Annotated in this window: 101 protein-coding genes and 2 pseudogenes (2 of these 103 only partly in view); 47 read left to right on the top strand and 56 right to left on the bottom strand. The window is 61.0% G+C overall.

Features of this window, described 5'->3' with window-relative positions:
* Positions 1 to 13,931: the 3' portion of a retention module-containing protein gene (locus tag AC07V9_RS15615; RefSeq protein WP_495016570.1), read on the top strand. 229 nt of this gene lie to the left of the window's left edge; only the last 13,931 of its 14,160 coding nucleotides appear in the window; the start codon falls outside the window, past its left edge; its stop codon occupies positions 13,929 to 13,931.
* 83 nt (positions 13,932 to 14,014) lie between these two features.
* On the top strand, positions 14,015 to 14,353 hold the full coding sequence (locus AC07V9_RS15610) for a tryptophan synthase subunit beta (protein ID WP_495016569.1): 339 nt from the start codon (positions 14,015 to 14,017) through the stop codon (positions 14,351 to 14,353).
* A 187-nt stretch (positions 14,354 to 14,540) separates the two neighbouring features.
* Here AC07V9_RS15610 and lapD read toward each other — a convergent pair whose 3' ends face one another.
* From lapD to AC07V9_RS15575, 7 genes and pseudogenes are all read right to left on the bottom strand, one after another.
* Positions 14,541 to 16,487 carry a cyclic di-GMP receptor LapD gene (gene lapD, locus AC07V9_RS15605; protein WP_495016568.1) on the bottom strand — a complete coding sequence of 649 codons (1,947 nt, stop codon included), beginning with the start codon at positions 16,485 to 16,487 and terminating at the stop codon, positions 14,541 to 14,543.
* Positions 16,488 to 16,495: 8 nt separating this feature from the next.
* Positions 16,496 to 17,191 carry a cysteine protease LapG gene (lapG, locus tag AC07V9_RS15600; RefSeq protein WP_495016567.1) on the bottom strand — a complete coding sequence of 232 codons (696 nt, stop codon included), beginning with the start codon at positions 17,189 to 17,191 and terminating at the stop codon, positions 16,496 to 16,498.
* Between the two features lie 206 nt (positions 17,192 to 17,397).
* Complete coding sequence (rhlE1, locus tag AC07V9_RS15595; RefSeq protein WP_495016566.1) at positions 17,398 to 18,735, bottom strand: RNA helicase RhlE1; 1,338 nt, start codon at positions 18,733 to 18,735, stop codon at positions 17,398 to 17,400.
* A gap of 57 nt (positions 18,736 to 18,792) precedes the next feature.
* Positions 18,793 to 19,683, bottom strand: a complete 891-nt coding sequence (gene yedA / locus AC07V9_RS15590; protein ID WP_495016565.1) for a drug/metabolite exporter YedA — start codon at positions 19,681 to 19,683, stop codon at positions 18,793 to 18,795.
* 124 nt (positions 19,684 to 19,807) lie between these two features.
* Positions 19,808 to 20,421, bottom strand: a pseudogene (locus AC07V9_RS15585) (3'-5' exonuclease).
* Positions 20,422 to 20,460: 39 nt separating this feature from the next.
* Positions 20,461 to 20,940, bottom strand: coding sequence for an NYN domain-containing protein (locus AC07V9_RS15580; RefSeq protein WP_495016564.1), 480 nt, complete (start codon positions 20,938 to 20,940; stop codon positions 20,461 to 20,463).
* Between the two features lie 284 nt (positions 20,941 to 21,224).
* On the bottom strand, positions 21,225 to 22,022 hold the full coding sequence (locus tag AC07V9_RS15575) for a DUF2076 domain-containing protein (protein WP_495016563.1): 798 nt from the start codon (positions 22,020 to 22,022) through the stop codon (positions 21,225 to 21,227).
* 190 nt (positions 22,023 to 22,212) lie between these two features.
* Here AC07V9_RS15575 and AC07V9_RS15570 point away from each other — a divergent pair, with 190 nt between their 5' ends.
* Both AC07V9_RS15570 and AC07V9_RS15565 read left to right on the top strand, forming a co-directional pair.
* Positions 22,213 to 22,875, top strand: a complete 663-nt coding sequence (locus AC07V9_RS15570) for a YciC family protein (protein WP_495016562.1) — start codon at positions 22,213 to 22,215, stop codon at positions 22,873 to 22,875.
* Positions 22,876 to 22,884: 9 nt separating this feature from the next.
* On the top strand, positions 22,885 to 23,976 hold the full coding sequence (locus tag AC07V9_RS15565) for an endonuclease/exonuclease/phosphatase family protein (RefSeq protein WP_495016561.1): 1,092 nt from the start codon (positions 22,885 to 22,887) through the stop codon (positions 23,974 to 23,976).
* A 140-nt stretch (positions 23,977 to 24,116) separates the two neighbouring features.
* Here the strand turns inward: AC07V9_RS15565 and hrpB are convergent, their stop codons facing one another.
* Positions 24,117 to 26,648: an ATP-dependent helicase HrpB gene (gene hrpB, locus AC07V9_RS15560; protein WP_495016560.1), complete on the bottom strand. Its 2,532-nt coding sequence runs from the start codon at positions 26,646 to 26,648 to the stop codon at positions 24,117 to 24,119.
* 143 nt (positions 26,649 to 26,791) lie between these two features.
* Here hrpB and pmcY point away from each other — a divergent pair, with 143 nt between their 5' ends.
* Together pmcY and AC07V9_RS15550 are read left to right on the top strand one after the other, a co-directional pair.
* Complete coding sequence (gene pmcY, locus AC07V9_RS15555) at positions 26,792 to 27,217, top strand: periplasmic Zn2+ metallochaperone PmcY (RefSeq protein ID WP_495016559.1); 426 nt, start codon at positions 26,792 to 26,794, stop codon at positions 27,215 to 27,217.
* A gap of 31 nt (positions 27,218 to 27,248) precedes the next feature.
* A complete protein-coding gene (locus AC07V9_RS15550) occupies positions 27,249 to 28,154 on the top strand; it encodes a cation diffusion facilitator family transporter (RefSeq protein WP_495016558.1) in 906 nt (301 codons plus the stop codon).
* Between the two features lie 154 nt (positions 28,155 to 28,308).
* On the opposite strand, the gene AC07V9_RS15545 is transcribed toward AC07V9_RS15550, so the two are convergent.
* Entirely contained in the window at positions 28,309 to 29,100 is a 792-nt protein-coding gene (locus tag AC07V9_RS15545) for a DUF6515 family protein (RefSeq protein ID WP_495016557.1), read from the bottom strand.
* On the opposite strand from AC07V9_RS15545, the gene AC07V9_RS15540 reads away from it, so the two are divergent.
* The 3 genes from AC07V9_RS15540 to AC07V9_RS15530 all read left to right on the top strand — a co-directional run bounded on the left by AC07V9_RS15540 (position 29,065) and on the right by AC07V9_RS15530 (position 30,689).
* Positions 29,065 to 29,553, top strand: coding sequence for a hypothetical protein (locus tag AC07V9_RS15540; RefSeq protein WP_495016556.1), 489 nt, complete (start codon positions 29,065 to 29,067; stop codon positions 29,551 to 29,553). The two genes, AC07V9_RS15545 and AC07V9_RS15540, sit on opposite strands and share 36 nt — an antisense overlap.
* Positions 29,554 to 29,953: 400 nt before the next feature.
* Positions 29,954 to 30,433 (top strand): Lrp/AsnC family transcriptional regulator, encoded by a 480-nt coding sequence (locus AC07V9_RS15535; protein WP_495016555.1) that lies wholly within the window; start codon positions 29,954 to 29,956, stop codon positions 30,431 to 30,433.
* A gap of 49 nt (positions 30,434 to 30,482) precedes the next feature.
* On the top strand, positions 30,483 to 30,689 hold the full coding sequence (locus tag AC07V9_RS15530) for a DUF2788 domain-containing protein (protein ID WP_495016554.1): 207 nt from the start codon (positions 30,483 to 30,485) through the stop codon (positions 30,687 to 30,689).
* A 158-nt stretch (positions 30,690 to 30,847) separates the two neighbouring features.
* Here the strand turns inward: AC07V9_RS15530 and AC07V9_RS15525 are convergent, their stop codons facing one another.
* The 4 genes from AC07V9_RS15525 to AC07V9_RS15510 all read right to left on the bottom strand — a co-directional run bounded on the left by AC07V9_RS15525 (position 30,848) and on the right by AC07V9_RS15510 (position 36,922).
* Positions 30,848 to 31,480: a pseudouridine synthase gene (locus AC07V9_RS15525; protein WP_495016553.1), complete on the bottom strand. Its 633-nt coding sequence runs from the start codon at positions 31,478 to 31,480 to the stop codon at positions 30,848 to 30,850.
* 63 nt (positions 31,481 to 31,543) lie between these two features.
* On the bottom strand, positions 31,544 to 33,016 hold the full coding sequence (gene amn, locus AC07V9_RS15520; protein ID WP_495016552.1) for an AMP nucleosidase: 1,473 nt from the start codon (positions 33,014 to 33,016) through the stop codon (positions 31,544 to 31,546).
* A 211-nt stretch (positions 33,017 to 33,227) separates the two neighbouring features.
* Positions 33,228 to 34,877, bottom strand: coding sequence for an acyl-CoA dehydrogenase family protein (locus tag AC07V9_RS15515; protein ID WP_495016551.1), 1,650 nt, complete (start codon positions 34,875 to 34,877; stop codon positions 33,228 to 33,230).
* A 77-nt stretch (positions 34,878 to 34,954) separates the two neighbouring features.
* Complete coding sequence (locus tag AC07V9_RS15510) at positions 34,955 to 36,922, bottom strand: sensor histidine kinase (RefSeq protein WP_495016550.1); 1,968 nt, start codon at positions 36,920 to 36,922, stop codon at positions 34,955 to 34,957.
* 336 nt (positions 36,923 to 37,258) lie between these two features.
* Here AC07V9_RS15510 and AC07V9_RS15505 point away from each other — a divergent pair, with 336 nt between their 5' ends.
* The 4 genes from AC07V9_RS15505 (at position 37,259) to AC07V9_RS15490 (ending at position 40,911) form a co-directional block, all read left to right on the top strand.
* Positions 37,259 to 38,056, top strand: a complete 798-nt coding sequence (locus AC07V9_RS15505) for a hydroxymethylpyrimidine/phosphomethylpyrimidine kinase (protein WP_495016549.1) — start codon at positions 37,259 to 37,261, stop codon at positions 38,054 to 38,056.
* Positions 38,057 to 38,080: 24 nt separating this feature from the next.
* Complete coding sequence (gene thiE / locus AC07V9_RS15500; RefSeq protein ID WP_495016548.1) at positions 38,081 to 38,707, top strand: thiamine phosphate synthase; 627 nt, start codon at positions 38,081 to 38,083, stop codon at positions 38,705 to 38,707.
* Between the two features lie 50 nt (positions 38,708 to 38,757).
* On the top strand, positions 38,758 to 40,041 hold the full coding sequence (hemL, locus tag AC07V9_RS15495) for a glutamate-1-semialdehyde 2,1-aminomutase (RefSeq protein ID WP_495016547.1): 1,284 nt from the start codon (positions 38,758 to 38,760) through the stop codon (positions 40,039 to 40,041).
* Positions 40,042 to 40,347: 306 nt separating this feature from the next.
* The gene (locus AC07V9_RS15490; protein ID WP_495016546.1) at positions 40,348 to 40,911 is read left to right on the top strand and encodes a tetratricopeptide repeat protein; all 564 of its coding nucleotides are present in this window, start codon (positions 40,348 to 40,350) and stop codon (positions 40,909 to 40,911) included.
* 29 nt (positions 40,912 to 40,940) lie between these two features.
* Here AC07V9_RS15490 and AC07V9_RS15485 read toward each other — a convergent pair whose 3' ends face one another.
* The gene (locus AC07V9_RS15485; protein WP_166597495.1) at positions 40,941 to 41,267 is read right to left on the bottom strand and encodes a DUF1820 family protein; all 327 of its coding nucleotides are present in this window, start codon (positions 41,265 to 41,267) and stop codon (positions 40,941 to 40,943) included.
* Positions 41,268 to 41,402: 135 nt separating this feature from the next.
* On the opposite strand from AC07V9_RS15485, the gene miaB reads away from it, so the two are divergent.
* The 5 genes from miaB (at position 41,403) to lnt (ending at position 46,912) form a co-directional block, all read left to right on the top strand.
* A complete protein-coding gene (miaB, locus tag AC07V9_RS15480; protein ID WP_495016545.1) occupies positions 41,403 to 42,731 on the top strand; it encodes a tRNA (N6-isopentenyl adenosine(37)-C2)-methylthiotransferase MiaB in 1,329 nt (442 codons plus the stop codon).
* A gap of 282 nt (positions 42,732 to 43,013) precedes the next feature.
* The gene (locus AC07V9_RS15475) at positions 43,014 to 44,021 is read left to right on the top strand and encodes a PhoH family protein (RefSeq protein WP_495016544.1); all 1,008 of its coding nucleotides are present in this window, start codon (positions 43,014 to 43,016) and stop codon (positions 44,019 to 44,021) included.
* Complete coding sequence (gene ybeY / locus AC07V9_RS15470; protein ID WP_495016543.1) at positions 44,014 to 44,514, top strand: rRNA maturation RNase YbeY; 501 nt, start codon at positions 44,014 to 44,016, stop codon at positions 44,512 to 44,514. The genes AC07V9_RS15475 and ybeY overlap by 8 nt, the downstream gene beginning before the upstream one ends.
* A gap of 5 nt (positions 44,515 to 44,519) precedes the next feature.
* Positions 44,520 to 45,362, top strand: coding sequence for a CorC family transporter (locus AC07V9_RS15465; protein ID WP_495016542.1), 843 nt, complete (start codon positions 44,520 to 44,522; stop codon positions 45,360 to 45,362).
* Positions 45,363 to 45,391: 29 nt separating this feature from the next.
* The gene (gene lnt / locus AC07V9_RS15460; protein ID WP_495016541.1) at positions 45,392 to 46,912 is read left to right on the top strand and encodes an apolipoprotein N-acyltransferase; all 1,521 of its coding nucleotides are present in this window, start codon (positions 45,392 to 45,394) and stop codon (positions 46,910 to 46,912) included.
* Positions 46,913 to 47,054: 142 nt separating this feature from the next.
* Here lnt and AC07V9_RS15455 read toward each other — a convergent pair whose 3' ends face one another.
* Positions 47,055 to 47,816, bottom strand: a complete 762-nt coding sequence (locus AC07V9_RS15455; protein WP_495016540.1) for a YdcF family protein — start codon at positions 47,814 to 47,816, stop codon at positions 47,055 to 47,057.
* A gap of 86 nt (positions 47,817 to 47,902) precedes the next feature.
* Positions 47,903 to 48,283 carry a hypothetical protein gene (locus tag AC07V9_RS15450; protein ID WP_495016539.1) on the bottom strand — a complete coding sequence of 127 codons (381 nt, stop codon included), beginning with the start codon at positions 48,281 to 48,283 and terminating at the stop codon, positions 47,903 to 47,905.
* A gap of 290 nt (positions 48,284 to 48,573) precedes the next feature.
* Between AC07V9_RS15450 and leuS the strand changes: the two genes are divergently transcribed.
* The 3 genes from leuS to holA all read left to right on the top strand — a co-directional run bounded on the left by leuS (position 48,574) and on the right by holA (position 52,954).
* Positions 48,574 to 51,180: a leucine--tRNA ligase gene (leuS, locus tag AC07V9_RS15445; RefSeq protein WP_495016538.1), complete on the top strand. Its 2,607-nt coding sequence runs from the start codon at positions 48,574 to 48,576 to the stop codon at positions 51,178 to 51,180.
* Positions 51,181 to 51,268: 88 nt separating this feature from the next.
* Entirely contained in the window at positions 51,269 to 51,874 is a 606-nt protein-coding gene (locus AC07V9_RS15440) for an LPS-assembly lipoprotein LptE (protein WP_495016537.1), read from the top strand.
* A 42-nt stretch (positions 51,875 to 51,916) separates the two neighbouring features.
* Complete coding sequence (gene holA / locus AC07V9_RS15435) at positions 51,917 to 52,954, top strand: DNA polymerase III subunit delta (protein WP_495016536.1); 1,038 nt, start codon at positions 51,917 to 51,919, stop codon at positions 52,952 to 52,954.
* A gap of 52 nt (positions 52,955 to 53,006) precedes the next feature.
* Here holA and AC07V9_RS15430 read toward each other — a convergent pair whose 3' ends face one another.
* Positions 53,007 to 54,665 (bottom strand): hypothetical protein, encoded by a 1,659-nt coding sequence (locus AC07V9_RS15430; protein WP_495016535.1) that lies wholly within the window; start codon positions 54,663 to 54,665, stop codon positions 53,007 to 53,009.
* A 217-nt stretch (positions 54,666 to 54,882) separates the two neighbouring features.
* Here AC07V9_RS15430 and arfA point away from each other — a divergent pair, with 217 nt between their 5' ends.
* Positions 54,883 to 55,038, top strand: a complete 156-nt coding sequence (arfA, locus tag AC07V9_RS15425) for an alternative ribosome rescue factor ArfA (protein WP_495016534.1) — start codon at positions 54,883 to 54,885, stop codon at positions 55,036 to 55,038.
* Positions 55,039 to 55,097: 59 nt separating this feature from the next.
* Here the strand turns inward: arfA and AC07V9_RS15420 are convergent, their stop codons facing one another.
* The 3 genes from AC07V9_RS15420 to AC07V9_RS15410 form a co-directional block, all read right to left on the bottom strand.
* Entirely contained in the window at positions 55,098 to 56,030 is a 933-nt protein-coding gene (locus tag AC07V9_RS15420; RefSeq protein ID WP_495016533.1) for a halovibrin HvnA, read from the bottom strand.
* A 102-nt stretch (positions 56,031 to 56,132) separates the two neighbouring features.
* Positions 56,133 to 57,806, bottom strand: coding sequence for a hypothetical protein (locus AC07V9_RS15415; protein ID WP_495016532.1), 1,674 nt, complete (start codon positions 57,804 to 57,806; stop codon positions 56,133 to 56,135).
* Between the two features lie 210 nt (positions 57,807 to 58,016).
* On the bottom strand, positions 58,017 to 58,961 hold the full coding sequence (locus AC07V9_RS15410; RefSeq protein WP_495016531.1) for a halovibrin HvnA: 945 nt from the start codon (positions 58,959 to 58,961) through the stop codon (positions 58,017 to 58,019).
* Positions 58,962 to 59,437: 476 nt separating this feature from the next.
* Between AC07V9_RS15410 and AC07V9_RS15405 the strand changes: the two are divergent.
* A pseudogene (locus AC07V9_RS15405) lies at positions 59,438 to 60,583 on the top strand (lytic murein transglycosylase); the annotation flags it as partial.
* Between the two features lie 257 nt (positions 60,584 to 60,840).
* Here the strand turns inward: AC07V9_RS15405 and lipA are convergent.
* From lipA to AC07V9_RS15345, 12 genes are all read right to left on the bottom strand, one after another.
* Entirely contained in the window at positions 60,841 to 61,881 is a 1,041-nt protein-coding gene (gene lipA, locus AC07V9_RS15400; protein WP_495016530.1) for a lipoyl synthase, read from the bottom strand.
* A gap of 1 nt (position 61,882) precedes the next feature.
* Positions 61,883 to 62,530, bottom strand: a complete 648-nt coding sequence (gene lipB / locus AC07V9_RS15395) for a lipoyl(octanoyl) transferase LipB (protein WP_495016529.1) — start codon at positions 62,528 to 62,530, stop codon at positions 61,883 to 61,885.
* On the bottom strand, positions 62,530 to 62,805 hold the full coding sequence (locus AC07V9_RS15390) for a DUF493 domain-containing protein (protein ID WP_274136553.1): 276 nt from the start codon (positions 62,803 to 62,805) through the stop codon (positions 62,530 to 62,532). The genes lipB and AC07V9_RS15390 overlap by 1 nt, the downstream gene beginning before the upstream one ends.
* Before the next feature lie 98 nt (positions 62,806 to 62,903).
* Complete coding sequence (locus tag AC07V9_RS15385) at positions 62,904 to 64,064, bottom strand: D-alanyl-D-alanine carboxypeptidase family protein (RefSeq protein WP_495016528.1); 1,161 nt, start codon at positions 64,062 to 64,064, stop codon at positions 62,904 to 62,906.
* Between the two features lie 222 nt (positions 64,065 to 64,286).
* Positions 64,287 to 65,324: a septal ring lytic transglycosylase RlpA family protein gene (locus AC07V9_RS15380; protein ID WP_495016527.1), complete on the bottom strand. Its 1,038-nt coding sequence runs from the start codon at positions 65,322 to 65,324 to the stop codon at positions 64,287 to 64,289.
* On the bottom strand, positions 65,324 to 66,334 hold the full coding sequence (gene mltB, locus AC07V9_RS15375; protein ID WP_495016526.1) for a lytic murein transglycosylase B: 1,011 nt from the start codon (positions 66,332 to 66,334) through the stop codon (positions 65,324 to 65,326). The genes AC07V9_RS15380 and mltB overlap by 1 nt, the downstream gene beginning before the upstream one ends.
* 17 nt (positions 66,335 to 66,351) lie before the next feature.
* Positions 66,352 to 67,455, bottom strand: coding sequence for a rod shape-determining protein RodA (gene rodA / locus AC07V9_RS15370; protein WP_495016609.1), 1,104 nt, complete (start codon positions 67,453 to 67,455; stop codon positions 66,352 to 66,354).
* 31 nt (positions 67,456 to 67,486) lie between these two features.
* A complete protein-coding gene (mrdA, locus tag AC07V9_RS15365; protein WP_495016525.1) occupies positions 67,487 to 69,388 on the bottom strand; it encodes a penicillin-binding protein 2 in 1,902 nt (633 codons plus the stop codon).
* A gap of 31 nt (positions 69,389 to 69,419) precedes the next feature.
* Positions 69,420 to 69,887 (bottom strand): 23S rRNA (pseudouridine(1915)-N(3))-methyltransferase RlmH, encoded by a 468-nt coding sequence (gene rlmH / locus AC07V9_RS15360; protein WP_400597531.1) that lies wholly within the window; start codon positions 69,885 to 69,887, stop codon positions 69,420 to 69,422.
* 9 nt (positions 69,888 to 69,896) lie between these two features.
* A complete protein-coding gene (gene rsfS, locus AC07V9_RS15355) occupies positions 69,897 to 70,289 on the bottom strand; it encodes a ribosome silencing factor (RefSeq protein ID WP_495016524.1) in 393 nt (130 codons plus the stop codon).
* A gap of 16 nt (positions 70,290 to 70,305) precedes the next feature.
* Positions 70,306 to 70,938 carry a nicotinate-nucleotide adenylyltransferase gene (gene nadD, locus AC07V9_RS15350; protein WP_495016608.1) on the bottom strand — a complete coding sequence of 211 codons (633 nt, stop codon included), beginning with the start codon at positions 70,936 to 70,938 and terminating at the stop codon, positions 70,306 to 70,308.
* An 88-nt stretch (positions 70,939 to 71,026) separates the two neighbouring features.
* Entirely contained in the window at positions 71,027 to 72,301 is a 1,275-nt protein-coding gene (locus AC07V9_RS15345; RefSeq protein ID WP_495016523.1) for a glutamate-5-semialdehyde dehydrogenase, read from the bottom strand.
* A gap of 380 nt (positions 72,302 to 72,681) precedes the next feature.
* Here AC07V9_RS15345 and AC07V9_RS15340 point away from each other — a divergent pair, with 380 nt between their 5' ends.
* Entirely contained in the window at positions 72,682 to 73,365 is a 684-nt protein-coding gene (locus tag AC07V9_RS15340; RefSeq protein ID WP_495016522.1) for a DNA-3-methyladenine glycosylase, read from the top strand.
* A 3-nt stretch (positions 73,366 to 73,368) separates the two neighbouring features.
* Entirely contained in the window at positions 73,369 to 74,685 is a 1,317-nt protein-coding gene (locus AC07V9_RS15335; RefSeq protein ID WP_495016521.1) for a bifunctional DedA family/phosphatase PAP2 family protein, read from the top strand.
* 162 nt (positions 74,686 to 74,847) lie between these two features.
* On the opposite strand, the gene AC07V9_RS15330 is transcribed toward AC07V9_RS15335, so the two are convergent.
* The 3 genes from AC07V9_RS15330 to AC07V9_RS15320 are packed head-to-tail and all read right to left on the bottom strand — an operon-like array spanning position 74,848 to position 76,524.
* Positions 74,848 to 75,438: an LON peptidase substrate-binding domain-containing protein gene (locus tag AC07V9_RS15330; protein ID WP_495016520.1), complete on the bottom strand. Its 591-nt coding sequence runs from the start codon at positions 75,436 to 75,438 to the stop codon at positions 74,848 to 74,850.
* Positions 75,439 to 75,448: 10 nt separating this feature from the next.
* A complete protein-coding gene (locus tag AC07V9_RS15325) occupies positions 75,449 to 76,159 on the bottom strand; it encodes an LrgB family protein (protein ID WP_495016607.1) in 711 nt (236 codons plus the stop codon).
* Between the two features lie 2 nt (positions 76,160 to 76,161).
* Positions 76,162 to 76,524, bottom strand: a complete 363-nt coding sequence (locus AC07V9_RS15320) for a CidA/LrgA family protein (protein ID WP_495016519.1) — start codon at positions 76,522 to 76,524, stop codon at positions 76,162 to 76,164.
* A 315-nt stretch (positions 76,525 to 76,839) separates the two neighbouring features.
* On the opposite strand from AC07V9_RS15320, the gene AC07V9_RS15315 reads away from it, so the two are divergent.
* The 3 genes from AC07V9_RS15315 (at position 76,840) to AC07V9_RS15305 (ending at position 79,884) form a co-directional block, all read left to right on the top strand.
* The gene (locus AC07V9_RS15315) at positions 76,840 to 77,295 is read left to right on the top strand and encodes a MaoC family dehydratase (protein ID WP_495016518.1); all 456 of its coding nucleotides are present in this window, start codon (positions 76,840 to 76,842) and stop codon (positions 77,293 to 77,295) included.
* 140 nt (positions 77,296 to 77,435) lie between these two features.
* Positions 77,436 to 79,130 carry a C13 family peptidase gene (locus tag AC07V9_RS15310; RefSeq protein WP_495016517.1) on the top strand — a complete coding sequence of 565 codons (1,695 nt, stop codon included), beginning with the start codon at positions 77,436 to 77,438 and terminating at the stop codon, positions 79,128 to 79,130.
* A 112-nt stretch (positions 79,131 to 79,242) separates the two neighbouring features.
* A complete protein-coding gene (locus AC07V9_RS15305; protein WP_495016516.1) occupies positions 79,243 to 79,884 on the top strand; it encodes an oxidoreductase in 642 nt (213 codons plus the stop codon).
* Between the two features lie 148 nt (positions 79,885 to 80,032).
* On the opposite strand, the gene AC07V9_RS15300 is transcribed toward AC07V9_RS15305, so the two are convergent.
* The 4 genes from AC07V9_RS15300 to AC07V9_RS15285 form a co-directional block, all read right to left on the bottom strand.
* On the bottom strand, positions 80,033 to 80,323 hold the full coding sequence (locus AC07V9_RS15300; RefSeq protein ID WP_274136294.1) for a YceK/YidQ family lipoprotein: 291 nt from the start codon (positions 80,321 to 80,323) through the stop codon (positions 80,033 to 80,035).
* Entirely contained in the window at positions 80,316 to 80,945 is a 630-nt protein-coding gene (gene ubiX / locus AC07V9_RS15295) for a flavin prenyltransferase UbiX (RefSeq protein WP_166597464.1), read from the bottom strand. Before ubiX ends, AC07V9_RS15300 begins: the two co-directional genes overlap by 8 nt.
* Entirely contained in the window at positions 80,942 to 82,291 is a 1,350-nt protein-coding gene (gene mpl, locus AC07V9_RS15290; protein WP_495016515.1) for a UDP-N-acetylmuramate:L-alanyl-gamma-D-glutamyl-meso-diaminopimelate ligase, read from the bottom strand. The genes ubiX and mpl overlap by 4 nt, the downstream gene beginning before the upstream one ends.
* Before the next feature lie 125 nt (positions 82,292 to 82,416).
* A complete protein-coding gene (locus tag AC07V9_RS15285; protein WP_495016514.1) occupies positions 82,417 to 84,333 on the bottom strand; it encodes a sigma-54-dependent Fis family transcriptional regulator in 1,917 nt (638 codons plus the stop codon).
* 295 nt (positions 84,334 to 84,628) lie between these two features.
* On the opposite strand from AC07V9_RS15285, the gene exaC reads away from it, so the two are divergent.
* From exaC to AC07V9_RS15230, 11 genes are all read left to right on the top strand, one after another.
* Positions 84,629 to 86,149 (top strand): acetaldehyde dehydrogenase ExaC, encoded by a 1,521-nt coding sequence (exaC, locus tag AC07V9_RS15280; protein WP_495016513.1) that lies wholly within the window; start codon positions 84,629 to 84,631, stop codon positions 86,147 to 86,149.
* 294 nt (positions 86,150 to 86,443) lie between these two features.
* Positions 86,444 to 86,896 (top strand): GNAT family N-acetyltransferase, encoded by a 453-nt coding sequence (locus AC07V9_RS15275; RefSeq protein WP_495016512.1) that lies wholly within the window; start codon positions 86,444 to 86,446, stop codon positions 86,894 to 86,896.
* A gap of 251 nt (positions 86,897 to 87,147) precedes the next feature.
* On the top strand, positions 87,148 to 87,795 hold the full coding sequence (locus AC07V9_RS15270; RefSeq protein WP_495016511.1) for a DedA family protein: 648 nt from the start codon (positions 87,148 to 87,150) through the stop codon (positions 87,793 to 87,795).
* Between the two features lie 3 nt (positions 87,796 to 87,798).
* Positions 87,799 to 88,623 carry a M90 family metallopeptidase gene (locus AC07V9_RS15265; protein WP_495016510.1) on the top strand — a complete coding sequence of 275 codons (825 nt, stop codon included), beginning with the start codon at positions 87,799 to 87,801 and terminating at the stop codon, positions 88,621 to 88,623.
* 101 nt (positions 88,624 to 88,724) lie between these two features.
* A complete protein-coding gene (ppa, locus tag AC07V9_RS15260) occupies positions 88,725 to 89,252 on the top strand; it encodes an inorganic diphosphatase (protein ID WP_045881121.1) in 528 nt (175 codons plus the stop codon).
* A gap of 395 nt (positions 89,253 to 89,647) precedes the next feature.
* Entirely contained in the window at positions 89,648 to 90,373 is a 726-nt protein-coding gene (locus AC07V9_RS15255; protein ID WP_495016509.1) for a LexA family transcriptional regulator, read from the top strand.
* Positions 90,374 to 90,392: 19 nt separating this feature from the next.
* On the top strand, positions 90,393 to 90,635 hold the full coding sequence (locus tag AC07V9_RS15250; RefSeq protein WP_495016508.1) for a hypothetical protein: 243 nt from the start codon (positions 90,393 to 90,395) through the stop codon (positions 90,633 to 90,635).
* Positions 90,636 to 90,745: 110 nt separating this feature from the next.
* On the top strand, positions 90,746 to 91,255 hold the full coding sequence (locus tag AC07V9_RS15245) for a TIR domain-containing protein (RefSeq protein WP_495016507.1): 510 nt from the start codon (positions 90,746 to 90,748) through the stop codon (positions 91,253 to 91,255).
* On the top strand, positions 91,252 to 92,106 hold the full coding sequence (locus AC07V9_RS15240) for a macro domain-containing protein (protein WP_495016506.1): 855 nt from the start codon (positions 91,252 to 91,254) through the stop codon (positions 92,104 to 92,106). The genes AC07V9_RS15245 and AC07V9_RS15240 overlap by 4 nt, the downstream gene beginning before the upstream one ends.
* A complete protein-coding gene (locus tag AC07V9_RS15235; RefSeq protein ID WP_495016505.1) occupies positions 92,103 to 92,549 on the top strand; it encodes an HIT family protein in 447 nt (148 codons plus the stop codon). Before AC07V9_RS15240 ends, AC07V9_RS15235 begins: the two co-directional genes overlap by 4 nt.
* Positions 92,550 to 92,666: 117 nt before the next feature.
* A complete protein-coding gene (locus AC07V9_RS15230; RefSeq protein ID WP_495016504.1) occupies positions 92,667 to 93,128 on the top strand; it encodes a YccF domain-containing protein in 462 nt (153 codons plus the stop codon).
* A gap of 239 nt (positions 93,129 to 93,367) precedes the next feature.
* Here AC07V9_RS15230 and AC07V9_RS15225 read toward each other — a convergent pair whose 3' ends face one another.
* Both AC07V9_RS15225 and AC07V9_RS15220 read right to left on the bottom strand, forming a co-directional pair.
* Positions 93,368 to 94,063 carry an RNA/DNA-binding domain-containing protein gene (locus AC07V9_RS15225; RefSeq protein WP_495016503.1) on the bottom strand — a complete coding sequence of 232 codons (696 nt, stop codon included), beginning with the start codon at positions 94,061 to 94,063 and terminating at the stop codon, positions 93,368 to 93,370.
* A 118-nt stretch (positions 94,064 to 94,181) separates the two neighbouring features.
* Entirely contained in the window at positions 94,182 to 94,322 is a 141-nt protein-coding gene (locus AC07V9_RS15220; RefSeq protein ID WP_495016502.1) for a hypothetical protein, read from the bottom strand.
* Between the two features lie 317 nt (positions 94,323 to 94,639).
* On the opposite strand from AC07V9_RS15220, the gene yiaY reads away from it, so the two are divergent.
* Positions 94,640 to 95,788, top strand: a complete 1,149-nt coding sequence (yiaY, locus tag AC07V9_RS15215) for an L-threonine dehydrogenase (protein ID WP_495016501.1) — start codon at positions 94,640 to 94,642, stop codon at positions 95,786 to 95,788.
* Positions 95,789 to 95,891: 103 nt separating this feature from the next.
* On the opposite strand, the gene AC07V9_RS15210 is transcribed toward yiaY, so the two are convergent.
* From AC07V9_RS15210 to AC07V9_RS15200, 3 genes are all read right to left on the bottom strand, one after another.
* On the bottom strand, positions 95,892 to 96,773 hold the full coding sequence (locus AC07V9_RS15210) for a LysR family transcriptional regulator (protein ID WP_495016500.1): 882 nt from the start codon (positions 96,771 to 96,773) through the stop codon (positions 95,892 to 95,894).
* Positions 96,774 to 96,831: 58 nt separating this feature from the next.
* The gene (locus AC07V9_RS15205; RefSeq protein ID WP_495016499.1) at positions 96,832 to 97,584 is read right to left on the bottom strand and encodes a maleate cis-trans isomerase family protein; all 753 of its coding nucleotides are present in this window, start codon (positions 97,582 to 97,584) and stop codon (positions 96,832 to 96,834) included.
* Positions 97,585 to 97,821: 237 nt separating this feature from the next.
* On the bottom strand, positions 97,822 to 98,727 hold the full coding sequence (locus tag AC07V9_RS15200; RefSeq protein ID WP_495016498.1) for a LysR family transcriptional regulator: 906 nt from the start codon (positions 98,725 to 98,727) through the stop codon (positions 97,822 to 97,824).
* Positions 98,728 to 98,843: 116 nt separating this feature from the next.
* Between AC07V9_RS15200 and AC07V9_RS15195 the strand changes: the two genes are divergently transcribed.
* From AC07V9_RS15195 to AC07V9_RS15165, 7 genes are all read left to right on the top strand, one after another.
* On the top strand, positions 98,844 to 99,851 hold the full coding sequence (locus AC07V9_RS15195; RefSeq protein WP_495016497.1) for a zinc-binding alcohol dehydrogenase family protein: 1,008 nt from the start codon (positions 98,844 to 98,846) through the stop codon (positions 99,849 to 99,851).
* 107 nt (positions 99,852 to 99,958) lie between these two features.
* Entirely contained in the window at positions 99,959 to 100,612 is a 654-nt protein-coding gene (gene nfsB / locus AC07V9_RS15190; protein ID WP_495016496.1) for an oxygen-insensitive NAD(P)H nitroreductase, read from the top strand.
* A gap of 216 nt (positions 100,613 to 100,828) precedes the next feature.
* The gene (locus tag AC07V9_RS15185) at positions 100,829 to 101,086 is read left to right on the top strand and encodes a DUF2790 domain-containing protein (protein ID WP_495016495.1); all 258 of its coding nucleotides are present in this window, start codon (positions 100,829 to 100,831) and stop codon (positions 101,084 to 101,086) included.
* 252 nt (positions 101,087 to 101,338) lie between these two features.
* Positions 101,339 to 101,581 carry an exodeoxyribonuclease VII small subunit gene (locus AC07V9_RS15180; protein ID WP_495016494.1) on the top strand — a complete coding sequence of 81 codons (243 nt, stop codon included), beginning with the start codon at positions 101,339 to 101,341 and terminating at the stop codon, positions 101,579 to 101,581.
* A complete protein-coding gene (gene ispA / locus AC07V9_RS15175; RefSeq protein ID WP_495016493.1) occupies positions 101,578 to 102,465 on the top strand; it encodes a (2E,6E)-farnesyl diphosphate synthase in 888 nt (295 codons plus the stop codon). Before AC07V9_RS15180 ends, ispA begins: the two co-directional genes overlap by 4 nt.
* Before the next feature lie 226 nt (positions 102,466 to 102,691).
* Positions 102,692 to 104,581 carry a 1-deoxy-D-xylulose-5-phosphate synthase gene (gene dxs, locus AC07V9_RS15170; protein ID WP_495016492.1) on the top strand — a complete coding sequence of 630 codons (1,890 nt, stop codon included), beginning with the start codon at positions 102,692 to 102,694 and terminating at the stop codon, positions 104,579 to 104,581.
* 167 nt (positions 104,582 to 104,748) lie between these two features.
* Positions 104,749 to 106,632, top strand: coding sequence for a TonB-dependent receptor domain-containing protein (locus AC07V9_RS15165; protein ID WP_495016491.1), 1,884 nt, complete (start codon positions 104,749 to 104,751; stop codon positions 106,630 to 106,632).
* Positions 106,633 to 106,692: 60 nt separating this feature from the next.
* Here AC07V9_RS15165 and AC07V9_RS15160 read toward each other — a convergent pair whose 3' ends face one another.
* The 12 genes from AC07V9_RS15160 to nrdR all read right to left on the bottom strand — a co-directional run.
* The gene (locus AC07V9_RS15160; RefSeq protein WP_495016490.1) at positions 106,693 to 107,478 is read right to left on the bottom strand and encodes a cobalamin-binding protein; all 786 of its coding nucleotides are present in this window, start codon (positions 107,476 to 107,478) and stop codon (positions 106,693 to 106,695) included.
* Positions 107,478 to 107,900 carry an MFS transporter gene (locus AC07V9_RS15155; RefSeq protein WP_495016489.1) on the bottom strand — a complete coding sequence of 141 codons (423 nt, stop codon included), beginning with the start codon at positions 107,898 to 107,900 and terminating at the stop codon, positions 107,478 to 107,480. Before AC07V9_RS15155 ends, AC07V9_RS15160 begins: the two co-directional genes overlap by 1 nt.
* Positions 107,897 to 108,514, bottom strand: a complete 618-nt coding sequence (ribA, locus tag AC07V9_RS15150; RefSeq protein ID WP_495016488.1) for a GTP cyclohydrolase II — start codon at positions 108,512 to 108,514, stop codon at positions 107,897 to 107,899. The genes AC07V9_RS15155 and ribA overlap by 4 nt, the downstream gene beginning before the upstream one ends.
* Positions 108,515 to 108,625: 111 nt before the next feature.
* Complete coding sequence (locus AC07V9_RS15145; protein ID WP_495016487.1) at positions 108,626 to 109,435, bottom strand: substrate-binding periplasmic protein; 810 nt, start codon at positions 109,433 to 109,435, stop codon at positions 108,626 to 108,628.
* Positions 109,436 to 109,445: 10 nt separating this feature from the next.
* A complete protein-coding gene (locus tag AC07V9_RS15140; RefSeq protein ID WP_108239527.1) occupies positions 109,446 to 109,955 on the bottom strand; it encodes a phosphatidylglycerophosphatase A family protein in 510 nt (169 codons plus the stop codon).
* Positions 109,952 to 110,917 carry a thiamine-phosphate kinase gene (gene thiL, locus AC07V9_RS15135; RefSeq protein WP_495016486.1) on the bottom strand — a complete coding sequence of 322 codons (966 nt, stop codon included), beginning with the start codon at positions 110,915 to 110,917 and terminating at the stop codon, positions 109,952 to 109,954. The genes AC07V9_RS15140 and thiL overlap by 4 nt, the downstream gene beginning before the upstream one ends.
* 37 nt (positions 110,918 to 110,954) lie before the next feature.
* Positions 110,955 to 111,455: a transcription antitermination factor NusB gene (gene nusB, locus AC07V9_RS15130; RefSeq protein ID WP_495016485.1), complete on the bottom strand. Its 501-nt coding sequence runs from the start codon at positions 111,453 to 111,455 to the stop codon at positions 110,955 to 110,957.
* Positions 111,452 to 111,928 (bottom strand): 6,7-dimethyl-8-ribityllumazine synthase, encoded by a 477-nt coding sequence (ribH, locus tag AC07V9_RS15125; RefSeq protein WP_108239524.1) that lies wholly within the window; start codon positions 111,926 to 111,928, stop codon positions 111,452 to 111,454. The genes nusB and ribH overlap by 4 nt, the downstream gene beginning before the upstream one ends.
* A gap of 134 nt (positions 111,929 to 112,062) precedes the next feature.
* Positions 112,063 to 113,154: a bifunctional 3,4-dihydroxy-2-butanone-4-phosphate synthase/GTP cyclohydrolase II gene (ribBA, locus tag AC07V9_RS15120; protein ID WP_495016484.1), complete on the bottom strand. Its 1,092-nt coding sequence runs from the start codon at positions 113,152 to 113,154 to the stop codon at positions 112,063 to 112,065.
* A 16-nt stretch (positions 113,155 to 113,170) separates the two neighbouring features.
* Positions 113,171 to 113,842, bottom strand: a complete 672-nt coding sequence (locus tag AC07V9_RS15115; RefSeq protein ID WP_274135986.1) for a riboflavin synthase — start codon at positions 113,840 to 113,842, stop codon at positions 113,171 to 113,173.
* Positions 113,843 to 113,888: 46 nt separating this feature from the next.
* Positions 113,889 to 115,028, bottom strand: a complete 1,140-nt coding sequence (gene ribD, locus AC07V9_RS15110; protein ID WP_495016483.1) for a bifunctional diaminohydroxyphosphoribosylaminopyrimidine deaminase/5-amino-6-(5-phosphoribosylamino)uracil reductase RibD — start codon at positions 115,026 to 115,028, stop codon at positions 113,889 to 113,891.
* Between the two features lie 2 nt (positions 115,029 to 115,030).
* A protein-coding gene (gene nrdR, locus AC07V9_RS15105; RefSeq protein ID WP_165869747.1) for a transcriptional regulator NrdR crosses the window boundary here: on the bottom strand, positions 115,031 to 115,343 show its 3' portion. The gene runs 152 nt beyond the window's last position; 313 of the gene's 465 nt are visible here — the last part of the coding sequence; its start codon lies off the right edge, out of view; it ends in the stop codon at positions 115,031 to 115,033.

Genomic DNA, 115,343 nt, shown 5'->3' with positions numbered 1-115,343 from the left:
CCGAAGCCACCGCGCAGGCCGCGCCGTCGGTTGCCGAGCTGCAGCAAGCCATCGCAGCGGGCGCGGACCCGACCAAAGACCTGGAAGCCACCGCTGCGGGCCAGACCACTGGCACCTCCGCTGATGGGGGCAACGCCGGTGGCGGCCACAGCGTCGTGATGCTGACCGAGACAGCCGATGTCGTGAACCCGAACATCGGCTTCAACACCGCAGGCCTGGGCAACAACGCCGCCGCGGGCATTCAGGAAGACGCCGCAGTCCCTCAGCGCGAATCGACCCTGAGCCTGAGCGCCACGCAAACCCTGACCGAAGCCGGCGGCGCACTGGTCTATACCGCTACCGTGACTCAGGCACCGCTGAGCGACCTGACCATCACCCTGTCCAACGGCGCGACCATCGTCATCGCCGCCGGCCAGACTACCGGTACCACGGTCGTTCAAATCCCCAACGGCAACACGCCGTACATCGACGCTCATGACATCACCACCACCATCACCGGCACCACCGGCGGTGCAGGTCTGGTGCTGACCACCAACCCGGCGCCCGCGGTGACCAACATCACCGATACCGTCGATACCACCGTTGCCAGCATCACCGGCAGCGCGCAGGTCACCGAAGGCCAAAGCGCGACCTACACCATCACCCTGAGCAATCCGGGTCAGACCGACGTCACGGTCAACCTGGTCTACAGCGGCACCGCCTCCAACGGCAGCGACTACACCCAAGTCGTCAGCGTGAAGATCCCGGCCGGTTCGAGCAGCGCTACCTTTGACCTGACAACGGTCAACGACACCATTCCCGAAGACGTCAAGAACATCACCGTGTCGATCGGCCAGATCACCGGCGGTAACTTCGAGAACGTTGTAGCCAGCAGCACCAACGGCAGCGTCACCACCGTCCTGATCGACAACGATGCACTGCCGGTTGTTGACCTGAACGGCACAGCCAATGGCACCAACAGTGAAGCCACGTTCACCGAAGGCGACAAAGGTGTTGCGATCGTCCCTGACCTGAAAGTCAGCGATGTCGACAGCCCGCTGCTGCAAGGTGCCAAGGTCACCCTGACCAACGCTCAAGCGGACGACACCCTGGTCGTGGGCAGCCCGGACGCCAAAATCAGCGTCACCACGTCCACCGTCAATGGTCAGATCGTTCTGACCCTCGCTGGCGCCGCAACACCTGCCGAATACGAAGCCGTGATCAAGTCGATCACCTTCAGCAACAGCAGCAAAGACCCGAGCGTGGCTGATCGCACCATCACCGTGACTGTCAATGATGGCCAGAACGATTCCGTGCCGGTCACCAGCACCGTTCACGTCAACGCAGTCAACGATGCACCCACCGTCACGTTCGAAAACCCGACCTACACCGAAAACGGTGACGCTCTGCCTCTGGTCAGCAATCTGCAGATCAAAGACGTCGACGGCGACACCCTGAGCGGGGCGAAGATCACCCTGACCGGCATCAAGGCCGAAGACCTCATCGTTTCCAACTACTATAAAGGCGGCACAGAAGGCACTACCGACCTGGGCATCAGCTACAAGCTGGTCGGCAACCCTGATGGCAGCATTACCATCGAGCTCTCGGGCAGCGCCTCGATCGCCGACTACACCAAGCTGATCAGCTCGATCACCTACGCCAATAACAGCGAAAACCCGGACACCACGCCACGTGGCGTGACGATCGAAATCACCGACGTCGATGCCCACGGTAGCAATAACCAGACCGGCGCTCACACCGGCGAGATCGACATCATCTCGGTGAACGACGCGCCAACCGTCAACGGCGCCAGCGGCACCGGCTACGAAGATGGCAAGGACAGTGCAGGCACCGAAACAGGCCTGGTCAAAATCGTCCTGAGCGGCGGCGACGTCGACGGCACCATCGACCACTTCAACCTGGCCGACATGGCTGAGCACGGCAAGTTCTACGCCGACGCCGCCGGCACCCAGGCACTGACCAGCGCAAGCGACATCGCAGCAGCCAACAACAGCGCCACGATTTACTTCAAGCCTGACAAGGACTGGAGCGGCAGCACCCAGTTCACCTACACCGCGACCGACAATCAGGGGCTGCCTGCCGCAACACCGGCCAGTGGCAGCATCACCGTGAGCCCTGTGACCGACATGCCTGACCTGTCGCTCGTTGGTAACGCCGTGGTTGCCTCGCTGAACGTCAATGGCGCCACCACTGGCGCACTCGACCAGATCGGCAGCGGCGCCTGGCACACCGACAACAGCGGTGGCACCGTCGAAATCAGCAGCCCGGGCACCTACGGTGTCGGCGCCAATGCTCAGAACTCGCAGGTCATCGAGCTGGAGCGCAACGCTGGCGACCCAAGCAACCTGTACACCACCATCGACGCCAAGGCCGGTGCGACCTACTCCATTTCGGTCGACTACTCGCCACGCGAAGGCGCGCTGAGCAACTCCGTCATCAATGTCTACTGGGGCGATACCCTGGTGGGGACGCTGAACGCCAACCAGACCGGCCTGCAGACCTACACCTTCCAGGTGCCGGTCACCACCGACGGCGAGGCCAAGCTTGAATTCAAGGCAGGCGACAGCAACTCCGTGGGCGGCGTGATCAACAACATCAGCGTCACCGAACAACTGAACACCGGCCTGGAAGACAAAGGCATCCTGCTGTCGACCATCAAGGCCGCCACCACCGATACCGACGGCTCGGAAACCCTGACGTTGAGCCTCAAAGGCCTGCCGGTGGGCTCGACCCTGAGCGACGGCGTCAACACGTTCACCGCAACCGCTGGCAACACGTCCACCGACATCACCCAGTGGAATCTGAGCAAGCTCACGTTCACCGCCCCCTCGAACGTCAGCGGCACCATCGGCCTGACCGTGACCGCAACCGCTCAGGACGGCACCGCTGCGCCTGTCAGCAAAGACCTGAACTTTGACGTTCACGTCATCGCCGTGGCCGATGCGCCAAGCCTGACCGTTACCTCGGCCACTGGCGCTGAAGATTCGGCCACACACCTGACCATCGCCCCGGCACTGGTCGACACCGATGGTTCGGAAAGCCTGACCACCACGGTTTCCGGTATTCCGCTGGGCGCCGTGCTGACCGACGGCACCCACAGCTACACCTCGATTCCAGGCGGCGACGGCGCTGTCATTATCAATGGCTGGGACCTCTCCACGCTGACGATCACCCCGCCGAAAGATTTCAATGGCCAGATCAATCTGGTCGTGACCGCGACCTCGACCGAAGCCAGCAACGGCCAGACCGCGACCACCACCCAGCCACTGCCTGTCACGGTAACGCCGGTCAACGACGCTCCGGTTCTGGACCTGAACAGCAAAGACGGCGCGACCGAGACCGGTTACAGCCTGAACTACACCGAAAACGGCAAGGCCATCAGCATCGCCGGCAGCAACGTGTCGATCACCGACGTGGACAACACCACGATCAAGAGCGCGACCGTCACCCTGACCAATGCTCAGGTCGGCGATGTGCTGGCGGCCAGCAGCAAATTCGGCATCACCGCGCAGATCGTCAACAGCACCGACACCAATGGCAACAAGACCATCACCGTCAACCTGAGCGGCGAATCGAGCTTGGCCAGCTACCAGTCGATGATCCAGTCGATCACCTATCGCAACACCAGCGATGACCCAAGCACTGTCGATCGCAAGATCACCGTGCAAGTCAACGACGGCCAGTCCGAGTTCAACCTGTCCAACGTTGCCACCAGCATCATCAAGGTGACTGCGGTCAACGACGCACCAACCGTTGATATGCACGGTTTCGGCAACATCACGTTCGCTGCGCCGTACGTCGAGAACCAGGCGCCGGTGAAAGTGATGTCCGGCATCACGCTGAGCGATCCGGACAGTCCGAATCTGCAGAGCGCGAAAGTGTCGATCACCAACGCCCAGACAGGCGATGCTCTGGCCTTCGATACCGGCAACACCGGCATCGTGGTCTCGTCGCAACAAGTCGGTGGCCAACTGGTTTACACCCTGAGCGGCAACGCCACCCAGGCGCAGTACGAAGCCGTGCTCAAGTCCGCGACGTTCATCAGCGCAGGCGACGACCCGGTTGGCGGCCTTCGCTTCGTCAGCGTGACCGTGAACGATGGCGAGCTGAACTCCTCGGCCGGCACCTCCGTGGTGACTGTCGTTCCAGTGAACGACGCGCCCACTCTGAGCCTGGACACCGGCACCGCTGGCTTCAGCACCGAGTACACCGAAAACCAGGCTGGCGTCAGTATCGCTGGCAAGGTCAGCATCACCGATCCGGACGATACCCGCGTACAAAGCGCGACCGTCACCCTGACCAACGCCCAGAAAGGCGACGTGCTGGCGATCGCCAACAAGTACGGTCTGACCGTCAAGGTCGACAATGACATTGCGCACAACAAGATCACCGTCACTCTGACCGGCAGCGCGACCGCTGATACCTATCAGAAAGCCATTCAGGCCATCACTTACAGCAACACCAGCGATGACCCGAGCACCATTGCTCGCACGGTCACCGTGACGGTCAGCGACGGCCACCTGATCAACGGCAGCTCGAACACCACGACATCGACCATTAACGTCATCGCGGTTAACGACGCTCCGCAAGTCGGCTTCAAGAACAGCACCTACACCGAAAACGGTGAGCCGGTCGTCATCGCCAAAGACGTGCACCTGAGCGACCTCGACAACTCGACCCTGCAAGGCGCCACCATCACGTTGACCCACCTGCAGGCCAGCGACGTCATCGGTTCGAACCTGGCCAACAGCGACGGCACGACCCAGATTCCGGGCGTGACCTTCTCTCTGAGCGGTTCGACTGCCAGCGGCACACTGGTCATCACCCTGAACGGCACTGCCAGCGTCGCCGACTACGAAGCGCTGATCCAGTCGATCAAGTTCGCCACCCCGGAAAACAACCCGAACGTCACGGCGCGTGGCGTTGAAATCAGCGTCACCGACACCGGCCTCAAGGGCGATGGCGTGGGCAACGAAACGTCGGTGGTCGCCAAAGGCGAGATCGGCATCATCGCCATCAACAACGCACCAGACGTCACTTTCAGCAGCTTCTCCTACACCGAAAACGGTGACGCGACCGCGCTGGTCAAGGACTTCGCGGTAAAAGACGTCGACAGCACTGAGTTGAGCGGCGCGAAGATCACCCTGACCGGCTTCCTGACCGAAGACGTGATCGTCTCCAAGTACTACGTTGGCGGCACCGAAGGCACCACCGAAGTCGGCGGCATCAGCTACAAACTGAGCAGCGACAGCAATGGCAACATCATTATCGAGCTGACCGGCAAGGCTTCGATCGCCGACTACGAAAAGCTGATCAACTCGATCACTTATCAGAACAGCAGCGACGACCCGAGCACCGCGGCCCGTGGCGTGACCGTCTCGGTCACTGACGTCGATGCCCATGGCAACGACAACCAGACCACCACCGTGGTCCACGACAGCCAGATCACCGTGGTGGCTGTCAACGACGCACCAGTCATCGGTTCGAGCAATGGCCAGGCGCTGGGCAACACCTGGATCGAAACCCCGGCCACCGGTGAGTTCTCCCAGGCTGGCAAGGGCCCTGGCCTGATCGCTGCCAACCTGACCCTGACCGATGCAGACAGCTCGGCCATGAAGAGCGCGGTCGTCACCATCACCAACGCCAAAGACGGCGACGAACTGTCGCTGAAAATCGGCAACACCGTTTACCACGATGGCGATGTGCTGACCGTCGGGGGTGCAAGCCTGACCCTGAGCATCAAAGGCAACGTCCTGACGCTGACCGGTGACGCATCGACCGCAGCCTATCAAGCAGCGCTGCGCGGCGTGCAGTTCGACAACACCTCGCACAACCCGAGCAACATTCAGCGCGACATCACCATCACCGTCAACGATGGTGGCGACGAGAACAGCAGCAGCACCGTTCACTCGTACATCAACGTCATCCCAAGCAACGACACGCCGGTGGTCACTGGCGCGCCTGTTGTCTTCACCGAAGGCGACGCCGCGAAATCGATCATCAGTGGCCTGACCCTGACCGACGTCGACAACACCACCATGAGCAAGGCCGTGGTCACCCTGACCGGCATGCAGCCCGGTGACGTGCTGAGCATCGGTGCTGCGCCACAAGGCGTGACCGTCACTGAAATCAAGACCAACGGTGTCGTGACGGGCTACACCCTTGAAGGCACCGCCTCCAATGAGCAGTACAAGGCGCTCATCGACTCGATCACCTTCAACAGCCCGGGCGACAACCCGACTGGCGGCGTCCGCAACGTTACTGTCACCGTTACCGACAGCGGCGACGTTGACCACGGCAGCCGCGACGGCACCAAGTCGAGCACCTACACCGGCACCATCGACGTGAAGCCGGTCAACGACGCGCCAATCATCGGCCACACCGGTACTGGCACCAGCTTCGGCAACACCTGGAACGAGTCGCTGGCTGACGGTACGCCGTCGGGCGGCGGCAAAGGCCCGGGCAAGATCGCTCGCGATTTCACCCTGACCGATCCGGACACCACCGTGCTGCACAGCGCGACCGTCACCCTGACCAACTCGCACACCGGTGACATTCTGAACGTGGTCAACGCCGCCGGCCTGACCTACCAGATCACCAGCACCACCGATGCGCAGGGCAAAGTCAGCCAGACCATCACCTTCGGTCCAGGCACGACGGCGCAGTACCAGACAGCGATCCAGTCGATCACTTTCGACAGCTCCTCGCACAACCCGAGCACTGAAAACCGTATCATCAACATCACCATTGATGACGGCGGCGACGTCAACAACATCGCCACCACGACGTCGACCATTCGTATCACCACGGTCAACGATGCGCCGACCGTGGTCACCGACAACGTCCTGTTCACCGAGAACGACACTGCGGTGTCGGTAGTCAATAACCTGAACCTGGCCGACCTGGACAACACCACCCTGAGCAAGGCCGTGGTCAATGTCACCGACATGAAAGTCGGCGAGCTTTTGACCCTCACCGGCACCAAGCCTGATGGCGTGACCGTGACCGAGGTGAAGAACTCGGCAGGTCAAGTGACCGGCTTCACCCTCACCGGCATCGCGACCATCGAGCAGTACAAGGCGCTGATCGAATCGATCAAGTTCCAGGCGCCGGGCGATAACCCGACTGCGGGCACCCGTGGCGTCGACATCACCGTTACTGACTCCGGCGCCAAGGGCAACGGCGTGAACGGCAAGGAGTCGTTCCTCGGTCACGGCGAAATCTCCGTGGTTGCGGTCAACGACGCCCCGACCGTAGTGGCTGGCGCCCACGGCGACGGCAAGGAAGACGACGGCCAGGCCAATTCGGGCATCGCCATTACCTTGAACGGCGGCGATGTGGACGGTCATGTCGACCACTTCAACCTGGTTGATCTGGGTGCGCACGGCACGTTCTTCGCCGACGCCGCCCACACCATCGTTATCGACGCCAACACCAACATCACGGCGTCCGGCAACAGCGCGACCATCTACTTCGTGCCGGATGCAGACTGGAGCGGCACCACCGACTTCAGCTACAAAGCGGTGGATAACGGCCTGGCCAACGGTCAGGACGTACTGAGCTCGCCTGTCGTGAACGGCAGTGTCACCGTGGCCCCGGTCACCGACACCCCATCGCTGAGCATGGATGGCAGTTTCACACGTGGCATCGACTTCCAGGGCTCTGGCACTGGCACCGGCGTTGCCATCAATCAGTTCAGCGGTGGCGTGTGGCACACCAACAACGCTGGCAATCAGGTCGAAATCAACACTGCCAGCACTTATGGCGTGACTGACCCGAACCAGGGGGCTGGCAACCACGTCATCGAGCTTGAGCGCAACTCGGGCGATGCCAGCAACCTATGGACCGAATTCTCGGCCAAGGCCGGCGAGACCTACACCGTCTCCGTCGATTATTCGCCGCGCGCCGGCGCGCTGAGCAATTCGGTCATCAACGTGTTCTGGGGCACCACCCTGATCGGCACGCTGAACGCCAGCGAACTGGGGCTCAAGACCTACAAGTTCCAGGTTCCGGTCACTGCCGATGGCACCGCGCACCTGGAATTCAAGGCCGCGGACAGCAACTCCACCGGCGGCATTCTGGACAACATTTCGGTGACCCAGAACGTCAACACCGGCTACGAGGATCAGCCCATCCTGCTGTCGGCCGTGCATGCAGCCAGCACCGACCGTGACGGTTCGGAAACCCTGACCCTGACCCTCAACGGCCTGCCGAAAGGCGCGGTCATCACCGACGGCACCCCAGGCCACACCTTTACTGCTGGCGCGGACAACGCTTCGGTCGACATCAGCGGCTGGAATCAGTCCACCCTGAAGTTCACCGGCCCACAAAACTTCAGTGGCGACGTGGCGCTGAAACTGACCGCAACCGCCAAAGACGGCGCCGCCGACGCTGTCAGCAAAAACCTGGACTTCACCGTTCATGTGATTGCTGTGGCTGACAAGCCAGACCTGACTGTCACCAGCGCAACCGGCGACGAAGACACCGCGATCAAACTGGACATCAGCACGGCACTGGTCGACACCGACGGTTCGGAAAGTCTCACGCTTACCGTGTCCGGCATTCCGCTGGGCGGCGTCGTGACCGATGGCCACAACAGCTACACCTCGATCCCGGGCGGCGACGGTGCAGTCATCATCAACGGCTGGGACCTGAACAACCTGACCTTCACCCCGCCGAAGGACGCCAACGGCACGATCAACCTGACCGTGATCTCGACCGCTACCGAGTCGAGCAACGGCAACGCGACGTCGAACAGCCAGACCCTGACCGTCAATGTCACCCCGGTCAACGACGCGCCAGTGTTCGGCCATGACCGCGGCTACAGCGACTACGGCAACACCTGGAACGAAACGCCGGTCGGTGGCGATGCCACTGCCCCAGGCAAAGGCCCGGGCCAGATTGCTGCGGATATCACCATCAAGGATCCGGACAACGCTACGCTGCAAAGCGCCACCGTCACACTGACCAACTACAAGGCTGGCGACATCCTCAACGTGGTCAACGATGCAGGCCTGAAGTACACCACCACCGACATCACCGACGCAGACGGCAAAGTGACTGGCAAGGTCATCACCTTCGAATCGGGCACCGCGCAGCAGTATCAGACGGCGATTCAGTCGATCACCTTTGACAGCACGTCTCACGATCCTGACAAAACCGATCGCATCATCGACATCAGCGTCAACGACGGTTCGGTCGCGAGCTCGACGACTTCGACCATCCACATCACCACAGTCAACGATATTCCGACTGTGCACACCGATGCGGTGACCTTCACTGAAAACGACCCGGCAACGTCTGTCGTCAGCCAACTGGATCTGGCTGACGTCGATAACACCACGCTGTCCAACGCCGTGGTCTCGGTCGCTGTCAAGGCGGGCGATGTCCTGACCTTCACCGGCACCGCGCCGCAAGGCGTGTCGGTCACCCCAACCTACGCCGCCGATGGCACGACCGTTACCGGTTACACCATCCACGGCGTCGCGACCATCGACCAGTACAAGGCGTTGATCGAAGCGATCAAGTTCAACAGCCCGGGCGACAATCCGGTTGCGGGTGACCGCGCCGTGACAGTCACCGTGACGGATTCCGGCGCCAATGGCGACGGCGTAGGCGGCAAGGATTCCGTGGCGGCCACCGGCAAGATCACCGTGATCGCAGAGAACGATCCACCGGTCGCCAACGACGACTCAGGCATCAAGCTGAGCGGCCTGCAAGGCAACTACTACGGCTACAACGACACCGGCGCGAACAAAGACGGCTCGAACCTGGGGACGATCAAACAGGCGCTGGACTTCATCGCCTCGCATTCGGCCGATGCCACGTTCTCGGCAACCAGCATCAACTACGGCACCGTCAACACCTTCGGTAATGACTTGGGTCGCTCCGGCAACCTGACCAAATTCCTGGGCAATGACAGCGCTTCGCTGGAGTACAAGAACGGTACCAGCACCCAGACCACCAGCACCGATGCCATCATCGAGCTGTCGGGCAAAGTGACCCTGGCTGCGGGCACCTACTCGCTGAGGATTACCGCGGACGACGGCTATAGCATCCTCATCGACGGTAAGCAGGTCGCTTCCTACGATGGCAACCAGTCGCCAACCACGCGTACTACCGCGACATTCAGCATCGACAACAGTGGCACCCACGACATCCAGATCGTCTATTGGGATCAGGGCGGTCAGGCGCAGCTGAAAATCGAAGCGGCCACCGTCGATAACCAAGGCAAAGTCGGCACGTACAACGTGTTGAGCACCACCAGCGCAACACTGGGCCACGACACCTTGACCACCCTCGAAGACCAGCCTCTGGTCATCAAGGCTGCAACGCTGTTGGCCAACGACACCGACCCGGACAGCACGCACCTGTCCATCAACAATGTGAAGATGGACCCAAGCAAAGGCTCCGTTGCGCTGGACAGCTATGGCAACGTGATCTTCACCCCGGCCAAGGACATCAATGGTCCGGTGACCTTCACCTACACCATTACCGACGGTGAAAAGACCTCCAACGTTGCGACCGTGACCGTCAACGTCACGCCGGTCAACGATGCGCCAATCGCTTCGACGAGCACTGCCGCTGGCTTGGAAGACACCACGATCAGTGGCCAACTGCAGGCCCGCGATGTCGACACCGGCGATGTCCTGACCTACTCCGTTGCCGATAACAACAAGCCAGCAGGTTTCAGCCTGAACACCGCGACCGGCCAATGGACCCTGGACGCCGGCAACCTCGCGTATCAGCACCTGGCGGCCGGCACGACGACCACCCTGTCCGTGCCGTTCACCGTCACTGACAAGGCGGGCGCGACCAGCACGTCGAATCTGACCATCACCGTCACCGGCACCAACGACGCACCGGTGGCCAAAGTGAGCACCGGCGCAGGCTCCGAAGACACCACCATCAGCGGCCAGCTGCAGGGCTCGGACGTTGACGACGGCGATACACTGACCTACTCCGTCAAGGCTCAAGACAAACCTGCCGGATTCACCGTCGATGCCAGCGGCCACTGGACACTGGACGCCAGCAACTCGGCATATCAGTACCTGGCAGCGGGTCAAACCACGGTCGTCAACGTGCCGTTCAGCGTCACCGACAAGGCTGGCCTGAGCAATACGTCGAATCTGGCGATCACTATCACCGGCACCAACGATGCTCCAACCGTCGGCACGGCTGCGGCCACCGGCACGGAAGACACGCCACTGGTACTGAACTGGGCCAACTTCGGCATCAGCGACGTCGACTCTGCAACATCGGCACTGGGCATCAAGATCACTGCCCTGCCAAGCGGCGGCGACCTGCAATACAAAGCGGCCAATGGCAGCTGGGTCACCATGACCAGCGCCGATGTGGGCAAAGCGTTCAGCTACGCCGACATCGCAGCCGGTAAACTGCAGTTCGTCCCGACAGCCGACAAGTCCGGCAGCAGCGACTACAGCGCTACAGGCATGGGTGATCAGAAGTCCATTTACAGCCAGCTGCAGTTCAGCGCCACCGATGGCGGCACCGTCGCCACACCGGGCACCCTGAACATCAGCATCCGTCCATCGGTGGATCAACCGTCCCTGACGCTGGGCACCAGCGCAGTCACCTCGACCGGTCTGGTCAAGGATGTCTGGGTCGGCACACTGACCGGCATGGGCACCAACGGTAATGGTGCGAGCGAGTCGACCATCAAGTCGGGCTTCAACACCACCACTGCGCCGACCACCCACACCACCGCCACGGATGCACAGGACAGCAACGTTGCAGCCGGTACCGGTACCAAGTTGTCCGGCCTGATCTACCTGGAAGCGGGTCACACCTACAACTTCTCGGGCACGGGCGATGACAGCCTGCTGATCACCCTCGGTGGCACCACCGTGGCCAATGCAGCCTGGGGCAGCAACGGCGGCACCATCACGTCGACGGGCTACACCCCGACGACCTCCGGCTACTACACCCTGGACATCTACCATTACAACCAGTCAGGTCCGGGCAATTACACCATCAGCCTGAAGGACACGGTGGGCACCACCACCACCACCACGACAGCGCTGAACAGCACCAACGCGCTGCTGTACACCTCGGTGGACGACCTGAAGGCCTCTGGCCTGAACGGCGTGACGCTGCATGAAAACGGCGCAGGTAGCGGCGAGGGTTACTACACCGCCTACGATCTGAACCACGGCACCGAAAACAGCCCGATCAAGCTGAGCTCGATCACGGCCAACTACACCGACAACGACGGTTCGGAAACCCACGTCACCACGATCAGCGGTGCACCGGCCGGTTCCATCCTGACGGACAGCGCGGGCCACAGCGTCACCATCGCGGCCTCGGGCACCGGTGTAGACGTCAGCAACTTTGACCTGACCAGCCTGGTCATCAAAACGCCTGAGTACTACAGCGGCAACTTCACCCTGACCGTCACCGCGACGGCTACGGAAACCGCGCTGGTGGGCAAGGCAGGTGCTGTCGCGACGGCGACCGACACCAAGCAGATCAACGTTGTGGTCGATAAAGGCACGTACACGTCGACCGAAGGCACGGCGGGTGACAGCACTGTCACCGGCACTGCGTCTAACGACATCGTGGTCGCGGACGTCACCGCCATGCATCTGGTGAAAGGTCAGAATTACGACATCGCCTTCATGATCGACACGTCGGGCAGCATGCAGAAACAGCTGACCGAGATGAAGGCACAGCTGGTGTCTGCACTGACGGATCTGGCCGCTTCGGCAAGCTCTGTCGAAGCCGGGACGGTCAAGGTTTACCTGACCAGCTTTGGCAGCTCGGCTAACACCGGGAAGACGTTCGACATCTCCACCGCTGACGGCCTGAACGCAGCAAAAAACTTTGTGAACGGGCTGACCACTAGCGGCAATACCAACTATGAGTCGGTGTTCAATCAGACCACTACCTGGTTCAACAGCAGCGATGCCATCAACGCCGGCGCCCAGAAGCTCACGTTCTTCATCACCGATGGTCAGCCAAACGTCTACGACTCCAGCATCAAGGGTGTGGGCAACACGCTGGATTCGCACACCACCGCGGCTTACAACAAGCTGGCGGCGGCGAGCACCAACGGGATCGAAGCGATCGGCATCAACACCTCCGCACTGGACAAGTACGACACCAACAACCATTCGCAGAACGTCATTGATGTGAGCAAGCTCAAGGACGCGATCCTGAGCAGCGAAACGCTGACGGGTCCTGGTGCAGACTCGGTCAATGGTGGTGACGGCAACGACATCCTGTTCGGCGACATGATCAACTACAAGACGCTGGAAGGGGCTGCAGCGCTGAAGCTGTTCGCAGCAGAGGCACTGGGCAAAGACGTGTCGACGATCGACGACAAGACGCTGCACTCGTTCATCTCCACCCACGTCGATGACATAGTTCACCTGGCCAACGCGTCGAGCACCTATGACGCCACCAAGTACCCACTGCTGGCGGATGGCAATGACACCCTGCTGGGTGGCAACGGCGATGACATCCTGTTCGGTCAGGGTGGCAACGACACGCTGTACGGTGGCAACGGCAACGACCTGCTGATCGGTGGTAAAGGCAACGACATCCTCTACGGTGGTGCCGGTGCCGATACCTTTGCCTGGAAAGCAGGCGATACCAACAGCGGTGGTTTTGACGTGATCAAGGACTTCAGCACGAAGGAAGGCGACAAGATCGACCTGCGCGACCTGCTTCAGGGCGAGGACAGCAATGACCTCAACAACCTGAGCAAGTACCTGCAGATCACCAACGATGGCAAGGACACCACCATCGAGATCAGCAGCACGGGCCAGTTCACCACCGCCACCAACGCAGCGAATGCCGGTAGCACGGCAGATACGCACATCAAGGTGGAAGGCGTGACCTGGAACAACGACATGCTCAAGTCTCTGGTGCAAGGCAGCGATCCGACCATCAAGGTCGATCATCACTGATAGCCCACTAGCGTGAGCTGATGTACTGTGCTGGCAGCCGTCTCAAACGGCTGCCAGCCTTTGCATTCACTGAGGAATGAGCCATGTTTTACGTTCAGCGCGATGCAGCGGGACAGCTTGTGCGTGTCGAGGCGGCGGCCTTTGCCGAAGCGACCGGCCAGCTACCGGCCGACGATCACGAGATCCAGGCCTGGTACGCCAATGAAGTGGTGGAAAAGAGCCTGAACCAGCTCAAGTTGAGCGACATGGAGATGATCCGTGTACTCGACGACTTGATTCAGGTGCTGACCAGCAAGGGCATTCTCAACATCACCGATTTGCCCGCGCCTGCGCAGGCGAAGTTACTCGACCGTAACCAGGCGCGGGAAAACCTGGGTGGCCTGAGCAACCTGATCAATGACGATGAGACGCGGTTGATTTAAGCGGATACAAAGCTGCTTCTGCCCAGAGGGCGTAGGAGCAAGCTTGCTCGCGATCTGGCGCGAAGCGGCAGTAAAGTCTGTGCATGCGACAGGACTGACACCCCGCGTAGGCAGACTCTACTGCCGCTTCGCGCCAGATCGTTGGCAAGCCGACTCCGGCCTGCGGCCAGAATCAAAAACACTGGATTCACTTCCAGGGCGCTGGATCACCGACCAACCGGCCCTGCACGCCTTCGATTCCCATCTCGGCAATCACCTGACGCTCGCCTTCGGTCTCGACACGCTCGGCGATCAGCGGCAGGTCGATGCTGTGCGCGGCACGCTGCACGGCCTCGATGAACAGGCGCTTGTGGCTTTCTTCGTCGACGGCGCGAATATAACTGCCGTCGATCTTCAAATACGCCAGCCCCAGATGCGCCAGGTTGCCAATCATGCTGAAACGGCCGCCGAAGCGTTGCAGCGCCAGGGTGAAACCGGCTTCTTGCAGGCGGCGAGCGAGCTTTTCCAGCACCGCTTGGTCCGGCAGCTGTTCTTCGCCGATCTCGAAGGTCAGGCGACCGCGCAGTTTCGGGTGCTGGCGCAGGGCATCGAACACCTGATTCAACGCAGCAGGGTCATTCAGCGTGGCCGCCGACAGGTTCAGCGCCAGCGGCTGATCGTGGGTTTCCATGTGTTCGAGCACGAGTTGCAGCATCAGCAGGTCGAGGCGGCTGGCCCAGCCAAAGCGCTCGATCCACGGCAGGAAACGCCCCGCCGGAATCGCCTGGCCCTGTTCGTTGACCAGCCGCGACAAGGCCTTGTAGTGCAGCACGCGATCGGTATTGCGCGTCTCGACCACCGGCTGGAAGAACAGCTCGAAACCGCCTTTGCTCAACGCCGAATCCAGCACTAGACGCCAAGTGTGCTCGTCGTCCCCTACATTGGTCACCACGCCGTTCTCGACGCACGCCCAAGTCTGCTCGCCCTGGGTTTCAGCCAACGCCAGCGCCTGATCCGCCAACGCCAGCAAGGTCAGCGGCGCCTCGCCCGGCGTGTACGGCGCCAGGCCCATGTGAGCAACCGGCTGCACGTCGGACGCGCCGGTCGCCCCCAGCGCATGCAGGGCCTGCTCCAGATCGCGAACCAGTTCCAGTGCTTCTTGATGGGCCATACCCGGCGCCAGCACCGCAAACTCGCCACCCCGGGAGCGGCTGATGAGATTACGCATTTTGGGGTATGTGTCGCTCAGTTTGACCAGCACCTGCGCGACGGCCACCAGCAAGGCGTCCGTGCGTTTGCCGCCCAGACGCAGGTTCAAGCCCGCCAGATCCGACACACGCAGCAACAGCAGATAACCGGCCCGCTCTTCTTCCTGATTACTGACATGGGCCTTGAGCTGCATGTCGAAATAGCGCCGGTTGGAAAGCCCCGTCAGGCTGTCCTGATAAGACTCGATCCGCAGCTTTTCGCTGCGCTCGGTGCTTTCCTGAAACAGCGCCTTGAGCTTCTCGACCATCTGGTTCATTGCCTGCACCACGCGGCGCAGCTCAGGGGTGCGCGGCAATTCGGGCAGAATCAGGAATTCACGACGACCAATGGCGTGAGATTGCGCGACCATGTAATCCAGCGGCTTCAACTGCCGACGCAACAGCATGGCGCCAAGCATCGCACTGATGATGCCGCACACGACCAGCCAGCCAAGGCTGCCCAACGCGCTCTGCCACAGCTTGGCCAGGGCGAACATCGGATGGCTGACCACCTCGACCCGCGCGGTCTGCTGCCAGCCGCGACTGACAATCGCCTCGCCCCCCGCGGGCTCCAAGCCGATGGCGTTGATGAACCACTGCGGCACGCCTTGATTGTCAGGCGTAGCGCTACGCTCGACGATCACGGCATTGGTCGCCAGATCCACCACGCGAATGCTGGCGTAGTAGCCGCTGTCGAAGATCGACGTCACCATTAGCTCGACCATCGTCGGGTCGTCGATATTCGTCGTCAGCGACAACGCCAGCGACGTCGCGGCATCCTGCGCGTGAGACCGCAGCTGGTTGACGTACTGCGCGCGCGAACTCTCCAGGCTGACAACAAAACTGCCGGTGAACGCGACCACCAGAAACAGACAGATAGCGATCAACAGCTGTTTGAAAAGAGACATCGGTACTCCTAGTTCTCAGGCTCTGGGGGAAAGCCTTCGGCGGTCATTTTCTTCAGCACGTCCTGCCAGCGGGACAGACGTTTGGTATCGCTCACTTTCTTGTTGCCCTGCGCGCCCGGCAAAAACAGCCCTTCGGCGTTGAAGGAATACACCGGCAACAGGTCCTGGCGTTCGCTGGCAGGCTTGATTTCATTGATCAGACTGTCGAGCACCAAGGGCATGGCGTTCGGGCTCGAATAATAGGTCAGCACCATGTGCGCGCGATTCAGGCGCAAGGCTTTAACGTAGGTGATCAGCAGCTTTTCGCTGGGTACGCCGAGCCGACGCAGGCTGAAATACTTGGCGATGGCGTAGTCTTCACAGTCGCCTGCGCCCTTCCACAACGACTCGATGGGCGTGGCCCAGTAATCGACCTCGTGCCACAAGTCGATATCTTCCTCATAGCGCATCTGCTTGTTGAAGAAGGCGTTGACCACCTTCAGCTTGTCCATCTCACTGATCTGCTTCTCGGTCGACAACAGGTTCTGCCACGCATCGATGCGTTGTTTGCCGGCGCCCAAGGGGCCATACAGCGACTCGGCACGACGGCTGATCAACGAAAAGTCCCAGTCCGCGCTCAGATAGCTCGCACACGCCGTGCACGTCAGTGCAAGCGCAAGCAGCAGCCAAAACCCAGGGCGCTTGTGAGCTGAACGTACTGCCAATTCGTTTAGTCCATCAGCCAACGGAGAATCGGAAAGCGATGGTGAGGGGTCGGGCGGGAAAAGACAATGGCGTCTTGAGATCATCGGTCCCTGTTACCTGCCAGCGAGTCCATTCATGACACATTCACTGTAGCAGCACCGCCTGCCAGCGGTGGCGTCATCACCATCGCCACCACTGGCAAGCCGAGCTGCTCGAGGCTACCCGCTTACGGCTTTTTCTTGCGCGGCCCGGTGTTGAAGACCGGCACCTTGCGCACCGGCTTGGCCGCAGGCACATCGGCTGTGGTCTCGCCGCTGTCGACCCACTTGCCCAGATTGCGCTTGCCACCGCTGCCACTGGTTTTCGGCTTCTTGGGCTTTTTCGGTTTCTTCAGGATCTGGCCGCTGGCGTCGGTCACCGGCACGCGGTGCTCGGGCTCGAAATCCGGCTCTACCTTGCGCTGCAGGGTCTGACGGGTCAGGACTTCAATGGCACTGAGCAGATCGACTTCGTCGGCGCACACCAGCGAAATCGCTTCACCGGTCTGCCCGGCACGGCCGGTACGACCGATGCGGTGGACGTAATCTTCGGCGACGATCGGCAGGTCGAGGTTGACCACGGTGGGCAGATCGTCGATGTCCAGACCACGCGCGGCAACGTCGGTGGCGACCAGAATCTGCACTTCACCGGTCTTGAAGCGATCCAGCGCGCGCTGGCGAGTGGCCTGTGGCTTGTCGCCGTGAATGCCGTCGGCGTTGATGCTCAGGCCCTGCAGGCGGTCCACCAACTGATCGACGCCCACGCGGGTCTTGGCGAACACCAGCACCTGGCTCCAGCGCAGCTTTTTCAGCAGGTGGATGAACAGCTCGCTCTTGCGCTTCTTGTCGACGGTCACGATCCACTGCTTGACCGAGGACGCCGCGACGTTGCGCGGGCTGACTTCGATGGTCAGGGGGTTGTCGAGCATCTGCCCGGCGAGCAGGCGAATGGGCTCGGAGAAGGTGGCGGAGAACAGCAAGGTCTGGCGACGCTTGGGCAGCGCGGCGTAGATGTCGCGCAGCTCTTCGGAGAAGCCCAGATCGAGCATGCGATCGGCTTCGTCGAGGATCAGGGTCTGCAGCTGGGAGAACTTAACCGCATTCTGACGATGCAGGTCGAGCAGACGGCCCGGCGTTGCCACCAGCACATCGACGCCGCGGCGCAGCTTCATCATCTGCGGGTTGATGCTCACGCCGCCGTAGACCGCGTAGGTGCTCAGCGGCAGGTGTTCGGCGTACTGGCGGATCGCTTCGTGAACCTGCTCGGCCAGCTCACGGGTCGGCACCAGCACCAGCGCACGTACCGAGTTGGCTGCGACTTTGGGGCCCTCCATGGTCAGGCGCTGCAGCAATGGCAAGGCGAAACCGGCGGTCTTGCCAGTGCCGGTTTGCGCTGCGGCCATCAGGTCGCGGCCTTCGAGGACCGGCCCAATGGCCTTGGCCTGAACGGGAGTGGGCGTCTGGTAGCCGAGCGTTTCGAGGGCGCGCAGCAAAGGTTCGATCAGGCCAAGAGAGGCGAATGTCATGGGGATACCGTCGAAAAAGGGTCAGCGCGTCGCGCAATGGCGCGCAGTTTACCCGTTTTAAGCGGGTTTCTGCTTGCGCCACTGCGGCAAGCCGATCAGCACCACCGCGCTGATGATCACGGCCATGGCTGCGCCTTCGGCAGGGCCGATGTGTTCGTCGGCGAACAACACGCCGAGCAACACCGCGACCGCCGGATTCACATAGCAATAGCTGGTCGCCGCTGCAGGCCGCACGTTTTTCAGCAGGTACATATAAGAGCTGAACGCCACGATGGAGCCGAACACCACCAGGTAGGCCATCACCAGCCAGCCGGAAAGCCCCGGTGACTGGGTCACACGCTCGCCACTGAGGTAGCTGGCGAGCAACATCAGGACGCCTGCCACCAGCATTTCGCAGGCGCTCGCCATCGGGCCGGGAGGCAGCGGCAGGTAACGGCTCCAGACCGAGCCGAACGCCCAGGCGGCGGCTGCGAAGATCACCAATGCCGCGCCATAGGGACTGGCTTGCAGGTTCGAGCCCAGATTGAGCAGGCCGATGCCGATCAGCCCCAGCAGGATCCCGGCCCACTCAAGCGGCGTATTGCGCTGGCGCCAGAACAGGCCGAACAGCAACGTGAACAGCGGAACCACTGCCACCGCCAGCGCCGCGACACCCGATGCCACGCCTGCGTGTTCGGCCAGGGTCACTGCGCCGTTGCCACAGGCCAGCAACAGAAAGCCGATCATAGCGGCCGCCTTCCATTGTTTCCAACTGGGCATCGGCGCGCCGCGAAAGCGCATGAAGGCGAACAGAATGGAGCCGGCAATGGTGAAGCGCACCCCCGCCATCATCAGCGGCGGCCAGGTCTGGATACCGATGCGTATGGCCAGGTAAGTGGAGCCCCAGATCACGTAAAGCGCGAAAAAGGCCCCGATCAGCAACAGGGGAAAACGGCGGGAGGCAGGCATGAACAGGCTCAATCAGGATCTGTGATTTTTATGGGGATCCAGTGTAGAGAAGATGCGATGACAGGTTCAGTAACAACCGGGGTTTATTCGACCCGTACACTTTTGCAGGTCAAACCCGGATTCATCACAGACCGCGATGCTCGTTGATCGCTTCAGCGAGTTTCTTGGCCGGGACCTTTTGCAATGTGCACAGCAACTGATGGGAAACTCCGGCAATGCCATGGGTGTTGCGCAGTTCATGGCTCAGGTGCGCAGTAAGGTTGGCGGCCATCTCGGCGTCGGCCATGGCCCGGTGAGCCTTGCCGGTATGGGGCAAACCCGCCCAGGAGGTCAGCGTGCCAAGCTTGTGGTTGGGCGCGCCGGGCAGCAAGCGTCGGGCCAGCAACATCGAGCAGGCAAAGCTTTGCTCGCGGTTGCGTTTGATGCGCGACAGCTCGTAATCCCAGAACTTCTGGTCGAACGACGCGTTGTGCGCGACCAGCGGGGTCAGGCCGACGAACTCGCAGACTTCGTTCATCACCCGCTAGCCGGGGGTGCGGTGCGCAGCATGGCGTTGCTGATGCCGGTCAGCGACTCGATGAAGGACGGAATGCGCACGCCCGCGTTCATCAGGCTCTGATAACGCTCGACGATCACGCCCTGTTCCATGATCACCACGGCGATCTCGGTCGCCCGGCAACTGCTGTTGGGGGAAATGCCGGTGGTTTCGAAGTCGATGACGGCGATGCGTTCTTGCATTGGAATGAAAACCTTAGTGAAGCGGTAGGAGTCGGAACGTTAACTCTTTAGCAGCAACCCGCCCTCAATAGGCACGTAACGACTGGCCGCCCGAATCAGCGAGTTGGCGGTCAAGCCCGGCACGCCATACGCCACCGCTTCGACGCCGTGCTTGCTGATGATGCGCTCGAGCAGCAGATCGAAATCCCCATCCCCGGAGGCCAGCACCACCTCATCGACATTGGGCGCAACGTCCATGATGTCGATGGTGATGCCCACGTCCCAGTCACCTTTGGCCGAGCCATCGCTGCGCTGGATGTAGGGTTTGAGTTTGACGGTGAAACCGAGGTTGCGAAGGATCTGCTGGAATTGCTGCTGCTTGCTGTCGCCACGGTCGATGGCATAGGCGTACGCTTCGACGATCTGCCCGCGCTTGCTGATGTCCGCCCACAGCGCGGCATAGTTGAAGTGGCAGCCATGGGCTTGACGCACGGTGTAATACAAATTCTGTACGTCGGCGAACACCGCAATTCTTCTCACCCGAACTCCTTGATGCGCTGACAAGCGGCAAGGGCCCGAACGTCGGACCGGCGCTCAGTATGCCAGTTTGGGGAGGGGATTGAAGGGCTGTGTGTCTGCACACCGGCTCGGAGTGAACGCTCCATTGGCAATCACACAACACTGTGGGAGCGAATTCATTCGCGAGACGCCGGTACAGCCGACGGATATCCATCGAATGTACTGGCCAATCGCGAATGAATTCGCTCCCACAGGAAACCACATGCGGCCGGCCAGGCAGGCCGCATGCATTCATGAATCAGCGATCAGACGTACGAATCGTCATCATCGCCGCCAAAGAAACCACCGCTGTCATCGCTGCCGTAGTCGGTATCGGCCAAACCACCGGAGTCGTTGCCCCAGTTGTCGTTGCTGGTCACGCGCTGCTGGTCGTCGCCCCACCCACTGCCGCCGCCATTGCCCAAATCGCTGTCGCTGGCAGGCTGCGCCGGTTGCTGCTCGATGATCTCGACGATCTCCTGGGGCTGGCTGTTGTGGTGGAACAGGCTGCTGATGCCTTCAGCCAGCATCACGCCACCGGCTACACCGGCTGCGGTTCTCAGCGCGCCGCCCAGGAAGCCGCTGCCCAACGGTGCAGCGGGCGCCTGTTGCTGCGGCTGGCCATAGTTGCCTTGTGGCGGGTTGTACGGCGGTGGGCTGGCAGGGCCGTCACGCCAGCCGCCAGCTGACGAAGGAGGCGGGCTGGAAGGACGCGAAAAGGACGATGCGGGCTGTTGTGGTTGCGAATCACGGGAGCCGCCGCCAAAGATGCTCGACAGGAAGCCGCCGCTCTGGGCCGGAGCCGGCTGAGCCTTGACCCGCGCCAACTCGGCCTGCAGCTGTTGGATCTGCTCGTCGCGCTGACGGTTCTGGGCCTCCATCTGCTTGAGCGCGACCTCTTGGACCAGAATCGCCTGGGCCATGTAATAAGGCGCGGCGGGCTGGCGTGTCAGGTGCTCCTTGATCAGCGCCTCGGCCTGAGCGTCTCGGGGGGCCGAATCGGTTTCTGCTTGCTTGAGTTTGGTAAACAAGCCATCGATCAGGGTTTGCTCTTCGGTGTTCATGGCGACCTCGTTAGATTGCCGTAGGAATGCTGTGACTGACGAAGTGTCAGACACAATCAGTAATGGGGCGTTTCGAGGGCATTTCAACAGGATGTAGAAAAAGTTAAGAACCCCCGAAGCGGTCCAGCCGATTGGCCCGTTCACCCGCTCTACGTTAAAGTGTCGGCCTGCTTTTGCCTGTGACCCTTTCATGAATCCGCTGACGATCATTCAAGACTCGCTGTACTTCTTCCGGCGCCACTTCGCCAGCATTCTTACACTGTGCCTGCCGCTGGTGATCCTCGAGGCCTTGACCAAGCAAATGCTGGCCAGCGCGGTCGGTCCGAACGGCTCGGCGAGCTGGCAGCTACTGATCGGCCTGCTGTTTTACCCTTTATATACCGGCGCGTTGATCCTCTTCCTCGACGCCAAGACCCGCGGCGAAGCGCCCAGCAAACGCGACCTGCTCGCTGCGACCCTGCGCCTGTGGCCGACCTTCGCAGTGCTCACGGCCTTGAGCACACTGCTGATCATGGCGGGACTGTCGCTGTTCATCGTCCCCGGCGTGTGGGTGATGATCAAGCTGGTGTTCTCCGAGTACCTGTTGGTGCTGCGCGGTCTGGGGCCGCTCGATGCGATGCGCGAGAGTTTCAAGATGACGCGCGGCCATCTGGTGCGGATCCTCGCTTGCGTGCTGTTCGTCTACATTCCGCTCTCAATCCTGGAAGGCCTGAGCTTTTATGTATTGCCCGACCAGCAGAGCCCGCTATTGGCGCTGGCCGTGGACAGTATTTCCAGCTTTTTGCAGCTGTTTATCAGCGTCGTGATGTTCCGTCTGTTCATATTGATCGACGAGCCCCCGCGACCGGCCTGAGGAGCGCCGATGCAACGTTTGACGCGTTTTGTCGTTGCACTCGCGCTGCTGACCGCCCTGGCGGCGGGGCTGCTGTATGACATCACCTGGCATCCGGCCCGGCACGAGCAGATGCCGGTCAGCTGCAACGCCAAGGACGCCGCGCCTCCCATGCTCGTGCCGGGCCAGGCGGTCAAAGTCATGACCTGGAACATTCAATACCTGGCCGGCAAGCGCTACGTGTTCTGGTACGACATGGCCGACGGCAGCGGCCCGGACGAGCGCCCCACCCCCGAAGACATTGCCTATAACCTCGACGAAGTGGCGCGGGTGATTCGCGACGAACAGCCGGACATCGTGTTGTTGCAGGAAGTCGACGACGGCGCCAAGCGCACCGACTATGCCAACCAACTGGCGCTGCTGCAGGAACGCGTCACCGATCTGTACCCGTGCAGCACCGAAGCGTTCTACTGGAAATCGGACTTCGTGCCCAACCCGCACATCTTCGGCAGCGTGGGCACCAAGCTCGCCACCCTCAGCCGCTACCGGCTGGAAAAGGCCGAACGCCTGCAACTGCCCTCGCCCAGCGGTAGCCTGATCGGCCGCGCATTCGAGCCACACCATGCGCTACTGGTGAGCTACCTGCCCGTGAACGACGGCGGTCAGCTGGCAGTGGTCAACACCCATCTGGGCGACTTCCCTCCGGGCGACGACGCCTTGCAGCGTCAAGTGACGGCAGCCGCTGAACTGCTGGATGGCTTCGATAAAAGCGGCACACCCTGGATCAGTGGCGGCGACTTCAACCTGCTGCCTCAAGGGCAGTACTCACGGCTGCCTGCCGAACAGCGTGAACGCTACGCACCGGAAAGCGAACTTCACCTGTTATGGGACAAATACCCGATGATCCCCAGCAACGAAGCGATCAACGGTGAGGATCGTCGCACCTGGTACACGCGTTTTCCCAACGACCCACGGGTAAACGGCCCGGATCGTACGCAGGATTACCTGTTCTACTGCCCGGCGTTGAAGCGGGTCGATGGGCAGGTTCGACAGGGGGATACGCTGCTGATCTCCGATCACTTGCCGGTGATTGGCCGGTTCTTGCTGCCTGCCCAAGAGTAAAACCCAACGCAGCTCAAACCTGTGGGAGCGAATTTATTCGCGACGTCGGTAGGGTCGCCCCATTAGTGTCGGATGTACTGCCGCCTCGCGAATGAATTCGCTCCCACAGTTTTGATCATCGCCGGCCCCGGAGTCGGCGCTCATTTACGAGGCTTGGCTCGTGCGGTCGGTTCTGCAATCAGGGGGTCGTCAGGCCAGTAATGTTTGGGGTAACGCCCCTTCAGATCCTTCTTCACCTCGGCATAGGTGCTGCGCCAGAAGTTGGCCAGATCCTGCGTCACCTGCACCGGTCGACGCGCCGGAGACAGCAAATGCAGTTTGACGATCTGCCGACCGCCCGCGATGCGTGGCGTGTCGGACAGCCCGAACAATTCCTGCAACCGCACCGCCAGAATCGGCGGGTACTCGCTGTAATCCAGCCGCACCGATGACCCCGACGGCACACTCAGATGATGAGGCGCCTGCTCGTCCAGGCGCTGGGGCAGAGGCCAGGGCAGCAAGTTGTGCAGGATCGACGACAGATCCAGATTGCCGAAATGGCTCAGCCGCGTGACTTTGCCCAGATACGGCAGCAGCCACTGTTCCAGCTTCGCCAGCAAGGCATCGTTGCTGACGTCCGGCCATTCGCTGCTGTCCTGCTTGTGCAAATCCAGCTGACGCAACAGTGCCACGCGCGCCTGCCACTGACGCAGCTCCGGCGTCCACGGCAGCAGCTCCAGACCTTTGCGTCGCACCAGCGCCAGCAACGCCTGACCTCGGGCAGCATCATCCAGCCCGGTCAGAGGCTCGCGGCTGATGATCAGCTCGCCGGCCTTGCGCTGGCGTTCGGCGCGAAACACGCCTTCGCGCTCGTCCCAGTCCAGTTGGTCGAACTGCACGACCTGCTCGGCGAGCACGGAGTCGAACAGCGCCGGATCGAACTCGGCGGCGAGATAAATGCGCTCCTCACGCTGCCCCTGACGGCTGCCCAGATCCGCGACCACCAGCCACGGCTCCTTCATCAGTGCGTCTGGCTCGGCAAACAGTGCGGCACGTCCATTGGCCAGCCGGTACTCAGCGCCACCCGCCTTGCGTTGCTGCGCGACGCGGTCGGGATAGGCCAAGGCCAGCAAGGCGCCGAGCCAGCGAGGGTGATCAGGATCGGCAACCGCCTGCTTGGGCGCCCCCTTCAAATAGCCACGATATTGCCGCGCCAGTTGCTTGGCTCGCTGCACCCCGCCTTGAGCAGAGCGCCCGGCCCGTTCGGTGCCTGCCAACAACGTCAAACGGCTGTGCAAATCGGCGCCCGCGCCACGCAGAATGTCGCGCTCGCCGAGCAGTGCAGCGACATCACAGGCCAGCGCGCCGAGGCCCAGTTCCTGTCCGCGCAACAGCAGATGGGCGATGCGCGGATGGGCCGGCACTTCGGCCATCTTCTGGCCGTGGGCTGAAAGCTTCCAGTCTTCGCCCGGCTCGCGATTCAACGCGCCGAGACGCCCAAGCAAATCCTGCGCCTGGGCATAAGCAGCGGCGGGCGGCAGGTCCAGCCACGCCAATTGCGCAGGCTCAACGCCCCAGCGCGCCAGCTGCAAGGCAAGGCCTGCGAGGTCCGCCTGAAGGATTTCCGCCGCGCCATAGGCGGCCAGCTGATCGTGTTGCGTTTCGGACCACAGGCGATAACACACCCCCGGCTCCAGACGCCCTGCCCGACCGGCACGCTGAGTGGCGCTGGCGCGGGAGATGCGCTGCGTGTCGAGGCGTGTCATGCCGCTGCCCGGATCGAAACGCGGTACGCGCGCCAGTCCTGCATCGACCACGACGCGCACGCCGTCGATGGTCAGGCTGGTCTCGGCAATGTTGGTCGCCAGCACCACTTTGCGCGTGCCCTTGGGCGCAGGCTCGATGGCGGCACGCTGAGCACTCAGGTCGAGCTCGCCATGCAGCGGGCACAGCATCACATCGCGGCGCTCGCTCAACGCGTCGGCCAGTTGCTGGTTGACCCGACGAATCTCCGCCTGCCCCGGCAGAAACACCAGAAGACTGCCGGTCTCGTTGCCTAAAGCGTCGAGCACGGTCTGCACCACCCGCGGCTCGATGAATTCTCCCGGCTGAAACGGGCGGCCCCAATGCATAGCCACCGGGAACATGCGCCCTTCACTGCTGATCACTGGCGCGTCGTCCAGCAGACTCGACAGCCGCTCGCCCTCCAGCGTCGCCGACATCAAGAGGATTTTCAGCGGCTGCTCATCACGAAACAGCGCCCGGCCATTGAGGCTCAGAGCCAAGGCCAGGTCGGCATCCAGACTTCGCTCATGGTATTCGTCGAAGATGAGCAGCCCGACGCCTTCCAGCGAAGGGTCTTCCTGCAGGCGGCGCGTGAGAATGCCCTCGGTCACCACTTCAATCCGCGTGCGGGGGCCGACCTTGCTGTCCAGGCGGATTCGGTAACCCACTGTCTCCCCGACCTTCTCGCCCAACTCCGACGCCAAGCGCTCGGCCGCAGCACGCGCCGCCAGACGCCGAGGCTCAAGCATCAGAATCGTCTGCCCCGCCAGCCACGGCTCCTGCAACAGTGCCAGCGGCACACGGGTCGTCTTGCCCGCCCCGGGGGGCGCTTCAAGCACCGCTTCATTACGATCGACAAGGGCCTGGCGCAAGGCAGGCAGGACGGCATCAATGGGCAGAGAAATCATGGGGGCTCCAAAACAGGCTGCCGATTATACGGGGCGGCGGCCAACCTTTGTTTCCCCCAACGCAGAACCCTCTCACTCACTGGATAGTCTTATTGATTAGACATTTGCCTTGTATAGTTGCGACTTCCTCTGAGGAGATCTTCATGCGTATTCATTCCCGTTTGATTGGCGGTGCCCTGGTTGTAACCCTGCTGGCTCAACTGACAGCCTGCGGCAGCATCTTCTACCCTGATCGTCGTGGTCAGATTCAAGGCAGCGGGCGGATGGACCCGGCGATTGTGGTACTGGACGCCATTGGCCTGCTGTTTTACATCATCCCTGGCGTGATCGCCTTCGGCGTCGACTTCGCCACGGGTGCGATCTACCTGCCTGAAGGCAAGCAGGCGCAGATCGATCCACAGAAACTGCAACCGGCTGTGCGTACCGATGGCTCGGTCGACAACAGCAAACTGCAAGCCATCATCCAGACCGAGCTGGGCCGTAGCCTGCCGCTGGATGACCCGCGCCTGATTCAACACCAAGGCAGCGTGGAGCAACTGGCATCGCTGGGGCTGGTCCCGTCGGCCTGATGTTTTCGATGTTTTGCCTGAAGGAAGCGCCATGAGCAGCAGCCCTGAACACGCCCGGTTATTGCGTTTGGCGACGCGCGCATCGCTGGCCGTCGCCAGTATCCTGATCGTTGCCAAGGCCGTGGCCTGGTGGCTGAGCGGTTCGGTCAGCCTGCTGGCGGGTCTGACCGACTCGCTGCTCGATGGCGCGGCGTCGTTCCTTAATCTGCTGGCGGTGCATTACGCGCTGCGCCCGGCCGATGAGGATCACCGCTACGGTCACGGCAAGGCCGAGGCGTTGTCAGGGATGGCGCAGTCGCTGTTCATCGCGGTGAGTGCGTTTCTGATCGGTTTTCAGGCCATCGAGCGCATTCAGCACCCACAGCCGCTGAGTGCGCCGGGGCTGGGCATGCTGGTGATGGTGCTGTCGATCGCCCTGACCGTCGCGCTGCTGATGCTGCAGAACAAAGTCGTGAAGGAAACCGGCTCGGCAGCGATTCGCGCCGACTCGCTGCATTATCGCTCCGACCTGCTGCTGAACATCAGCATCATGGTCGCGCTGGGGCTGGCGTACGTTGGCTATGACCAGCTGGATGCGTATTTCGGTCTGGCTATCGCGTTCTATATTCTGTGGAGCGCGATTTCCATTGCTCGCGAAACCGTGTCGGTGCTGATGGATACCGAGCTGGAACCAGGAGTCAGCTCGCGCATGCTGGAGCTGGCGCAAGGGGTGCCCGGCGTGCTTGGTGCCCATGACCTGCGCACGCGCATTTCAGGCAATCATTGGTTCGTGCAGTTACATCTGGAATTGCCCGGCGCGCTGACCCTGTTGGTCGCGCACGATCTGTGCGAGCAGGTCGAACGGGCGATCATTGCTGAATTTCCCAAAGCCGAAGTGCTGGTGCACGCCGACCCTCAGGAAGTGGTGAACCGGGCGGGTAGCCCGGTTTTGAACTGAGGCTGCAAATCACCTGATGCCAAACCGGTGATGTTCTCTGTGGGAGCGAATTCATTCGCGAGAGGCATGTTCAGCCGACGCATCTTTGTCGCCTGACGCATTTTTCGCGAATGAATTCGCTCCCACAGGTGAGCATCACCGGTCCTTAAAGCCTTCACTGCTGCACGCTGTAGCCACGACTCGCATAACACCCCGCCATGGCCTGACGGAAGACACCGACCACTTCCGGCGCGGGCTGATAGGTCGCGGCCGCGGGGTCGAAATTGCTCTGCTGAACAGCGTAGCGGTAGCAGTCGTAGCGGTCTTGATCGATCTGCTGCTGGGTCTGGCCGTTGGCCGGGTAAGCAATGACGTCGTACGGATTGGACGCCTGCGCCGGTTGCTCTGGGCTGTACACCGGCTCAACCCCCTGAGGCGGTTCGGCCACGATGTATTCCTGAGTACTCTGCTCATAGGTGTAGTACGTGCCAGCGGCGAGGAAGAACAGCGCGCTGCCCAGCCAGACTTGCTGCGCGTAGTCCGGCAGGTACCGCACGCGAACCCCACGTGGCGGCGCAACCACCACATAGCGCGGGCCTTGCGGGCGATACCAGTAGCCGCCTGAGTAGAAGTAGTCACTGCCGTGGTAGGGCACTCGGGAATAACCACCGGGAATCCGGTCTATCTCGTAACCGGGGCGATAACGCGGACCGCCACCCCAGCCGTCGCCATGCCCACGCCCATCAGGCCGACCGTTGTAGCCGGGGCGATTGTCGCCATTGCGCCATGGGTTGTTGGGCTGATCACGGTAGAAACCCTGACGGGGTTGCTGCGTTTGCACGGCGGTGTCCGGACGGCTCTGGATCGGCAGGCTGCCTTGGCGATCCTGCAACTGACGCTGTTGCAGCTGTTGCTGCTGTTGGCGTTGCTGTTGTTGAAGCTGTTCCTGACGCTGCTGTTGTTGCATCTGCTGTTGCGCCTGATTCTGGCGCTCGCGGTCCTGTTGCTGGCGCTGCTGATCGAAGCGCTGCTGTTGATTTTGCTGGATCTGCCGCTGCTGGTTCAGCTGCTCCTGCTGGCGCTGTTGCTGATATTGCTGTTGTTGCTGCTGGCGTTGTTGCTGCTGTTGTTGCTGTTGCTCGCGTTGGCGATCTTCATTGAAGCTGCGTTGCTCGCGCTGGCGATCTTCATTGAACGTGCGTTGCTGATTCTGTTGCTGCTGACGCTGCTGCTCGAAGCCACGTTGCTGCTGGCGCTGCTCGTTACGCTGCTGCTGCTGCTGTTGTTGTTGATTGTTATCGTCGGCCAACACCTGAGCACTGATGCTCAAGGCCAAAAGACTGACACCTGCCAAACGCCAGATGCGCGTGTTCATGCTTTCCTCACTGCGGCGCGGATACCTGATGATAGGACTGCGTAATGGGGGCGCCGTTCGCCGCACTCTAACAGCGAGCCTGATGATCCGCACCCTTGGAAAATCATCTGCGTGCCTGAATCGCGGGCATAAAAAAAGAGGGCTCGTCAGCCCTCTCTTGGAGACTTCGTCCTGGCTCGGCGCTTTTGACGCCGGCTCACCTCGCATCGTCTTCTGGACAGTGCGTAGCCCGGTGGCCTGGTCAACCCTGTCGGATTGGAGGCCGCGGCTGGCCTGATTCGGCGGGCCGCGCTGGACGCTATGTCCGGGCAGTGATTCTGGTTTAAAGCATAGGCTTGGGCAGGCGACACAGGATTGCGAATGTTGCTGATGAAAACACCACTTGCGCAATTTTTCCCTTCGGATGAATAATTCGGCGCAATCGATCGAATAAAAGGAGCCCGACGTGAGCAAGCTCGATAGGTATGACCTGAGTATCCTGGCTGAACTGCAGCGCGATGCGCGTATTTCCAATCAGGAACTGGCCGAGCGCATCGGATTGTCGCCTTCTCCCTGCTCGCGACGGGTCAAACAGCTTGAAGACGACGGCTACATCGTGCGTCAGGTGGCGCTGCTCGATCGCAAGAAGCTGGGCCTGAGCCTGACCGCCTATGTGCTGATCGGCATGGACCGTCACACCCCCGACCGTTTCGAAAACTTCGAACAGCAGATCCGCAGCCTGCCGCAGGTGCTTGAGTGCAGCCTGGTCACGGGTGTCGACGCCGACTACCAGCTCAAGGTCGTGGTGCCGGACATGGACCACTATCAGAAATTCCTGCTGGGCCACCTGACCCGTATCGACGGGGTTACCAGCGTACGTTCGAGCTTCGTGCTCAATCAGGTGCTGGCCAGCACCGAACTGCCGCTGGTTCACCTGCGCAGTTGATCGGCTGTCAGCGTTCTATACTCGCAAACCCGCCCGACTGGAGATGACCATGGAACCCGAACTGTTCGAAGAATGGATGATGACCATTCTGGTGACCGTGCTGATCGGTTTCATGGGGTTCATTGTCTGGGACCTGGCGAAGAAGTCCAAGGCCGGGCGGTTGGGCACGATGATTCTGTTTGGGGTGCTGGGGCTGGGCGTACTGGCGTTCGTGATCAAGAGCGTGGTGATTGCTTATATCGAGCAGCATAAGTGATTTGCAGTCGACGCTGCCCACCCTGTGGGAGCGAATTCATTCGCGAAAATCGCCCATTCAATGGAGATGTGTCGTCTGCACCGCCCCCTCCCGAATGAATTCGCTCCCACAGTGAATACGCGCTCGCCGTTAGCGTCACGGACCAGCCATGCACGCGCCTACAACTTCGCTGGCACTTCCCGCCACTGCCCCTGATCCAACCCTTCGATACTCCAGTCGCCAATTCGCACCCGCACCAGCCGCAACGTCGGCAATCCTACTGCCGCCGTCATCCTGCGTACCTGACGATTGCGTCCTTCCTTGATGATCAGCTCCAGCCAGCTCGTCGGTACGCTTTTGCGAAAACGCACCGGCGGGTTGCGCGGCCACAGCTGGGGCTCATCGAGCTGCCGGGCCTGGGCGGGCAAGGTCGGGCCGTCGTTCAGCTCAACGCCATCGCGCAGTTTTTGCAGCTGCTCCTCGTTCGGCTCGCCTTCCACTTGCACCCAATACGTCTTGGCCAGCTTGTGTTTCGGGTCGGCGATACGCGCCTGTAACTGCCCATCGTTGGTCAGTAGGAGCAAGCCTTCGCTGTCGCGGTCCAGTCGACCGGCGGGGTAAATGCCGGGAATCTCGATGAAATCCTTGAGCGTCTGGCGCCCTTCTCCGTCGCTGAATTGGGTCAGGACGTCGAACGGTTTGTTGAACAGGATCAACCGGGGCTCGGCCGGCGGGGCCTTGACGACGCGACGAGGTGCGCCGGAAGCATTCGGCGCAGGGCGGCGGGAAACGGGACGTTGATTACGGGGCATGACCACTCAAAGCGCGAAAACAGAAAGGGCCACTTTAGTGGCCCTTTTGCTAAACGCCTAGCCTCAGCGGAACGGCGGCTCGTCGAAACTGCGCAGTTTGCGCGAGTGCAGCGAGTTGAGCTGAGTGCGCATGAGGTCCAGCGCGGCGATGCCGATCTTCAAATGCTGGGTCACGGCGCGCTCGTAAAAGGCGTTGGCCGAGCCTGGCAGTTTGATCTCGCTGTGCAGCGGTTTGTCCGACACACAGAGCAGCGTCCCGTACGGCACGCGCAGGCGATACCCCTGAGCTGCGATGGTGCCGCTTTCCATGTCCACGGCCACAGCGCGGGACAGGTTGATCAGCGGACGCTCCTGAGCCCAGCGCAGCTCCCAGTTACGGTCGTCATAGGTCAGCACGGTGCCGGTGCGCAGGCGTTTTTTCAGATCGTCGCCACGCTCGCCGGTGACTTGCGCAGCGGATTCCTGCAGCGCCAGTTGCACCTCGGCCAGGGCCGGAATCGGGATGTTCGGCGGCAGCACGCGGTCAAGAATGCCGTCGCGGCGCATGTAGGCGTGAGCCAGCACATAGTCGCCGATGGTCTGGGACTGACGCAGGCCGCCGCAGTGGCCGATCATCAGCCAGCAATGCGGACGCAGCACGGCCAAGTGGTCGGTGATGTTCTTGGCGTTGGAGGGGCCGACGCCGATGTTGACTAGGGTCACGCCGTGACCGTCTTCGGCGATCAGGTGATAGGCCGGCATCTGATAGCGGTGCCAGACCACGCTGGAGACGATGGCCTGGGCCTCGCCGTGATCCATGTTCTTGTCGACGACCACGTTACCCGGCAGGACCATCTTCACGAAGCGCGGATCGTCGCGCAGTTTTTCCAGGCCATGGACGATGAACTGGTCGACATAGCGGTGGTAGTTGGTCAGCAAAATCCACGGCTGTACATGGCGCCAGTCGCTGCCGGTGTAGTGCACCAGACGACGCAGCGAGAAGTCCACGCGGGCGGCGTCGAACAGCGCCAGCGGCAACGGGTCGGTGTTGGCCCAGTCGTACAGGCCATCGGCGATACCGTCGGTGGCGGCAGACAGGTCGGTGCTCGGGAACACACGGGCCAGGGTCGCTGCGGTCACGCCGGTACCGGCGAGCTCATCGCCCTGCTCTACCACGTAGGGATACGGAATGTTCTGCTCGCTGACGCCCACTTCGACCGTGACGGTGAAGTCGTTCATCAACGGCACGAGCTGTTCGATCAGGTATTTGCGAAAGGCCGCCGGGTGGGTGACGGTGACGCTGTAGGTGCCTGGCAGTTGAACCTTGGCGTAGGCGCGAGTGGTCAGCGGTACTTCGCCATGGCAATGGTAGGTCAGGCGTAATTCGGGGTAGCGGAACAGCAGACGCTCGGCGGCGTCAGGTTCGATGCGGTCTTTGAGGTAACGCTTGAGCGCCTGGCTCAGGGCGCTGGTCGCACGACCGTGCAATTCGGCAAGCCGGTCCACAGCTTGCTCGGCGGTTTTTACGACAATGAAAGCTTCAGTCACGATGCGCATCCTTCTGATCTTGCAAGGCTCCATCTTGCCTGCAACGGCGGGGGAAGGCACGAACGGCGTTGATGAAATACAGACCGGACGCGGTATTCCCCTGTGGGAGCGAATTCATTCGCGAGGCGAAGGTACATCCGACACAGATAGGCGCCCATGCCTGCGTCTCGCGAATGAATTCGCTCCCACAGTAGATCAACAGCGCGAATGGACGTGTGGATCAAAGGATGTGCGGGGTGGACCGCGCCACCAACGCTTCGACATCCACCCCACGGGGCAGCGCGCCGTACACGCGACCCGGATGCTGCAGGCGCCCGGCGATGAAGCCGTCACTGACGATGGAGTTCCCCGCTTCGAGCAGCAGTTTGGCCTGCAGGGCGACAGCAATGTTTTCAGTCAATTGACGAGCACGGTACTGGATGTCGCTGGTGTCCTTGAACGCTACCTTCAATTGACTGATATGCGCCGCCAGTCGCGCATCGCCATGGCCATCGCCCAATTCGTCGAACAGTGCATCGAGTACACCGGGCTCCTTGGACAGCGCCCTCAGCACGTCCAGGCACTGCACGTTACCCGAGCCTTCCCACGTCGAGTTGACCGGCGCTTCTCTGTAAAGACGCGGCAGGATCGTGTCCTCGACATACCCCGCCCCGCCCATGCATTCGGCGGCTTCGTTGATCATGGCCGGGGCGCGTTTGCAGATCCAGTACTTGCCCACCGCCGTCACCAGCCGGGCGAAGCGCGCTTCGTGTGAGTCGTCCAGCCGCTCCAGCGAGCGGCCCATGCGCAAGGTCAGCGCCAGCGCCGCTTCGCTTTCCAGCGCCAGGTCGGCCAACACGTTTTGCATCAAAGGCTGCTCGCTGAGGACACGCCCGCTGACACTTCGATGGGCGCAATGGTGAGCGGCCTGGGTCAATGCCTGACGCATCAGGGCGCTGGAACCGGTCATGCAATCGAAGCGTGTCATGGCGACCATTTCGATAATGGTCGGCACGCCGCGCCCTTCTTCGCCGACCATCCAGGCCAGTGCTCCACGGAATTCGACTTCACTGGAGGCGTTGGACCAGTTGCCCAGTTTGTTCTTCAGCCGCTGTATGTAGAACTCGTTGCGGGTGTCGTCCGGGCGATGTCGCGGCAGCAGAAAACAGGTCAGGCCCTTGTCGGTCTGCGCCAGCGTGAGAAAGGCATCGCACATCGGCGCCGAGCAGAACCACTTGTGGCCAACCAGCTCATACGCCTGACCGGGGCCGGGCTGGCCAACGGGATAGGCGCGCGTGGTGTTGGCGCGCACATCGGTGCCACCCTGTTTCTCGGTCATGGCCATGCCGATGGTCGCGCCCGCCTTGTGGGCGATGCCGACGTTGCGCGGATCGTACTGGGTGGCGAGTATCTTGGGCAGCCAGATATCGGCCAGATCCGGTTGCAGCCTCAGGGCTGGAACGCTGGCGAAGGTCATCGTCAACGGGCAACCACTGCCGGCCTCGGCCTGGGTGTGCAGGTAACTCATGGACGCGCGGGCAACATGCGCGCCTTCACGCGGGTCGGTCCAGGGCAACGAGGGAATGCCGTGCTCGACGGCGGTTTGCATCAACTGGTGGTAGGCCGGGTGAAACTCCACCAGATCGATGCGATGGCCGTAGCGGTCATGGCTAGCGAACACCGGTTTGTTCTGGTTGGCGAGAAATCCCGCCTCCATCAGCGGCCCCCCGGCCAGCGCGCCGTAGGCGTCGATTTTCGACTCGGCCCACCCGGCTCCGAAACGCCGGGACCATTCCTGCAACGGCACGTCGATGCGGTAGAGGTTGGTGCCATCCAGCGAGGGCGGCTGGTTGGTGACATCGTGGGTCTCGGCGAACTGATGCGGGTTCATGAAGGGGGCTCCGGTCCGTGCGGCAGATAGAAGCCAGTGAATCACGCACCCGGAGTCGAAAAAAGCGCCAAAGACGACTAAATGACGGCGCTTTCGCCCTCTTTGGCCTGCTCCACATCGACACTCAGGCGGAACTGGCTGCCGTTGCCCGGCTCGGATTGGTGACTCAGACGCCCGCCCTGCAACTCGATCAATTGCCGACAGATCGCCAATCCGATGCCCAGCCCGCCGTACTCGCGGGTCATGGAGCCGTCGACTTGGTAGAAGTTGGCGTAGAGGGTTTCTTCATCCAGGCGGTTGAAGCCGATACCGGTGTCGATCACATCGATCAGCAACCTGACCTGGCGATCCGCAGTGCAACTGCCGCCCACGCGAATCCGCACGGAGCCAGTCTTGGTGAACTTGATCGCGTTGTCGGTCAGGCATTCCAGGCACTGGCGCAGACGGAATGCATCGCCATGCAGGCTGTCCGGCAGGCCCTCGGCCACTTCCACGCTGAGGGCGAGCATCTTGCTGCGCGCCAGCGGCTCGAATGTGCTGCGCACCTGGAACAACAAATGATGCAGGCTGAACGCTTCGTTCTGCACCGTGATCCGCCCGGCCTGCAGCTCGGTGAGGGTGAGGATGCCGTTGACGATGCCCATCATGTTTTGCGCCGAATCCGCAGCGGTCTGGCGGTACAGCTCAATCTCATCCTCGGCCCCCTCCATCTGCATCAACTCCAGCGAGCCGATCACGCCGTTCATGGGCGTGCGCAGTTCGTGGGTGAGCGTGGCCAGGAATTCGTCTTTAAGGCGGTTACTCACGGCCAGTTGCTGGTTGAGTTTTTCCAGGTCCCTGCTCGACTGCGCCATGATCTGCGCTTCACGCTCGCGCATGGTGTTGATGCGATCGGCCAGGGCCAGCGACAGCAGCGCGACTTCCACCACCGAGCCGATCTGGCTGGCGTACATGGTCCAGAAGTTGTTTGGCAGATGGCCCAGCAGCATGGTCGCGTTGATCACCCCGCCAATGAGAAACGCCGACCAGGCAAAGATGAAATAGCGCGCAACGCGTCGGCCCTTGAGCCAGGCGATGACGCCGATCAGCAGAATCACCGGGGTGAACAGCAGCACGAGCGCCGTTACCAGGCGCAGCGCAATGCCGTAATCCATGCACAGCGACAGCACCATGATCACTGCAGCGCAGGCCATCATCAGCCACAGCGGTGCGTCCAGCCAGCAGCCCAGACCGGGGGTTTGCAGGAACTTGCGGGCGAACTGGCTGGCGAACAGGATCGCCGCTGCAATCAAGAAGGTGGTCGAGGTGTTCGCCCACCAAGGGTTGTCCGGCCAGAGAAATTCGATCCCCGCGCCATTCACCGACACCTGATACAACCCGAAACAGCTGATGTAGAGGATGTAATAGAGGTAGCTGGGGTCGCGCACACTCAAATAGATGAACAGGTTATAGACCAGCATCACTGCCAGCACACCGTAGATCATGCCGAGGATGTACAGGCGCGATGGCTGTTCTTCGATGTACGCGTGGCTGGCCCAGAGGTTCAGTGGCGCCTGGACCGAGCCATGACTGGCCACGCGAATGAACACGGTCTTGGTGTCGTGGGGCTTGAGATTCAGGTCGAACAGGTAGTTGTTCTGTTTAATCTGGCGGCTGGAAAACGGCAGCATGTCACCGGTCTGCCAGGTAAGGCTCGGCTGCGCGCCGTCACTGGACAGATACAGGTCTACGTGGTCCATCGGCGGGTAGGCCAGTTCCAGCAGCCAGTCGGCGGACGCCACCGGGTTGAGGGGGCGGTAAGTCAGGTCGACCTTCAGCCAGTAGGCCGAACGCGAATACCCGGCGTTCAGGGAACCGGCGTCCAGCGCGTGAAACCTGGAAAGGCCCTCGGCTGACGCGACCGTCTCGATCGTCGCATCGCCTGTCGGGTCTTCATAAACCATGGTCGCGCGCCCCAGTGGCAGGGTGCGGGTGTGCTCGTCGAAATCCACCGCGCTGGCCAGTGTTGGCAGCAGGATCAGCAGCAGAGTCAGTAGAAAACGCATGCGACACCGCCCGCACGATTGTGGGCGGCGTAGTGAATCCCCCGGTCCATTGGAGACTGCATTTCAATCCGGGAGACCCCGGCCAATTGGGTTAGCGGGCAACGCACTTGCATTCACTCTTTTGAGGGGGACGAACAGAAACTGACCAAAAGCATAGCGTTTGATAGCCTGATGACACCATCTAAATCGTCACACGCCAAGCTTTCCTTAATCTTTCATGACGACCGGCAGTGTAGCGCTTGAAAGGTCCGGGCTAGAGCCCTCAAGCATCGGCCACAGAAAAATCCTGCAGCGACCAGCGGCCCGGCAAAAACTTTAGTGGTAAGCTCGCGCACCATGAATATCTATAGCTCCCGCCCCGTTGTCCTCTGTCTCTCCGGCCACGACCCCAGTGGCGGCGCCGGCTTGCAGGCAGATATCGAAGCCCTGATCGCTCAGGGTTGTCACGCCGCTCCTGCGGTCACCGCGCTGACCGTGCAAGACACCGTTAACGTCACCGATTTTCGCGTGCTGGATCGCGAGTGGGTACTGGCCCAGGCCAACGCCGTGCTCAACGATTCGCCTGTCGCGGCGGTGAAGCTGGGCATGCTCGGCTCGCTGGAGATGGTCGACACGGTGGTCGAACTGCTACAGGCCAACCCGAATCTGCCGCTGGTCTGCGATCCGGTCCTGCGCGCAGGCGGGGGTGGGCGACTGGGTAAGGATGAAGTCGGTTATGCGATGCGTGAGCGCCTGCTGCCGCTGGCCACCATTGCCACGCCGAACTTGCCGGAAGCACGCATCTTGGCCGAATTGCCGGAAGGCACCGCCGACGAATGCGCCGAAAAACTGCTGCCATTCTGCGAGCATTTGCTGATCACCGGCGGCCACGGCGACGAGCACGAAGTCCACAACCGTCTGTACCTGCGCAATGGCGAGTCGCGCACCTTTACCTGTCAGCGCCTGCCGGGCAGCTATCACGGTTCGGGCTGCACACTGGCCAGCGCCTTGGCCGGTCGACTGGCGTTGGGGCAGGACGTGATCAGCGCCGTGCAAACTGCGCTGGACTACACTTGGCGCACGTTGCGCGACGCCGAACAGCTGGGCAAAGGCCAGTTCGTGCCGCGTCGCCTGCCGCTGGATTTCTGCTCGTAACGCCACGAAAAAGAGGCACCCCTGATGAAACTGCGTGGCTTGTATGCCGTTACCGACAGCCAACTGTTGGCCGGCAAATTCCTGGCTTACGTCGAGGCCGCTCTCGACGGCGGCGTGACCCTGCTGCAATACCGTGACAAATCCGGTGACGAAACCCGCCGCCTGCGCGAGGCCTCGGAACTGCTCAAACTGTGCGAGCGTTACAAGACCCGCCTGATCATCAACGATGACGCCGAAGTCGCCGCGCGTCTGGGGGTTGGCGTGCACTTGGGCCAGACCGACGGTTCGCTGCCCGACGCCCGCGCACTGCTTGGTCACAAGGCGATCGTCGGCGCCACCTGCCACGCGCAGCTTGAGCTGGCTGAAAAAGCCAAGGCCGATGGCGCGACCTATGTCGCGTTCGGGCGCTTCTTCAATTCCAACACCAAGCCCGGCGCACCGGCATGCAGCCTCGAGATGCTGGCCGAAGCGCGCAAGCGTATTTCGTTACCGATTGCCGTCATCGGCGGCGTCACCCTGGAAAACGCGGCGCCCCTGGTGGCCCACGGCGCCGACCTGCTGGCCGTGGTGCACGGCCTGTTCGGTGCCGAAAACACCCAGGAAGTGACCCGTCGCGCCCGCGCCTTCAACGACTTGTTCAAATCGGCCTGATCCCGCGTCAGGCCGATTCACCCTCATTCGATTCAAGCAGAGACCTCATCATGTCCCGTTCTGAAACCCTGTTCGCCAACGCCCAGAAACACATTCCCGGCGGCGTCAACTCGCCGGTCCGCGCGTTCAAGAGCGTCGGCGGTACCCCACTGTTCTTCAAACACGCCGCTGGCGCCTACGTCACCGACGAAGACGACAAGCGCTACGTCGATTACGTGGGTTCGTGGGGCCCGATGATTCTCGGCCACAGCCACCCGGACGTGCTGGACGCTGTGCGCAAGCAGCTGGAACACGGCCTGTCCTACGGCGCGCCGACCGCGATGGAAACCGAGATGGCGGACCTTGTCTGCTCGATCGTGCCGTCGATGGAAATGGTGCGCATGGTCAGCTCCGGCACCGAAGCGACCATGAGCGCCATTCGCCTGGCCCGTGGCTACACCGGTCGCGACAGCATCATCAAGTTCGAAGGCTGCTACCACGGTCACTCCGACAGCCTGCTGGTCAAGGCCGGTTCCGGCGCCCTGACCCTGGGCGTGCCAAGCTCGCCGGGCGTGCCTGCGGCGTTCGCCAAACACACCCTGACCCTGCCGTTCAACGACCTCGAGGCAGTGAACGCCATGCTCGCGGACGTCGGCCAGGAAGTGGCGTGCATCATCGTCGAGCCAGTTGCCGGCAACATGAACTGCGTGCCGCCAGCGCCGGGCTTCCTGCAAGGCCTGCGCGAAGCGTGTGACAAACACGGCGTGGTATTGATTTTCGACGAAGTGATGACCGGTTTCCGCGTGGCTCTCGGTGGCGCCCAAGCCTACTACGGCGTGAAGCCCGACCTGAGCACCTTCGGCAAGATCATCGGCGGCGGCATGCCAGTAGGCTGCTTCGGAGGCAAGCGCGAAATCATGTCGCACATCGCCCCGCTGGGCCCGGTTTATCAGGCAGGCACCTTGTCGGGCAACCCACTGGCCATGGCCGCCGGCCTGACCACGCTGCGTCTGATCAGCCGTCCGGGCTTCCACGACGAATTGAGTGCGTTCACCACGCGCCTGCTTGAAGGCCTGCAACAGCGTGCGGACGCTGCCGGCATCCCGTTCGTGACCACTCAGGCGGGCGGCATGTTCGGCCTGTACTTCACCGACGCGAAGGAAATCGTCACGTTCCAGGACGTGATGACCAGCGACGCCGACCGTTTCAAACGCTTCTTCCACCTGATGCTTGAAGGCGGCGTTTACCTGGCGCCAAGCGCATTCGAAGCCGGTTTCACCTCCATCGCCCACGGCGAAGCGGAGCTGCAACTGACCCTGGATGCCGCCGAGAAGGCGTTTGCACAACTGAAATAACAGGAAATCCTCCTGTGGGAGCCGGCTTGCTGGCGTAGGAGTGTCAGGCACCTCATCCGTGGCTGTTACACCGCTTTCGCCAGCAAGCCGACTCCCACAGTTGATTTATGCTGTTATCCGGTTATTTTGTTTAAACGTTAGTTGTATGTGGTGCTTCAAGCCCCCTGAATACAGGCTGTTCAAGCCCGTGCAGCAGAATTTCAGTAAAGACTTTGTAAGGTAGGCCCCGCTTATTTCATAATGCGCAGCCAGCACGTTTAGCTGGACGGGCATGCCCGCACCTTTTTCAGAGGTAAGTCGACTTCCATGAATCGCACCGGCCGCACCCTTGCATTGGGCTGCCTGTTGCTTCTTCATCCCCTGCTGGCGAATGCAGGTGGCAACTCGTTGTTAATCCCAGCGGTGGGTCGCTGCACCCTGAATACCCAGCCAGACAACCTGCCAGCCGCGCTGTCGGCGTGTCAGCAGGCGGCAAAAGGTGGGGATGCGCAGGCGCAATACGAGTTGGGACAGTTCTATTACGACGGCAAGAATGCGCCCCGTGATCTGACTCAGGCACTCAACTACTTCGAACAGGCCTCGTTGCAAGGCCATGCTCAGGCACAGTATCAACTGGGCCTGATGTTCTTCCGTGGCGAAGGCGTGCAGGCCAATAACATTCAGGCGTATATCGTGCTGAAGATGGCGGCGGTCAACGGTTCTGAAGATGCACTGGATCAGGCCGATGAAGTATCTGCGCAAATGAAGAAGGAAGATCTGGAAGTCGCCACCCAGGTGCTGGGGCAAATCTTCCGCAAATACCTGCTGGAGCTGCAAACCGCTGAAGGGCGCACGCCTTTCGCGCCCTTCCCGGATACCAGCAAACCCTGAGGTGATCGCCGGACCCTGCCTTGTTCGGCTTACTTGTCCGGCATCGGCATGGGAAACGGCATCACGTTGCCGGTTTGACGCGCTTCGCTGATCTTCGCCGTCCCCATCCGCTCGACTTCATCGATACGCACGATCGAGTGCATCGGCACGAAGCTGCGCACCACGCCGTCGAACTGCTGCTTCAACTTCTCTTCGCTGGGGTCAACCACCACGGTCGTGCGCTCGCCGAAGACGAATTCCTCTACCTCCAGAAACCCCCACAGATCGCTTTGATAGATCTGTTTGGCATACATCTCGTACACCTGTCCCTGGTTGAGAAAAATCACCTTGTAGATTGGAGCTTCGCGTTTGGTCATAACAGGCAGGCAATGATCGGTGTTTTGAAAAGGGCGCGAACTATAGCATGCCGCTCGTGAAGCAACGCTAGGAACCCGGGGCCGGGGTCACTATAATGCGCGGTTCTTTGAATCACCTGATGAATCCGAACCCGCATGGCCAAGAAGCTTTATATCGAAACCCACGGCTGCCAGATGAACGAGTACGACAGCTCGCGCATGGTCGACCTGCTGGGCGAACATCAAGCGCTGGAAGTCACCGCTCGCGCGGAAGATGCCGATGTCATCCTGCTCAATACCTGCTCGATTCGCGAGCGCGCGCAGGACCGCGTCTACTCCCAGCTTGGCCGCTGGCGCGAACTGAAACTGGCGAACCCTGAAATGGTGATCGCTGTCGGCGGCTGTGTCGCCAGCCAGGAAGGCGCGGCGATTCGCGATCGCGCGCCGTACGTCGATGTGGTGTTCGGCCCGCAGACCCTGCACCGCCTGCCGGAAATGATCGACGCCGCCCGCATCACCCGCCTGCCGCAGGTCGACGTCACGTTCCCGGAAATCGAAAAATTCGACCATTTGCCCGAGCCGCGTGTCGATGGCCCGAGCGCCTATGTGTCGGTCATGGAAGGCTGCAGCAAGTACTGCACGTTCTGCGTGGTGCCCTACACCCGTGGCGAAGAAGTCAGTCGGCCGTTCGACGACGTCATCACCGAGGTCTTGCACCTCGCCGAAAACGGCGTGCGTGAAGTGACCCTGCTCGGCCAGAACGTCAACGGCTATCGCGGCACGACCCACGACGGCCGCGTGGCAGACCTCGCCGAGCTGATCCGCGTGGTTGCCGCCATCGACGGCATCGACCGCATTCGCTACACCACCTCACACCCGCTGGAGTTCTCGGACAGCCTGATCCAGGCCCACGCCGAGGTGCCGGAACTGGTCAAACACCTGCATTTGCCGGTGCAATCGGGCTCGGACCGCATCCTGGCGGCAATGAAGCGCAATCACACCGTGCTCGAATACAAATCGCGGCTGCGCAAGCTTCGCGCGGCAGTGCCGGACATCTGCATCAGCTCGGACTTCATCGTCGGCTTCCCCGGCGAGACCGAGAAAGACCACCAGCAGACCATGAAGCTGGTCGAAGACGTCGGCATGGACTTCTCCTATTCCTTCGTCTACAGCTCGCGTCCCGGCACCCCGGCGGCGGACCTCGCTGACGACACCTCGGAAGACACCAAGAAAGAGCGCCTCAAGCAGTTGCAGGACCTGATCAACCGCCAGGGCTTTGAAATCAGCCGCAAGATGGCCGGGACCGTTCAGCGCATTCTGGTGACCGACTACTCGAAAAAGGACCCGGGCGAGCTGCAAGGCCGCACCGAGAATAACCGCATCGTCAACTTCCGCTGCGACAACCCCAAGCTGATCGGGCAATTCGCCGACGTCTACATCGACAGCGCGCAGCCGCACTCACTGCGTGGGTCGCTGTTGCAATAAGGCCGGACGCCCTCATCTGTCATCAACATCGCCGATGGCCTGCCTGGCCAGGACCTGTGGGAGCGAATTCATTCGCGAGATGCCCGTGCAGCCAACAAAGATCTGGCGCCTGAGAAATCTTTCGCGAATAAATTCGCTCCCACAGAAATCACCCTCAGCGCCTGCGAGTCGCGTACAAATTCCGCGGCCATTCAACCATTAGTAAGTGAACCCTTTCGGACACTGCCCACAGGGGTTATCCTTCATCTCACCTTCATTGCCGTCGGGCGGCTAAAAACCACTTTGAACGCACCTATAGAACCCCATCGTTTCAGCCTCGAACCTATCGAGGCCCATCGCTTCGCCAATCTGTGCGGGCAATTCGACGAGCACTTGCGCTTGATCGAACAGCGCCTGGACATCGAGATCCGCAACCGCGGAGGCCAGTTCGAGATGATTGGCGAGCGCAAACAGACCACTTCGGCAGAGAACCTGTTGCGCCGGCTGTATCGGGAAACCAAGAGTACCGAGCTGTCCCCGGACATGGTTCATCTGTTCCTGCAGGAATCCGGTGTCGAAGATCTCGACAACCACCCTGCCGCCGAAGTCGGCGTGGCCCTGCGTACCAAAAAAGGCATGATTCGCCCGCGCGGCCTGAATCAGCAGCGGTACGTGAAGGAAATCCTCGCCAACGACATCAACTTCGGCATCGGTCCGGCCGGTACCGGCAAGACTTACCTGGCCGTGGCTGCTGCCGTCGATGCGCTCGAACGCGAGCAGATCCGTCGCATCCTGCTGGTGCGTCCGGCGGTCGAAGCGGGCGAGAAGCTCGGCTTCCTGCCGGGCGACCTGGCACAAAAGATCGACCCCTACCTGCGACCGCTCTACGACGCGCTCTACGAGATGCTGGGCTTCGAATACGTGGCCAAGCTGATCGAGAAACAGGTGATTGAAGTCGCGCCGCTGGCCTACATGCGTGGCCGCACCCTTAACAACAGCTTCATCATTCTCGACGAGAGTCAGAACACCACCGTCGAGCAGATGAAGATGTTCCTGACCCGTATCGGCTTCGGCTCCACCGCCGTGATCACTGGTGACATCACCCAGATCGACCTGCCAAAAGGCACCAAATCCGGGCTGACCCATGTCATCGAGGTGCTCAAGGACGTGCCGGGCATCAGCTTCACCCACTTCAAGCCAAAGGACGTTGTGCGCCATCCACTGGTGCAGCGCATCGTCGAAGCCTACGAGCGCTTCGAAGAACGCACCAACGACCAGCAGCCCGCACGGGAATACCGCCGCGATGCTTGAGCTGGATCTGCAGATTGCAAGTCAAGCCAGCGCCCCCAGCGAAGCCCGGTTCCGCCTCTGGTGTGAAATGGGCCTGCGCCAGCGCTCGGCCGACTCGGAAATGACCATTCGCCTGGTCGACGAAACCGAAGGCCGGGAACTGAACCACACTTGGCGGCACAAGGACTACGCCACCAACGTGCTGTCGTTTCCCGCCGATGTCCCCGATGAACTGCTCGATATCCCGCTGCTGGGCGATCTGGTCATCTGCGTGCCGGTCGTGGCCCGCGAGGCCGCCGAGCAAGGCAAGGCGCTGGATGCTCACTGGGCACACCTGGTCATTCACGGCTGCCTGCATTTGCTGGGCTACGATCACATCGAAGACGACGAAGCCGAAGAGATGGAAGCGCTGGAACGAGAGTTGCTTGCAGAGCTGGGCTATCCCGACCCATACGCCGACGATGAACTCGTCGACACACCACCTACACAAACACCTGGCAAGGACCACGAGTAAGGGCTATGAGCGAAGATCGATCGAGCAACGGGCAAAAGTCATGGTTGGGCAAACTGACCCAGGCCTTTGCCCATGAGCCGAAGAACCGCCAGGAGCTCCTTGAGCTGCTGCGCGAAGCCCATCAGAACAAACTGCTGGACAGCGAAGCGCTGGCCATTGCCGAAGGCGCCATTCAGGTGGCTGACCTGCAGGTGCGCGACATCATGGTCCCACGCTCGCAGATGGTCAGCATCAAGGCCAGCCAAAGCCCTCGCGAGCTGCTGCCGGCCGTGATCGATTCTGCTCACTCCCGCTATCCGGTGATCGGCGAAAGCCACGACGACGTGCTCGGTGTACTGCTGGCCAAGGACCTGCTGCCCCTGATCCTCAAGGAAAACGGCGATGCAGGCGACATCAAGGGCCTGCTGCGCCCGGCCACCTTCGTGCCGGAATCCAAGCGCCTGAACGTGCTGCTGCGTGAGTTCCGCGCCAACCACAACCACATGGCCATCGTCATCGACGAATACGGCGGCGTGGCCGGGCTGGTGACCATCGAAGACGTGCTCGAACAGATCGTCGGCGACATCGAAGACGAGCACGACGTCGAGGAAGACAGCTACATCAAACCGCTGCCCAGCGGCGACTTCCTGGTCAAGGCGCTGACGCCGATCGAGAGCTTCAACGAGTTCTTCGACAGCGAGTTCTCCGATGATGAGTTCGACACCGTGGGCGGTCTGGTGATGAACGCGTTCGGGCATCTGCCCAAGCGTAATGAAATCACCGAAATCGGCGCGTATCGTTTCCGCATCCTGAACGCCGACAGCCGTCGCATTCACTTGCTGCGCCTGAGCCCCCTTACGCGCTCGTAACGTTGTTTCCCGCTATTTAAGGAATGTAAATGCGCTGGATCACCCGCCCCGGCTGGCCCGGTAACCTGCTGGCCGTGGCGGCTGGCGCACTCGTCACCCTGGCGCTGGCGCCGTTCGATATCTGGCCGCTGGCGATTGTCGCGCTGGCGGTCTTCTACCTCGGGCTGCGCGACCTCAAGCCCCGCCAGGCCCTGTGGCGCGGCTGGTGCTACGGGTTCGGCCTGTTCGGCGGCGGTACCAGCTGGATCTACGTCAGCATTCACACCTACGGCGAGGCGCCGGTCTGGCTGGCCGGCTTCCTGATGGTGTTGTTCTGCGCTTCGGTTGCATTCTTCTTCGCCCTGCCGGCCTGGCTGTGGGCTCGCTGGATCCGCCGTAATGAAGCCCCATTGGCCGATGCGCTGGCCTTCGCCGCGCTATGGTTCGGTCAGGAAATGTTCCGTGGCTGGTTTCTCACCGGTTTTCCTTGGCTCTATTCTGGTTACAGTCAGCTCGATGGCCCGCTCAAGGGGTTGGCGCCGCTGGGCGGCATGTGGCTGATCTCCTTTAGCCTGGCCCTGACCGCGGCGCTGCTGTGCAACCTGCCTCGACTGCGCGCCCGCAAAAGCTTTCTGGTCGCTGGCATCGCGCTGCTGCTCGCGCCTTGGGTCGTGGGGCTGGCGCTGAAGAACTACGCCTGGACCGAACCTTCCGGCGCGCCATTGAAAGTGGCCGCGATGCAGGGCAACGTCGAACAGAGCATGAAATGGGACCCAGCCGCGCTCAATGCGCAGTTGGCGCTGTACCGTGACATGACCTTCACCTCGCAAAAAGCCGACCTGATCATCTGGCCGGAAACCGCCGTGCCGGTGCTCAAGGAATCGGTCGAGGGCTATCTCTCGGTGATGGGCAAATTCGCTGCCGAGCGTGATTCGGCGCTGATCACCGGCGTGCCCCTGCGCCAGAAAGGCGGCCGTGGCGAGTTTCGTTACTACAACGCGATCACCGTCACCGGCGAGGGCGACGGCACGTACCTGAAGCAGAAACTGGTGCCGTTTGGCGAGTATGTGCCGCTGCAGGATTTGCTGCGTGGGCTGATCACTTTCTTCGATCTACCGATGTCGGATTTCGCCCGTGGCCCGGCTGAGCAACCACTGCTGCAAGCCAAGGGCTATCAAATCGCGCCATTCATCTGCTACGAAGTGGTCTATCCGGAATTCGCTGCCGGGCTGTCGGCTCAGAGTGACCTGCTGCTGACGGTGAGCAACGACACCTGGTTTGGTACCTCCATCGGCCCCCTGCAGCACTTGCAGATGGCGCAGATGCGCGCATTGGAAGCCGGTCGCTGGATGATCCGCGCGACCAACAACGGCAAGAGCGCGCTGATCGACCCGTTCGGCAGCATCACCAGCACCGTGCCGCAATTCGAACGCGCGGTGATGTACGGGGAAGTCACGCCGATGCAAAACCTCACGCCTTACCTGCACTGGCGTTCGTGGCCGTTGATCATCCTGTCGGTGCTGCTGATCGGCTGGGCGCTGCTGGCGAGCCGGATTGCCAAGACGGTTTGACGCTTGACTGGCTGAGGCACATGCCTCCCGTGGGAGCGAATTCATGCGCGATGCGGTGGTACATCCAGTAACGATAGGTTGGATGTACCGGTCTCTCGCGAATCAATTCGCTCCCTTAGGGAAAACTCCGCTGCGTGCTGCCTCACCGATAGAACAATCGATACCCCACCAGCCCCGCCGCCTCGTTCAGCAATTGCCCGCTTTGCCAGACCGCCTTGGCCTCCGGCGTCCAGCCACCAAACGGCCGGGCATTGTCGACACTCAGGAACCCCACGGGCGCTGCCACCACGCTGAAACCCGCCTTCTCGAAACTCCACACCGACCTTGGCATATGCCAGGCCTGAGTCACTACGACCACCCGCTTGATGCCCTGAGGCAACAACATCGCGGCGCTCATCGTCGCGTTTTCCCATGTCGTGCGGCTTTCGCCTTCCTGCCAGCGAACTGTGACGCCGAAGTCATCACGCAGTGAGTCCGCCATGATCGCGGCTTCGCTCGGTGGCTCGCCATAATGCAGACCGCCCGTGGTCAGAATCGGCAGCCCGGAAGCCTTGGACAGGCGCGCCGCATACCTCATCCGCTCAAGCGCAATGCCAGTGGGAATGTCGCTGCCCCAGCTCGGATCATTGCGCTCACGACCCGAGCCCAGCACCACAATGGCGTCGGCGCGCTGAGCCAGCGTCGCCCATTCGCTTTGCGGCAACGGCGGGATGCTTTCAATGCCTTTGGCTGACCACTGCACCACAGTCGGCAGGCTCATCGCCCAGATGCCGAGCAGCCCGATCACGAACAGGGCACGAGCCAGTCGCGGCCGCGCATTGCGCAGCCACCAGGCAAACAAGAGGAGCAGCAGAAAGAGGCCGGGCGGCAAAAGAATGTTCTTGATGAAGTAACGAAAAGGCATCGGACATCTCCAGAAGATGCCCGAAGCCTAAATGGAATGACACTAAGCAACAATGCTTACTCAGACGGGACTGGTACCCGTAGACGTTACCGCTTGAAATGTTTGCTGGAACTGTAGCGACTCAACTTTGCCGATACCTTGGCGCGACGCTGGTCCTTCAGCCAGATGACATTGGCTGAGGGGTGCGGGGCACGGATCGACTCCGAAGGCTCCCGTGAAGTGTTGAAACTCCCCTTCTTTAAGTTCGGTGATTCCTCTTTTACAACGACTTCGCTTCTGTCGGTACGATCCAGATACGCCTCGATCAACTGGAATTCGGCGTGGCTCAATCCACGCAACTCCAGTTCAGCGGGGTATTCGTTGCGAAGCCGGACTGCTGTTTTCGCCATATCCAGGGCCAGCCCCAGACGATCAATCAAACGGTCATACACATCAGGTTTCTTTACTTGGTGCCGCAGCTCTGCCATCCGTTCACCTCACTGAAGATAAACACATACCCTCGTCAATGAGCTTAGCGGCACTGCAAAAACCGGCGCGATGCCGCGACCAACGGCCAATGGCGGGCATGGCGATGCAATCAGGGTTTCCCTAGGAAGTGAGCGCTCATGTATGCTACGGCGCTTCCTGTCATTCCACTTCCGCTCAACCGGGCTCCAACCCGTCGCGTTGCCAAAGGCCAGGCCTCACATGCAACGCTCTCAAGTCCCGGGCTGCAGCGAAGAGGTCAAGGGTCACCAATCTCTAGTCAAAAGTAGCCATGCACGAACTCTATCAGCCCCGCGAAATCGAAGCCGCCGCCCAGACCTTCTGGGAAGAGCAAAAGTCTTTTGAAGTCAGTGAACAGCCAGGCAAGGACACGTACTACTGCCTGTCGATGTTCCCTTACCCTAGCGGCAAGCTACACATGGGGCACGTGCGCAACTACACCATCGGTGACGTGATCGCCCGCTATCAGCGCATGCAGGGCAAGAACGTGCTGCAACCAATGGGCTGGGACGCATTCGGCATGCCGGCGGAAAACGCTGCGATGAAGAACAACGTCGCACCGGCCAAGTGGACCTACGAAAACATCGCCTACATGAAGACCCAGCTCAAGAGCCTGGGCCTGGCGATCGACTGGTCCCGCGAAGTCACCACCTGCAAGCCGGATTACTACCGCTGGGAACAATGGCTGTTCACTCGCCTGTTCGAAAAAGGCGTGATCTACCGCAAGAACGGTACCGTGAACTGGGACCCGGTCGACCAGACCGTTCTGGCTAACGAGCAAGTGATCGACGGCCGTGGCTGGCGTTCGGGCGCAGTGATCGAAAAACGCGAAATCCCGATGTACTACTTCAAGATCACGGCCTATGCCGATGAGCTGCTGGAGAGCCTTGACGAGCTGCCGGGCTGGCCTGAACAGGTCAAGACCATGCAGCGCAACTGGATCGGCAAGTCCCGCGGCATGGAAGTGCAGTTTCCGTACGATCAGGCCTCGATCGGCGAAGCGGGTGCGCTGAAAGTCTTTACCACCCGCGCAGACACCCTGATGGGCGCGACCTACGTGGCCGTGGCGGCCGAGCACCCGCTGGCGACGCTGGCGGCGCAGAACAACCCTGAGCTGCAAGCCTTCATCCACGAATGCAAAAGCGGCAGCGTCGCCGAAGCCGATGTCGCTACGCAGGAAAAGAAAGGCCTGCCGACTTCGCTGTTCGTCGAACACCCACTGACTGGCGAGAAGCTGCCGGTATGGGTCGCCAACTACGTGCTGATGCACTACGGCGACGGCGCTGTGATGGCGGTCCCTGCGCATGACGAGCGCGATTTCGAATTCGCCACCAAGTACAACCTGCCGGTCAAGCCGGTGGTTCGCACCAGCGCGGGCGATCACACTCCTGCGCCATGGCAGGACGCATACAACGAGCACGGCGTGCTGATCAATTCCGGGGAGTTCGACGGCCTGGATTTCGCCGGTGCATTCGACGCCATCGAAGCCGCCCTGGCCAAGAAACAACTCGGCCAGTCGCGCACCCAGTTCCGCCTGCGCGATTGGGGCATCAGCCGCCAGCGCTACTGGGGCTGTCCGATCCCGATCATTCACTGCGACGCGTGCGGCGACGTACCGGTTCCTGAAGATCAACTGCCGGTCAAGCTGCCGGAAGACGTCGTACCCGATGGCGCGGGTTCGCCCCTGGCGCGCATGCCTGAATTCTACGAATGCAGCTGCCCGAAATGCGGCGCACCGGCCAAGCGCGAAACCGACACCATGGACACCTTCGTGGAATCGTCCTGGTACTTCGCACGCTACGCCTCGCCTCACTATGAAGGCGGCATGGTCGATCCGAAAGCCGCCAACCACTGGCTGCCGGTCGATCAGTACATCGGCGGTATCGAACACGCGATCCTGCACCTGCTGTACGCACGTTTCTTCCACAAACTGATGCGCGACGAAGGTTTGGTCAGCTCCAACGAGCCGTTCAAGAACCTGCTGACCCAGGGCATGGTGGTCGCCGAGACCTTCTATCGCCTGGAAGCCAACGGCAGCAAGACCTGGTTCAACCCGGCCGATGTCGAGTTCGAACGCGACGCCAAAGCCAAGATCATCGGCGCCAAACTGATTGCCGACGGCCTGCCGGTGGAAATCGGCGGCATCGAGAAGATGGCCAAGTCGAAAAACAACGGCGTTGACCCGCAATCGATGATCGACCAGTACGGCGCCGACACCTGCCGCCTGTTCATGATGTTCGCTTCGCCGCCTGACATGAGCCTGGAATGGTCCGACTCCGGCGTCGAGGGCTCGCACCGCTTCCTCAAGCGCGTATGGCGTCTGGGTCAGGCCCATGTCAGCGCCGGCCTGCCGGGAGCGCTGGACAAAGCCACCCTCAGCGACGACCAGAAAGCCGTACGCCGCGCCATTCACCTGGCCATCAAGCAAGCCGGTCAGGACGTTGGCCAGCACCACAAATTCAACACCGCCATCGCCCAGGTGATGACGCTGATGAACGTGCTGGAAAAAGTACCGCAGGCGTCGGAACAGGATCGTGCGCTGCTGCAGGAAGGTCTGGAGACCATTGCCCTGCTGCTGGCCCCGATCACTCCGCACATCAGCCATGAGCTGTGGAACGCGCTGGGTCATGCAGGGCCGGTGATCGACGCAGGCTGGCCTGCGGTCGACGAGTCCGCGCTGGTACAAGACACCCTGCAACTGGTGATCCAGGTTAATGGCAAGCTGCGCGGCCAGATCGAAATGCCTGCCAGCGCCAGTCGCGAGGACGTGGAAGCCGCTGCACGGACCAACGAAAATGTGCTGCGCTTCATCGACGGCCTGACGATCCGCAAAGTGATCGTCGTACCCGGCAAACTGGTGAATATCGTCGCCAGCTGATTGGATCAGGCGCCTGAGTCGCTCAGGCGCCCAACATACTTCCAGAGCCCGCGATTCGGGCTCAAACGGATTCAAGGGGAGCAACAAGATGATCAAACGCAATCTGCTGGTTATAGGCCTCGCGGTGTTGCTGAGCGCCTGCGGTTTCCAGCTGCGCGGCACCGGCACCAACGCGCTGGCCATCAAGGAACTGGATGTCAGCGCGCGCGATGCGTACGGCGATGTCGTCACCCAGCTGCGCCAGACCCTGAGCAACAGCGGCGTTCACGTCTACACCGGCGCCCAGTACAAGCTGTTCCTGGCCCGCGAAGACGAAACCCAACGCACCGCCAGCTACGTGGGCTCGGGCCGTTCGGCCGAATACGAGCTGACCACCGTGCTCAAGTACGAAATCCACGGCTCCAAGGACGTTCTGCTGCTTGAAGATAACGTCCAGGCGCAGAAAATCTTCGTTCATGACGGCAACAACCTGATCGGTTCCGACCAGGAAGCCGAGCAGATTCGCAGGGAAATGCGCAGCGATCTGGTGCAGAGGATGCTCGCCCGCCTGCAACAGCTGACCCCTGAGCGCCTCGACGAGCTGCAGGCCAAGGCTGACGCCGCCGCACGTGCCCAGGCCGACGCCGAAGCTGCCGCCCAGCGAGTTCGTGACGAGACACCGCAACAGTCTCCCATCGAAATCCCGTCCAAATGATGACATCGGGGCCGGTTTGCCGGCCCTGATTTTTTCTGACCGATGAAACTCGCCCCCGCCCAACTCGCCAAACACCTCCAGGGCGCGCTGTCGCCCGTGTATATCGTCAGCGGCGACGACCCGCTGCAATGCCAGGAGGCCTGCGATGCCATTCGCGCAGCGGCTCGCCAGCAAGGCTTTGACGAACGTCAGGTATTCAGCGCCGATTCGAGCTTCGACTGGGGCACCCTGTTGCAAGCAGGCGCCAGCATGTCGCTGTTCGCCGAACGCCGCCTGCTGGAGCTGCGCCTGCCTTCCGGTAAACCGGGGGACAAGGGCGCCGCGGCACTGCTGGAGTACTGCAACCGCCCTGCCGAAGACACGTTGCTACTGATCAGCCTGCCCAAGCTCGACGGCGCCGCGCAAAAGACCAAGTGGGGCAAGGCGCTGGTCGAAGGGGCGCAGACGCAGTTCGTACAGATCTGGCCGGTCGATCCTGGCCAGTTGCCGCAATGGATTCGTCAGCGCTTGGCGCAAGCCGGCCTTGCTGCCAGTCCTGATGCGGTCGAACTCATCGCCGCGCGCGTCGAGGGCAACCTGCTGGCTGCCGCGCAAGAGATCGAAAAGCTCAAGCTGATGGCTGAACAGGGTCAGATCACCGTCGAAACCGTTCAGGCGGCGGTGGCCGACAGTGCGCGTTTCGACGTGTTCGGGCTGACTGACGCGATCCTCAACGGCGAAGCGTCGCACGCCCTGCGCATGCTCGAAGGCCTGCGTGGCGAAGGTGTCGAGCCACCGGTGATTCTCTGGGCGTTGTCCCGGGAGTTGCGCGTGCTGGCAAACCTGGCCCTGCAATTCAGTCAGGGCGTGCCGCTGGACAAGGCCTTCAGCCAAGCCCGCCCGCCCATCTGGGACAAGCGCAAACCGCTCATGAGCAAAGCCCTGCAACGGCATTCAGCCCGGCGCTGGGCCCTGCTGTTGATGGATGCCCAGCACATCGACGCGCAGATCAAGGGTCAGGCCGAGGGTTCGGTGTGGAACAGCTTGAGCCTGTTGTCGCTGCACATGGCCGGACAGCGACTGGCGCTGCCCTCGGGGTGACCCACCCTCTGCCAAGTGGTGGATCGCAAAACGATACAAAGAGACTCCCTATTCAGTACGACTGGTCCGAATGCTGATAGCTGAACACTGCGTCGGCAGCGCCACTCAGATCCAATCGGATCACCGGCTTGGTCAATCCTTGGGCTGACCGCATGATGTCCTTCTGAATCTCTTTCGCTTGTCTAAGCCCTTCAGCATTGCCTGCCTCATAGTAGATCCCATCGACATACTGAGGTGCGTCCATGGTCCAGTTTGCAATCATGATTTCGTTGTATCGATGATAAATCGACTCAGTCCCGGTGATATTTTGCCTGCGCCCTTCGATAGCGAGCATGAACGGAACTGGGCTAATGGCCAGACTGCATTGGTGATGCAGTCTTCGCCAAGTGGGTGAAACAGGGGCCTCAAGCCAATGGGCCTGAAGCTGAGCCAGGGTCGTGATGCCTTGTGACGCACAGCTTTCGGAACCTGGGGTGGGGCTGTTACTGTTCACGCCACATCCTTTGTCAGCGCGCTCCCAAGTATCGGCGTCCGCCATGTAAACACACAGTGCTTGCATGGGCGCCAGCCCGGCAGGAACGGAGTTCAGATCCTTGAAGACCACCCCTTGAGGCTTATTGGCAAACAATGCCAGCGTCGCGATGTCCCCCCGCAGGTAAGACAACGACGTCGCACCGGCGGGCCTTGATGCCACATTAGGATTCCACGCGTGATAGTTGGTGCTGTATGAGGCAGCTCTCACCAAGACGCCGCTGCAATAGACCGCCGCCTTCTCTTCCGGACATTTGACGGTGGTATTCGCATGGCGCTCATTGAGCCGTCTCGCTACGGCCCAGCCATCCTCCTGATCCGTGTCGATGAGCACGAAGCGCTTCGCCCCAGTGCCAAAATCCAGCCGTACGATAGGTAATTCAACATTGGTTTTAACCTGATATGCATGCTTGAGCGCTTGCGCATTGATCAGGCTGCCCTCTTTCGAGGCATTGTAAAAAATCGCTTCGATGGGCAGCTGTTCAGGTGCGCCGGTATCCCAAAGCTCATACAACAACTCGTTGCCGTACGCTCTCGTCAAATCTGGGAAAGAAGCACGAACGGCGAGGCTGGTCGCGAATTGCTCGGCGATTTTGGTGCTCAGCGAACACTGGTTAATGCGGTTCGCGCCATGTTCACTGAAGTTTTTCACCCAGGCCGCCACCGTCACCGCCGGCGCAGCCAAGGTTGCACAATTACTCAAATCAGCGGGAAGCGGATCAGGACTGGGCCGGTTCGCGAAGCCGCAACCGTGCATGGCACGACTGTTCGCTTGAGTGTCGGCCATGAATGGAAATATGCAGCGAGGCGTCAACACCTTCTTGCTAGCCGCCCGCGCACTAGCGGGGTCCATCAAAATGTAGCCACTGGTGACATCTGCACTGTTGGAGTTCACGCCATTGCGGATATAGGAAAAGGTCGTTGACCCTAGCCGAACAGCGCTGGCACTGTGCCCCCAGAAATCGTAGGCCGGGTTATAAGTGACCCGCCGAAGTAAAACACCCGAGCAATCGTAGGCCGGCACGCCGCCCGGACAACTGGAGACGGTATTGCTATACCGGGCGTTCAACCGGTCCGCAACAGTCGCCGTCGGCTGCTGCAGCATACTCACGCGTGGCGCTTCGCTTCGAGTGCAACCGCCAAGAATGAGAAGTAGCGCTAACAAAATCCTTTTGTTCATACCAAACTCCCTTATGCGCAGTCATCCGGAAACACTCTGTTTCAGCCCCTCTCAAGGCACAACTGTCATAAATGACAGTGGCGAATAACCGTTCGCCACGGCCAGGCAGGCTCTGATAGCGATCAGGTAGCCGCTGATAGCACAGATCAATTAGACCTGCAGCCCGATCTGGCCGATCATCGCGCCGCTTTACCCAAACCTTCGAGAGAAAGACGCCATGAGCAAAGCCAAAAAGCGGCCGAACAAGGCCAAATCCATCATCGCCCAGCCCTTGTTCCGCAGCCGTCAGGAACAACCCAGCAAGGGCAAAGGCAGCTACCGCCGCGAAGCCTTCCAGCAAAACTGGGAGGCTTCTTCCGTTATGGCGGCCTGATTTGCCGCGCGCGCTTTCTTCCTATCTAAACCCTTACCTGAACACCGGTGCATGCCCAATCACATCGTCTGGTCCGCGGCCCTGTAGGTGAAGGTGGCTGACTGCTCGAGCGTCTGGGGCAACGGGATGTAGATGATCGGTACAGTGAGACCCGTCGCCTCTCTGAACCGGCGCTGAAAGAATTGAGCCCCCGCCAGGCCAGAGGGCTTTGTGTAGAAAAAAGCCTCGATCGGAAGCCGTCCCGGGATGTTCTGTGCCCATGTCTTTAACTTGGTGTCGTTAGTCGTGTTGAATGCATCCGGCGAGATGGCCCGCCCCGCGCGCATGCCTTCCAGAAATCGCCCGGCCGCAACATTGTTAGCAGAATCGCGAACGTTGAATGAACACAGCGCTTGATTTTTGTTCCGCCCCGCCGCCTGATCCGCCCTGTATTTGGCGACCCATTTGGCAGCGGTATCTATGACGGGATTCTGAAGTTCGCAACTCTTACTGATCTCTGGATAATTTTTATGTGCGCCACAACCGCCATCGGGCCTCGCATTTGAGCTGCCATCTACGGGAAAAAAACACAGTATTTCGATTTTTTCTTTTCCTTCAGGCTTGCCCAGTATCGGATAAAAGATAAAGCCGGCGTCGTAGGTGTAAGCCAACATTTTGACTTTGTAGTCAGATCGCAAGTACGTGAATGACACCCCTCCATTGGCCACGGAGATTGGACTGGGATTCCAGACATCGAATGTGTTCGAGGGCACTCCGCCGCGCATCAATAGCCCCGAGCACAAGAACGCCGGCATTGAAGCAGACCCGCAATTATCACGGGTGTCGCGATAGCGTCTTTCAAGGTTTGCCGCGACTTCCGGCCCGGAAGCAAGTTGAACGGCGGATGTTGAAGCGATCGAGCCTCCCGGTTCGGGAGCTTGGGGCACTGTTGACTCAACCGATGCGCATCCAGCCAGCAGCGCGATTGAGATCACCATCATCAGCTTTGTCATGTTTGAAGCCTCCATGCCCGATTCAAAAAGATGAGACTGCTGTTTCTTCGCAGGAAACGACGCGTATAACGCGCTATTGTTTTTTATTAACCCTGATATTTTTCAATAAGCCTGATCTTCGCGTTGGTAAATAAACCAATCACCGGATGCTGCTGCGAAATTCAATTTCACCACGGGTTTGATTTGCCCCTGAGTCGAACGCCAGAAGTCTTTCTGGATTTCTCTGGCCTGGCGTAAACCCTCTGCCTGCCCCGCTACATAATAAAGTGCGTCCAGCGGCAACTGGGATGGGATATCCATCGGCCAGGCAGCGATCATGAGTTCGTTGTAACGGTGATATTGTGATTCCGTTCCGAGCACCAGTTGCTGCCGAGCTTCAAGCGATAGCATGAACGGGATGGGCTCTATAGCGAAGCTACACTCGTGCTGTCTACGCTTCGACAGATCACTTATTGATAGATAGTGCTGTTTGAACTGAGCAAACGTCGTTATACCTTGAGCAGCGCAACGGGCACTGCCCGCCCCTGCTACTGAGTTGACGCCACATCCGTTTTCGGCTCGCCGATTCGTGTCACCATCGTCGATGAAGATGCACAAGGCCTGTATGGGGGTCAGCCCCACAAGCGGTGCATACTCCAACTCCCGGAAAATGATGCCAACAGGCTTACTGTTGTACATCGCCAGCGTTTTCACATCCGCTCTCAGGAAGCTGAAGGATACGCCGCCTGGCTGCGGGCTACCGGGATTAGGGTTCCAGGCGTGGTAGTTGGTACTGTAAGAAATAGCGCGTGCCAACACACCACTGCAGTACACAGCAGCCTTGGCTCCAGAACATTCGGACGTCGTATCGGCATAACGATCATTGAGCCGTTTTGCTGTTGTCCAGCCATCTTCCTGATCGGCATCTCTGAGCACGAAGCGTTTTGCTCCTGTGGCAAAATCAAGTCGCACAATCGGCAGTTCGATACGGGTCTTCATTTCATAGGCATGTTTGAGTGCCTGCGCATTGACCAGGCTGCCTTCCTTCAGCGCGTTATAGAAAATGGCTTCTATTGGAAGATTGGCGGGGGCTTGGGTGTCCCAAGGTTCAACAAGGATTTCATTACTGTATAACTTCGTGAGCGCCGGGTACGACGATCTGACCGTCAGACTGGCTGCAAACTCCGCGGATACATTTGTACTGAGCGAGCACTGATTGATGCGATTGGAGCCGTGTTCGTTGAAGTTCTTGATCCACTCCGCTGGTGTGACCGCCGGAACGGCAAGCTTTGCGCAATTACTCAGGTCGGCCGGTAAAGGTTTTGGATTACTCCCATTGGCAAAACCACAACCGTGCATTGCCCGATTATTGGATTGCGCATCCGCCATGAACGGAAAGATACAGCGCGGTTTGAGCAAAATTTTACCGGCCGCCCGCGCACTGTCCGGATCCATCAGGACGTAGCCACTGCTGATGTCTTCACTGCTAGAGTTCAATCCGTTGCGGATGTAGGAGACAGTTACAGCGCCCACGCGCGCCTCATCGGCGCTATAGCCCCAGGAATCCGAACCCGCCGTGTCATTCGCCCGCCGGATAAGGACCCCTGAGCAGTTATAGGCAGGCGTATTGCCCGTGCAACTGATTACATTGCTGTTGTAGCGAGTGATAAGACGGTCAGCCACCGTTGTTGCAAGCGTTTGGCGCGCCTGAATCGTTGGCGTAACTTCCGGCGTTTCGGTACGGGTACACGCTGTAAATAGCACAAGTAACAACACCGCAATGAAAGTCCTTTTCATCTTTGTTTCTCCACGATACACATGCCCGTTTACCGTGGGGAAACAATGCGGCTGTTTCAATCGAAGGCACAACTGTCAGAAATGACAGTGCCCTAGGCTTTTTTGCGATAGGTGCAGGTGTTAATAGAGCGATGGCAAACTTTGGCTAACGCCGCGCAGCCTTCCAGTCGCGAAACTGGGAGGCTTCTTGCGGTAGGGCTGCTTGTTATTCTACGGCGCTGAACTAAACGAGATCGCTTGATCAGCAGGCAGGTATGCAAAGGTGGCAGTGCCGTTGGCGGTTGTCGCCAGCTTTATGGAGATGATGGGCAGATCCACCCCTGTCCATAGATAAAAGCGCTTCTGGTCATGCTGCGCGCCAGCCCGGCCCTTATCGTTGATGTAAAAGAATGCCTCGATCGGCAGCCGGTCCGGAATATCCTGCGCCCAGACCGCGATCTTCAGATCAGAGGGGACTGTGTTCCCGGCCCCCGTTACCATTTGCCCGCCACGCAGCCCCTGATAAAAATTACGACCTGCTCTGGCGTTTTCCGAATCTCGAACATTAAAGCCGCAGCGCCAGGCATAACTGGTCGGTTTCTTCCTGAAATGCTCGGCATATTGCTCACCGGTCAGAATCTCCTGGAGGTCGCAGGGCCGACTGCTCTGCGGGTAGCTGGGATGGGGCCCGCAGCCTGACTCACTGCGCGCGTCGGAAGTGCCGTCCACGGGGAAGAAACACAGCACCATCATCTTTTGCTTTTCCTTTAGCGCTTCCGTTTCCAGAACGGGCTTGAATATGAACCCGTTACTTAGCTTATGGGCGAACCGCAGCAGATTGAAATCGGCTCTCAGGTAGGAAAATGACACGGCCCCGACGCGAACCGCAGTGGGGCTGGGATCCCAGGATTCGTATTGAACAGAGGGCTCGGTGGCCCGCAGCAAAATGCCAGAGCACAGAAATGCAGGCCTGGACTCGCTGCCGCAGTTGTCCCGAGTATCTTGGTATCGCTTGGTAATTGCCTCAGCGACATCGGCACCCGGGCGAAACTGAAACGAGGGTTGACTGACCGGATTCGACGGCGCAGCGACCGAGCCCGCGACGCCTGAAAGCGTCACTGACGACGTCCACACCAGCCCCAACACTACCCGCCAGATGACCGGAAACCTTTTCATGTCAAACCTCCTTGCATTGAGCGTTGCAGCCAAGCAGGACGACCCGAGGTTGCGATCGATAGCGGCCCGCTGTAGCCCTCACGCGCTCAGCCGTGTCCATGAGCTGATCATGTGCGCATCCGGATGAACGGTACAACCGTCGGAATTGACAGTGCCCGAGACCTTTTCGCAATAGAATTCGCGCGTTTGATCGCGGCGGAGTCATCTTCGGTAACCTCTCCTACAGCCTCCCCGCCCCGTGGCATGTTAAGGTCTGCACCTTACGGTTTATCCCTGTGGACCCCAGAATGCCCTTTAGCTTTCCCCGTCGTTGGCATGTCCGCCAGCTGATCGCCGCTTCCAGCCTTCTCGTGCTGGTCGCCTGCGCGGAGCAACCTACCGCTGCCGTCGCCACCCCGCTTCAAGCCGCCCCTCTGAATGTCGTCAAAGCCGCGTCTGCTGCTTCCTCGGCGGTCGCGCAACCGGATGACAGCAATTTCGAGATTCAGCCTGCGATGAGCTTTGCCGAGTGGCAGTCGATGTTCCGCGCCCAGGCACTGGCCGCCGGCATTCGTCCAGATGTGTTCGACCGTGCTTTCGCAGGCGTGACGCCCGACATGAGCGTGGTCAAGGCCGACCGCAGTCAGCCTGAATTCACGCGGCCAGTCTGGGAATACCTCGACGGCGCAATATCGCCAGTTCGCGTGCGCAAGGGCCAGGCGCTGCTGGCGCAGTATTCGGACGTGCTCGACGCCATCGAACAACGCTACGGCGTCGACCGTCAGGCACTGATCGCGGTGTGGGGCATGGAAAGCAGCTTCGGGCAGTTCCAGGGCACGCAGCTGGTGATTCGCTCCCTGGCGACCCTGGCCTATGAAGGCCGCCGCCCGCAATTTGCGCAGGACCAGTTGATCGCCGCCTTGCAGATCATCCAGCACGGCGACATCGACGCCCAGAGCATGCTCGGTTCGTGGGCAGGCGCGATGGGGCAGACGCAGTTCATTCCTACGACCTACAACACCCATGCCGTGGACTTCGACGGCGACGGCCGACGGGACATCTGGAATTCTCCGGCCGACGCCCTGGCCTCGACCGCGCACTATCTGCAGAGCTCTGGCTGGCAGAAGGGCCAGCCATGGGGCTTTGAAGTGCTGCTCAATCAGGGCTTCGATTACGCTTTGGCCGACGCTTCGACCCGCAAGACGATTGCCGAATGGCAGCAACTGGGCCTGAAGCTGCCCAACGGCGCCGCCCTGCCTGCCAACCTGCTGCAACAGCAGGCCGCGCTCTTGCTGCCAGCGGGTTACAAAGGCCCGGCGTTTCTGGTGATGGACAACTTCCGCGCGATTCTGAAATACAACAACTCGTCGTCCTATGCGCTGGGCGTCGGGCTGCTGTCCGAGCGTTTCAACGGCGGCGGGTACGTCATTGGCCAATGGCCACGCGGCGACCGCCCCCTGAGCCGCACAGAACGTATCGAGCTGCAAACCCTGCTCTCGGCCCGTCAGTACGACGCAGGGGCCCCGGACGGCATCATCGGCGCCAATACTCGCAAGGCCATCCGCAGCGCCCAGCAGTCGTTTGGCTGGCCCGCCGATGGGTATCCGACGCAAGAACTGCTGAATAACCTGCGCCGGCCATAGACCCTACGCCACAGCTTCTGCCCGGAGGGCGTAGAAGCTGGCTTGCCTGCGATCTGGCGCATAGCGGCAGCAAACCCGCCAGACACGGTGTACCAGACACAACGGAGATGAATGATTTTGCTGCCGGTGCCCGGCAGATCGCAGGCAAGCCAGCTCCTGCGCCTTCGGCAGCATCAAAAGCAGATCGCAAACAATAGAAAAGGGCCGGATATCGCTATCCGGCCCTTTTTTTGTGTTGCGAGCAATGTCGCGGGTAATCAGCCCGCAGTCAGCAACGACTTGGTCAGCTTGGCCTGCTCATCGGCGTGGTATGACGAACGCACCAGCGGGCCCGATGCGACGTTCTTGAAGCCCATCTTGTAACCTTCCTCGGCGAACCAGGCGAAGGTGTCAGGGTGCACGAAGCGCTGAACCGGCAAGTGGTTGCGGGACGGCTGCAGGTACTGGCCCAGGGTCAGCATGTCGATGTTGTGCTCGCGCATGCGCTGCATCACTTCGATCACTTCTTCGTCGGTTTCGCCCAGACCCAGCATCAGACCGGACTTCGTCGGTACGTGGGGGACCATTTCCTTGAAGCGTTGCAACAGGGTCAGCGACCACTGGTAGTCAGAACCCGGACGTGCAGCCTTGTACAGGCGTGGCACGGTTTCCAGATTGTGGTTGAACACGTCTGGCGGGGTCGCGGCAGTGATTTCCAGCGCGATGTCCATGCGGCCACGGTAATCGGGAACCAGGGTTTCCAGCTGCACGTTCGGCGACAGGGCGCGGATTTCGCGAATGCAGTCGGCAAAGTGCTGGGCGCCACCGTCACGCAGGTCGTCGCGGTCCACCGAGGTGATCACTACATACTTGAGTTTCAGGTCAGCGATGGCGACGGCCAGGTTCTTCGGCTCGTCCACATCCAGCGCTTTCGGACGGCCATGACCGACGTCGCAGAACGGGCAACGACGGGTGCAGATATCGCCCATGATCATGAACGTCGCGGTGCCGCCAGAGAAGCATTCGCCCAGGTTCGGGCACGAGGCTTCTTCGCAAACGCTGTGCAACTTGTGTTTGCGCAGCAGGGCCTTGATGCGGTCGACCTCGGGGGAAACCGGGATGCGGACACGAATCCAGTCCGGTTTCTTCGGCAGTTCAACCGTTGGAATGATCTTCACCGGGATGCGCGCAACTTTTTCCGCGCCGCGAAGCTTCACGCCGGCTTCTACTTTCGGACGCGCGGTACGCTCAGGCGTTACCACGTTCACTGTCGGGATCAGGGTTTGCACGGCATCAGCCGTCTCATGCGCAGTAGTCATATCAATCGATTCCGCCCGTTAGGGTCGTCTGCTCAGCGTAGTCGAGGTGTTTGACGAGCTGCGCACGCAGCCGGGCACTTACCTCGGCAAATTCAATCGGGCCTGCCTGTTCGCGCAGCTGGGTCATTGCCAGCCCCGCATACCCGCAGGGGTTAATCCGTTTAAACGGGTCCAGATCCATGTCGACGTTCAGCGCCAGGCCATGAAACGAACAGCCGTTACGGATACGAAGACCCAGTGAGGCGATCTTCGCCCCGTCGACATAGACCCCCGGCGCTTCAGGCTTTGCGGCTGCGGTGACGCCATAACTGGCCAGCAGCTCGATGAGGCTGTGCTCGATCCGGGTCACCAGTTCGCGCACGCCAAAGCCCAGGCGACGCACATCCAGCAGCAGGTACGCCACCAGTTGGCCGGGGCCATGATAAGTCACTTGGCCACCGCGATCGACCTGTACCACCGGAATATCACCCGGAAGAAGCAGATGCTCGGGCTTTCCGGACTGCCCCTGGGTGAAGACCGCAGGGTGCTGGACCAGCCACACTTCATCGGGCGTATCGCGGTGGCGACCGTCCGTGAAGCGTTGCATGGCCTGCCACGCAGGCTCGTAGTCGATCAGTCCGAGATCGCGAAAGCCCAGACGCTCGCCCATCACAGCACCATGTGCACGAAACCTGTGGCCCGCAGCTCGCTGTTGATGTTGTAGAGCTGATCCTGGTCAGTGGCAAGGATGTGCAGCTGCACGGTGGTGTACTTGCCGTTGCTGCTCTGGCGTTCATCCACGCGTTCGTCGTTGATCTTGGCGTGTTTGCCAACGATCTCGATGGCTTTGTCTTTGTTGCCCGCGCCGGTATCGCAGATGATCTTGATTGGATAATCGGCGCACGGAAATTCGATTTTCGGGGCTTTAACTTCGGTATCTGTCATGGCAGTAACGGCCTCGTAAGCCGGAAAACGGACAGGCCCCTGCCGCGATCAGCGACAGGGGCGTACGGAACAGCAGTCAATAAGCGATCAATCAATGATCAGTTGAACAGACTGTAGAAGAACATGCGGATGCTGTCCCACAGCCGGCGGAAGATACCACCTTCATCAACGCCATCCATCGCAATGAGATTAGCGGTGCGCACGACCTTGTCTTCCAGCTTCACTTCAACCTGACCGATCACGTCGCCCTTGGCGATAGGCGCAACCAGTTTCGGGTTGATGCTCATGCTGGCGGTGAGCTTTTTCATCTCGCCTTTAGGCATGGTCATGGACAGGTCGTCAGCCAGACCGGCTTTGACCTGACGCTCGGTGCCTTTCCAGACCGGCGCCTGAGCAAGTTCAGTGCCCTTCTGGTAGAAGGTCTGGGTTTCGAAGAAACGGAAACCATAGGTCAGCAGCTTCTGGGTTTCAGCCGCGCGAGCCTGTTCGCTGTTGGTGCCGAAGACCACGGCGATCAGACGCATGCCGTCACGAACGGCCGAGGAGACCATGCAGTAGCCGGCTTCTTCGGTGTGACCGGTTTTCAGACCGTCAACAGTCTTGTCACGCCACAGCAGCAGGTTGCGGTTCGGCTGTTTGATGCCGTTCCAGAAGAACTCTTTTTGCGAGTAGATGGCGTAGTGAGCCGGGTCTTCATGGATGATCGCGCGAGCCAGGAGCGCCATGTCGTGGGCAGTGGCGTAATGATCAGGGTTCGGCAGGCCGGTCGGGTTCATGAAGTGGCTGTTGACCATGCCCAGGTCGCCAGCGGTCTTGTTCATCATGTCGGCAAAGGCGTCTTCGCTACCGGCGATGTGCTCGGACAGCGCCACACTGGCGTCGTTGCCCGATTGAATGATGATGCCGTGCAGCAGGTCGCTGACGGTCACCTGGCTGCCCACCTTGATGAACATCCGCGAGCCACCGGTGCGCCAGGCGTTTTCGCTGACGGTCACAGGGTCGTTCTCGCCGATCTGGCCGCGACGGATTTCCAGAGTCGCGATGTACGCAGTCATCAGCTTGGTCAAACTGGCCGGGGGCAGCTTCTGGTCGCCGTTGTTTTCGACCAGCACGTTACCGCTGTTGGCATCCATCAGCACATACGCCTTGGCTGCCAGTTGCGGCGCCGATGGCGTCATCTGCTCTGCCGCAAACACGGCAGGCGCGGTGAAAAGCGGGATTAAAAGGCAAAGGCGTTTTGCAAAGGTGGTGATGTTCATCCGTCTCTCGAAAATGCTAATGGGCAAACATGCCCTCGCGGGCAAAGCGGTAGTGCCAGGCTTCCCTGGCGAACGGGGCGACATTCTACAGGCGGCTGCGTAGATGGTCCCGTGAAAAGCTGTTGACATCGCATGCTCTGGCGGCAAGTTGGCTGCCTGGCAGCTTTGATTCGCCCTCGTGGCCGAGGTTCGAATCATGGATCTGTCATGCCGGACACAAGGTTACTGGTCCGATGTCACCACGCTTGGCGAGCCCAGATTGGCCGACCTTACGCTGTTCTGCAGTTGCTGGGCTTCACCCGGCGTGCCGACCGGCCCCATTCGCACGCGATAGAGCGTCTGTTGATTGCGCGCTATCGAGCTCACGAAAACCGGGGCTCGAACCATCCCGCTCAGTTTCGACCTCAAGAGTTCCGCAGCGTCCGGGTTGGCGAAGGCTCCCACCTGGAGAAACAGCCCAGACGCTTGTCCGGAAGCGTTTTTTTTTGCGTCGATCGGCACAGGCGATACAGGCGCGGCGTGCTGTTGCGGCGGCGGGGTCCATTGCTCGATGGTGCCGGCCGAAGCCGTGATGACAGGCGCGGCCGGTTGAGGCTTCGGCGCAGGACCGCTGATCGCCACCTGCGGCTGGTCGAGCATCAGCGGCGCAGGCTTGCCACGCTGCGCCCAGTACTGCGCCGGATCGATGCCTTCGACCTTCACCCGCGCGGTACCGATTTCGGCGTAGCCGAGCTTTTTGGCGGCGGCGTAAGACAAATCGATGATGCGATCGGAATAGAACGGCCCGCGGTCGTTGACCCGCAGAATCACCGTACGGTTGTTGTCCAGGTTGGTCACGCGCACGTAGCTGGGCAGCGGCAGGGTCTTGTGCGCCGCGCTCATGCCATAGAGGTCATAGACTTCGCCGTTGGCGGTGTTCTGACCGTGGAACTTGGTGCCATACCAAGACGCCGTACCGGTCTGGCTGTAACTCGCCGAGTCGGTCAGCGGGAAATACGTCTTGCCGAGCACGGTATACGGGTTGGCTTTATAAGGGCCGGTGTGCAAGGTCGGCACGGCATCGGGGATGCGCGACACGTCGACGTCCCACCAAGGGGCGCCATCCTTGTGTGCCCGATTGATGTCCAGTCCCGGCTGCGAGCGGATGATGTTGCCCTGCTGCGTCGGTCGACTGCTGTTAGTGGAGCAACTGGCGACGAGCAATGTCAGCGCCGTGAAGGCCATCAGCTTCAATGGTTGTTTGATCGGCAATGACCGCATTACTTGACGCCCCGAGCTTGAACAAGCAGTTCAGACAGCTGATGCACGGCCATGGCGTACATCACGCTGCGGTTGTAACGCGTGATTGCGTAAAAATTCTTCAAACCCATCCAGTACTCAGGGCCATTGTCGCCTTCCAGGCGAAAAGCCGTGACCGGCAAATCATCGCGCAGCGCATCATGACTTGCCCAGCCCAAGGCTCGCAACTCCCCGATGGTCTTCACCGGCTCGATTCCCGGGCTCAAACCCTCATCGACACGGTCGCCGCGCACGCTCGCCCGACTGACCACAGGCTCTCCCGCAACCCAGCCGTGACGCTTGAAATAACTGGCAACGCTACCAATCGCATCATCCGGATCGGTCCAGATGTTGATGTGGCCGTCGCCGTCGAAATCCACCGCGTAATTGCGAAAGCTGCTCGGCATGAATTGCGGCAAGCCCATCGCCCCGGCGTACGAGCCCTTGAGCGTCAGCGGATCGACCTGCTCTTCGCGGGACAGCAACAAGAACTCGCGCAGCTCCTTGCGGAAAAATTCGGCGCGAGGAGGATAATCGAAACTCAACGTCGATAATGCGTCGATTACCCGGTAATTCCCTGTATTACGACCAAAAAATGTTTCCACACCGATGATCGAGACGATCACCTGAGCAGGTACCCCATACTCTTGCTCTGCGCGCGCCAGGGCTACTTCATGCTGCCGCCAGAAATCCACACCCCGTGCGACACGCGCATCGGTCAGGAACATCGGACGGTAATCCTTCCACGGTTTCACCCGTTCGGCGGGCCGGGAAATCGCGTCGAGAATCGACTGTTTGCGCTCGACGTTGCGAAAAACTTCGATCAGTTGCTCGCCCGCGAACCCGTAATCACGGGTCATGTCGCTGACGAACTGAGCGACCTGTGGCGAACCCTCATAGTCACCGGCAAGCGACTCCTGCACTGAACCGAGGATGCCCATCAGACCGACCAGCGGCGCATATCGAGCAGCCCAGCCACGCACTACTTGCATTGAGAAATTCACCTTATTCAAACCTGAGCGATCCACTTGCGGTGCGTATGGATCGACATCAAAACCCCAAACGCTGACAGCAGTGTCACCAGCGAAGTTCCGCCGTAGCTAATGAAGGGCAATGGCACCCCCACGACCGGCAGCAGACCGCTGACCATACCGATGTTGACGAAAACATAAACAAAAAACGTCATGGTCAGACTGCCCGCCAGCAACTTGCCGTAGAGCGTCTGCGCCTGCGCGGTAATGACCAGCCCGCGGCCGATCAGCGCCAGATAAATCAGTAGCAGCGCGCAGATGCCCACCAGCCCGAACTCTTCGCCCAGCACCGCGATGATGAAGTCGGTGTGGCTTTCCGGCAGAAAATCCAGGTGCGACTGGGTGCCCAGCAGCCAGCCCTTGCCAAACACGCCGCCCGAACCGATGGCCGCCTTGGACTGAATGATGTTCCAGCCGGTGCCCAGCGGGTCGCTCTCGGGGTCGAGGAACGTCAGGATCCGCTGCTTCTGGTAGTCGTGCATGAAGAAGAACCACATCGCCACCGCCACCGGCACCGCTGCGGCGATCACGCCGATGATCCAGCGCCAGCGCAGGCCGGCCATGAATAACACAAAGGTGCCGGAGGCCAGAATCAGCAGCGAAGTGCCAAGGTCCGGCTGGCGCACGATCAGAATGAACGGCAGCCCGATCAACGCCAGACTCACCGCGACGTGCTTCAAATGCGGCGGCAAGGTGCGCTTGGACAGGTACCAGGCGATCGTCGCCGGCATGATGATCTTCATGAATTCCGAGGGCTGGAAACGAATCACCCCCGGGATGTTGATCCAGCGCGTCGCCCCCATGGCGTTGTGGCCCATGACGTCCACCGCCACCAGCAACAGCACGCCAAAGACATAGGCCACCGGCACCCAGCGCGCCATGAAACGCGGCTCCAGCTGGGCGATGACGAACATCGAGACCAGACCGATACCGAACGAGGTGGCCTGTTTGATCAACAGGTCCCAGCTCTTGCCGCTGGCGGAATAAAGGACGAACAGGCTGCCTGCTGCGAGGGTCAGCAGCAGGATCAGCAAGGGGCCGTCGACGTGGATTTTCTGCAGGAACGTGGCGCGACGGCGCATCACATCTTCGCTGGAGAGGATGCGGTCGAAATTACTCTTCACGGGCCGCGGTCTCCGGAGGCAGTGTGTTGGCGGCGTATTCAGGTTTAAGACGGCCATCCGGGCCAAGCAACCAGGCATCCATGACTTGCCGGACGACCGGCGCGGCGACGCCGGACCCCGACTCGCCGTTTTCGATCATCACCGCTACGACGATTTTCGGGTTATCGGCCGGCGCGAAGCCCACGAACAAGGCGTGGTCGCGATGGCGCTCCTGGACTTTCGAGCGGTCGTACTTCTCGCCTTGGCGAATGGCCACGACCTGCGCCGTACCACTCTTGCCTGCAATGCGGTATTGCGAGCCGATGGACGCCTTGCGCGCCGTACCCCGGGCGCCGTGCATCACCTGCTGCATACCGTGGTTGACCTTCGCCCAGTCGGACGGGTCGCGCAGGACGATGTCGGGCATCGGGTTTTCATCCACCGGCTTGTGACCCTCGATGGTCCTGGCCAGGTGCGGACGGTTCCACTTGCCCTTGTTCGCCACCAGCGCCGTGGCCTGAGCCAGCTGCAAAGGCGTGGCCTGCATGTAGCCCTGACCGATCCCGAGAATCAGCGTCTCGCCCGGGAACCAGGCCTGACGACGGGTGATGCGCTTCCAGTCACGGGACGGCATCAGGCCGGGCGACTCCTCGAACATGTCCAGCGAGACCTTCTGCCCGATGCCGAACTTGTTCAGGTAGGCCGACAGCCGATCGATGCCGACCTTGTGCGCCAGGTCGTAAAAATAGGTGTCGTTGGAGCGCATGATCGCCGTGTCGAGATCCACCCAGCCGTCACCGGTGCGGTTCCAGTTACGGTATTTGTGATCGTAGTTGGGCAGCATGTAGTAGCCGGGGTCGAACACCCGAGTGCTCGCCGTCACCACGCCCGTGTCCAGGCCCGCGATGGCCACGGCGGGCTTGATGGTCGAGCCCGGCGGGTACAGGCCACGCAGGATGCGGTTGAACAGCGGTCGGTCGACCGAATCACGCAGTTCGGAATAGGCCTTGAAGCTGATCCCGGTGACGAAAAGGTTCGGATCGAAGCTCGGCTGACTGACCATCGCCAGCACTTCGCCCGTGCTCGGGTCCAGCGCCACGACAGCGCCACGACGTCCGGCCAGCGCAGCCTCGGCGGCTTCCTGCAGCTGGATGTCGAGACTCAGGACGATGTCCTTGCCCGGCACCGGGTCGGTGCGCTTGAGCACGCGCAACACGCGACCGCGGGCGTTGGTCTCGACCTCTTCGTAGCCGACCTGACCATGCAGTTCAGGCTCGTAAAAGCGCTCGATGCCTGTTTTGCCCATGTGGTGGGTGCCGCTGTAATTCACAGGGTCCAGCGACTTGAGCTCTTTCTCGTTGATCCGGCCCATGTAGCCAACCGAATGGGCGAAATGCGCGCCCTGCGGGTAGTGCCGGATCAGTTGCGCGACCACTTCAACGCCTGGAAGGCGGAACTGGTTCACGGCGATGCGGGCGATCTGCTCTTCGGTCAGCTCGAACAGGATCGGCACCGGCTCAAACGGGCGACGTCCCTGCTTCATGCGCTTTTCGAAGATGATCCGGTCGTCCGGCGTCAGCTCCAGCACTTCGATGATGGTGTCGAGCACCTTGGCCCATTCGCCGCCCGAACGCTCGCGGGTCATGCTCAGGTTGAAGCTGGGCCGGTTGTCGGCGATCACCACGCCATTGCGGTCAAAAATCAGTCCGCGACTCGGCGGGATCGGCTGCACATGCACCCGGTTGTTTTCCGAGAGGGTCGAGTGGTAGTCGTACTGGATGACTTGCAGGAAATACAGCCGCGCCACCAGCACACAGATCAGCACGATCACGATGCCAGCGCCGACCACGACACGGTTACGCACCAGGCGTGCGTCCTTTTCGTGATCTTTCAGGCGAATCGGCTGAGACATTTAGGGCGTGTTCACAGTGAAGGCAGCGGCGCTACTTGTGATAAGGGTGACCGGACAGCACTGTCCAGGCACGATAAATCTGCTCGCCAATGAGGATGCGCACCAACGGGTGCGGCAACGTCAATGGCGACAACGACCAGCGCTGCTCGGCACGGGCACAGACCTCAGGCGCCAGCCCTTCGGGGCCGCCCACCATCAGGTTGACCGTGCGCGAGTCCAAACGCCAGCGATCGAGCTCCACCGCCAGTTGCTCGGTGCTCCACGGCTTGCCATGCACCTCAAGGGTGACGATCCGCTCACCTGGCTGCACCTTTGCCAGCATAGCCTCACCTTCCTGACGGATCAGGCGAGCCACGTCGGCATTCTTGCCACGGGTATTGAGCGGAATTTCCACCAGTTCAAGGGCAAGTTCCGATGGCAGACGCTTGGCATATTCGTGCCAACCCTCCTCCACCCACTTGGGCATGCGCGAACCAACAGCAATCAGACGCAGACGCACGATGAGCCCTTATTCGTTGCCCGGCGTGTGGTGCGCGCCGCTGGCGGCACGGCTCTGCTCGGCACCTTGCCACAGGCGCTCCAGGTCGTAGAACTGGCGCGAAGCGGCGGTCATCATGTGAACGATCACGTCGCCCAGGTCCAGCAGAACCCAGTCGCTTTCGCCTTTACCTTCTTCGCCCAAGGGCTGTGCGCCGCGGGCTTTGACGTTCTCGCGGACCTTGTCGAGCATGGCGTTGATCTGGCGGTTCGAGGTACCGGTGGCGATGACCATGTAGTCGGTCAGGCTGTGCTTGTCCTTGACGTCGATGACCAGGATGTCCTGAGCCTTGACGTCTTCCAGAGCGGCCTTGGCCAGTTCAACCAGCTCTTCGCCGGAAAGGGTGATTTTTTGCTGTGTCATAAAAAACTCATTCAGTTCAATTGGGCGCACGGTACAGCCCGTGCGCCTCGATGTAGGCCAGTACCGCGTCTGGCACCAGAAAACGTACCGACTTACCGCTGGCCAGCAGTTGGCGGATCTGGGTGGCAGACACCGAAAGCGGCGTCTGCCAGACGAATGTAATGTGTCCGCCAGGCCCTTTGAGGGCTTTCGGATCACTGACTGCGCGCGCCGCCAGCAGGTTACGCATGGCGTCCGGCGACTCGCTGTCGGCGTCCGGGCGTTGCAGCACCACGATATGGCAGTGCTCCAGCAACTCTTCCCATCGATGCCAGGTCGGCAGCCCGCAAAAGGCATCCCATCCCAGCAACAGAAACAGCTGGTCATCGGCGGCGAGTTCCGCGCGCATCGATTCCAGCGTGTCGATGGTGTAAGACGGCTTGTCCCGAGACAATTCGCGGTCGTCCACCGTCAATGGCGATACGCCTTGCACAGCGCAGCGGACCATCGCCAGACGGTCCTGCGCCGACACACTGGGCGTGTCGCGATGAGGCGGCCTGGCGCTGGGCGTCAGGCGCAACTCATCGAGTTCAAGCAGCGCGGCGACTTCCAGCGCGCCGCGCAAATGGCCGATATGGACCGGATCGAACGTCCCGCCGAGCATGCCGATGCGTCTGGGTGAGGCAGTGCCTGTGCTCTCGACAGGTGCAGCCTCAGCATTCGCAGCGTTGCCTGCGTGCTGGCGAAGGTCGGCCAAGTCAGGCAGGCCCCTGCCCGCGCAATTGGCGACCGTCGCCCATGACGATGTACTTCTCGCAGGTCAGGCCCTCAAGCCCCACAGGACCACGGGCGTGAATCTTGTCGGTGGAAATGCCGATTTCAGCACCCAGACCATATTCGAAACCGTCGGCAAAGCAGGTAGGCGCGTTGATCATTACCGAGCTGGAGTCGACTTCAGCCATGAAACGGCGGGTCTGAGCCTGGGAATCGGAGATGATCGCATCGCTATGGTGCGAGCCGTAATGGTTGATGTGCTCGATGGCCTGATCCAGACCGGTCACGATACGGATCGACAGGATCGGCGCCAGGTATTCGGTGTGCCAGTCGTCTTCGGTGGCCGGGATCGCCTCGATCAGCTCACGGGTGCGCTCGCAACCGCGCAGCTCGACACCTTTTTCGCGGAACTGGGCGGCCATTTGCGGCAGGAAATCCGCTGCGATGGCCTGGTCGACCAGCAGTGTTTCCATCGCACCGCAGATGCCGTAGCGATAGGTCTTGGCGTTGAATGCAATGCGCTGTGCGGCGGCCAGATCAGCGTGGGCACTGACGTAAACGTGGCAAATGCCGTCAAGGTGCTTGATCACCGGCACCTTGGCCTCACGGCTGACGCGTTCGATCAGACCCTTGCCGCCACGGGGAACGATGACGTCCACGTACTCGGGCATGGTGATCAGGGCACCGACGGCGGCGCGGTCGGTGGTCTCGACAACCTGAACGACTGCAGCGGGCAGACCGGCTTCGTCCAGCCCGCGCTGAATGCAGGCGGCAATGGCGCGATTTGAGTGAATGGCCTCGGAGCCGCCACGCAGAATGGTGGCGTTGCCGGACTTCAGGCACAGGCTGGCGGCGTCGATGGTCACGTTCGGACGCGACTCATAGATGATGCCGACCACGCCCAGCGGAACGCGCATCTTGCCGACCTGGATGCCGGACGGCTGGAAATTCATGTCACGGAGAGTGCCGATGGGGTCCGGCAGACTGGCGACCTGACGCAAACCGGCGATCATGCTGTCGATGCGAGCCGGGGTCAGGGCCAGACGTTCAAGCAGAGCAGCTTCCAGACCATTGGCGCGACCAGCGGCCAGATCCTGTTCATTGGCGGCAGTCAGCTCGTCGCGGGCAGCGTCCAGCGCGGCGGCGGTGGCGGCCAGGGCGCGGTTTTTCTGCGCGGTGCTGGCGCGGCCGATCACGCGCGAAGCTTCGCGGGCGGCGCGACCCAGACGGGTCATGTAGTCAAGAACGGACTCAGTCATGGTCTCAGAGGTCTTGGCAAAGAGGAAAGCGGCCGATTATAGCTGTCGGGCGTGACGAACGACAGCGGCGAGGGGCGGATGGTCGATATAAGCCGGATTTGTTTTAGCAGGCACGCTGATGACGGGACGTCAGTGGGCACGATCAATACCTGTGCACATTTATTTGTAGGAGCGCGCTTGCCCGCGAATGCGATCTGTCTGAACCCCTGAAGCCGTCTGTCAAAACGCTATCGCGGGCAAGCGCGCTCCTACAGTCGATCGAATGCGAAGCACTGTGGGAGTGCCCGAATTGATAACGAAGTGATCGGCATCCCGCCATTCAGCTCCAATTAAGTCCGGGATTGCTATTATCGCCATCCAGTCCATCACGTTGCCCGCCCATGCCCGAACCTTTCCAGCGCGCCCTGCCCGACAGCTTCTTCAACCGAGACGCCCAGACCCTCGCCCGCGACCTGCTGGGCAAAGTGGTGCGTCACAAGGTCGGCGAGTTGTGGCTCTCGGCGCGCATCATAGAGACAGAAGCGTATTACCTCGAGGAAAAAGGCAGCCACGCCTCCCTCGGTTACACAGAAAAACGTAAGGCTTTGTTTCTGGATGGCGGCCACATCTATATGTATTACGCGCGCGGCGGTGACTCCCTGAATTTCAGCGCCGAAGGGCCGGGCAATGCCGTGCTGATCAAATCGGCCTATCCATGGGTCGACGCCTTCTCCGACAAGAACAGCCTGGCGCAGATGCAACTGAACAACCCCGACGCCAGCGGCAACGTGCGCCCGCCGGAGCGGTTGTGTGCGGGGCAGACGCTGCTGTGCAAGGCCCTGGGCCTGAAAGTGCCAATGTGGGACGGCAAGCGTTTCGATCATGAGCAGATTTTTGTCGAAGACGTCCGCCAGAAACCCGCGCAGATCATCCAGACCACTCGCCTGGGCATCCCCTCAGGACGCGACGAGCAACTAATGTATCGCTTCGTCGACGCCACCTACGCCCGGTTCTGCACGCGGAACCCGATACGACGCGGGCAAGTCGAAGGCCGCGATTACTTCATTCTCGAGCAAGGAAACTGAACCATGGGCGCATGGCTCGGCAGCATTACCTCCTGGCTGAGCGCCAACCCGTCCTGGCTGGGCGCAGCGGTCTTCCTGGTGTCATTCCTTGAATGCATGGCGATCGCCGGGATCATTGTCCCAGGCACAGTCGCACTGTTCGCGATCGCAGCGCTGGCGGGCAGTGGAATCCTGCCGCTGAGCGAGGCCTTGCTGTTGGGTTTCCTCGGGGGGCTGCTGGGCGATCTGATTTCCTACTTCCTGGGACGACGTTTCCATCAGAACATTCGGCGTTTGCCGGGGCTGCGCCATCACCCGGAATGGATCGCCGGGGCCGAAACGTATTTCCAGCGCTACGGCATTGCCAGCCTGTTGGTCGGCCGCTTTATCGGCCCGCTGCGCCCGATGCTGCCGATGGTGGCCGGCATGTTCGACATGCCGTTCGTGCGGTTTTTCGTGGTCAGCGTGGTAGCCGCGGCGGGCTGGTCAATGGCCTACATCATGCCGGGGTGGGCGACCGGGGCGGCGATTCGGCTGCCGCTGCCCGAAGGCTTCTGGCCCGAGGCGGCAGTGGTCGGAGCGGGTCTGGCGATCTTGCTGGGCTTAGCCATTCAGAGCAGCGTGCGGGCCAAGCCTTACGCCACCAAACTGATCGCGCTGGCCAGCCTGATCATGCTCGCGGGCATTTTCCTCGGCTGGCCGTACCTGGCACAACTTGACCAGGGCGTGATGACCCTGGTGCAGGAACATCGCAGCGCCACCGCCCAGAATTTCGTCGTGTTGGTCACGGGCCTGGGCGACTTCCAGACACAATTTTGTGCGGCGGCCATGCTGTTGATCGTTCTGGTCGTTACCCGCCAATGGCGCCATGCAATCTTCGCCTGCGCGACCACGCTGGGCGCGGCGATTCTGAACCAGACGATGAAGCACACCTTCGCCCGCGCGCGCCCAGAAGTCCTGGCCGAACCGCTCACGACCTACAGCATGCCCAGCGGTCACGCCTCTGCCTCGTTCGCATTGTTCATGACGCTGGCAGTGCTGGCCGGCCGCGGACAACCCGTAAGGCTGCGTCTGACCTGGCTGTTGTTGGGCGCGATTCCGGCGGCGTCGATCTGTGTGTCGCGGGTGTATCTGGGGGTTCACTGGCCGACCGACGTACTGGCCGGGATGCTGCTGGCGTTCTTCACCTGCGCGGCGAGCCTGGCGTTCGTACAAAACAAGCAATCGCTGCCTGCCCTGCCGCTGCGAGTGTGGTGGTTGCTGTTACCGGCGATCGTTCTGGTACTGGGCGGGTTTGCCGCGCATTCGCTGACCCATGGGTTGATCCGGTACGAGTATTGAGCAAGGCCTTTCCACACAACTGTCTACGGGAGCCCCACCCTGTGGGAGCGAATTCATTCTGGGCGGCATCCCGACGAGACGGCATTTCAGGCGATACATCTGTGTCGGATATACAAACGCCTCGCGAATGAACTCGCTCCCACAGTTGATTCCATGGTGGACCTACGCCTGCATATCCCCCTGCATCTCATCGAGCAGGTCCTGAATGGCGTCAAGCCGCTCCTCGGCGTCGTCGATTTCCAGCAGTTCGATCTTGTCCTCTTCGGCAAACGGCAGCAGGTACGCCAACTGATTGGACAGTGACTGCTGCCCGCTGGCAGTGAGCCCCATGTTCAACGCGGCGACCATCGGGTGCTCCGCCAATGCCGCCAGCAGCGCCACCAGATCGTCGTCCTCCTCCTGCAACGGCTGCTCTTGGGGGTCTTCCAGCCACTCCACTTCGGCGATCAGCAGGTTGTCGCGCAGGGCCTGAGCGTCGGTCACGCGAAAACGCCGTTTACCCACGACACGAATCCCCAACAGGCCGTTGTCCTGCTGTTGAAAGTCGGTGACGATGGCTTCGCAGCCGATCTGCGAGAAACCTTCGGGAACATCGCCCACTTCGCTGCCTTCGGTGATGCACACAACGCCAAAGCCTTCGCCCTGCTTCATGCAGCGGCCAATCATGTCCAGATAGCGCGCCTCGAATATCTGAAGATCGAGCACGCAGCCGGGGAACAGCACAGCGTTCAGCGGAAACAAAGGCAACGACATAAACCCATCCTCAAGCAACCAGAGACACCGCCAGCGGCAGGAACAAGGCCGTGGCGACACCCATCAAACTCATGGCCAGCGCCGCAAAGGCGCCGCACTCTTCACCTTCCTGCAAGGCGGCCGATGTACCCACCGCGTGCGCCGTCAGCCCTAAGGCCATGCCTCGTGCTTCCGGGCTTTGCACACCGGCCAGGGTCAACAGACCGGGGCCGAATATGCCGCCAATGACGCCGGTGATCAACACGAACACCGCCGCCAGTGCTGCCACGCCTCCGATCTGCTCGGCGACCAGCATCGCAATCGGCGAGGTGACGGATTTCGGCGCCATGGTCATCAGGATCATGTGATCGGCGCCGAGCACCCAGCCCAGGCCCACACACAACGCCGTCGCCACGACCCCGCCAATCACCAGCGTAGTCAACACCGGCCAGAACAACTGCCGGATTCGCCGCAGATTCAGATAAAGCGGCACCGCCAGCGCCACCGTCGCCGGGCCCAGCAGAATGCTGAGAATTTCGGTGCTCTTGCGGTATTCGGCGTAATCCAGCCCGCAGATGACCAGCACGCCAATCACTACCAACATTGACACCAGCACGGGCTGGAGGAACACCCAGCGGGTTTTCTCGTACCCCGCCAGCACCATCTGGTAGGCGCCCAGGGTGATCGCGATGCCGAACAGCGGGTGATGAATCACCGACAGCCACGCGCCGTGCCAGTCCAGACTCATGACGGCTCCCGGCGACTGGCCTGCCGATCGATGAGTTTTTGCATCAACCAGCCCGCAAACGTGAGCGAGATCATCAACGACAACACCAGCGACCCTACAATGGCCCAGAAATCGTCAGCGATCTGCCCGGCATAGACCATCACGCCCACCGCAGGCGGCACCAGCAACAGCGGCAGATAACGCAGCAGGCTGCTGGCGGCCAGGCTGACGGGCTCGCTGACTTCGCCGCGGACCATCAGGTAAATCATCAACAGCACCAGGCCAATGATCGGCCCCGGCAATATCGACAGGAATAAATGATTCAGCGCCGTCCCCACCAACTGGAACAGCACCAGCCACGTCAGGCCTCTTAGCAACATAAACAACTCCAGCAAATTCGCGGCGACATTATAAGCACGCAGGCCGTCGGGCTATGGATCGGTATTCGCAAGCCTTGGGGTTCTTGACCAGCCTTGCGGGCCATGCTGATCTTTAGTCGGATTTCATCAGTCCTCTAGGAGCGCGCTTGCCCGCCATAGCGGTCTGTCAATAAAGAATTGCCCTGACGCACAGCAGTCGCGGGCAAGCGCGCTCCTACAGGGGGAAGCAGTGATACCTAACGATAGCGTGAAGCAATAAAAGCGCCGATCGCCGCGCGAGTCTGAAAAAACACCCCATGCACAAGGAGAGTATCGATGCCCTATGTACCTGTTGCAGCGCTCAAGCGTTATGAAGGCAAGGAACTGGGAAGTTCCGACTGGTTACTGATCGACCAGGCGCGTATCAACCTGTTTGCCGAAGCCACCGGCGATTTTCAGTTCATTCACGTCGATCCGGTCAAGGCCGCGCAAACGCCCTTTGGCTCGACCATCGCCCACGGTTTTCTCTCGCTGTCGTTGATCCCCAAGCTCATGGAGTCGCTGCTGGTGATGCCCGAAGGCCTGAAAATGGTCGTCAACTACGGCCTGGATAGCGTGCGCTTCATTCAGCCGGTGAAAGTCGATTCGCGCGTTCGTCTAAAAGTTACGCTCACCGAAGTCATCGAGAAAAAGCCCGGTCAGTGGCTGCTCAAAGCGGTTGCAACGCTTGAAATCGAGGGTCAGGACAAACCTGCCTTCATCGCTGAACCACTTTCCCTCGCCTTCGTGTAACCCCCCTAAAACATGAAACAGTCGTAACAGACTGTTTCATGACGCTTCCCGGCTACGGCATACTCGCTGCGGCTGTGTGAGCGACTCGATACAAGTACGCGAATCTGAGCACGCCGAAACACTCATTTTCGGGATTTACCATGCGCGCGCTTGCCCCTCTGGCCCTTACCCTTCTGATTACCGCTTGTGGTGATGGCGAGTCGCTGTTGCCGCCAGATGCACGCCTGCCCGATGGCGGCCGTTACCGTGGCGACGTGGTCAACGGTGTCCTGCAAGGCAAGGGACGCATCGATTATCCCAATGGAAGCTGGTACGCCGGGGATTTCAGCAAGGGTCAGTGGAACGGCCAGGGCGAGTGGCATGCCAGCAATGGCGACGTCTATAAAGGCAGCTTCCAGGATGGCCTGTTCCACGGCCAGGGCTCGCTGACCACCGCCGCCGGGACCTATGTCGGCGGCTACAAACTGGGCCGGCGCGACGGCGAAGGCACGCTCAAAGAGCACGGCATGAGCTACCGCGGCGAGTTCAAGGCCGACCTCTACGATGGCCTCGGTCATCTACAACTCGAAGACGGCAGCGAGTATCAGGGCCAGTTCGCCCACGGCAAACCCAACGGTGAAGGCCAGCGCAGCGACGCGGCGGGCAATCAGTTCAGCGGCAAGTTCGTCGACGGCCAGCTGCAGGGCGTCGGTAACTTCAACAGCGCCGATGGCGACCAGTACGTCGGCGGCTTTCATGACAATCAGTTGAACGGTCGCGGTCGTTACGAAAACGCCGATGGTGATGTCTGGTCCGGCCAGTTCAAGGACGGCGCCTTCACCGGCAAGGGCGAGTTGATCGGCTCGGACGGCACCAGTTATCAAGGCCAGTTCCGCAACTGGCGCTTTGCCGGTGAAGGCCGCCTGAGATTGCCGGACGGCAGCACCTACGTCGGCCGCTTCGACAACGACAACTATCAAGGCATGGGCGTGTTGACCTCGGCTGACGGCAGCGTGCAGAGCGGCACCTGGTCAAACGGCCAACGCGTGCGCGACGCCATGGGCAAATTGTTGCCAGACCCGCTGGAAGTCGGCCTGCTTGCCCAAGGCCCGCTGCTGGAGAAGGCACTCGCGGCCGTGCCGGCGTCCACCCCTACCACCGAGCTGTACACCCTGGTGGTAGGTGGCGACGGCAAGCAAAGCGTCTTTTTGCGCGAGGCCGATTACGTCAACAAGCTGCTGGCGACGCGTTTCGGCGCGCTGGGGCAGATCACCCTGGTCAACCACCGCGATCACATGACCGACCGCCCGCTGGCCACCCGCGAGAACATCAGCCGCGCCGTGCAAACCCTCGCTCAGCGCAGCGGCCCGGAAGACCTGATCTTCATCTACCTCACCAGCCACGGCACCCACGAGCACGAACTGGTGCTCGATCAGTCACGTCTTGAGCTGTCCGACCTGCCTGCCAACGAGATGGCCGGGGTGCTGGCGCCGCTGAAGAATCGCGACAAGATCGTGGTGATTTCCGCCTGTTATTCCGGCGGTTTCATCCCGGCGATCAAAGACGAAAAAACCATGATCATCACCGCTTCGCGAGAAGACCGGGTGTCCTTCGGCTGCTCCGAAGAGGCGGACTTCACCTATTTCGGCGAGGCCCTCTTCGGCAAGGCGCTGGTGGAGACCGACGATTTGCAACAGGCCTTCGAGAGCGCCAAGACCATCGTTGCCCAGCGGGAAATCGAGGAAAACTTCGAGGCCTCCGAACCGCAGATCTGGGCGCCCAAAGGCGTGATTGCCCACTGGCAGAAGCTGCGCAAAAGCCAGGCCGAGCGCGCGCTGAATACCGTCAAACGCTAACGGCGTCATGCCTCAAATGAAGAATTTCAGAGTTTTGTGAAACCAGCCTGCTCGCCGGACAGTCTGTTGCGTTAGAGCGCCTATGCTTGTGTCGTATCAAGGGAGAAAGACCATGTACTTGACGCCGCAACACATCCTGCTTGCCGGAGCCACGGGTTTGACGGGTGAGCATCTGCTCGATCGCCTGCTCAACGAACCCACCGTCAGCCGTGTATTGGCCCCCAGCCGCCGTCCGCTGGCCGAACACCCTCATCTGGAAAATCCGGTGGGCGATTTCACCTCGCTGCTCGCCCAACTCGGCGGTCGCGTGGACATCGCCTTTTGCTGTCTGGGCAGCACGATCAAACAGGCTGGCTCTGAGGACGCCTTTCGCGCCGTCGACATGGACATGGTCGTGGCCTTCGGCAAACGCGCTCGCGAGCTGGGTGCACGGCATCTGTTGGTGCTCAGCGCAGTCAACGCTGACCCGGAATCGAGCATCTTCTACAGCCGCGTCAAAGGCGAAATGGAAGCCGCGCTCAAGGACCAGAACTGGCCCCAATTGACGATTGCCCGCCCTTCATTGTTGATTGGCGAGCGTCAGGATCAGCGCCTGGTCGAACAACTGGCCGCGCCCATCGCCAAACTGATCCCTGGCAAATACGGCGGCATCGAGGCCTGCCAGCTGGCACGGGCGCTGTGGCGTCTGGCGCTGGAAGAGCAGGATGGGGTGCGGGTGGTGGAGTCGGATGAGTTGCGACGGCTGGGGAAATAACAACGTACGGTTAGCACACTACCTGTGGGAGCGAATTCATTCGCGAGGGGCCGGTACATCCGAGAGAGATTCACAAGGATGTCAAACCGTCTCGCGAATGAATTCGCTCCCACAGCTCCCACAGGTCATCCACAGGCCAGCGGCGCCACTACATCCCACCCGTCGCCTGAAACCCCACGCCCAACGCCGTCAGGATCGATAACGGCAGCAGCACCGTGTCCAACAACGCGCTGCCCGGCAAGTCCAGCATCGGGTATTTCGGGGCCTCGGCGCCAAAGCGATCCTTCTCGCAGCACCCGCCCTGAATCGCATAGAGATCCAGCCGAGTCCCGGAATAGACCACCGGCGCGCCCGGCTGATTGGCGTCCAGCGTGCGCACGGTGGAGCAACCAGTGGCCAGTAACAGGCCGAGGGTGAGGACAAACAGCTTCTTATTCATCGGCGCCGAAATGATGCTCGCCCCAACGCGGCAGCATGTCCTGAGGGATGTTCAGCAGGTTGAGAATCCGAGCCACGACAAAATCCACCAGATCATCGATGGTCTGCGGCTGGTGATAAAAGCCCGGCGAGGCCGGAAGAATCACCGCGCCCATGTTCGACAGCTTGAGCATGTTCTCCAGATGAATGCTGGAAAACGGCGCTTCGCGAGGCACCAGGATCAACTGACGACGCTCCTTGAGGGTCACATCGGCGGCGCGTTCGATCAGGTTGTTGCAGGCGCCGGTGGCAATGGCCGACAAGGTGCCGGTCGAGCACGGCACCACCACCATCGCAGCGGGCGAACCCGAGCCTGAGGCCACGGGCGACATCCAGTCTTCCTTGCCGTAGACGCGAATCTGGCCATCGGCCGCGCCGGTGTATTCGGTCAGAAACGCTTGCATCATCTGCGGCTTGGGCGGCAGGGTGACGTCAGTTTCAGTCGCCATCACCAACTGCGCGGCCTTGGAAATCAGAAAGTGCACTTCCCGATCCTCCCGCACCAGACAGTCCAGCAGGCGCAGACCGTACTGTGCGCCGGAGGCGCCGGTCATCGCCAGGGTGATGCGTTCCGGCCCACTCATTTCAGCGCCTCGGCCAGCTTGCCGTGCAGGCCGCCGAAGCCGCCGTTACTCATGATCACCACGTGAGTGCCGGGCTGGGCCTGGCTTTTCACGCGTTCGATGATGGCGTCCAGCGAGTCGCAGACGATCGACGGGGTTTTGCACAGCGCGGCGGTCGCGGCCAGGTCCCAACCCAGATTGGCCGGTGCGTACCAGACCACTTGATCGGCTTGATCGACACTCTCCGGCAAGCCATCGCGGTGCGCGCCGAGCTTCATGGAATTTGAACGCGGCTCGACGATGGCGATGATCGGCGAGTCGCCCACCTTCTTGCGCAAGCCGTCCAGCGTGGTGGCGATCGCGGTCGGGTGGTGAGCGAAGTCGTCATAAATGGTGATGCCGCGCACCTCGGCGACTTTCTCCATACGACGCTTCACGCTCTTGAACGCGCTCAGGGCTTCAACGCCCTGCTGTGGCACGACACCGACATGGCGCGCGGCTGCCAAAGTGGCCAAGGCGTTGGCGACGTTGTGTTGACCGGTCATGCCCCAATCGACCACGCCTTGCACAACGCCCTCGAACAGCACTTCGAATTTCGAACCATCTTCGCTCAGCAGCCTGGCTTGCCACTGGCCGCCCTGCCCTGTGGTTTGCACAGGCGTCCAGCAGCCCATTTGAATCACGCGCTCCAGGGCAGGCTCGGTGGTCGGGTGAATGACTAGGCCTTCGCTCGGAATGGTGCGTACCAGATGGTGAAATTGCCGCTCGATGGCAGGCAGATCCGGGAAGATGTCGGCGTGATCGAACTCAAGGTTATTGAGGATCGCGGTGCGTGGGCCGTAGTGAACGAATTTCGAACGCTTGTCGAAGAAGGCGCTGTCATATTCGTCGGCCTCGACCACGAAAAACGGCGTATCGCCCAAGCGGGCAGACACGGCAAAATTCTGCGGCACGCCACCGATCAGGAAACCTGGCGCCATACCGGCGTGTTCCAGCACCCAAGCCAGCATGCTGCTGGTGGTGGTCTTGCCGTGGGTCCCGGCAACCGCCAGCACCCAGCGACCGCGCAACACGTGATCGGCCAGCCACTGCGGGCCGGAAACGTACGGCAGGTCCTTGTTCAGGACGTATTCGACAGCCGGGTTGCCCCGCGACATGGCATTGCCGACCACCACCAGATCGGGAGCCGGATCCAGGTGCGAAGGGTCGTACCCTTGCATCAACTCGATGCCCTGCGCCTGGAGCTGAGTGCTCATCGGCGGGTAGACATTGGCGTCGGAGCCCGTGACCTTATGCCCCAAATCCTTGGCGAGAACCGCCAGCGAACCCATGAACGTGCCGCAAATACCCAGAATATGAATGTGCATGACTAACCTCTTAAAACATTCGCGCAGGTTAGCTTAGAAGGAGGGCAGTGCGCACGGGGCAATTGAATCGCAAGTTGATCATCGCCGAACACGGTTCTGTGGGAGCGAATTGTGGTGCGCCTGGGCTATCGGGAGATCCCGTGCTTGCGCAGCTTTCTATATAAGGTATTGCGACTGACCCCCAGCGCCTGCGCCGCGTGGGTCATGTGCCACCTGTGAGCCTCAAGAACTGCCACCAGCGCCGACCGCTCGGCACAATCCAGCGGGGAATCAGGCGCTTCGGGGGTTTCCGCTTTTTGCACAACGCCCTGACGAATCATTTGCGGCAGATCACCCAGGCAGATCCGATCCGCCTCACACAACGCGGCCAACGTCCTCAGCACATGACGCATTTGCCGAACGTTGCCCGGCCAGTTGAAACCCAGTAACAGCTGCCTGGCATCCGGCTCAATCACCACCGGATAGCCACCGGCTTCTTCCTGCAGCAAAAAGTCCAGCAACTGCGACTTGTCGCTGCGTTCACGCAGCGCTGGCAGCGCGACCTCCAGGCCGTTGAGCCGGTAATAAAGATCCTCGCGGAAGCTGCCATCTTCCACGCGGCCCAAGAGATTACGGTGTGTCGCGCTGATGATGCGTACATCCACCGCCTGCGGTTCTCCGCCGATCGGCACCACCATACGTTCCTCCAACACCCGCAGCAAACGGGTCTGCAACGCTACCGGCATGTCGCCAATTTCATCGAGGAAGAGTGTCCCGCCGTCAGCCTGTTGCAGCTTGCCGCGCATGCCTTCCTTGCGCGCGCCGGTGAAACTGCCGCCGCGATAGCCGAACAATTCGCTTTCGATCAGGCTCTCCGGGATGGCCGCGCAGTTCAACGCCACGAATGGCCGAGCCGCGCGCTGACTGGCCTGATGCACGGCCTTGGCGAACGCTTCTTTCCCCGAGCCCGTTTCACCATTGACCAGCAACGGCACGTCCCGCTCAAACACCTTCAAGGCGCGGCGGAAATCGCTTTGCAACGCGGGGTCGCCCAGGCAAATGCCACTCAAAGCAGGCTGCGCAGCGACTTTGGCGCCAACAGGTGTTGAAAGGGTTTTCAGCCCGGCTCGCGATTGCCCACGCAGCACCGCGAAAAATCCGCGACCATCACGGGTGCGCAATGGCCAGCTGGCAGCAGCATCCGGCGCTGCGCGGCTCATCAGGTCATCCAGCGAGCAGTCGAACAACGACGCCACAGGCTGGCCCACCAGATCGGCACGGTTCAGGCTCAGCAGATTCAACGCGCTTTGATTCAGCGCACTGACTCGACCCTCGCCATCGAAGGCCAACAACCCTTCGCTGAACAGGCCGACCGAGCCAGCCTGCAGGTGAAAGCGCAGCAGCCACTGATCGTCGAAATGGCGCAGGAAGTAATTGCTTTCAATCATCTTCGCCGAGAGGTTGACCAGCGCCATGGTGTGAAACTGGCTCTGGCGTGACACATCGTGCCGGGCCGAGGAAACATCGAGTACGGCAAGCAGGTCGCCATGCGGGTCGAACACCGGGCTGGCCGAACAGGTGAGCCCGGTGTGCCGACCGCGGAAGTGTTCGTCACGATGAATGGTCACCGACTGACGTTCGACCAGGCAGGTGCCGATGCCGTTGGTGCCTTCCCGCGACTCACTCCAGTCGGCGCCGAGCCACAGACCGGCGCGCTCGAAAATCCGGCGTTCGCCAGGCTCGGTGACGCAATTGAGGATCACCCCGCGATCATCGGTCAGCAGCACGGCATGCCCACCGGAAAGCTGCTGATGCAGGCTGTTCATTTCACCGCCCGCGATGCTCAGCACCTGCTGCAGCCGCTCGCGGCTCTCCAGCACCCGCGCGTGTTCGAGCACGGTCGGCGCCATGGGTTGGGCGGGGTCGAGGTGGTAGTCCTCAAGGCAACGCGTCCACGAGCGGGCGATGGACGGGTCGGCGCCTGGGCCGTAGCGATGATGGGCCTTGCCTTGAGCCACGGTGAGAACCTGTTGGGCGTGTCGAGTCAGGTGATTGCTGGGCACTTTTTATTTTTCCCCTGCTGCGTTGGCGACCAGCATCCTCCTCGCCTTGTTGCATTGCAATGCTTCCAAAGGTGCGGCTCGGTGAGCTGTGCCACTTTCGATACAAACTGTCACCCTGACTGCCCCGCATCTGGCACAAGGACATCGGCCAAGCGTCTGAAATATCGGCAAAACCCTTATAACCGGGCACCACACGGCAGTGGCCCGCGCTTTGCTCTACGCTTTAACCAAGCGCCGCGACCTGTGCAGCCGTGCGTTATCCCCACACAATCACAAGAGCAAGGAGATATTCACCATGCGTTATGCCCATCCCGGTACTGAAGGCTCAATCGTTACCTTCAAGTCCCAATACGGCAACTACATCGGTGGCGAGTTCGTGCCGCCGGTCAAAGGCCAATACTTCGAAAACACCTCGCCTATCACCGGCAAGCTGATCGCAACCTTTCCTCGCTCCACTGCCGAAGACATCGATAAAGCCCTGGACGCCGCCCACGCCGCTGCCGATGCGTGGGGCAAGACCTCCGTTCAGGAACGCTCGCTGACCCTGCTGAAAATCGCCGACCGCATCGAGCAGAATCTCGAACTGCTGGCCGTGACCGAAACCTGGGACAACGGCAAGGCCGTGCGCGAAACCCTCAACGCCGACATCCCGCTGGCGGTCGACCACTTCCGTTATTTCGCAGGCGTGCTGCGTGCCCAGGAAGGCACCGCCGCTGAAATCGACGGCAACACCGTGGCGTACCACATTCACGAGCCGCTGGGCGTGGTCGGCCAGATCATTCCGTGGAACTTCCCGCTGCTGATGGCTGCCTGGAAACTCGCGCCTGCCCTGGCCGCCGGTAACTGCATCGTGCTCAAACCGGCCGAGCAAACCCCGCTGGGCATCGCGGTGCTGATGGAGCTGATCGGCGACCTGCTGCCAAAAGGCGTGCTGAACGTCGTGCAAGGTTACGGCCGTGAAGCCGGTGAGGCCCTGGCCAGCAGCAAGCGCATCGCCAAGATCGCCTTTACCGGATCGACCCCGGTGGGCTCGCACATCATGAAACTGGCGGCCGACAGCATCATACCGTCCACCGTGGAGCTGGGCGGCAAGTCGCCGAACATCTACTTCGAAGACGTGATGAGTGCAGAACCCGAGTTCATCGACAAAGCCGCTGAAGGCGTGGTGCTGGCGTTCTTCAACCAGGGCGAAGTCTGCACCTGCCCTTCGCGCTGCCTGGTTCAGGAATCGATCTACCCGCAGTTCATGGAAGCGGTGATGAAGAAGGTCCTGAAGATCAAACGCGGCGACCCGCTGGACACCGAGACCATGGTCGGCGCTCAGGCTTCGCAGCAGCAGTTCGACAAGATCCTTTCCTACCTCGACATCGCTCAGGGCGAGGGTGCCGAGCTGCTGACCGGCGGCAAGGTCGAGAAAATGGAAGGCTCGTTGGCGACCGGCTACTACATCCAGCCGACGTTGCTCAAAGGCAACAACAAGATGCGCGTGTTCCAGGAGGAAATCTTTGGCCCGGTGGTCAGCGTGACCACCTTCAAGGATGAAGCCGAAGCCGTGGCCATTGCCAACGACACCGAGTTTGGTCTGGGCGCTGGCGTGTGGACCCGCGACATCAACCGCGCCTACCGCGTGGGCCGCGCCATCAAGGCCGGTCGCGTGTGGACCAACTGCTACCACCTGTACCCGGCGCACGCTGCATTCGGTGGTTACAAAAAATCCGGCGTCGGCCGCGAAACCCACAAGGTTGCGCTCGAGCATTACCAACAGACCAAAAACCTGCTGGTGAGCTACGACATCAACCCGCTGGGCTTCTTCTGATTCAGCGATAGCGCGTCAAATGACGGCCTCCTCGGAGGCCGTTTTTGTTACGCCGCACATCACTCCCCTGTGGGAGCGAATTTATTCGCGATGCGGTTGTTGAACGATGAAGATGTATTGCCCCTACCCGCCTCTTCGCGAGTAAATTCGCTCCCACAGAGGCCCTTCAGGATGACCAGTCCCGCTTTTGGATTGCGCTTTCTAAACCGCTTAGGCACAGTCGAAATCGTCTGCCCCCGTGCCAGGCGCGTCCTCCCCCTTTCATGCATTTCCCAATGAAGCTGAGGCCCAACCATGCGGATCATCCAAGCCACCCTGGAGCACCTGGACCTATTGACCCCGCTGTTCGTCAAATACCGCGAGTTCTACGGCGAACTGCCCTTTCCTGACTCCTCCCGCAAGTTTCTGGAGAAACGCCTGAGCCGCGAAGAGTCGGTCATTTATCTCGCGCTGCCGGACGATGACGACGGCAAGCTACTTGGCTTTTGTCAGCTCTACCCCAGCTATTCCTCCCTGTCGCTCAAGCGCGTGTGGATCCTTAACGATATCTACGTCGCCGAAGACGCGCGCCGTCAGTTGGTGGCCGATCACCTGATGCAAACAGCCAAGAAGATGGCCCGCGAAACCCAGGCCGTGCGCATGCGCGTATCCACCAGCGCCAACAACGAAGTGGCGCAAAAGGTGTACGAGTCGATCGGTTTCAAAGAAGACACGCAGTTCAAGAACTACACCTTGCCGATTAATTGAGTCGATTCCCGGACTTGTAGGAGCGCGCTTGCCCGCGATGGGCTGTCAGGCGACATCGCAGCGGTGGGTCGAATGCCATTGCGGGCACGCTCGCTCCTACAGGGCCTCATATCCCATCACTACCAAATGTTTCAATCTGCACACAGACCTCGGCAACATCCCGTTTCTTGCCTCTATAATGCGGCCCCAATCAGCAGTACTTATCGACCCCGCACGTGACCCGGCACGGGTCTCTCAATCAGGTGCCGTACATGGATTTCAACCCGATCGACCTCATCCTTCACCTCGACGTCTACCTCGACATGCTGGTGACCCACTACGGCACCTGGGTCTACGCGATCCTCTTCCTGGTGATTTTCTGTGAGACGGGGCTGGTCGTAACACCTTTCCTGCCGGGCGATTCCCTGCTGTTCATCGCCGGCGCGGTGGCCGCTGGCGGCGCCTTGGACCCTGTGCTGCTGGCCTGCCTGCTGATGGCCGCGGCGATCATCGGCGACAGCACCAACTACGTCATTGGCCGCACGGTTGGCGACAGGCTGTTCAAGAATCCCGACTCGAAGATCTTCCGTCGCGACTATCTGGCCAAAACTCACGAATTCTACGAACGCCATGGCGGCAAGACGGTGACCCTGGCGCGCTTCCTGCCGATCATCCGCACCTTCGCCCCGTTCGTGGCGGGCCTGGGCAAGATGCACTATTTCCGTTTCCTGGGTTTCAGCGTATTGGGCTCGATCCTCTGGGTCGGCAGCCTCGTCACGCTGGGTTACTTCTTCGGTAACATCCCGTTCATCAAGAAGAACCTCACCCTGCTGGTGCTGGCGATCATCCTGCTGTCGCTGCTGCCGATGATCATCGGTCTGGTGCGCGGCCGGATGGGCCGTTCTGCCGCTGCTCGCTGAGTCATGTGGTCGCTCGGCGACTGGCTCAAACGTCGCACGCTGGCGCGCAACCCTGTCGACCCTGAAATCTGGGAGCGGGTGCGCCAGCGCCTGCCGATGCTCGACGGCCTCAGCGACGGAGAGGATCGCCACCTGCGCGACAGCTGCGTGTTGTTCCTGCGGGCCAAGCACCTGACAGCGCTGGAAGGCGTCGCGCTGGACGATGAATCGCGCCTGTTCCTCGCCGCGCAAGCCCAGTTGCCGTTGCTGGCCCTGGGCGATTTGAACTGGTATCAGGGCTTTCACGAAATCATCCTCTATGGCGATGATTTCATCAGCCCGCAACGGCATCGCGACGCCAGCGGTATCGAGCACGAATGGGATGGCGAACACAGCGGCGAAGCCTGGTTGCAAGGGCCGGTGATCCTTGCCTGGCCCGGTGTGTTGTCCAGTGGCGGCTGGGAAGCCTACAACCTGGTGATCCACGAACTGGCGCACAAACTCGACATGCTCAATGGCGACGCCAACGGCCTGCCGCCGCTGCATCGCGACATGCGCATCGCCGACTGGGCCAGCGCCATGCAGGGCGCGTTCGACGACATGAACCGCCAGCTGGATGCCGACCCCGACGCCGAAACCGCCATCGACCCGTATGCCGCAGAGAACCCGGCTGAGTTCTTTGCCGTCACCAGCGAGTACTTCTTCAGCGCCCCGGATTTGCTGGTCGAGGCGTATCCGGCCGTCTATGAGCAGCTCAAGGCGTTCTATCGACAGGACCCTCTGGCGCGCCTCGTGGCACTTCAAGAGCAAAACCCGGTCTATCAGGCTCAACACGACGCTCGGGACTGATCGGTGTACATGGTATCCGTTACCAAATATGCCTATAATCCGGGCCACTTTTTGGCGTCGTACGCCAGATTCTGAATGGTCAACCAAGGGGGCAAAGCCCAATGAGCTACAGCAAGATTCCGGCCGGCAAAGACCTGCCGAACGACATCTACGTCGCAATCGAAATCCCGGCCAACCACGCGCCGATCAAGTACGAAATCGACAAAGATAGCGACTGCCTGTTCGTTGACCGTTTCATGGCCACCCCGATGTTCTACCCGGCCAACTACGGTTTCATCCCTAACACCCTGGCCGACGACGGTGACCCCCTCGACGTGCTGGTCGTGACCCCGTACCCGGTGGCGCCAGGCTCGGTCATCCGCGCCCGTCCAGTCGGCGTGCTGAACATGACCGACGACGGCGGCGGCGATGCCAAAGTCATCGCAGTTCCTCACGACAAGCTGTCCCAGCTGTACGTCGACGTGAAGGAATACACCGACCTGCCACCGCTGCTGATCCAGCAGATCGAGCACTTCTTCGCGAACTACAAAGATCTCGAAAAAGGCAAATGGGTCAAGATCGAAGGCTGGGCTGGCGCAGACGCCGCTCGCGAAGCCATCACCAAATCGGTCGCTGCCTACAAAGGTTGATCCGGTTCGCTGCCTGCGAAGCGCTTGCTGCTTCGCAGGTGGCCTCCACGCTCCCCTCCTCTCTTTTCGCTTTTTTTTGCGCACCGGATGTTTAAAACGGCAGCGCATCAAACATGCTGTTTATCGCGACACATCCCCTTACCTCTTCTCACAACAATTAATTAACGCCTGTTCCATTCTTCTCGCGCTAATTGATTATCTGCGTTCGCAATCCCTCAAAACGCCGAGCTGCCTTGCTTGCCGGGCACTGTTGATCAAACTTCAACAATCAAGGAAAGCCCCTACAAAAACACTCGAACGTCGTCATCCTTCTCCCCCGTAACAAACTTGATCCCCCGCGCATTTGAACACTTCGTTCATTTAAACGAAGTTGAACCACACGTAAACTTCGGCCCATGAATACATCAGGTGATCGACTACGCGTCCTTCTGCGAGAGTGCCATCTCTCCGCAACAGACTTCGCCGCCAACCGCAAGGTAACGCCGCAACACGTGAACAACTGGTTCAAACGCGGCATCCCCATGGCGCGTATGGAAGAAGTCGCCGAACTGCTGAGCGTCAATGTCCGCTGGCTGCGCAGCGGCGAGGGCCCCAAGCACCCCGGAGAAGGCCGCGACAAACACAGTGTGGACAGCACCCCCCGATCGCGAAGCGAACGCACAAGCGCCCGCGAAGAACTGGATATGCCGCTCTACACCGAACTGCAAACCCAAAACCCGGGCAAAACCGCCGTCGGCGAAGCGCCCAGCCAGAAGGTGCGCCTGGCCCGGCGCGTGCTCGAGGCCATGGACGTGGAGCCACACAATGCCATCTGCGTGGCCATGGTCGGCAACAGCATGGCCGACAAGATCCAGGACGGCTCGCTGATCGGCGTCGACCGCGGCCGCGTGAACGTCATCGACGGCGAAATGTACGCCCTCGAACACGACGGCATGCTGCGTGTGAAATACCTCTATCGCCTGCCGGGCGGCGGTTTGCGCCTGCGCAGCCACAACGCGGGCGAGTACCCCGACGAGATCTTCAGCGCCGAACAGATCCAGCAGCAACATATCCAGGTGCTGGGATGGATCTTCTGGTGGTCGACCCTCAACAACCGCCGCCATCCCGCGACAATGCCCTGATTCATAAGGAAAAAGACAAATGGCAATGCATCAAGACTGGGCAGACCCGGCGAGAGTGAGTATCCTGCACGCCTTCGTTTCAACGCCCCTTGGCTACCCGCCGATGGGTGATCGACCCGGTAACGTCTTCGCGACCTGCCTGGTCTGCCTGACAAGCGCCTGCCTGCAGCGCGCACTTTTGCGGATGGGTGCGGTTAGCCAAAAACTAGCCAAGCCTGTCACCGAGAAGCCGGCCACAAGCCGGCTTTTTAACTTCCCCTAAAACGACACCCAATACGCGCTTCACAACACAGCGGCGTGAACCTGCGCCCAGAAAACCGGACATCAATGGATTGAGCGCCCGATATAACTTTCCATACAGGGAGTTTCCCCATGAGCTATCGCAACAAGACCTATATCGCTTTCGCCAGCGAAGACATCAATTGCTATCGATTGATGACCGCCTGGAAAGAACACGAATATATCGACTTCAACTTCTATAACGCCCATGACTTGTTCATTGCCCGCGACACCAGTACGCCCGAGACGATAAAACGCAACTTGCGCGAACGGTTGAAAAACGCCAAACAAATCATTCTGCTCGGCAGCCCCGACTGCAGACGCAAGGGCGGCGACGGAGACTCATTTCTGGCGTATGAAATTGAAGTCATCCTCGAACTCGACTTGCCCATCGTGATCGCCAATCTCTGCCAGACCCGCACGATCGTCAACGCCAACATTCCCAAGCCGATCATCGACGCCAGTCACTTCACCGCGTCTGTCTCCTTCCAGCCGAAGATCATCCAGCACGCCCTCGACAACTACGCCAGCAGCTACGCAGGAAGCGACAAGCGAGGCAGTCATCAGTACGGCGACAAGACCTACACGAGCCTGGGCCTGTGAAAGCCATCCTTCAGGACATGAAGACTTGGCGCTTTTGGCGCCACTTCCTGATGACGCTGCTTGCCTGTCTGGGCGCGCTGTCCACAGCCATGCAAACATTCAACGCCGCCAACCCCGACAGCCATCTGCTGGAGGGGTATGGCGTGCTGGCGGGAATCATCGTGTTATCGGCGTTCGGCGCGATCATCTGGTCGTGGCCACGACCGATTGCGGAAGACTACAACGCGCCGAAAACGCGAATCAGCATCGTCCCCGGCAACATCCTCGAAGAAACCGGGCATCTGGTCATCGGCATCAATGACACTTTCGACACCGAAACCCCGAACATCATCGCCACCTCCAGCCTGCAAGGTCAGGCGCTGCAGGTGCTGTATGGCGGCGACCTCAAGCAGCTCGATGCGCATCTGGATCAGGCGCTGGCCAACAAACCGGTCATCGGTACGCTGGTCAAGGCGGGAAAACAGGCGCAGTACGGCGTGGGCTCGGTGGCGACGGTCAAGCATGCCCATCGCCTGATCTTCTTCCTCGCCTACTGCAAACTGGACGCCCTCAACGTCGCGCGCTCCACGCCCGACAAAGTGTGGAAAAGCCTGCTGGCGCTGTGGGCCGAAGTCTCGATACGGGCCAATGGCGGGACGGTTTCGATCCCGGTCATCGGCGGCGGCCAGGCGCGTCTCTCGAACCTGTTGCCTGCGCAAGACGCCATTCGCTTCACGCTGCTGTCGTTCATGTTCGCCTCACGAGGCTCGAAAATCTGCGACGAGTTGCGCATCGTCGTGCGCCCCGATGACTACAACCGCCTGGACCGGCTGGAATTGCAGTCGTTTCTGTCGTCGCTGAGGTCCTCATGAGCCAGAAAACCAGCATCGACCTGCCCGACAACCACAGCTGCGCCTTCTGCGCGTACCTTAAAGGCGAGCGGCCCTACACCATCCTGTCGCGAACCGCCGACACCGCAACCTTCGTCACCCGCGAACAACGCGGCCACCCGCATCTGCTGGTGCTGCCCCTGCGGCACATGCCCTCGTTGCTGGAAATGACCGAGCACGAAATCGCCGCCGTCGCCATCGAAGTGCGCAACGCCGCCATCCTGATCGAAGAGGCCTACGCCAAACCCGGCATCGCCGTGTGGCAGAACAACGGCGTGCCGGCCGGCCAGGCCATCAGCCACGTGCACTTTCACGTCGCCGGCACATTGCCTGGCGGAGGCACCGATTTTGGCGAAGTGCGCGAGCTGTCAGTGGCCGAGACCGACGAAATTGCCCAGAGGCTGTTGAGCCATCGGCGGCTTTAACCCATGCCTCAACTGGCAAATAGCTCAACAGGCTTACCCGACGAACGGTACGGTGCTACCATCCGCGCCACTACGCAGCACCTCAATGGAACGAACATTCAAAGCAAGGAGTAAACGATGCGCGCTATCGGTAATTTTCTGTGGTTCATCCTCGGCGGAATCTTCATGGGCCTGGCCTGGTGGCTCGTCGGGATCATCGCTTTTGTCACCATCATCGGCATCCCGTGGGGCAGAGCCTGTTTCGTGATCGGCCAGTTCTCCTTCTTCCCCTTCGGCAAAGAAGCCATCAGCCGCAAAGAACTGCACCAGAAAGACGACATCGGCACCGGCGGCCTTGGCCTGCTGGGCAACATCGTCTGGTTCATCTTCGGCGGTTTCTGGCTGGCGCTTGGGCACGTAATGTCCGCGCTCCTGTGCTTCATCACCATCATCGGCATCCCGTTCGGGATTCAACACCTGAAACTGGCCGGCGTCGCACTGGCACCGATCGGCAAGACCATCGTGGCCAAAGAAGTGGCGGAAATGGCGAGGAAGGCGAATGCCGAGGAGTCGGTGAGGGCTTTGCGGGCTAACGCGTAACGCTCAGCCGCCCACTGATACTCGCCTGTTGCAAGGGCGGGCGAGCACCTCCCTCGGTTTGAAGTGACAAGGACCGAGCCTCGCGCCTTTTTGATAGCTGACCACGTCTCCAGTCAAATACCCGTCAAACAAAAATCGCGGAGCCAAGGGCCTCAAGAAGCCCTATTCAGGGCCTTGGGAGCTACAGACTGATGAGACAAAAGACGTCCCAGTCAAATACCAGTCAAATACACCGTGTCTTAGGCCCAGTAGGGTAAATAGCGCGAGGTTTTATTTGACTGGCCTTCTTCATAGGGCTTGATCACTTCTGCTTCCTTCGCATCACGAATGATCCGGGAAGCCATCGCACTGTTCTTGGCATCGATGCCAAACCGCTCGCGGAGCGTCGTGTTGGTCATAGGGTCACGAAGCACATATCGCAGGCAAGCATGCAGATAGCAGGCATAAACCCGCTCCTGTCTGTCCATATCTTTAAGGGCCCTGTGAGCGAAGAGAACGACCCGTAACGACCCTACAGGCCGCTCCCAGCGAGGTGGCGGTAACTGGAAGAGTTCTGTCTCGGAAACCACCTTGTCCACACCGCTGCCACGTTCCTCGCAGATACCTACCCGGCGCATGAACGAGGTTCTGGTCCGCGGGCAAGGGCAGTCCCAACAGCTGGATGTACGCAGATAGTCAAGGAGGGCCAGGGCCTCAGCAGCATCCAGATTGCTCGCAGCTGACAGCTCCTCAAAGGGTGTTTGGTCAAATACTCTCCAAAGTGCTCGCTCCTGCTCAGGGAAGTCTTTGAGGGGCTTCTTATTCGAACCGATCCGTATCAGTTCACGGCCTTCGAACGTCGTTGGCTTTCCATAGGCACTCGGGATTTCAAGCAAAACCAGAGGATTACCGTCGACTGCAAAGGTATGGAATCGAAAATGAAGGCGTGGGCTCAAAAGACTATTTCCTGCGGGTCCGCGTTGTTGTGCTTGAACTCTAGCCAAGGTGTTTCGGCTGGGAGCTTACACAACTCTCGGACAAGGCTGGCAAGGTAGTCAGCGTTGCGCTCAAGGGTCATAAGCCGCCCCAATGCTCGTTCTGGCCACTGACCGCTGCAGTGCTCAAAGCGATGCAACCAACCTCAACTTGTTTGAAGTCGTCAGACAGCCCATCGGCCACGCTCAAAATGAAATTTGTTAGATCCTGCTGATTCACACGAAGGTCCTTCTGAACGAGCAGAACACAAGAAGGGCTTCCTTCGAACATGAAATTGGGGCCGCCTTGCGTTGGTTGCGTTTCGGGTGTCAGAACCTTAACCGGTCAGCGCTGCGAGGACCAGCGAGCTGTCTGGGCTTGTGTTGCCAAATTTACCCATTTGCAACGACACCCAAACCGCCACTACGACCAAAGACCCCCACCCCCGCCCCCTAAAGAACCATTTAGCCCCCCTCGCGTTGCTCCTAGGATGAACCTCACTTGATGAGTGCACCTCTGGCCCTTCGGCCAAATAACCATAAGAAGAGGATTAATCAATGAGCAGCACGTTTTTCATTCCGTCGGTAAACATGATGGGCATCGGCAGTCTCGGTGAGGCGGTGGATGCGATTCGCAAATACGGTTTTCGTCATGCGTTGATCGTGACCGACGCCGGGTTGGCCAAGGCCGGAGTTGCCGACAAGGTGGCCGGGCTTCTGCAGCAGCAGGACATCAACGCGACGATCTTCGATGGCGCCAAGCCGAACCCGACCGTAAGCAACGTGGAAAACGGCTTGCTCAAGCTCAAGGCCAGTGGTGCCGATTTCATCATTTCCCTGGGGGGTGGTTCGCCCCATGACTGCGCCAAGGGCATCGCGCTGGTGGCTGCGAACGGCGGCGAAATCAGTGATTACGAAGGGGTCGACCAGTCCGCCAGGCCGCAACTGCCTCTGATCGCGATCAACACGACCGCAGGGACCGCGAGTGAGATGACGCGTTTCTGCATCATCACCGACGAAACGCGCCACGTGAAAATGGCCATTGTCGACCGCAACGTCACCCCGCTTCTGTCGGTGAACGATCCCTCCCTGATGGCGGCGATGCCGAAAGGTCTGACAGCGGCCACGGGCATGGATGCACTGACCCACGCCATCGAAGCCTACGTATCCATCGCCGCCACGCCGATCACCGACGCCTGCGCACTCAAGGCGGTGGAGCTGATTTCCGCCAACCTGCGCACGGCCGTGGCCGACGGCAACGACATGCCGGCGCGGGAGAACATGGCCTATGCGCAGTTTCTCGCGGGCATGGCCTTCAACAACGCGTCGTTGGGGTATGTGCATGCGATGGCGCATCAGTTGGGCGGTTTTTACGACCTGCCCCACGGCGTCTGCAATGCCGTGTTGTTACCCCATGTGGAGAGTTTCAACGCCAGCGTCTGCCCCGCTCGCCTGAAAGACGTGGCCAGCGCCATGGGCCTCGACACCCAGCGCCTGGACAACGAACAAGGTGCGGCAGCCGCCATTGCGGCCATCCGTCGACTGTCGGCCGACATCGGCATCCCGGGCGGCCTCGCCGAACTGGGCGCCAAGGCCGATGACATCCCGACCCTGGCGGCCAACGCCATGAAGGATGCCTGCGGCTTCACCAACCCGCGCCCGGCGAGTCAGGCGCAGATCGAAGAAATTTTCCGCACGGCGATGTGAGGTATTCGGCGTTTTGACAGGCGCCCTTCGGGGCTCCTGGTTTTTCGATCAAGCCGTTCAACAACTGACCGCAAAGGGGTCTTGCATGCACCCGGTCCGGCGCTTAAGTGCCCAGCACATGCTCCAGAAACAACCCCGCCGCCATCGACAACCCCGCTCGCGACCTCACGCACACGCTAAGTTCGCGACTGGCCCAGTCGTCGTTCAAGCGCACGGCACAGGCGCCGTCCATTTTGTAAATCCCGACACTGCCCTCGGGCATGATGCCGATGCCGACCCCCGCCTGAACCATCAGGCACAGCGCGTCGTAGCTTGAGACTTCCATGCGGATTTTCAGGGAGCGACCCAGATCGTTGGCGGCCTTGATCAGCTGGAAATTCAGGTGCGTGCCGCTGCGCAGGGTGACGTATTCATGGTCGAGGGTTTCGTTGAAGCTGATCGACTCGCGCCCCGCCAGCAGGTGATCGTTGGGTACCAGCAGCACCAGCCGGTCGCTGCGAAAGGGGAAGACTTCGATGTCCGCGCCATGGGGCAGGCGCGTGAAAATGCCGATGTCGGCGCGGTTTTCCGCCACGGCTTTGGTGATCGCCAGGCTTTGCTGTTCTTCCAGGCTGACGTTGATCAGCGGGTAGAGCGTCATGAACGACTTGATCAGCCCCGGCATGAACTGGGTGATGGCCGAGATATTGGCCAGCACCTGCACCGACCCGCGACGCCCATGGGAGTAATCGCGCATCTGCACGACGATCTCGTTGAGGTTGTTCAGCGCACTGCGGGCCATGAACAACAGCGAGAGCCCCGCGTCGGTCGGCGTGATGCCTTTGTTGGTGCGATTGAGCAGTGGCGAATCGAGCAGCTCTTCCAGCTCGCTGAGCCGCTTGCTCACCGCTGCCGCTGCGATGTGTTCGCGCTTGGCGGCGGCAGCGATGGTGCCTTCTTCGACGACACTGACGAAAAGGCGCAGCGAGACAGGATCGAGCTTCATGTGAGGTACCGGGCGTGCGGGCCAGAATGGCCGCCATAGTACCTCGTCAGGCATGGCCTCAGAACTGCCCGGACAGCAGATGACCGGCGTTGGGCACCTGAGCTTTCAGGCCGAGGGTTTTCAGCATCTGGTAAACAGTGGCGACCGAAGCCGACAGCACGGGCTTGTCGAGACGATCCTGTACGACCTGAATTGCCGGCAGCGACGGCATCTGCACGCAGCACGACAGCACCACGCCATCGGCCTGTCCGATGTTCAACCTGTCGGCGTGGGCCACCAGATTCATCGGGTCCAGACGACCGACTTCGAGGTTGTCAGACACTTCCAGGCTGATCGAGTCGACCACTTCGATGCCGGCCGCTTCGATGTAGTCGATGACCTGCTGGGTCAGCGGCTTCATGTACGGGGTGATGATCGAAACCTTTTTGTAGTTGAGCAGGTTCAGGCTGTCGATCAGCGCACCGGCCGAACTCAACACCGGGGCGTTGGATTTGTTGCCTGCCACGGTCTTGCCCAGACGCTCTTGGGAGACTTTGTGGTAGCCCGCGCCCTGACACATGATCGCCACCAGACACGCGTACGCCATGACATCGACCCGCGCATCGCTCAGTTCCAGCGCGCAACGGTCGCTGTCGATGTCCATCTTTTTCAGCTCCTCGGGGCTGACGTGCATCATGCGCATGCGCGAGGAGTGGAAGGTGAAACGCTCTTCGGGAAAAAGACCGTAACGCGAGGTCAGCATCGCCGGAATTTCGGTTTCCATGGTGGTATTGGAGCTGGGAACGATCTGGCCGATTCGAAAGTGTTTCATGGGCTCTCCTTCATTTCGCCAATAGCGAGGGGTCATGTGCGACCGATGGTAGGAGTGCTGCAACGAGGCGTATATCAGGCATTGGCGAGCCTGCCATCGCGTACGGCGATGGCAGAAGAAACCGTTTCAAATCCCTGTAGCAGTCCGGCTTGCCGGCGGTGGGCCCCGAAAGACCGCTGCCGCCGGCAAGCCGGGCTGCTACAGGGGCAGGCGTACACACCGAAGTTGCGCAAGCCATCACAGCAACTTGGGCAACCCCTTCTCCATCTCGACAAACCGGCTCTTGAGCATCGAATGCAACTGCTGCACCGCCGGCGAAAACTGCTTGCGGTGCGGGTACACCAGATTCAGCGGGGCAGGTTCGCCGGGGTAGTCGGGGAGCAGCAGTTCCAGACGCCCGGCGAGCACATCGTCGCGCACATCGACCCAGGATTTATAAGCAATCCCCTCGCCCGCCACGGCCCAGCGCCGCACCAGATCAGCATCATCCGTCAGCAATGGCCCCGTCACGGTGAACACGCGCCCGCCCAACGGCCATTTGTCGTAAACGCGGCCGTTGAGGATGTATTGCAGGCAGTCGTGACGCAGCAAATCGTCCGACTCGGACGGCCGTCCCTTGCGCGCCAGATAGTCGGGCGATGCCACCAATACGCGACGATTCCAAGGCGCCAGCGGCAGGGCGATGTAGTTGGCGTCTTCGATCACGCCGCTGCGAATCGCTACATCCACGGGGTCGCGAAACATGTCGGCCACCTGATCGGACACAAACAACCGCAGGTTCAGCGCCGGGTGCTGGCGGCGAAATTCGGTCAGCCATTCGAGCATCACGTTGCGCCCCAGATCCGAAGGCATCGCCACCTGCAGCGTGCCTTGCAGTTCGGCGCTTTCGCGGCGCAGCTTTTCACGGCCATCGCGCAAGGTATCGAGGACGGTCTGGGCGGTGGGCAGGTATTGCTCGCCCTCGGCGGTCAGCCGCAGGCTGCGAGTGGAGCGAGCGAACAGGCGGATGTCCAGCTCGCGCTCCAGGCGCTTGATCGCCGCCGCGACCTGTCCCGGCAGCAAGTCCACTTCCCTCGCGGCGTTGGAGAAACTGCCCAATGCGGCGGTCCGAACGAACAGGGTCAGGTCATCGATGCGGATCATTTTCACTCCAGCTGTGAAAGTGTTGGCGCATTGTGCGGGTTTTTCTTGTCGACGGAGAAGAACAAGATAGCCGCGACTCCTGAACAAATCGCCTTCATCACTTTAGAGAGAACGCCATGAAAGCCATCGCCTTCACCCAACACGGCCTGCCCATCGACGATCCTAAATCGCTGATGGACATGGATTTGCCCAAACCGACCCCTGGCCCTCGGGATCTGCTGGTCGAAGTGCGGGCGATTTCGGTGAACCCCGTGGACACCAAAATCCGCGCAGGCTCGGCTGCCACCGAACCAAAGGTAGTGGGTTGGGACGCCGTTGGCGTGGTGCGTGAAACCGGCAGCGACGTCACGCTGTTCAAGGCGGGCGACGAAGTGTTCTACGCAGGCTCCATCGCCCGCCCCGGCAACTACAGCGAATTTCATGTGGTGGACGAGCGCATCGTTGGCCGCAAGCCCGAGTCCATCGACAACGCCCACGCTGCCGCGCTGCCGCTGACGTCGATCACCGCCTGGGAATTGCTCTTCGATCGCCTGGGCGTCAAGGAAGGCGCGGGCGAAAGCGACAGCCTGCTGATCATCGGCGCCGGGGGAGGCGTGGGTTCGATCCTCGTACAGCTGGCCCGTCAATTGACCAAACTCACCGTGATCGGCACCGCCTCGCGCCCGGAAACCGCCGAATGGGTCAAAGGCCTCGGCGCCCACCACGTGATCGACCACAGCCAGCCGCTGGTGGCGCAACTAGAGCAAATCGGTGTCGGCCAGGTCAGCCATGTCGCAAGCCTGACCCACACCGACAGCTACTTCGCGCAACTGATCGACGCCCTGCGCCCACAAGGCCAACTGGCACTGATCGACGACCCGAAAACCCTCGACGTGGTGCCGATGAAGCGCAAGGCGCTGTCGCTGCACTGGGAGCTGATGTTCACCCGTTCGCTGTATGAAACCCCGGACATGATCGCCCAGCACGAATTGCTCAACCGCGTCTCCAGCCTGATCGACCAAGGCGTTTTGAAGACCACCCTGGGCGAGCATTTCGGCACCATCAACGCCGAAAACCTGCGTCGCGCTCATGCAGTGATCGAGAGCGGCAAGGCCCGCGGGAAGATCGTGCTCGAAGGGTTCTGAACCCACTGTTCAACCAACAGGCTGCATGTGAAGATCGGCGCCCTTTGCGGCGCTGGCATTCGATTGCGCCCAGTATTTTTCAGCCCTTTATGACTCAGGAGCGTTTCATGCAACTCACCGCACTCGCAAAATCCCGCTACACCACCAAGGCTTACGACAGCAGCCGCACCATCCCACAGGAAACCATCGACACCCTGCTGGACCAACTGCGTCACAGCCCGTCGTCGGTGAATTCGCAGCCGTGGCATTTCATCGTCGCCTCTGACGAGCAAGGCAAAGCGCGCGTAGCCAAGGGCGCGGAAGGCGCATTTGCTTACAACGAAGCGAAGATTCGCAATGCCTCGCACGTGATCGTGCTGTGCACCCGCACGGAAATGACCGAAGAGCACCTGCAGGCCGTACTGGCCCAGGAAGAACAGGATGGGCGTTTCGCCAATGCCGACGCCAAGGCCGGGCAGAACAACAGCCGTCGCGGCTACGTGAACCTGCACAAGCATGATTTGAAAGACGTGCAGCACTGGATGGAAAAGCAGACGTACCTGGCCCTCGGCACCCTGCTGCTGGGCGCGGCGTCGTTGGGTCTGGATGCAACGCCAATGGAAGGCTTTGACTTCAAGAAGCTCGACGCCGAGCTGGGCCTGCGTGAAAAGGGCTTCACCAGCCTTGTAATCGTTTCACTGGGTTACCGCAGCGAGACGGATTTCAACGCCAAGCTGCCGAAATCGCGCCTGTCCCACGAAGCCGTATTCACTCATCTGTAAGGCGCAGGCCCCGAGAGCCTTGGCTTTCGGGCAGTTGCGAGAGGTTATTTCCAGGCAAATGTATCGCTGTGTATCTACCTGCCGGGTGGATACGCAGGGATTCGTATCACCCGGTTGCTGGACACATCCGGGATACGGGAAGCGCGTTAAATGGGACCCATCGAGACAGCACACAGCGGTCTCAACCGATCCCCCTTAACGTACGGAGTCAACGCCATGAACTGGAAAAACCTCAGCATCGCTTCCCTGTTTGCCGCCCTGAGCCTGGGCGCTGTCGCTGCCAATGCCTCTGAAGTCAAAGCGCAGAACTACATGTACGGCGACCACCTGGACATCGCCAAAGTGTTGTCGGTCGACGAAAGCTCTTCCGCCTGCGGCATCGTCAAGGCGCGCCTGACCTACCTCGACTCAATGGGCAACAAGCAGGCCGTGGACTACAAGACCATCGCCCAGGATTGCCCGCGGGATAATTGACCGACGGCCCCGAATTGATCTCAGGGTGACCTGGAGAAGACGTCGCAGGTTCGACAGCAGCGAAACCGGTGAGTCAGACAAACCGCTTTCGCTACTGTCGCAACCTCCACAGCTCACACAGGTTCAGCGCATGCGGTGGATCTGTGAGCATGTCGACTACCTCAATACCGACCGGCCCGGCACCTCTCATTTGCCCCAATGCCTTCGCTCTGCTAGTGTCCTGCCGGTTTACCGTCTACCGGGATAGCCGCCATGGCCCGCAAGAAAGCTGCACTGGATTTCGAACAGTCCCTCACGGATTTGCAAACGCTGGTCGAGCGTCTGGAGAACGGCGAGCTGTCGCTGGAAGACTCGTTGACCGCCTTCGAACAAGGCATCCGCCTGACCCGCGAGTGTCAGAGCGCGCTGGCGCAGGCCGAACAGAAGGTGCAGGTCTTGCTGGAACGCGATGGCGATCTGGCCGAGGAACCCTTTGACGCGGAACAGCCAGAATGATCGCCGAGTACCTGGCCCTCAGTCAGGCCCGCGTCAATGCGGCACTGGAAACCCTGTTCAACGCCCCCTCACCTGAATTGACCCGCCTGTACCAGGCCATGGGCTACAGCGTCACCAACGGCGGCAAGCGCGTGCGCCCGCTGTTGGTCTACGCCGCCTGTGAAGCCTTGGGTGGTAATGCCGAGCACGCCAATGGCGCGGCCTGCGCAGTCGAGCTGATCCATGCCTACTCGCTGGTTCACGACGATCTGCCGGCCATGGACGATGACGACCTGCGTCGCGGCCTGCCCACCACCCATAAAGCCTTCGACGAAGCCTGCGCGATTCTCGCCGGTGACGGCCTGCAAACCATGGCCTTCAGCGTATTGAGCAACAGCAAGCTGACCCCGCAGGACGCCGAGACACGTCTGAAGATGGTCGCCACCCTCGCCCACGCCGCTGGGCCTGCCGGCATGGTCGGCGGTCAGGCCATCGATCTGGGTTCGGTGGGTCTCAAGCTCGACCAGCAAGCCCTGGAATTCATGCACCGGCACAAGACCGGGGCGCTGATCGAGGCCAGCGTCAAGCTCGGCGCCCTGGCCAGCGGTCATGCCAGCCAGGTGCAGCTCGATTCCCTGCAGATCTACGCCCGCGCCATCGGCCTGGCGTTCCAGGTGCAGGACGACATTCTCGACGTCGAAAGCGATACCGCGACCCTGGGCAAGCGCCAGGGCGCCGACATCGCGCGCGACAAGCCGACCTACCCGGCGTTGCTGGGGCTGCAAGAAGCCAAGCATTACGCGCTGGAACTGCGCGATCAGGCGCTGGTGGCACTGCGACCTTTCGACGCGGCAGCCGAGCCTCTGCGCGCGCTGGCCCGATATATCGTCGAGCGCCGCAACTGATCAGCGTTCCCGCACTCTATCTGTAGGAGCGCGCTTGCTCTGGGCGGCGTTGCGGCGATTGCTGTCGGCCTGTCACACATATGCCGCCTAATCAACGCAACCGCAGGCAAGCGCGCTCCTACACGGTCAAACCTGACCAACCTGAGCATCGCATTGCTGTCTCGCGTGGGCAGCTCGCGAAGCATCAGGTAAACTGCCGCCTCTTTTACTTATAACGATTCGCCTGATGCCCACGACGTTCAAAGAGATTCCCCGCGAGCGCCCGTCCACGCCTCTGCTTGACAAGGCAGCGACGCCGGACGGCCTGCGCCGGTTAGGTGAAGCCGAGCTCGAAGCCCTGGCTGACGAACTGCGCCTGGAGCTGCTCTACACCGTTGGCCAAACCGGCGGGCACTTCGGTGCCGGGCTTGGCGTCATCGAGCTGACCGTGGCCCTGCACTACGTCTTCGATACCCCCGACGACCGGCTGGTCTGGGACGTCGGCCATCAGGCGTATCCGCACAAGATCCTCACCGGTCGTCGCGAGCAGATGTCGACCCTGCGTCAGAAGGGCGGTGTGGCCGCTTTCCCGCGCCGCAGCGAGAGCGAGTACGACACCTTTGGCGTCGGCCACTCCAGCACCTCCATCAGCGCCGCGCTGGGCATGGCCGTCGCCAATCGCCTGCAAGGCAACGGTCGCAAAGCCATCGCCGTGATCGGTGACGGCGCGCTGACCGCAGGCATGGCCTTCGAGGCGTTGAACCACGCGCCTGAAGTCAACGCCGACATGCTGGTGATCCTCAACGACAACGACATGTCGATCTCGCGCAACGTCGGCGGGTTGTCGAATTACCTGGCCAAGATCCTTTCCAGCCGCACTTACGCCAGCATGCGCGAAGGCAGCAAGAAAGTGCTGTCGCGTCTGCCTGGCGCGTGGGAAATCGCCCGCCGCACCGAAGAGTACGCCAAGGGCATGCTGGTCCCCGGCACCCTGTTCGAAGAGCTGGGCTGGAACTATATCGGCCCGATCGACGGTCATGACCTGCCCACCCTGATCGCCACCCTGCGCAACATGCGTGACCTCAAGGGCCCGCAGTTCCTGCACGTAGTGACCAAAAAGGGTAAGGGTTTCGCCCCTGCCGAGGTCGACCCGATCGGCTATCACGCGATCACCAAGCTCGACCCGGTCAACGCCCCTGTCGCGCCGAAAAAGGCCAGCGGCCCGAAATATTCCGGCGTATTCGGCCAATGGCTGTGCGACATGGCGGCCGCTGACGAGCGTCTGGTCGGCATCACCCCGGCCATGAAGGAAGGCTCGGATCTGGTCGCATTTAGCGAGCGTTTTCCCGAGCGTTACTTCGACGTCGCCATTGCCGAGCAGCACGCGGTGACGCTGGCCGCGGGCATGGCCTGCGAAGGCAGCAAGCCGGTGGTGGCGATTTATTCGACCTTCCTGCAGCGCGGCTATGACCAGCTGATTCACGACGTCGCGGTGCAGAACCTCGACGTGCTGTTCGCCATCGACCGCGCCGGTCTGGTGGGCGAAGACGGTCCGACCCACGCCGGCAGTTTCGATCTTTCGTACCTGCGCTGCATCCCTGGCATGCTGGTGATGACGCCCAGCGACGAGAACGAACTACGCCGAATGCTCACCACCGGTCACCTGTTCAATGGCCCCGCCGCTGTGCGCTACCCGCGTGGCACCGGCCCGAACGCCATGATCGACGACAGTCTGGAGCCGCTGGAAATCGGTAAGGGCATCGTTCGTCGTCAGGGCAGCAAAGTCGCGATGCTGGTGTTCGGCGTGCAACTGGCCGATGCGCTGAAAGTCGCTGAGAAGCTCGACGCTACGGTGGTCGACATGCGCTTCGTCAAACCACTGGACGAGGCATTGGTCAGCGAAATGGCCGCCAGCCACGACCTGCTGGTGACCCTCGAAGAAAACGCCATCATGGGTGGTGCGGGCGCGGCGGTCAGCGAGTACCTCGCGCGGGAAAACACTCTGAAGTCAGTGCTGCACCTGGGCCTGCCGGACAGCTATGTCGAACACGCGAAACCCACCCAGATGCTCGCGGAATGCGGGTTGGATGCGGATGGGATTGAAGCGTCGATCACTGCGCGTCTGGCAAAGATCTAAACGCCATACGTTCCCCGGTCATCTAACGGCCTGCTAATTCAGGGATGCCAGATGATCTGTGGGAGCGAATTCATTCGCGATACGGTATCTCTGCCGATGGAGATGCGTCGCTTGTAACGGCCTCTCGCGAATGAATTCGCTCCCACAGACTTTGCCCTCGAAATGACATGAATTTCTCTCGCGTCGCCCTCCTTCTATCCCTGCTGCCATCCGCCCAGGCCTTCGCCGATCTCCCTGATCGCGAAAATGCCCTGAAACTCCCCGACGTACTCATCAGCGCCAACCGTCAGGTCGAGCGGCGCGATGCCAGCACTGCCGCCAACACAGTCTTTACCCGCGCAGACATCGAACGCCTGCAACCGACCAGCGTCACCGACCTGCTCAACCGGGTGCCCGGCGTGCAGGTGGCGCCGAGCGGCGGGCGAGGCAGTCTGCCAGGGATTTACATTCGCGGGACCAAGGCTGCGCAGAGTCTGGTACTGGTCGACGGCCAGCGCATCGCCAACGCGACCTCCGCCGACAGCGCCCTGCAGTACCTCAACGTCGATCAGGTCGAGCGTGTGGAAGTGCTGCGCGGCTCGCGCTCGGTGGTTTACGGCGCTGATGCCATTGGCGGCGTGATCCAGATATTTACTCGACGCGGCGCCGAGCAAGGCCTGCAAGCGAGACTGCACACCGGTTTCGGCAATCGTGGCACGACGCAAAACAGCCTTGGCCTCTCGGGTGGCGACACCCAGACGCATTTCAACCTCAGCACCAGCCTCGACGAGACCGACGGCATCGATCGCACCGGACCGTCCTTCGCCAGCGATGCCGACCACGATGCCTATCGCAACACGTCCTACAGCCTGAACTTGAGCCACTGGCTGAGCGACGACGTGGAAATCGGCTTCAACGCGCTGGATAACAAGGGCAAGACCGAGCTCGACAACCCGTTCGGCCTGTTCGATCCGGTCACGTTCAACAGCGTGGGCCAGCAGCAATACAGCGACTTCGAGCTGAGCAGCCTGGGCACGTATCTGGACGCACGCATCAACGAACGCTGGAAAACCCGCCTCGAACTGGGGCATAGCGAGAACCGCGAAAAGACCGCTGACAAGCTCAGCGACGACCGCTACGTGTTCAACACCTACCGCGACTCGGTGAACTGGCAGAACGACTTGACTCTGGACGACCGTAACAGCCTGATGCTAGGCGCGGATGGGTATGAGGATCGCGTCAACAGCAGCACGACGTTCGATGAAGACAGCCGCTGGAACCGCGCCGTGTTTGTTCAGCACCGTTTCAAGGGCGAGCGCTTTTCGACTGAACTAGGCCTGCGTCATGACAAGAACCAGCAATTCGGCAGTCAGAACACCTGGAGCGGCGCGCTGACAATCCCGCTCAACGACGCCAACGATGTGCTGTTTTCCTACAGCGAAGGCTTCCGTGCGCCGACGTTCAACGATCTGTATTACCCAGGCTTCAGCAACCCGAATCTGAAGCCCGAGCACTCGAAAAGCTACGAGGTGCAATGGCGCAGCCGCTTGAGCGAGACCAGCAAACTGGAAGCGTCGCTGTATCGCACGGATCTCGAGGACGCCATCGCCCTAGACAGCGATTTCCGTCCGCAGAACATCGGTTCGGCGCGGATCAACGGTTTCGAAGCGTCGCTGGAACAGCAACTGTTCGGCTGGACAGGCAAACTCGGCGCTTCGCTCATCGACCCGCGCGACCACGACACCGGCCACACACTGAACCGCCGTGCCCGCCGGACCGTGAATCTGGACCTCGATCGCCAGTTCGACCGCCTGGGCATCGGCGCGAGCTGGCAGGCAGTGAGCGACAGCTACAACGACGAGGCGAACACCCAGCCTATCGGCGGTTATGGGCTGTTCGGCCTGCGCAGCAGCTGGAAGGCCAGCGATGAGTTGAGGCTGGAATTCAAGCTGGATAACGCTCTGGATCAACGCTACAGCCGCGCGTTGTATAGCTTCGACGGCAGCAATTACGGGTATCGCGAAGAGGGCCGGACGTGGATGTTTGGCGTGACCTGGACGCCGGCGTTGTAGTTCCAGATTTGACGAATGCTGCCGACTCCCACGCCCTTCGGGCAGAATCCAAAGCGGTTATCAGCGCTCCGGGAAGAGGGCTTCACACAACTTCGCCACCGCCCCCAGCATCTGCCCGCTCGGCCGTTCGATGCCTTTATCCGGCACCACCACAAAGCGGGCCTTGAGCGATGGCCAGGCTTTCCAGACAGCGAGCTGAGACACCGAGCCCGCCACCACCACTTCAGGATTACGCTGCAGAACGGCTTCAAGGCTGACCTGCGGCGCAGGCGGGTTCAGATCAGCAAACACATTGCGCGCCCCGCACACGCTGAGCGCATCGCTGATGATCTGTCCGCCGCCAACCGTGTACAGCGGCTGATCCCAGACCTGATAAAACACACTGATCGGCGTATCCCGGTGATAACGCTTTCTCAACTCAGCCAATCGCTGACGAAATGCCCCGGCCACCTGCCGCCCACGCTCCGCTCGCCCCAGGCGCTCGCCAATCTGCCCGATCTGGTCGGCCAGTTGGTCAAGGGAATACGGCTCGGCAATGAAGGTAGGAATATTCAAACGCTGCAACTGATCGCGCTGAGCGACACCCACGCTGCCCGGCCACAGCAGCAACAGATCAGGCTGCAGACTGAGCAGCCGCTCCATTTCCAGCTGGCCATAGCGCCCCACCGAAGGGAGCGAGGCGACAGGCGACGGGCGATCACCGCCGTCCAGCACGCCGACCAACAGATCGGCAGCATCCAGCTCGACAACGATTTCAGTCAGAGAAGGCGCCAGGCTGATGACGCGCTCGGCAGCGCTGACGTGCCAGGCTGTCAGCAACAGCACAGAGGCGATGATTCGGCGCATCAGGCCAACTGACGGGGAATGCGATAGAGGTACAGGAGGACAACGCTGGAAAACGCCAACAGCGCAAGGGCCACCGCCTCAAGCCTGGCGAGCGCGGCCAGTGCCGCAATCCACGCCGGTAGACCGGCAGCGAGAAACGCGATGCGCCGATCAGCCGCCAGCTTCAGCCAGGCCGCAGGCTCGTCAGGGGTGTCGAGGGCTTTGCCGGTGGCCAGCAACGAGCGCTTGTAGACACCGAAGGGCTTGAGGCTGACGAACATCGAGGCGACGCCTGCGATGAACAGCGGCATGGCGAACACCGACGGACCGGCGGAATCATCTGCCCCGAAAAACAGGCAGACCACCAGCAGCGGCCCCAGCGTCAATGCCAATTGCCGCCACCACGCCAGCGCCAGACGACGGCGCACATTGCCCCGTGTCACGCGGGATCGACCTCACTTTGATGCTCGTTGCCCATCATGTGTCCGAGCTTGCCCGCCTTGGTGGCCAGGTACAGCTTGTTGTGCGGGTTCTGGCCCGTGTGCAGCGGCACGCGCTCGGCGACCTTGATGCCCATCTCGGTCAAGGCTTTGACCTTGCGCGGGTTGTTGGTCATCAGGCGCAGCGACTTCACGCCCAGATGCTCCAGCATCGGCAGGCAGATCGCGTAGTCGCGCTGGTCAGCGGCAAAGCCCAGGCGTTCGTTGGCTTCGACGGTATCGGCACCGCCGTCCTGCAGTTCATAGGCACGGATCTTGTTCATCAGACCAATACCACGGCCTTCCTGGCGCAGGTACAGCAACACGCCACGACCTTCGGAAGCAATGGCACGCAGCGCCGCTTCGAGTTGGGAACCACAGTCGCAGCGCTGGCTGAACAAGGCGTCGCCAGTCAGGCATTCGGAATGCACGCGACCGAGCACCGGAGCGCCGTCCGACACATCACCGAGGCTGAGCACGACGTGTTCACGACCGGTTTCTTCTTCAAGAAAACCGTTCATTTTGAAGGTGGCAAAAGGGGTAGGCAGCTTGGAAGCCGCGACAAATACGACGGGCACCGTGTGCTCCTGATCAGTATGGGGACTGGAAATTCGCAAGGCGGCATTGTAACAGCAGGTTCAGACAGACGCTTAGGCTGAATTGTCGGCCATTCAGATCAGGAAGTTTGATCACTGCTTCGCCCCTGTCTGGCTCACTCCATTGTCTGCGTCGAACGGGTACGGTTGCTTCCAGCGCGCGAAGATCGGCCGCAGCTGGCCGGACTGCACCAGCTGCGCCACGCGTCGGTCGAACAGGTCCCGCAGCGAACGCCCCCGCGCGTTATCGGCGAAGCTCAGAAACAACGGGATCGCGGTCAGGTAGGTCGCACGGAAACGCTCTCGGTCCGCTTCCTTACCGTGCTGCTGGATAGGCTTGAGGATGAAATCCACTTCGGGTCTGGCATCGATGTAATAGTCGGCGCGGCCGCGCTCGAGCATCGTCAGGATGTGATCGCGCCGGGCGATCTCGTTGAAGCGCTTCACATTGGGCAAGTAGCGCTGATACTGGTATCCGCGTACCCAGGCCAGACGATAACTGCCAATGGTCTTGAGGTTGGGCGCCGGGTTGGAGGCAAGGCCCACGGCGTAAATTTCGTCGGTATCGTAGTGCATCTTCGAGTAGAGCGTGCCTTCGACCTCGTTCTCGTAAGCGCCTACCCAGGCATCGGCCTCACCACGCTGCACCAGCCCGACTGCCCGAGTATAGGGTTCGATCCGCGCGGCCACCTTGACCCCGGCAGGCTCGAATATCTCGCGCATCAGGTCCCAACCAAGGCCGCTGCCGTCCGCTTCGGTGTAACCCACCCACTGCTCGCTCAGCAGCACGATGTCGGTCGGCTGCGCGGTAAACGATTCGGCGCGGGCTGGACCTGCGGCCAGCCAGATGCCTGCGATCAGCATCGACAGGACCTGCAGCCATTTCATCCCCACACGACCCATGAGCCGTTTCCTATATGACGCCCCATACCCAGACTAGACCCTGCATCGCCAACCACGCAAAAACACCGGCCAGCACGTCGTCGAGCATGATGCCGACGCCGCCATGCACGTGCTTGTCGACCCAGTGAATGGGCCAGGGCTTGAGGATGTCGAAGAAGCGGAACACCAGGAACCCCACCAGCAGCCAGACCCAGCCTTCGGGCACCAGCCACAGGGTGATCCACATCCCGACCATTTCGTCCCAAACGATACCTTCGTGATCGTGCACGCGCAGATCGTCGGCCACCTTGCCGCACAGCCAGAAGCCGAACAGCATGGTGATGCCCAGCATCAGCCAGTAGCCCCAGTCCGGCAGCATCTGCCACAACGGAATGAACGGCACGGCGACCATCGAGCCCCAGGTGCCCGGCGCCTTGGGCAAGGTGCCCGAGCCGAAGCCGAAGGCCAGAAAATGCCACGGATTGGTCCATACCGACGGTGGAACGTTTTCCGCCGGGACCTGATTAGGATGATCTGTCACCGTGTCTCCCGAAAATGTTGGTAACCCCGAGTCAACGGAGTGACGTCCTGCCCCTGAGCGTCGATCAGCGCCACGCCCTGCCCTTGCACCACCTGACCGATCACGAACACCGGCCAGCCTGCTCCAATAAGATCCGCCAACCATGATGGCGGCAGCGTGAACGCGAGTCTGTAGTCGTCGCCGCCACTGAGTGCGGCATTCAGCGCCTGATCAGGACCGAAAAAGGCCAGTAGCGCGTCAGAAATTGGCACCTTGTCGCGCTCCACCAGCAAGCGTACGCCCGAAGCCAGCGCGATGTGGCCACAATCGGCAAGCAGGCCATCGGAGATGTCCAGCGCCGAACTCGCCTTGCCGCGCAGGGCCATGCCCAGTTCGAGCTGGGGCTGCGGCGACCAGTAGCGGGCCAGCAAGGCCTGTGTGGTAGACGCCTCGGTGCTGCGCTGGTTCAACACCAGTGGCAGTGCCCCGGCGCCGTCGCCCAGAGGGCCGCCGACACACAAGAGATCTCCCGGTTTTGCGCCACTGCGGATCAGCGCCTGCCCCGTCGGCACCGAGCCGAACACAGTCACGGTCAGGCTCAGCGGGCCACGCGTGGTGTCACCGCCGATCAGGCGCATCGAGCAGCCTAGGGCCATCTCGTTCAAGCCGCGGGCGAACGCCTCCAGCCAGGCAGCAGAAACTTCCGGCAGTGTCAGGGCAAGGGTGAATGCGAGGGGTTTGGCGCCCATGGCCGCCAGGTCGCTGGCAGAAACGCCGAGGGCACGCTGGCCTAAGAGGAAAGGATCGCAGACGTCGGGGAAATGCACCCCTGCCACCAGCGTGTCGGTGGAGATCGCCAACTGCTCGCCAGCGGCCACCGACAACAGCGCGCAGTCGTCGCCGATCCCCAGCGCAACGCCTTCGCCGGGCCGCGCACAGGGCGCGGCGGCGAAGTAATTGCGGATCAGCTCGAACTCGCCCATGGCGTCAAAACGCAGAGGTTCTGGAAGTCCAGACGCCTCAGCGCTTGTGAGCCTTCACTTCGACTTCGCGCAAACGCGGAGCCAGCTTGTCGAGCACGCCGTTGACGAACTTGTGGCCGTCGGTCGAACCGTAGACTTTGGCCAGTTCGATGCCTTCGTTGATGACCACGCGGTACGGCACGTCGATACGCTCCAGCAACTCCCAGGTGGACAGGCGCAGAACGGCCAGCTCAACCGGGTCCAGCTCGTCGATCGTCAGGTCCAGGCAAGGTGCCAGGGCGTTGTCGATCTGGTCTTTCTTCGTGGGAACCCCGTGCAGGATTTCGCGGAAGTAAGCGCCGTCGACCTCGGTGAAATCGTTGTCGACGCGAAACTGCGCTTCGATTTCATTGAGCGATTGCTTGGCCATGTGCAGTTGGTACAGGGCTTGGGTCGCCAGCTGACGGGCAGCACGGCGCTTTTCGCTTTTCGATGGCTTGCCAGCGCCCGCAGGGCGCGGCTCGCGAGGGTTGAAGCGATCGCTTTCGTCGTTAATCACTTGGCCTCCAACTGCGCCAACAGGCTGACCATCTCAAGGGCGGACAGAGCAGCTTCAGCACCTTTGTTACCGGCCTTGGTGCCGGAACGTTCGATGGCTTGCTCGATGGAATCAACGGTCAGCACGCCAAAGGCAACCGGAACGCCGAACTCCATGGAAACCTGCGCCAGGCCTTTGGTGCATTCGCCAGCCACATATTCGAAGTGCGGGGTACCACCACGGATGACGGCGCCCAATGCGATGATCGCGGCGTATTCGCTGCGCTGAGCGACTTTCTGCACGACCAGCGGGATTTCGAACGCGCCCGGTGCACGGATGATGGTGATGTCGCTTTCGCTCACGCCATGGCGAACCAGTGCATCAACGGCACCGCTCACCAGGCTTTCCACGACGAAGCTGTTGAAGCGGCCAACCACCAAGGCATAGCGACCTTGGGGGGCGATGAAGGTACCTTCGATGGTCTTCAGGGTCATTCGGCTGAGTCTCGTAATTAAAGAGCAAGCGCGCACAAGGGCGCGCTTTCAGGGATTTTAGGCCACGAATCGGCGACTGCAGGAACAAAAACCGTGAAAATGCGGGGCTTTCACGGTCGGTGACCTGCCGGTCTTTATTCGGAGGGCACGTATTCTACAACTTCCAGATCGAAACCGGATATCGCGTTGAACTTCATTGGCGAACTCATCAGGCGCATTTTGCGCACGCCCAGGTCGCGAAGGATCTGCGAACCGGCGCCGACCGTGCTGTAAGTGGTCGGTGTTTTCACCGCTGCAGCGCCTGCGGTTTCCCGCACATGGGCCAGTACGGCATCGCCATCGAGCGGGTGACCGAGCAGCAGCACCACACCGCTGCCCGCCTCGGCAACCGCAGCCATGGCGGCGCGCAGGCTCCAGCGGCCGGGCTGTTTGACCATCAGCAGGTCGCGCAGCGGGTCCATGTTGTGCACGCGAACCAGGGTCGGTTCTTCCGCGCACACCTTGCCCAGTGTCAGCGCCAGGTGGACGTCGCCCTCGACCGAGTCGCGGTAGGTGACGAGGTTGAACTGGCCCTGTTCGGTGTCCAACGGCTGCTCGGCAATCCGCTGAACGGTACGTTCATGGATCATCCGGTAATGAATCAGGTCGGCGATGGTGCCGATCTTGATGTTGTGCTCGGCGGCGAAGGCTTCAAGTTCCGCACGACGGCTCATGGTGCCGTCGTCGTTCATCACTTCGCAAATCACGCCGGTCGGCTCGAAACCGGCCATGCGCGCCAAGTCACACGCAGCTTCGGTGTGGCCTGCGCGGGACAGCGTGCCGCCGGCCTGGGCCATCAGCGGGAAAATGTGGCCGGGGCTGACGATATCGTCGGCCTTGGCGTCTTTCGCGGCAGCGGCCTGCACGGTCCGCGCGCGGTCGGCGGCGGAAATGCCGGTGGTCACCCCGATGGCGGCCTCGATGGAAACAGTGAACTTGGTGCCGAAACCCGAACCGTTGCGCGGCGCCATCAGCGGCAGCTTCAGGGTTTCGCAGCGCTCGCGGGTCATCGGCATGCAGATCAGGCCACGTGCGTAACGCGCCATGAAGTTGATGTGCTCGGCCTTGACGCACTCGGAAGCCATGATCAGATCGCCTTCGTTTTCGCGATCTTCGTCATCCATGAGGATGACCATCTTGCCTTGGCGAATGTCTTCAACCAGTTCTTCGATGCTATTGAGCGCCACGCGGCACCCCCTTCATTCAGGATTTGAGGTAGCCGTTGGCGGCCAGAAAGCTTTCAGTGATGTTGCCGCCCTGGGCAGGTGTCGGATCGGCGGCCTTGTCACCGAGCAACAAACGCTCCAGGTAACGCGCCAGCAGATCGACTTCCAGGTTGATCTTACGGCCCGGGCGGTAGTCGCCCATGATGGTTTCGGCCAGCGTGTGCGGCACGATGGTCAGCTCGAACTCGGCGCCGTTGACGGCGTTCACGGTCAGGCTGGTGCCGTCGACGGTGATCGAACCCTTGTGCGAGATGTACTTGGCCAGCTCGCGAGGCGCGCGCATGCGGAACTGGATCGCACGGGCGTTTTCTTCGCGCGACAGCACCTCACCGACGCCGTCGACGTGGCCGCTGACCAGATGGCCGCCCAGGCGAGTGGTCGGGGTCAGGGCTTTTTCCAGGTTGACGCGGCTGCCGGTCTTGAGATCGACAAACGCGGTCACATCAAGGGTTTCGCGGCTGACGTCAGCCCAGAAACCGTCGCCCGGCAGCTCCACGGCGGTGAGGCACACGCCGTTGACGGCGATGCTGTCGCCAAGCTTGACGTCAGAGAGGTCGAGTTTGCCGGTCTCTACATAAACGCGGACATCGCCACCTTTAGGAGTGATGGCGCGGATGCTGCCAATGGATTCGATAATGCCGGTAAACATGGGTCCTCCGGGAGAACAGGGCCAGCGCTCAAAGCGAAGGCCAGAATTATACGCTTGGGCCGCGGGCAGGTATTGCAATGACTCGCCAGTCACTGCCAATGGCGCGCATTTCGACGATTTTGAGTTCCAGCGACTCGCTCATTTGCGCCAGCGGCAGGTCCAGCAGCGGACGCGCGGATGAGCCCATGAACTTGCCGGCGACAAAAATCTGGAATTCATCGACCAGCCCCAGACGCGTGAACGCACCGGCGAGCTTGGGACCGGCTTCGACCAGCACATCGTTGACGCCGCGCGCGGCCAGCTCGACCAGCAACTTGCGCAGATCGACATGTCCGCCGCTGCTCGGCAACGCCAACAGTTCATGACCTTCCGAGGTGTAGCGTTCGCGGGCCGATGCGGCAGCGCAGGTCGCGACCAGCGCGCTGCCGGCCTTGAAGAACGGCGCATCCAGCGGCACACGCAAACGACCGTCGATCAACACGCGCAATGGCGGACGGGTAACAGCCAGCGCCGTGAGTTCGGCATTCAGGCCTAACTCGTCGGGGCGCACGGTCAGGCGGGCGTCGTCGGCCAGCACGGTATCGGCACCGGTCAGCACCACGCTCGATTGCGCGCGCAGACGCTGCACCGCCGAACGCGCTTCGGGCCCGGTGATCCATTGGCTTTCGCCGCTGGCCATGGCCGTGCGCCCGTCGAGGCTCATCGCCAGCTTGACCCGCACATACGGCAGGCCGTGTTCCATGCGCTTGAGAAAGCCTTTGTTGATTGCCCACGCCTCGCCTTCAAGCACGCCGCTGTGTACGGCAATGCCTGCGCTCATCAAGCGCAGCAGGCCACGTCCGGCAACATCGGGGTTGGGGTCTTGCATGGCCGCGACCACGCGACCGACGCCTGCATTGACCAGCGCGTCAGCGCACGGCGGGGTGCGACCGTGGTGGCTGCAGGGTTCGAGGGTGACGTAAGCGGTGGCGCCACGGGCCTTGTCACCGGCCTGACGCAGCGCATGGACTTCGGCATGAGGTTCGCCCGCCCGCACATGCCAGCCTTCGCCGACGATCTGGCCATCGCGCACGATCACGCAACCGACGCGAGGATTGGGGTGCGTCGAGTACACGCCCTTGCGCGCCAGTTCCAGCGCCCGCGCCATATAAAAGGCGTCGAGCACGCTTTGCTCTGTGGAGGACATGCTCACTCTTTAACCGGCTCACGGGCCAGTCGGTCGATTTCTTCGCGGAATTCGTTGAGGTCCTGGAACCGCCGGTACACCGAAGCAAAGCGGATGTAGGCCACTTCGTCGAGCTTTTGCAGCTCGCCCATCACCAGTTCGCCGACGATCAGGGATTTGACCTCGCGCTCACCGGTCGCGCGCAGCTTGCTCTTGATGTGGGCCAGAGCCGCTTCCAGGCGCTCGACGCTGACCGGGCGCTTTTCCAGCGCGCGCTGCATGCCGGCACGCAGTTTTTCTTCGTCGAAGGGTTGGCGGCTGCCGTCCTGCTTGATC

It is taken from the genome of Pseudomonas sp. GW821-FHT02A11 (assembly GCF_059421985.1).
Note: the sequence above shows the minus strand (reverse complement) of the source record. Positions and strands in the feature narration are given on the sequence as shown.

What these genes read in the sequence shown, in the direction of transcription:
- AC07V9_RS15465 (WP_495016542.1), top strand. Translation starts at nt 44,520, where the DNA reads ATGAGCGAAGATCGATCGAGCAACGGGCAAAAGTCATGGTTGGGCAAA.
- rhlE1 (WP_495016566.1), bottom strand. Translation starts at nt 18,735, where the DNA reads ATGACATTCGCCTCTCTTGGCCTGATCGAACCTTTGCTGCGCGCCCTC.
- AC07V9_RS15545 (WP_495016557.1), bottom strand. Translation starts at nt 29,100, where the DNA reads ATGCAACAACAGCAGCGTCAGGAACAGCTTCAACAACAGCAACGCCAA.
- AC07V9_RS15310 (WP_495016517.1), top strand. Translation starts at nt 77,436, where the DNA reads ATGCGCGCGCTTGCCCCTCTGGCCCTTACCCTTCTGATTACCGCTTGT.
- amn (WP_495016552.1), bottom strand. Translation starts at nt 33,016, where the DNA reads ATGCGCATCGTGACTGAAGCTTTCATTGTCGTAAAAACCGCCGAGCAA.
- ribD (WP_495016483.1), bottom strand. Translation starts at nt 115,028, where the DNA reads ATGTCCTCCACAGAGCAAAGCGTGCTCGACGCCTTTTATATGGCGCGG.
- AC07V9_RS15205 (WP_495016499.1), bottom strand. Translation starts at nt 97,584, where the DNA reads ATGAAACACTTTCGAATCGGCCAGATCGTTCCCAGCTCCAATACCACC.
- AC07V9_RS15270 (WP_495016511.1), top strand. Translation starts at nt 87,148, where the DNA reads ATGGATTTCAACCCGATCGACCTCATCCTTCACCTCGACGTCTACCTC.
- AC07V9_RS15485 (WP_166597495.1), bottom strand. Translation starts at nt 41,267, where the DNA reads ATGACCAAACGCGAAGCTCCAATCTACAAGGTGATTTTTCTCAACCAG.
- leuS (WP_495016538.1), top strand. Translation starts at nt 48,574, where the DNA reads ATGCACGAACTCTATCAGCCCCGCGAAATCGAAGCCGCCGCCCAGACC.
- AC07V9_RS15265 (WP_495016510.1), top strand. Translation starts at nt 87,799, where the DNA reads ATGTGGTCGCTCGGCGACTGGCTCAAACGTCGCACGCTGGCGCGCAAC.
- AC07V9_RS15245 (WP_495016507.1), top strand. Translation starts at nt 90,746, where the DNA reads ATGAGCTATCGCAACAAGACCTATATCGCTTTCGCCAGCGAAGACATC.
- AC07V9_RS15410 (WP_495016531.1), bottom strand. Translation starts at nt 58,961, where the DNA reads ATGAAAAGGTTTCCGGTCATCTGGCGGGTAGTGTTGGGGCTGGTGTGG.
- exaC (WP_495016513.1), top strand. Translation starts at nt 84,629, where the DNA reads ATGCGTTATGCCCATCCCGGTACTGAAGGCTCAATCGTTACCTTCAAG.
- thiE (WP_495016548.1), top strand. Translation starts at nt 38,081, where the DNA reads ATGAAACTGCGTGGCTTGTATGCCGTTACCGACAGCCAACTGTTGGCC.
- lipB (WP_495016529.1), bottom strand. Translation starts at nt 62,530, where the DNA reads ATGGGCGAGCGTCTGGGCTTTCGCGATCTCGGACTGATCGACTACGAG.
- hemL (WP_495016547.1), top strand. Translation starts at nt 38,758, where the DNA reads ATGTCCCGTTCTGAAACCCTGTTCGCCAACGCCCAGAAACACATTCCC.
- AC07V9_RS15570 (WP_495016562.1), top strand. Translation starts at nt 22,213, where the DNA reads ATGAATCCGCTGACGATCATTCAAGACTCGCTGTACTTCTTCCGGCGC.
- lapD (WP_495016568.1), bottom strand. Translation starts at nt 16,487, where the DNA reads ATGTCTCTTTTCAAACAGCTGTTGATCGCTATCTGTCTGTTTCTGGTG.
- AC07V9_RS15275 (WP_495016512.1), top strand. Translation starts at nt 86,444, where the DNA reads ATGCGGATCATCCAAGCCACCCTGGAGCACCTGGACCTATTGACCCCG.
- ispA (WP_495016493.1), top strand. Translation starts at nt 101,578, where the DNA reads ATGATCGCCGAGTACCTGGCCCTCAGTCAGGCCCGCGTCAATGCGGCA.
- ribH (WP_108239524.1), bottom strand. Translation starts at nt 111,928, where the DNA reads ATGACCCTGAAGACCATCGAAGGTACCTTCATCGCCCCCCAAGGTCGC.
- AC07V9_RS15330 (WP_495016520.1), bottom strand. Translation starts at nt 75,438, where the DNA reads ATGTCGTTGCCTTTGTTTCCGCTGAACGCTGTGCTGTTCCCCGGCTGC.
- mrdA (WP_495016525.1), bottom strand. Translation starts at nt 69,388, where the DNA reads ATGTCTCAGCCGATTCGCCTGAAAGATCACGAAAAGGACGCACGCCTG.
- AC07V9_RS15235 (WP_495016505.1), top strand. Translation starts at nt 92,103, where the DNA reads ATGAGCCAGAAAACCAGCATCGACCTGCCCGACAACCACAGCTGCGCC.
- ppa (WP_045881121.1), top strand. Translation starts at nt 88,725, where the DNA reads ATGAGCTACAGCAAGATTCCGGCCGGCAAAGACCTGCCGAACGACATC.
- AC07V9_RS15490 (WP_495016546.1), top strand. Translation starts at nt 40,348, where the DNA reads ATGAATCGCACCGGCCGCACCCTTGCATTGGGCTGCCTGTTGCTTCTT.
- AC07V9_RS15390 (WP_274136553.1), bottom strand. Translation starts at nt 62,805, where the DNA reads ATGACAGATACCGAAGTTAAAGCCCCGAAAATCGAATTTCCGTGCGCC.
- AC07V9_RS15320 (WP_495016519.1), bottom strand. Translation starts at nt 76,524, where the DNA reads ATGTTGCTAAGAGGCCTGACGTGGCTGGTGCTGTTCCAGTTGGTGGGG.
- AC07V9_RS15335 (WP_495016521.1), top strand. Translation starts at nt 73,369, where the DNA reads ATGGGCGCATGGCTCGGCAGCATTACCTCCTGGCTGAGCGCCAACCCG.
- AC07V9_RS15315 (WP_495016518.1), top strand. Translation starts at nt 76,840, where the DNA reads ATGCCCTATGTACCTGTTGCAGCGCTCAAGCGTTATGAAGGCAAGGAA.
- AC07V9_RS15525 (WP_495016553.1), bottom strand. Translation starts at nt 31,480, where the DNA reads ATGCCCCGTAATCAACGTCCCGTTTCCCGCCGCCCTGCGCCGAATGCT.
- AC07V9_RS15145 (WP_495016487.1), bottom strand. Translation starts at nt 109,435, where the DNA reads ATGGGTCGTGTGGGGATGAAATGGCTGCAGGTCCTGTCGATGCTGATC.
- holA (WP_495016536.1), top strand. Translation starts at nt 51,917, where the DNA reads ATGAAACTCGCCCCCGCCCAACTCGCCAAACACCTCCAGGGCGCGCTG.
- AC07V9_RS15230 (WP_495016504.1), top strand. Translation starts at nt 92,667, where the DNA reads ATGCGCGCTATCGGTAATTTTCTGTGGTTCATCCTCGGCGGAATCTTC.
- nfsB (WP_495016496.1), top strand. Translation starts at nt 99,959, where the DNA reads ATGCAACTCACCGCACTCGCAAAATCCCGCTACACCACCAAGGCTTAC.
- mltB (WP_495016526.1), bottom strand. Translation starts at nt 66,334, where the DNA reads ATGCAAGTAGTGCGTGGCTGGGCTGCTCGATATGCGCCGCTGGTCGGT.
- AC07V9_RS15250 (WP_495016508.1), top strand. Translation starts at nt 90,393, where the DNA reads ATGGCAATGCATCAAGACTGGGCAGACCCGGCGAGAGTGAGTATCCTG.
- AC07V9_RS15180 (WP_495016494.1), top strand. Translation starts at nt 101,339, where the DNA reads ATGGCCCGCAAGAAAGCTGCACTGGATTTCGAACAGTCCCTCACGGAT.
- AC07V9_RS15420 (WP_495016533.1), bottom strand. Translation starts at nt 56,030, where the DNA reads ATGACAAAGCTGATGATGGTGATCTCAATCGCGCTGCTGGCTGGATGC.
- lipA (WP_495016530.1), bottom strand. Translation starts at nt 61,881, where the DNA reads ATGACTACTGCGCATGAGACGGCTGATGCCGTGCAAACCCTGATCCCG.
- rodA (WP_495016609.1), bottom strand. Translation starts at nt 67,455, where the DNA reads ATGCGCCGTCGCGCCACGTTCCTGCAGAAAATCCACGTCGACGGCCCC.
- AC07V9_RS15380 (WP_495016527.1), bottom strand. Translation starts at nt 65,324, where the DNA reads ATGCGGTCATTGCCGATCAAACAACCATTGAAGCTGATGGCCTTCACG.
- AC07V9_RS15505 (WP_495016549.1), top strand. Translation starts at nt 37,259, where the DNA reads ATGAATATCTATAGCTCCCGCCCCGTTGTCCTCTGTCTCTCCGGCCAC.
- mpl (WP_495016515.1), bottom strand. Translation starts at nt 82,291, where the DNA reads ATGCACATTCATATTCTGGGTATTTGCGGCACGTTCATGGGTTCGCTG.
- AC07V9_RS15305 (WP_495016516.1), top strand. Translation starts at nt 79,243, where the DNA reads ATGTACTTGACGCCGCAACACATCCTGCTTGCCGGAGCCACGGGTTTG.
- AC07V9_RS15610 (WP_495016569.1), top strand. Translation starts at nt 14,015, where the DNA reads ATGTTTTACGTTCAGCGCGATGCAGCGGGACAGCTTGTGCGTGTCGAG.
- arfA (WP_495016534.1), top strand. Translation starts at nt 54,883, where the DNA reads ATGAGCAAAGCCAAAAAGCGGCCGAACAAGGCCAAATCCATCATCGCC.
- AC07V9_RS15115 (WP_274135986.1), bottom strand. Translation starts at nt 113,842, where the DNA reads ATGTTTACCGGCATTATCGAATCCATTGGCAGCATCCGCGCCATCACT.
- AC07V9_RS15210 (WP_495016500.1), bottom strand. Translation starts at nt 96,773, where the DNA reads ATGAAGCTCGATCCTGTCTCGCTGCGCCTTTTCGTCAGTGTCGTCGAA.
- ybeY (WP_495016543.1), top strand. Translation starts at nt 44,014, where the DNA reads ATGCTTGAGCTGGATCTGCAGATTGCAAGTCAAGCCAGCGCCCCCAGC.
- miaB (WP_495016545.1), top strand. Translation starts at nt 41,403, where the DNA reads ATGGCCAAGAAGCTTTATATCGAAACCCACGGCTGCCAGATGAACGAG.
- AC07V9_RS15185 (WP_495016495.1), top strand. Translation starts at nt 100,829, where the DNA reads ATGAACTGGAAAAACCTCAGCATCGCTTCCCTGTTTGCCGCCCTGAGC.
- AC07V9_RS15255 (WP_495016509.1), top strand. Translation starts at nt 89,648, where the DNA reads ATGAATACATCAGGTGATCGACTACGCGTCCTTCTGCGAGAGTGCCAT.
- rsfS (WP_495016524.1), bottom strand. Translation starts at nt 70,289, where the DNA reads ATGACACAGCAAAAAATCACCCTTTCCGGCGAAGAGCTGGTTGAACTG.
- AC07V9_RS15200 (WP_495016498.1), bottom strand. Translation starts at nt 98,727, where the DNA reads ATGATCCGCATCGATGACCTGACCCTGTTCGTTCGGACCGCCGCATTG.
- yiaY (WP_495016501.1), top strand. Translation starts at nt 94,640, where the DNA reads ATGAGCAGCACGTTTTTCATTCCGTCGGTAAACATGATGGGCATCGGC.
- pmcY (WP_495016559.1), top strand. Translation starts at nt 26,792, where the DNA reads ATGCGTATTCATTCCCGTTTGATTGGCGGTGCCCTGGTTGTAACCCTG.
- AC07V9_RS15575 (WP_495016563.1), bottom strand. Translation starts at nt 22,022, where the DNA reads ATGAACACCGAAGAGCAAACCCTGATCGATGGCTTGTTTACCAAACTC.
- dxs (WP_495016492.1), top strand. Translation starts at nt 102,692, where the DNA reads ATGCCCACGACGTTCAAAGAGATTCCCCGCGAGCGCCCGTCCACGCCT.
- thiL (WP_495016486.1), bottom strand. Translation starts at nt 110,917, where the DNA reads ATGGGCGAGTTCGAGCTGATCCGCAATTACTTCGCCGCCGCGCCCTGT.
- AC07V9_RS15455 (WP_495016540.1), bottom strand. Translation starts at nt 47,816, where the DNA reads ATGCCTTTTCGTTACTTCATCAAGAACATTCTTTTGCCGCCCGGCCTC.
- lnt (WP_495016541.1), top strand. Translation starts at nt 45,392, where the DNA reads ATGCGCTGGATCACCCGCCCCGGCTGGCCCGGTAACCTGCTGGCCGTG.
- AC07V9_RS15530 (WP_495016554.1), top strand. Translation starts at nt 30,483, where the DNA reads ATGGAACCCGAACTGTTCGAAGAATGGATGATGACCATTCTGGTGACC.
- ubiX (WP_166597464.1), bottom strand. Translation starts at nt 80,945, where the DNA reads ATGAGTGGGCCGGAACGCATCACCCTGGCGATGACCGGCGCCTCCGGC.
- hrpB (WP_495016560.1), bottom strand. Translation starts at nt 26,648, where the DNA reads ATGATTTCTCTGCCCATTGATGCCGTCCTGCCTGCCTTGCGCCAGGCC.
- AC07V9_RS15165 (WP_495016491.1), top strand. Translation starts at nt 104,749, where the DNA reads ATGAATTTCTCTCGCGTCGCCCTCCTTCTATCCCTGCTGCCATCCGCC.
- AC07V9_RS15160 (WP_495016490.1), bottom strand. Translation starts at nt 107,478, where the DNA reads ATGCGCCGAATCATCGCCTCTGTGCTGTTGCTGACAGCCTGGCACGTC.
- AC07V9_RS15340 (WP_495016522.1), top strand. Translation starts at nt 72,682, where the DNA reads ATGCCCGAACCTTTCCAGCGCGCCCTGCCCGACAGCTTCTTCAACCGA.
- AC07V9_RS15345 (WP_495016523.1), bottom strand. Translation starts at nt 72,301, where the DNA reads ATGACTGAGTCCGTTCTTGACTACATGACCCGTCTGGGTCGCGCCGCC.
- AC07V9_RS15515 (WP_495016551.1), bottom strand. Translation starts at nt 34,877, where the DNA reads ATGAACCCGCATCAGTTCGCCGAGACCCACGATGTCACCAACCAGCCG.
- AC07V9_RS15565 (WP_495016561.1), top strand. Translation starts at nt 22,885, where the DNA reads ATGCAACGTTTGACGCGTTTTGTCGTTGCACTCGCGCTGCTGACCGCC.
- AC07V9_RS15450 (WP_495016539.1), bottom strand. Translation starts at nt 48,283, where the DNA reads ATGGCAGAGCTGCGGCACCAAGTAAAGAAACCTGATGTGTATGACCGT.
- AC07V9_RS15415 (WP_495016532.1), bottom strand. Translation starts at nt 57,806, where the DNA reads ATGAAAAGGACTTTCATTGCGGTGTTGTTACTTGTGCTATTTACAGCG.
- AC07V9_RS15440 (WP_495016537.1), top strand. Translation starts at nt 51,269, where the DNA reads ATGATCAAACGCAATCTGCTGGTTATAGGCCTCGCGGTGTTGCTGAGC.
- AC07V9_RS15300 (WP_274136294.1), bottom strand. Translation starts at nt 80,323, where the DNA reads ATGAATAAGAAGCTGTTTGTCCTCACCCTCGGCCTGTTACTGGCCACT.
- AC07V9_RS15385 (WP_495016528.1), bottom strand. Translation starts at nt 64,064, where the DNA reads ATGAACATCACCACCTTTGCAAAACGCCTTTGCCTTTTAATCCCGCTT.
- AC07V9_RS15510 (WP_495016550.1), bottom strand. Translation starts at nt 36,922, where the DNA reads ATGCGTTTTCTACTGACTCTGCTGCTGATCCTGCTGCCAACACTGGCC.
- yedA (WP_495016565.1), bottom strand. Translation starts at nt 19,683, where the DNA reads ATGCCTGCCTCCCGCCGTTTTCCCCTGTTGCTGATCGGGGCCTTTTTC.
- AC07V9_RS15195 (WP_495016497.1), top strand. Translation starts at nt 98,844, where the DNA reads ATGAAAGCCATCGCCTTCACCCAACACGGCCTGCCCATCGACGATCCT.
- AC07V9_RS15430 (WP_495016535.1), bottom strand. Translation starts at nt 54,665, where the DNA reads ATGAACAAAAGGATTTTGTTAGCGCTACTTCTCATTCTTGGCGGTTGC.
- AC07V9_RS15550 (WP_495016558.1), top strand. Translation starts at nt 27,249, where the DNA reads ATGAGCAGCAGCCCTGAACACGCCCGGTTATTGCGTTTGGCGACGCGC.